This window comes from Collinsella sp. CLA-JM-H32B (genome assembly GCF_040098065.1).
Lineage (GTDB): Bacteria > Actinomycetota > Coriobacteriia > Coriobacteriales > Coriobacteriaceae > Collinsella.
Genome location: NZ_JBBNNA010000008.1, coordinates 1 through 92,049, shown reverse-complemented (window position 1 = coordinate 92,049; position 92,049 = coordinate 1). Strand labels below are relative to the sequence as shown.

General features: G+C 59.9%; 89 protein-coding genes. 13 read left to right on the top strand and 76 right to left on the bottom strand.

The genetic code is table 11. The annotated features are described in order from the left end of the window. Window positions 1–300 (bottom strand): hypothetical protein (locus tag AAA138_RS06195; protein ID WP_349090009.1); only part of this gene is annotated, 300 nt, incomplete at its 3' end. A gap of 545 nt (window positions 301–845) precedes the next feature. Here AAA138_RS06195 and AAA138_RS06190 point away from each other — a divergent pair. The 6 genes from AAA138_RS06190 (at window position 846) to AAA138_RS06165 (ending at window position 5,704) form a co-directional block, all read left to right on the top strand. Continuing rightward, the gene (locus AAA138_RS06190) at window positions 846–1,550 is read left to right on the top strand and encodes a CDP-alcohol phosphatidyltransferase family protein (protein ID WP_349090008.1); all 705 of its coding nucleotides are present in this window, start codon (window positions 846–848) and stop codon (window positions 1,548–1,550) included. Window positions 1,551–1,615: 65 nt separating this feature from the next. After that, window positions 1,616–2,050: an FHA domain-containing protein gene (locus AAA138_RS06185; protein WP_195239292.1), complete on the top strand. Its 435-nt coding sequence runs from the start codon at window positions 1,616–1,618 to the stop codon at window positions 2,048–2,050. A 3-nt stretch (window positions 2,051–2,053) separates the two neighbouring features. Beyond that, window positions 2,054–2,938: a MerR family transcriptional regulator gene (locus AAA138_RS06180; RefSeq protein WP_349090006.1), complete on the top strand. Its 885-nt coding sequence runs from the start codon at window positions 2,054–2,056 to the stop codon at window positions 2,936–2,938. 36 nt (window positions 2,939–2,974) lie between these two features. After that, window positions 2,975–3,505, top strand: coding sequence for an adenine phosphoribosyltransferase (locus AAA138_RS06175; RefSeq protein WP_195233681.1), 531 nt, complete (start codon window positions 2,975–2,977; stop codon window positions 3,503–3,505). Between the two features lie 32 nt (window positions 3,506–3,537). Continuing rightward, entirely contained in the window at window positions 3,538–4,659 is a 1,122-nt protein-coding gene (locus AAA138_RS06170; protein WP_349090005.1) for an NlpC/P60 family protein, read from the top strand. A 178-nt stretch (window positions 4,660–4,837) separates the two neighbouring features. Then, the gene (locus AAA138_RS06165; protein WP_349090004.1) at window positions 4,838–5,704 is read left to right on the top strand and encodes a DegV family protein; all 867 of its coding nucleotides are present in this window, start codon (window positions 4,838–4,840) and stop codon (window positions 5,702–5,704) included. A gap of 72 nt (window positions 5,705–5,776) precedes the next feature. Here AAA138_RS06165 and AAA138_RS06160 read toward each other — a convergent pair whose 3' ends face one another. Both AAA138_RS06160 and AAA138_RS06155 read right to left on the bottom strand, forming a co-directional pair. Beyond that, the gene (locus AAA138_RS06160; protein WP_187361898.1) at window positions 5,777–6,388 is read right to left on the bottom strand and encodes a DUF1836 domain-containing protein; all 612 of its coding nucleotides are present in this window, start codon (window positions 6,386–6,388) and stop codon (window positions 5,777–5,779) included. Between the two features lie 154 nt (window positions 6,389–6,542). Continuing rightward, entirely contained in the window at window positions 6,543–7,481 is a 939-nt protein-coding gene (locus AAA138_RS06155; RefSeq protein ID WP_349090002.1) for an FAD-dependent oxidoreductase, read from the bottom strand. A gap of 118 nt (window positions 7,482–7,599) precedes the next feature. Between AAA138_RS06155 and AAA138_RS06150 the strand changes: the two genes are divergently transcribed. After that, window positions 7,600–8,901 (top strand): glycosyltransferase, encoded by a 1,302-nt coding sequence (locus AAA138_RS06150; protein ID WP_349090000.1) that lies wholly within the window; start codon window positions 7,600–7,602, stop codon window positions 8,899–8,901. A gap of 394 nt (window positions 8,902–9,295) precedes the next feature. On the opposite strand, the gene dut is transcribed toward AAA138_RS06150, so the two are convergent. From dut to AAA138_RS06135, 3 genes are read right to left on the bottom strand one after another with little or no spacing between them, the layout of a single operon-like run. Then, entirely contained in the window at window positions 9,296–9,739 is a 444-nt protein-coding gene (gene dut / locus AAA138_RS06145) for a dUTP diphosphatase (RefSeq protein WP_195239286.1), read from the bottom strand. 4 nt (window positions 9,740–9,743) lie between these two features. Next, window positions 9,744–10,187 (bottom strand): transcriptional regulator NrdR, encoded by a 444-nt coding sequence (gene nrdR / locus AAA138_RS06140; RefSeq protein WP_055285168.1) that lies wholly within the window; start codon window positions 10,185–10,187, stop codon window positions 9,744–9,746. Between the two features lie 51 nt (window positions 10,188–10,238). Next, window positions 10,239–10,688 carry a LysM peptidoglycan-binding domain-containing protein gene (locus tag AAA138_RS06135; RefSeq protein WP_349089999.1) on the bottom strand — a complete coding sequence of 150 codons (450 nt, stop codon included), beginning with the start codon at window positions 10,686–10,688 and terminating at the stop codon, window positions 10,239–10,241. Window positions 10,689–10,851: 163 nt separating this feature from the next. Here AAA138_RS06135 and lexA point away from each other — a divergent pair, with 163 nt between their 5' ends. Both lexA and AAA138_RS06125 read left to right on the top strand, forming a co-directional pair. Further along, on the top strand, window positions 10,852–11,496 hold the full coding sequence (gene lexA / locus AAA138_RS06130) for a transcriptional repressor LexA (RefSeq protein ID WP_195445494.1): 645 nt from the start codon (window positions 10,852–10,854) through the stop codon (window positions 11,494–11,496). Continuing rightward, a complete protein-coding gene (locus AAA138_RS06125) occupies window positions 11,496–12,200 on the top strand; it encodes a heparan-alpha-glucosaminide N-acetyltransferase (RefSeq protein WP_349089997.1) in 705 nt (234 codons plus the stop codon). The genes lexA and AAA138_RS06125 overlap by 1 nt, the downstream gene beginning before the upstream one ends. Here AAA138_RS06125 and hflX read toward each other — a convergent pair. From hflX to pyrR, 42 genes are all read right to left on the bottom strand, one after another. Continuing rightward, window positions 12,185–13,474 (bottom strand): GTPase HflX, encoded by a 1,290-nt coding sequence (hflX, locus tag AAA138_RS06120; RefSeq protein ID WP_349089995.1) that lies wholly within the window; start codon window positions 13,472–13,474, stop codon window positions 12,185–12,187. The genes AAA138_RS06125 and hflX overlap by 16 nt on opposite strands. Continuing rightward, window positions 13,474–14,412 (bottom strand): tRNA (adenosine(37)-N6)-dimethylallyltransferase MiaA, encoded by a 939-nt coding sequence (miaA, locus tag AAA138_RS06115; protein ID WP_349089994.1) that lies wholly within the window; start codon window positions 14,410–14,412, stop codon window positions 13,474–13,476. The genes hflX and miaA overlap by 1 nt, the downstream gene beginning before the upstream one ends. Next, window positions 14,412–15,782, bottom strand: coding sequence for a tRNA (N6-isopentenyl adenosine(37)-C2)-methylthiotransferase MiaB (miaB, locus tag AAA138_RS06110; RefSeq protein ID WP_349089993.1), 1,371 nt, complete (start codon window positions 15,780–15,782; stop codon window positions 14,412–14,414). The genes miaA and miaB overlap by 1 nt, the downstream gene beginning before the upstream one ends. A gap of 63 nt (window positions 15,783–15,845) precedes the next feature. Beyond that, window positions 15,846–16,163, bottom strand: a complete 318-nt coding sequence (locus tag AAA138_RS06105) for a stage V sporulation protein S (protein ID WP_006235982.1) — start codon at window positions 16,161–16,163, stop codon at window positions 15,846–15,848. A gap of 74 nt (window positions 16,164–16,237) precedes the next feature. Beyond that, complete coding sequence (locus AAA138_RS06100; protein WP_349089992.1) at window positions 16,238–17,323, bottom strand: ATP-binding protein; 1,086 nt, start codon at window positions 17,321–17,323, stop codon at window positions 16,238–16,240. A 1-nt stretch (window position 17,324) separates the two neighbouring features. Further along, on the bottom strand, window positions 17,325–18,875 hold the full coding sequence (rny, locus tag AAA138_RS06095; RefSeq protein WP_115596193.1) for a ribonuclease Y: 1,551 nt from the start codon (window positions 18,873–18,875) through the stop codon (window positions 17,325–17,327). Window positions 18,876–19,132: 257 nt separating this feature from the next. Beyond that, the gene (locus tag AAA138_RS06090; RefSeq protein WP_349089991.1) at window positions 19,133–19,825 is read right to left on the bottom strand and encodes a regulatory protein RecX; all 693 of its coding nucleotides are present in this window, start codon (window positions 19,823–19,825) and stop codon (window positions 19,133–19,135) included. Between the two features lie 11 nt (window positions 19,826–19,836). Then, window positions 19,837–20,985 carry a recombinase RecA gene (gene recA, locus AAA138_RS06085; protein ID WP_349089990.1) on the bottom strand — a complete coding sequence of 383 codons (1,149 nt, stop codon included), beginning with the start codon at window positions 20,983–20,985 and terminating at the stop codon, window positions 19,837–19,839. A 257-nt stretch (window positions 20,986–21,242) separates the two neighbouring features. Next, window positions 21,243–21,758: a CinA family protein gene (locus AAA138_RS06080; RefSeq protein WP_349089989.1), complete on the bottom strand. Its 516-nt coding sequence runs from the start codon at window positions 21,756–21,758 to the stop codon at window positions 21,243–21,245. A 27-nt stretch (window positions 21,759–21,785) separates the two neighbouring features. Further along, a complete protein-coding gene (gene pgsA / locus AAA138_RS06075; protein WP_225093622.1) occupies window positions 21,786–22,424 on the bottom strand; it encodes a CDP-diacylglycerol--glycerol-3-phosphate 3-phosphatidyltransferase in 639 nt (212 codons plus the stop codon). A 9-nt stretch (window positions 22,425–22,433) separates the two neighbouring features. Beyond that, the gene (gene rimO, locus AAA138_RS06070; protein WP_349089987.1) at window positions 22,434–23,783 is read right to left on the bottom strand and encodes a 30S ribosomal protein S12 methylthiotransferase RimO; all 1,350 of its coding nucleotides are present in this window, start codon (window positions 23,781–23,783) and stop codon (window positions 22,434–22,436) included. A gap of 26 nt (window positions 23,784–23,809) precedes the next feature. Beyond that, entirely contained in the window at window positions 23,810–24,307 is a 498-nt protein-coding gene (locus AAA138_RS06065; protein ID WP_225093624.1) for a YajQ family cyclic di-GMP-binding protein, read from the bottom strand. 26 nt (window positions 24,308–24,333) lie between these two features. Then, window positions 24,334–25,836, bottom strand: coding sequence for a helix-turn-helix transcriptional regulator (locus AAA138_RS06060; RefSeq protein ID WP_349089985.1), 1,503 nt, complete (start codon window positions 25,834–25,836; stop codon window positions 24,334–24,336). Next, complete coding sequence (locus AAA138_RS06055; RefSeq protein WP_349089984.1) at window positions 25,836–28,616, bottom strand: DNA translocase FtsK 4TM domain-containing protein; 2,781 nt, start codon at window positions 28,614–28,616, stop codon at window positions 25,836–25,838. Before AAA138_RS06055 ends, AAA138_RS06060 begins: the two co-directional genes overlap by 1 nt. A 1-nt stretch (window position 28,617) precedes the next feature. Then, the gene (locus AAA138_RS06050) at window positions 28,618–30,288 is read right to left on the bottom strand and encodes a ribonuclease J (RefSeq protein ID WP_349089983.1); all 1,671 of its coding nucleotides are present in this window, start codon (window positions 30,286–30,288) and stop codon (window positions 28,618–28,620) included. 642 nt (window positions 30,289–30,930) lie between these two features. After that, window positions 30,931–33,177 carry a polyribonucleotide nucleotidyltransferase gene (locus AAA138_RS06045; protein WP_349089982.1) on the bottom strand — a complete coding sequence of 749 codons (2,247 nt, stop codon included), beginning with the start codon at window positions 33,175–33,177 and terminating at the stop codon, window positions 30,931–30,933. A 149-nt stretch (window positions 33,178–33,326) separates the two neighbouring features. After that, a complete protein-coding gene (rpsO, locus tag AAA138_RS06040) occupies window positions 33,327–33,605 on the bottom strand; it encodes a 30S ribosomal protein S15 (protein WP_035138510.1) in 279 nt (92 codons plus the stop codon). A gap of 138 nt (window positions 33,606–33,743) precedes the next feature. After that, window positions 33,744–34,493 (bottom strand): DNA repair protein RecO, encoded by a 750-nt coding sequence (gene recO, locus AAA138_RS06035; RefSeq protein ID WP_195568777.1) that lies wholly within the window; start codon window positions 34,491–34,493, stop codon window positions 33,744–33,746. 15 nt (window positions 34,494–34,508) lie between these two features. After that, window positions 34,509–35,585 carry a GTPase Era gene (gene era, locus AAA138_RS06030; protein ID WP_195568776.1) on the bottom strand — a complete coding sequence of 359 codons (1,077 nt, stop codon included), beginning with the start codon at window positions 35,583–35,585 and terminating at the stop codon, window positions 34,509–34,511. 12 nt (window positions 35,586–35,597) lie between these two features. Next, on the bottom strand, window positions 35,598–35,975 hold the full coding sequence (locus AAA138_RS06025; RefSeq protein WP_099431794.1) for a diacylglycerol kinase family protein: 378 nt from the start codon (window positions 35,973–35,975) through the stop codon (window positions 35,598–35,600). Between the two features lie 9 nt (window positions 35,976–35,984). Beyond that, window positions 35,985–36,494 carry an rRNA maturation RNase YbeY gene (ybeY, locus tag AAA138_RS06020; RefSeq protein ID WP_161115787.1) on the bottom strand — a complete coding sequence of 170 codons (510 nt, stop codon included), beginning with the start codon at window positions 36,492–36,494 and terminating at the stop codon, window positions 35,985–35,987. Beyond that, entirely contained in the window at window positions 36,491–37,477 is a 987-nt protein-coding gene (locus tag AAA138_RS06015; RefSeq protein ID WP_195568775.1) for a PhoH family protein, read from the bottom strand. Before AAA138_RS06015 ends, ybeY begins: the two co-directional genes overlap by 4 nt. Further along, window positions 37,458–38,750: a MiaB/RimO family radical SAM methylthiotransferase gene (locus AAA138_RS06010; protein WP_349089981.1), complete on the bottom strand. Its 1,293-nt coding sequence runs from the start codon at window positions 38,748–38,750 to the stop codon at window positions 37,458–37,460. The genes AAA138_RS06015 and AAA138_RS06010 overlap by 20 nt, the downstream gene beginning before the upstream one ends. 9 nt (window positions 38,751–38,759) lie before the next feature. Then, on the bottom strand, window positions 38,760–39,908 hold the full coding sequence (gene dnaJ / locus AAA138_RS06005; RefSeq protein WP_117745976.1) for a molecular chaperone DnaJ: 1,149 nt from the start codon (window positions 39,906–39,908) through the stop codon (window positions 38,760–38,762). An 81-nt stretch (window positions 39,909–39,989) separates the two neighbouring features. Continuing rightward, window positions 39,990–41,093, bottom strand: a complete 1,104-nt coding sequence (locus tag AAA138_RS06000; protein ID WP_349089980.1) for a DnaJ domain-containing protein — start codon at window positions 41,091–41,093, stop codon at window positions 39,990–39,992. A gap of 58 nt (window positions 41,094–41,151) precedes the next feature. After that, entirely contained in the window at window positions 41,152–42,384 is a 1,233-nt protein-coding gene (hemW, locus tag AAA138_RS05995) for a radical SAM family heme chaperone HemW (RefSeq protein WP_349089979.1), read from the bottom strand. A 2-nt stretch (window positions 42,385–42,386) separates the two neighbouring features. Continuing rightward, complete coding sequence (dusB, locus tag AAA138_RS05990; protein ID WP_349089977.1) at window positions 42,387–43,430, bottom strand: tRNA dihydrouridine synthase DusB; 1,044 nt, start codon at window positions 43,428–43,430, stop codon at window positions 42,387–42,389. A gap of 4 nt (window positions 43,431–43,434) precedes the next feature. Beyond that, window positions 43,435–45,246, bottom strand: a complete 1,812-nt coding sequence (gene lepA / locus AAA138_RS05985) for a translation elongation factor 4 (RefSeq protein ID WP_349089976.1) — start codon at window positions 45,244–45,246, stop codon at window positions 43,435–43,437. Between the two features lie 96 nt (window positions 45,247–45,342). Continuing rightward, window positions 45,343–45,609 (bottom strand): 30S ribosomal protein S20, encoded by a 267-nt coding sequence (rpsT, locus tag AAA138_RS05980; RefSeq protein ID WP_022094714.1) that lies wholly within the window; start codon window positions 45,607–45,609, stop codon window positions 45,343–45,345. A 133-nt stretch (window positions 45,610–45,742) separates the two neighbouring features. Continuing rightward, window positions 45,743–46,705, bottom strand: coding sequence for a DNA polymerase III subunit delta (gene holA / locus AAA138_RS05975; RefSeq protein ID WP_349089975.1), 963 nt, complete (start codon window positions 46,703–46,705; stop codon window positions 45,743–45,745). A 78-nt stretch (window positions 46,706–46,783) separates the two neighbouring features. Then, window positions 46,784–48,982, bottom strand: a complete 2,199-nt coding sequence (locus tag AAA138_RS05970) for a DNA internalization-related competence protein ComEC/Rec2 (RefSeq protein ID WP_349089974.1) — start codon at window positions 48,980–48,982, stop codon at window positions 46,784–46,786. Between the two features lie 101 nt (window positions 48,983–49,083). Beyond that, window positions 49,084–49,794 carry a helix-hairpin-helix domain-containing protein gene (locus tag AAA138_RS05965; protein WP_349089973.1) on the bottom strand — a complete coding sequence of 237 codons (711 nt, stop codon included), beginning with the start codon at window positions 49,792–49,794 and terminating at the stop codon, window positions 49,084–49,086. A gap of 214 nt (window positions 49,795–50,008) precedes the next feature. Continuing rightward, a complete protein-coding gene (gene thiI / locus AAA138_RS05960; protein ID WP_195534920.1) occupies window positions 50,009–51,253 on the bottom strand; it encodes a tRNA uracil 4-sulfurtransferase ThiI in 1,245 nt (414 codons plus the stop codon). Then, on the bottom strand, window positions 51,254–51,535 hold the full coding sequence (locus AAA138_RS05955) for a DNA-directed RNA polymerase subunit omega (RefSeq protein WP_055250050.1): 282 nt from the start codon (window positions 51,533–51,535) through the stop codon (window positions 51,254–51,256). Between the two features lie 5 nt (window positions 51,536–51,540). After that, window positions 51,541–52,110, bottom strand: coding sequence for a guanylate kinase (gene gmk / locus AAA138_RS05950; RefSeq protein WP_089573396.1), 570 nt, complete (start codon window positions 52,108–52,110; stop codon window positions 51,541–51,543). Further along, window positions 52,111–52,419: an integration host factor, actinobacterial type gene (gene mihF, locus AAA138_RS05945; protein WP_006236130.1), complete on the bottom strand. Its 309-nt coding sequence runs from the start codon at window positions 52,417–52,419 to the stop codon at window positions 52,111–52,113. A gap of 239 nt (window positions 52,420–52,658) precedes the next feature. Beyond that, complete coding sequence (pyrF, locus tag AAA138_RS05940) at window positions 52,659–53,375, bottom strand: orotidine-5'-phosphate decarboxylase (RefSeq protein ID WP_349089972.1); 717 nt, start codon at window positions 53,373–53,375, stop codon at window positions 52,659–52,661. Continuing rightward, window positions 53,369–54,277 carry a dihydroorotate dehydrogenase gene (locus AAA138_RS05935; protein ID WP_349090012.1) on the bottom strand — a complete coding sequence of 303 codons (909 nt, stop codon included), beginning with the start codon at window positions 54,275–54,277 and terminating at the stop codon, window positions 53,369–53,371. The genes pyrF and AAA138_RS05935 overlap by 7 nt, the downstream gene beginning before the upstream one ends. 14 nt (window positions 54,278–54,291) lie before the next feature. Beyond that, window positions 54,292–55,059: a dihydroorotate dehydrogenase electron transfer subunit gene (locus AAA138_RS05930; protein ID WP_349090011.1), complete on the bottom strand. Its 768-nt coding sequence runs from the start codon at window positions 55,057–55,059 to the stop codon at window positions 54,292–54,294. A gap of 116 nt (window positions 55,060–55,175) precedes the next feature. Next, on the bottom strand, window positions 55,176–56,465 hold the full coding sequence (locus AAA138_RS05925; RefSeq protein WP_349089971.1) for a dihydroorotase: 1,290 nt from the start codon (window positions 56,463–56,465) through the stop codon (window positions 55,176–55,178). After that, window positions 56,449–57,393 (bottom strand): aspartate carbamoyltransferase catalytic subunit, encoded by a 945-nt coding sequence (locus tag AAA138_RS05920; protein ID WP_035138537.1) that lies wholly within the window; start codon window positions 57,391–57,393, stop codon window positions 56,449–56,451. The genes AAA138_RS05925 and AAA138_RS05920 overlap by 17 nt, the downstream gene beginning before the upstream one ends. Window positions 57,394–57,397: 4 nt before the next feature. Then, on the bottom strand, window positions 57,398–57,982 hold the full coding sequence (gene pyrR / locus AAA138_RS05915; protein ID WP_118259765.1) for a bifunctional pyr operon transcriptional regulator/uracil phosphoribosyltransferase PyrR: 585 nt from the start codon (window positions 57,980–57,982) through the stop codon (window positions 57,398–57,400). Window positions 57,983–58,434: 452 nt separating this feature from the next. Here pyrR and rpmB point away from each other — a divergent pair, with 452 nt between their 5' ends. Next, the gene (rpmB, locus tag AAA138_RS05910; RefSeq protein ID WP_022094725.1) at window positions 58,435–58,623 is read left to right on the top strand and encodes a 50S ribosomal protein L28; all 189 of its coding nucleotides are present in this window, start codon (window positions 58,435–58,437) and stop codon (window positions 58,621–58,623) included. A gap of 184 nt (window positions 58,624–58,807) precedes the next feature. Here rpmB and AAA138_RS05905 read toward each other — a convergent pair whose 3' ends face one another. Next, entirely contained in the window at window positions 58,808–59,584 is a 777-nt protein-coding gene (locus AAA138_RS05905) for a transposase (RefSeq protein ID WP_349089970.1), read from the bottom strand. Between the two features lie 334 nt (window positions 59,585–59,918). Between AAA138_RS05905 and adhE the strand changes: the two genes are divergently transcribed. Together adhE and AAA138_RS05895 are read left to right on the top strand one after the other, a co-directional pair. Beyond that, window positions 59,919–62,567 (top strand): bifunctional acetaldehyde-CoA/alcohol dehydrogenase, encoded by a 2,649-nt coding sequence (gene adhE / locus AAA138_RS05900; RefSeq protein ID WP_161160261.1) that lies wholly within the window; start codon window positions 59,919–59,921, stop codon window positions 62,565–62,567. An 87-nt stretch (window positions 62,568–62,654) separates the two neighbouring features. Further along, window positions 62,655–63,419: an aminoglycoside phosphotransferase family protein gene (locus AAA138_RS05895; protein WP_349089969.1), complete on the top strand. Its 765-nt coding sequence runs from the start codon at window positions 62,655–62,657 to the stop codon at window positions 63,417–63,419. 178 nt (window positions 63,420–63,597) lie between these two features. Here the strand turns inward: AAA138_RS05895 and AAA138_RS05890 are convergent, their stop codons facing one another. From AAA138_RS05890 to rpsP, 26 genes are all read right to left on the bottom strand, one after another. After that, window positions 63,598–65,319 (bottom strand): proline--tRNA ligase, encoded by a 1,722-nt coding sequence (locus AAA138_RS05890; protein ID WP_349089968.1) that lies wholly within the window; start codon window positions 65,317–65,319, stop codon window positions 63,598–63,600. Continuing rightward, the gene (gene ispG / locus AAA138_RS05885; protein ID WP_349089967.1) at window positions 65,320–66,402 is read right to left on the bottom strand and encodes a flavodoxin-dependent (E)-4-hydroxy-3-methylbut-2-enyl-diphosphate synthase; all 1,083 of its coding nucleotides are present in this window, start codon (window positions 66,400–66,402) and stop codon (window positions 65,320–65,322) included. Between the two features lie 13 nt (window positions 66,403–66,415). Next, window positions 66,416–67,777: a M50 family metallopeptidase gene (locus AAA138_RS05880; protein WP_349089966.1), complete on the bottom strand. Its 1,362-nt coding sequence runs from the start codon at window positions 67,775–67,777 to the stop codon at window positions 66,416–66,418. Between the two features lie 25 nt (window positions 67,778–67,802). Continuing rightward, window positions 67,803–68,990 carry a 1-deoxy-D-xylulose-5-phosphate reductoisomerase gene (dxr, locus tag AAA138_RS05875; RefSeq protein ID WP_349089964.1) on the bottom strand — a complete coding sequence of 396 codons (1,188 nt, stop codon included), beginning with the start codon at window positions 68,988–68,990 and terminating at the stop codon, window positions 67,803–67,805. Next, window positions 68,990–69,904 carry a phosphatidate cytidylyltransferase gene (locus AAA138_RS05870; RefSeq protein ID WP_349089962.1) on the bottom strand — a complete coding sequence of 305 codons (915 nt, stop codon included), beginning with the start codon at window positions 69,902–69,904 and terminating at the stop codon, window positions 68,990–68,992. Before AAA138_RS05870 ends, dxr begins: the two co-directional genes overlap by 1 nt. A 2-nt stretch (window positions 69,905–69,906) precedes the next feature. After that, a complete protein-coding gene (locus AAA138_RS05865; protein WP_349089960.1) occupies window positions 69,907–70,701 on the bottom strand; it encodes an isoprenyl transferase in 795 nt (264 codons plus the stop codon). A 1-nt stretch (window position 70,702) separates the two neighbouring features. Next, window positions 70,703–71,239 carry a ribosome recycling factor gene (gene frr / locus AAA138_RS05860; protein ID WP_343006967.1) on the bottom strand — a complete coding sequence of 179 codons (537 nt, stop codon included), beginning with the start codon at window positions 71,237–71,239 and terminating at the stop codon, window positions 70,703–70,705. 2 nt (window positions 71,240–71,241) lie between these two features. Further along, window positions 71,242–71,964, bottom strand: a complete 723-nt coding sequence (gene pyrH / locus AAA138_RS05855; protein WP_349089959.1) for a UMP kinase — start codon at window positions 71,962–71,964, stop codon at window positions 71,242–71,244. A gap of 117 nt (window positions 71,965–72,081) precedes the next feature. Beyond that, entirely contained in the window at window positions 72,082–72,951 is an 870-nt protein-coding gene (gene tsf / locus AAA138_RS05850) for a translation elongation factor Ts (RefSeq protein ID WP_349089957.1), read from the bottom strand. Between the two features lie 45 nt (window positions 72,952–72,996). Then, the gene (gene rpsB, locus AAA138_RS05845) at window positions 72,997–73,725 is read right to left on the bottom strand and encodes a 30S ribosomal protein S2 (protein ID WP_006236109.1); all 729 of its coding nucleotides are present in this window, start codon (window positions 73,723–73,725) and stop codon (window positions 72,997–72,999) included. Window positions 73,726–73,941: 216 nt separating this feature from the next. After that, window positions 73,942–74,850, bottom strand: a complete 909-nt coding sequence (locus AAA138_RS05840) for a tyrosine recombinase (protein ID WP_349090010.1) — start codon at window positions 74,848–74,850, stop codon at window positions 73,942–73,944. Window positions 74,851–74,858: 8 nt separating this feature from the next. Next, entirely contained in the window at window positions 74,859–76,196 is a 1,338-nt protein-coding gene (trmFO, locus tag AAA138_RS05835; RefSeq protein ID WP_349089956.1) for a methylenetetrahydrofolate--tRNA-(uracil(54)-C(5))-methyltransferase (FADH(2)-oxidizing) TrmFO, read from the bottom strand. Between the two features lie 14 nt (window positions 76,197–76,210). Beyond that, window positions 76,211–77,143 (bottom strand): DNA-processing protein DprA, encoded by a 933-nt coding sequence (locus tag AAA138_RS05830; protein WP_349089955.1) that lies wholly within the window; start codon window positions 77,141–77,143, stop codon window positions 76,211–76,213. Then, window positions 77,143–78,666 (bottom strand): YifB family Mg chelatase-like AAA ATPase, encoded by a 1,524-nt coding sequence (locus AAA138_RS05825; protein ID WP_349089954.1) that lies wholly within the window; start codon window positions 78,664–78,666, stop codon window positions 77,143–77,145. The genes AAA138_RS05830 and AAA138_RS05825 overlap by 1 nt, the downstream gene beginning before the upstream one ends. Beyond that, a complete protein-coding gene (locus AAA138_RS05820) occupies window positions 78,666–79,151 on the bottom strand; it encodes a YraN family protein (RefSeq protein ID WP_117583229.1) in 486 nt (161 codons plus the stop codon). The genes AAA138_RS05825 and AAA138_RS05820 overlap by 1 nt, the downstream gene beginning before the upstream one ends. Before the next feature lie 189 nt (window positions 79,152–79,340). Beyond that, entirely contained in the window at window positions 79,341–80,129 is a 789-nt protein-coding gene (locus AAA138_RS05815; protein WP_349089952.1) for a ribonuclease HII, read from the bottom strand. 93 nt (window positions 80,130–80,222) lie between these two features. Continuing rightward, window positions 80,223–80,564: a 50S ribosomal protein L19 gene (gene rplS, locus AAA138_RS05810; RefSeq protein WP_117583231.1), complete on the bottom strand. Its 342-nt coding sequence runs from the start codon at window positions 80,562–80,564 to the stop codon at window positions 80,223–80,225. A gap of 209 nt (window positions 80,565–80,773) precedes the next feature. After that, complete coding sequence (gene ppdK, locus AAA138_RS05805; RefSeq protein ID WP_349089951.1) at window positions 80,774–83,524, bottom strand: pyruvate, phosphate dikinase; 2,751 nt, start codon at window positions 83,522–83,524, stop codon at window positions 80,774–80,776. 267 nt (window positions 83,525–83,791) lie between these two features. Next, window positions 83,792–84,667, bottom strand: a complete 876-nt coding sequence (locus AAA138_RS05800; protein WP_349089949.1) for a pyruvate, water dikinase regulatory protein — start codon at window positions 84,665–84,667, stop codon at window positions 83,792–83,794. A 34-nt stretch (window positions 84,668–84,701) separates the two neighbouring features. Further along, a complete protein-coding gene (glyS, locus tag AAA138_RS05795; protein WP_349089947.1) occupies window positions 84,702–86,798 on the bottom strand; it encodes a glycine--tRNA ligase subunit beta in 2,097 nt (698 codons plus the stop codon). A gap of 3 nt (window positions 86,799–86,801) precedes the next feature. Beyond that, window positions 86,802–87,713 carry a glycine--tRNA ligase subunit alpha gene (locus AAA138_RS05790; protein WP_349089945.1) on the bottom strand — a complete coding sequence of 304 codons (912 nt, stop codon included), beginning with the start codon at window positions 87,711–87,713 and terminating at the stop codon, window positions 86,802–86,804. Between the two features lie 59 nt (window positions 87,714–87,772). Then, window positions 87,773–88,336, bottom strand: a complete 564-nt coding sequence (gene lepB, locus AAA138_RS05785; protein ID WP_117583236.1) for a signal peptidase I — start codon at window positions 88,334–88,336, stop codon at window positions 87,773–87,775. A gap of 2 nt (window positions 88,337–88,338) precedes the next feature. Continuing rightward, on the bottom strand, window positions 88,339–89,097 hold the full coding sequence (gene trmD / locus AAA138_RS05780) for a tRNA (guanosine(37)-N1)-methyltransferase TrmD (RefSeq protein ID WP_349089944.1): 759 nt from the start codon (window positions 89,095–89,097) through the stop codon (window positions 88,339–88,341). Between the two features lie 10 nt (window positions 89,098–89,107). After that, window positions 89,108–89,629, bottom strand: a complete 522-nt coding sequence (rimM, locus tag AAA138_RS05775) for a ribosome maturation factor RimM (protein WP_050766183.1) — start codon at window positions 89,627–89,629, stop codon at window positions 89,108–89,110. Window positions 89,630–89,633: 4 nt separating this feature from the next. Further along, window positions 89,634–89,879, bottom strand: a complete 246-nt coding sequence (locus AAA138_RS05770; RefSeq protein WP_171021534.1) for a KH domain-containing protein — start codon at window positions 89,877–89,879, stop codon at window positions 89,634–89,636. A 42-nt stretch (window positions 89,880–89,921) separates the two neighbouring features. Then, a complete protein-coding gene (gene rpsP, locus AAA138_RS05765; protein WP_022094749.1) occupies window positions 89,922–90,263 on the bottom strand; it encodes a 30S ribosomal protein S16 in 342 nt (113 codons plus the stop codon). A 201-nt stretch (window positions 90,264–90,464) separates the two neighbouring features. On the opposite strand from rpsP, the gene dinB reads away from it, so the two are divergent. After that, window positions 90,465–91,721 (top strand): DNA polymerase IV, encoded by a 1,257-nt coding sequence (dinB, locus tag AAA138_RS05760; protein ID WP_349089943.1) that lies wholly within the window; start codon window positions 90,465–90,467, stop codon window positions 91,719–91,721. Window positions 91,722–91,784: 63 nt separating this feature from the next. On the opposite strand, the gene AAA138_RS05755 is transcribed toward dinB, so the two are convergent. Next, window positions 91,785–91,982: a type II toxin-antitoxin system RelB/DinJ family antitoxin gene (locus tag AAA138_RS05755; protein ID WP_349089942.1), complete on the bottom strand. Its 198-nt coding sequence runs from the start codon at window positions 91,980–91,982 to the stop codon at window positions 91,785–91,787. Window positions 91,983–92,049 lie beyond the last annotated feature (67 nt).

Here is a 92,049-nt window from a genome sequence, read left to right as displayed (position 1 = left end):
GTAGTAGCTCTCGGCAGAATCGAGAAAGGCGGCGTCGGTTTGAGCGGCAAGGGCGGCGTTCGCGTATCTTGCAAGCTCCGCGTCGACTTGCTGCTCTGGAGATAGGTCTGTGCCGCTGGCTTGGGGTGCGCGCGTATTGAATGCGTCGACAAAGCTCTGCATGCCCTGCTTCATAAAGAAGGGCCCGTAGATGGGTGAATTGAACGCAATGGTTATGGAGAAGGCTGCAGCGAGAACGAGCGTAGAGATCCATACGGCCCTGTCTCTTAGGATTAGTTTGAGAAGAAGTCGACAGTACATTTAGAAGCACCTACATTTCTCAAAGCATCGTTAGATTAATAATGCAAGACCGAATGAAGATGCGTGCGATGGGGGCGAGGCGAATGGCTGAGCGGTATCGATACGCGGGTTCAACGGTATTATATTGACCACATAGATTATTAACTTGCATTTCTAACAGTTAAGGAGACGGGTGCTTTCCAGCACACTCCTTCGATGATGCCTTCCGCTAGTTGCTATGCCGGTTTCAGCCAACAAAGAATGTGCCCGGGCGCTCAGGTTCACCGTTAGCGTTGGCAACATATGAGATGGGCCAGACCCTTGCCGCGCGTCGATTGCGCGAGAGGTGTCGGGCTCCATGTTTATTCCACCTGCTTGTTATCAACCAGCTTCGTTCAACGTCAGACATAAAATGTCATTTTTGGAGGCTGATGTACACAAAATCGAATGACATCCCGCCCGATACCACCCTCCACATGTCTGGACTCTCTATGCTTACGCTGGATAGACATCGCTAGAACGGGTATAGTATCGAAAGTTTTGTCGTTTACCAGCGGGGGAGTCCTGTGGGCATCAAGAAGAAGATCAAAAAGGAGCTTATCGGCACTTCCGATTACCCGTCGAATAAGATCTTTACGATCTCCAATTTCATTACCTTTACGCGCCTGGTCCTCACGCTCGTCTTCCTGTACCTGTTTGTGACGGACAACAACCGTGTCGTAGCCATTGTCATCTATGCTATCGCGGCCTCCACCGACTGGATGGACGGTCAGATTGCCCGCATGACCAAAACGGTCTCGTGGCTCGGCAAGGTCATGGACCCCATCTGCGACCGTGCACTGCTGTTTACCGGCGTGTTGGGCCTGGTAGTCCGCGGCGAGCTTCCCATCTGGGTCTGCGTGCTCATTATCGGCCGCGATATCTACCTGGGTATCGGCACGCTCATCGTGCGCCATTATCACCGTCGTCCCATCGATGTCGTCTTTCCCGGCAAGATTGCCACGGCGCTGCTCATGACCGGCTTCTCACTCATGCTGCTTGGGTTCCCCATCATAGACGGCTGGCATCTGCTGCCCGCCACGTTCACGGCATTCCCAGGCCTCAATGGCAGCTCGGTGCCCCTCGGCATCTTCTTTGTGTACGGCGGCGTGATCTTCTCCATGCTCACCGCTGTCATCTATTCCATTAAGGGAGGGGCGGCCATTAAACAGGCCATCGCGCATCCCGAGGACGAGGACACCGACTTTCTCAACCCCGAAATCGAAGACTGATTCATTGGGGTATGATTACGTACGGTTCATTCTTTGCGGCGTGGCCGCGTTAGATAGGGGTTGTCATGGACAACAAGGTTAACAATATGCCTCAGAACGATAAGACTGCGGACGCTACCTGCGTTTTCCGCGTTCCTTCGAGCGATGTTACTGTTCCCGACCTTATGGCCAACGTGCACATCACCGCTCCGGTTCTGTCCATCGTCAAGGGCCCGCAGACCGGAGCTGCCTTTGAGCTCGAGGACGACGTGACCACCATCGGCCGCGATCCCGCGAACGGCATCTTCCTCAACGACATGACCGTCTCGCGCAGCCACGCACGCATTATTCGTGAGGGCCTGGGCGCCCGTATTGAGGATCTGGGCTCGCTCAACGGTACGTGGGTTGACGGCGCCATCGTCAACGGTGCTCCGCTGCACGACGGCTCTTCCGTTCAGATCGGTACGTTCACGCTCATCTACCACGAGAGCACGCCGGAGCGCATCGAAACCGGTGAGTAGTTAATGGCCGAACGCAACTATCTGAGTATCGGCCAAGTCGTCAACCTTCTTCGAGGCGCATACCCCGATCTTTCAAACTCAAAAATTAGATTTCTAGAAGATGAGGGGCTCATCACCCCTCATCGCACGCCTAAGGGGTATCGTCAGTACTCCAAGGAAGACGTTGACCGTCTCGAGGTCATCCTGCACCTGCAGAAGACCCGCTACATGCCGCTCAACGTCATTAAGCAGCGCTTGGAAAACGCAACGGACCTGTCCACTTTGGCTTACGAGGTGGGTCTTTTATCCGATGTTCCGCTTAAGACGGAACCCAAGGAGACCAAGCAAAAGCTGCATCCCATCGAGACCATTCCCGATATGCTCGGCGTCGAGATCTCGTTTATCCGCTCCCTTGCCGAGAACGATCTTATCCGCATCATCAAGAGCCCGCAGAACCGAGAGCTCGTCGATGGCCGAGATTTCCCGATTATCCGTTACTGCTCGGAGCTGTCGCGCTTCCACATTGAGCCGCGCAACCTGCGTCAGTACGTATCGTCGGCAAACCGCGAGTCTTCGATGTTTGAGCAGGTTCTCGTGAGTATGCTCGGCATGGATACCTCCGATGACGAGCGCGACGCCAAGCTCGAGCGCGCTTTTAAAAAGTTGCATGACCTCACCGAGGGTGTGCACACCGCGCTCCTTAAGAATCGTGTCTTTGAGTCGCTCAACGCCGTGGTCGAGGACGCTGACATCGATGCCCTCGATGAGGAGATCGCGCGTTCCGAATCCACCAAGGCTAAAAGCGATGCGACAAGCGTCCCCGCGGTTGCCGCGCACGACGAGTCGCTCGTGCAGCCGTTCAAGGTCGTCGTCCCCTCGCATAACCCGTCTGCTAACACGGGCAAATAACCGCCGTCCACCCGGCAATCCATGAAAGGTCACGCCATGTACGACTTCGAATCTCATATTGTCGATATCCCCGACTATCCCGAGCCCGGAGTCGTCTTTAAAGACATCACGCCGCTCTTTGGCAATCCTGAGGCTCTGAAGGCCATGGTCGATGCACTCGCCGAGCATTTTGCTGGCATGGGCATTACTAAGGTCGTCGGCCCCGAGGCTCGTGGCTTTATGGTGGGCGTGCCCGTGGCCGTCGCCCTGGGCGCCGGCTTTGTTCCCGCACGTAAGCCGGGTAAACTGCCGCGCAAGACGGTGAGCGAGAGCTATGAGCTCGAGTACGGAACGGATTCTATCGAGATCCACGCCGATGCCATCAGCTCTAAAGATACCGTGTTGATTCTGGACGACTTGGTCGCGACGGGCGGAACCGTCGAGGCAACAGGTAAACTGGTGCGAGATATGGGCGCAAAGCTTGTGGGCTACGGTTGTATCCTTGAGCTTGCGTTTCTCAACCCGCGCAAGAAGCTCACGCCTTCTAACGAGGACGTTGAGCTCTTTAGCCTGGTAACGGTGGACTAGCCGCTACCCTTAGATACCGGAAAGGAAGCTACATGCGCACAGCAAACACGCACAGAAACATGGCACGCTGCGCTGCTACGGCAACCCTCGCTTGTGTTTTGGGCCTGGGCCTCGTGGCTCCGGCATACGCCGATACCGCATCCGACCTTGCCGCTGCTCGTACCAAGCTCGAGCAGATCGGCACCCAAACCCAGCAAATTCATGAAGAACTCTCCGCACAGACGCAGGAGCTTGATCAGACTGCAGGCGAGATCACGCAAAAGCAGCAAGAGATTGCCGAGGGCCAGGCAAAGCTTTCGAGCTACGTTGCCGGTGAGTACAAGACCGGCGGTCTGAGTCTCCTTCAGGTTCTGACGGGCGTCGACGATCTTGGCGACATGCTCAACCGTCTCTTCTACTACGGTAAGGTGTCCGACAAGCAGGCCCAGACCATTCAGGAGGTCAAGGACCTTAAGCAGCAGCTCACCGATAAGCAGACCGAACAGGAGAAGAACGTCGCCGCGACGCAGAAGAAGGTCGACGAGCTCAACGCCCAGCAGGCTGAGGCCCAGAGTGTCGTGAACTCCCTGGATTCGCAGCTGCAGGCCGAGCTTGCTGCCGAGGCCGAGGCCAACGCTGCGCTGCAGGCTGGCATTAATGCCAGCACCGCCGAAAAGGCCACGGTGAGCAATGACACCGCCGGTACGACCGAGAACACCAACAATGGTGGCGGTACGACCAACAACGGCGGCGGCAACACGCCTGCGCCCGCGCCCGCTCCTGCTCCCACGCCGCAGCCCGTGACGCCCGCTCCGGCTCCGACGCCTTCCGCACCGAGCCAGTCCGTTGACGGTGGTACCGTTGTTTCGCGCGCCTACAGCAAGCTCGGTTATGCTTATTCTTGGGGCGGTATTGGACCGAACAGCTTTGACTGCTCCGGCTTTGTGAGCTATTGCCTCACCGGCCGTTATTGCCGCCTTGGCACCACGGGTACCTTCATGGGCTGGACCCGCGTGTCCGATCCCCAGCCTGGTGACGTCGTGGTTAACTCTTACCACACCGGCATCTACATTGGTAACGGCCAGATGATCCATGCTTCCGACTACAAGACGGGCGTCATCATCAGCTCCGTCGCAGCCGGTATGAATAACAACTACATCTTCGTACGCTACTAATTTATTACTACAGCGAACGAACGTGGGCCTCGCGATCTTGAGTCACGAGGCCCATTCTTTTTGCCCCTACCGTTTGCCATAAGATCAAGACAGCTATCTAGTATTCAAAACTAGATAGCTGTTCAATCAATCAAAAAGATGGCTATAATTGTTGGGGAACAATTAGAAAGGACCCTCAATGAGCTGGGCACTTATTTCCGATTCGAGCTGCAATCTTCGCGATTGGCAACCAACCGCACCTCATACCACCTTTGCATTTGCACCCCTTAAGATCCGAGTGGGGGAGCGCGAATTTGTCGATGACCTCTCGCTCGATGTTAACGAGCTCAATTGCGCCGTGCAGGCGGAGTCGAGCGCTTCTTCGAGCGCCTGTCCAAGCGTAGGGGAGTGGGCTGAACTCTTTAGGCTTGCCGACAAGACGATCTGCATGCCCATCTCGGAGGGCGTATCGGGAAGCTACAATGCCGCAGCCACCGCACGTGACATGGTGCTTGCCGAGGAGCCCAACCGCCAGATTCATTTGGTTAACTCGCGAGCCGCAGGTGGCAAAATGGATCTGATCTTCTTGCTGTTCGACCGCTATCTTGCGAGCAACCCGGACGTTTCCTTTGAAGACGCCTGCGCCTATTTCGATAGCTTGGAGCAAAACAGCAAAATCCTCTTTAGTTTATGCAATTACGAAAACCTTGCGAAGGCTGGACGTATTCCCAAGGCAGCCGGGGTCATTGCCAACAAGCTCAATATCCGCATTTTAGGCACTGCGAGCGAAGCGGGCGAAATTGAACTCGTTGGGCACACGCGTGGCGAAAAGAAGATGCTCACCAAGATTGTCGACACCATGGAGGCCGAGGGCTTTACTGGCGGCGAGGTCATCATCGATCACGTTGAGAACGAAGCTGGAGCCCAGGCGCTTGCCGACCGCATTGTGGAGCACTGGCCAGGCTCCAAGACTATCATCATGCCCTGTAACGGGCTAGATTCCTATTACGCCGAGATGCACGGTCTCATCATCGGTTACGGCATGGGTGTAGCTTCGGGCCGATAATGTACAACTAGTCAAACGCGCGGGCGGGATAAGGGGCCACTGGCCCCTTATCCCGCCCGTCTTATACCTCAGTTAGCTATTAAACCCATTGAACTTAAGATAGCTCATCAGGTATGCCTTCGAAACAAAGGACGATACCGCACTGCGTACGAGCAGCGACTCGCGCGTAACTTGATGTGCGGTATCGGGCACAGGAGTCTGCTCGACGGAAAACGCCGCACGAATCGATGCCTCAAGCTGATCGACAACATAATCAAAGGCGGTCGGAGCGTCGTAGCTCAAGCGCTGAATATTAAAGAGCGCCTGAACCGCAGCGATGGGTAGCACCTGCTTAAAGATACAAATGGCGATGAGACGCGCAATCTGCTCACGGCCATACTGTTTTTTAACCGGAGCAGGAACGAGGCCGACCTTCACGTAGTTATTGATCATCGATGGCGTGATAACGGGCTGCTCTACGCAAATCGAAAGCGGCTCCATCCACAGCGCAACATATTCAATAACCTGATCGCGATAGAGCGTTACGTTGGGCAGCTGGTCATAGCGTGGCAAGCTCAACGCGTTGAGTTTTCCCACCATATCGGACTGAATAAATGCATCCGGCAGCACCGTCGGCTGAATATCCTCCGGCTTAATGCTGACCGATGTATCGGACATCGGGATAACATGTTTAGCGTGGTTCATAAGAGGCCTCCGTTCGTTTTCTATATTGTATTCTAGGTTATCTAGTTTTGCATACCACATAGCCGCTAAGTAAAAGTGGTTAGACAGCACATTGACGCACCGTCCAACCACTTTGTTTAAAGATAGCAACCTTACATAAGATATATTATCGTACTTATCCGCGTAGGAAAGCGTATGCGCTGGTTGCCGCTATAGCACCGTCCGATACGGCGGTCACAACCTGGCGTAAACGCTTGGAACGAATATCGCCGGCTGCGAATAATCCGGGTGTGCGGGTTGCCATGGAATCATCGGTGACAATGCCGCCGTCGGGAGCCAGATCGACTAGGTGCTCAACGAGCTCGGTATGTGGCTGCGTCCCCGTAAAGACAAAAATGCCAAACGAGCCCGGATCAAAAGACTCGGAATACGTTTCACCGGTTGCGTTGTCCTTAAACGTGATTGTCGTGGGCATCGCTTCACCAGAAAGCTCAACAATACTAGTTTGGTACCTAACTGAAATATTGTCCTTAGCAAGCACCTTATTCACAACGCCCTCGGGTGCACGGAACTGATCGCGACGCAGCACGATAGTCACGCTGCTGGCAATGTCGGACAGGAACAGCGCCTCCTCGCATGCCGAATTGCCGCCTCCGACAACAAAGACCTGCTTGCCACGGAAGAACATGCCGTCACACGTCGCGCAGTACGAAACGCCACGACCGCGATACGTGTCCTCGCCGACAAAACCCGCAGGACGCGGCGTGGCGCCCATGCACGCAACGACGCTCTTGGCTGCTGTATCGCCCATATCATGATGGATGGTAAATTGTGCCGCATCGGCATCGTAATCGACGCCTGTCACCATACTCCATTCAACCTGAGCCCCCAGGCCTTCAGCATGCTGTTGAAACCGCTCACCAAGTTCGGCACCGCTCAGTAGCGGAATGCCAGGATAATTCTCGATCTCGTTGGACGTGGCGATCTGTCCGCCAGACATGCCCTGCTCAAGGACAGTCGTCGTCAGGTTGGCACGCGCCGCATAAATGGCGGCAGCATAGCCCGCGGGGCCGCCGCCGATAATCGCAACATCGATTGTCTGATCGGTAGTCATGAAGAGTCCTCTCGTCGAAACGTTGTCGTTCTTTGCGCTCATACCCAAATTTACGTGAACGTGACACTCATGCACTACAATGATAAATCCGTGTTACAACGTCGAAGGGGAGTTATCGATGGATCAGACGCAGACGAGCGACGATGCTCCCCTGCTCACGAACAGCGCTCCCCAATCGGAGCAAACCACGCTCTTGGCTCAGCAAAAACCCCTCGTGACCATCGTGCACGCCTCGGTCGGCTCGGGCCACAAGGCCGCCGCAAATGCGATTGCGCAGGCATTCGACCTCATCCGCGGCACCAATGGCATCCCCGAGGATGTTGAGATTGAAGTGCTCGATATCCTTGATTTTGGACGCATTAAATTCGACGGCAATAAGACCGCGGCTTCTTTTACGGGAGCCACGCGCCCCATTTACGACCTGACCTGGCGGTATACGCTTACGGGACATCTTCTCTGGGGTGGCGGCACGGCATGGTCGCGAATTATGTTCCCCGCCTTCAACGAATATATTCGTAACCGCAGGCCCATAGCCGTGGTCGCAACGCACATCACGGCAGCCAACGTTGCCGTGGGCGCCCGCGTAATTACGGGTATCGATTATCCGGTCATCTGCGTCCCGACCGACTACGAAGTCGAGGGCTGGTGGCCCCACAAGGACACCGATCTATTCTGTGTTGCCAACGAATTTATGGCCGAAACGCTGCGACCGCGCAAGGTGCCCGAGGCAAAGATTCGCATTACCGGCATTCCTATTCGCGCCGGATTCGACACGGATTACGATCGCGAGGAAGAGCTTGCCAAGTTCAACCTCCCCACCGACAAGACCGTCGTGCTGGTAATGGCCGGTGCCAGTTTGCCTCAGCCTTACGTCCGGTTTCGCGCGGCGATGGACCACATACTCCCCTTTCTGCGCAGCTTCGAAGACATGCACTTTGTCTTTTTGCCGGGCAAAGACGTGGAGTATGCCACCCGGCTGAAGACGCTCTTCGATGCCATGAAGCTCGAGAACGTCACGGTGTTGGACTATGTCGACGACATGGCGGCCCTCATGCACGGCTGCGACCTGGCAATCCTCAAATCGGGCGGACTAACGGTCACCGAGTGCCTATGCGCACATCTGCCGATGATCCTGCTGGGCAAGTCCTATGGCCAGGAAAAGGCCAACACCACTATGCTCACCGGCATGGGCGCCAGCATGCACGTCACCACGGCACGAGAGCTCATCGTGACGTTGCGCCACCTGCACGATCATCCGGAGTCGCTTAAAGCCCTACTCATCAACGGCGAAGTACTACGCCGTCCCCACGCAGCCGAAGACATTGCCGTCGCCACCATGGAGCTTACAGGCAAGCCCCAAAAGCGCAAACGAGCCTTCTGCCGCTTCTACTGGGGCGGAAAACCTGCGCATATCAGGTAGACGAAAGTCCGCTGCTCGGCGGGAGCCGCCCATATATCATTCCATGCTCAAACATTCTCGCTGCGCTGCGAAACTGCGCGTGGAACGATATATGGGCGGCTCCCGCCGAGCAGCTACGTTTACGTGCTAGCAGCTATGCCAGATTCCCTACCATTAGAACCTGCAAAGGAGAAACCGGAAAAAATAAATATAGTAAGCCGATGCGAGAAAGGAGGTTTTCCTTTATCGCATCGGCTTACTAGAAAGAAAGGCTTTTATTTTTCAAGCGAGTAACCGCCCGCCCGCCTCTCACACATATCGTTCCACGCGCAGTTTCGCAGTGAGCGAAGCGAAGCGAGAATGTTTGAGCATGGAATGATATGTGTGAGAGGCGGGCGGGAGGGATATGAGCGCCCTAAGCGACGCCGCTAGAACCGAAACCGCCGGCTCCTCGGTCGGTTTCGTCTAGTTCTTGTACTTCTACGAGGTTGACCGTGGGGACTTCTTGGATGACGAGTTGGGCGATGCGGTCGCCTTTGTTGATTTGGATGTTGTTCGTGGGGTCTAGGTTGATGAGGATGACTTTGAGCTCTCCTCGGTAGTGGGCGTCGATGAGGCCAGGAGTGTTGACTATGGACAGGCCTTGCTTAATGGCCAGGCCGCTGCGGGGCTGGACAAAGCCGGCGTAGCCGTCGGGCAGAGCGATAGCTAGGCCCGTGGAGACCAGACGACGCTCAAAGGGCTTCAGAATGCAATCCTCGTTGGAACGCAGGTCAAGACCGGCATCTGTAGGATGGGCGTATTTGGGAAGTTCGACGGTTGGGTCGAGACGTTTAATGTTAACGGTAATGTTGGACATGAAATCACCTTAGCTTGTCGAGCTCTTGCAGAAACTCATCGACGTCTTTGAAATCGCGATAGACCGAGGCAAAGCGGATGTAGGCCACTTTATCGATCTTGGCCAACCGCTTAAGAACCATATCGCCCAGCTCATGAGACGTAACGGCCGTAAGCGTACGGGAGCGAAGCTCGACCTCAATATCGTCAATGATCTCGTTGAGCTTTTTAGTATCGATATCACGCTTGATCGTAGCGCGCATCAAACCGACCAGCAGCTTATTGCGATCGAACCGTTGCTTGGATCCGTCTGACTTAATGACCTCGATAGGGTCTTCACAACGCTCAAATGTCGTAAAGCGATAATTGCATGAGCAGCATTCGCGACGGCGCTTGATGGTGTTATTTGATTCCTGCATGCGGGAATCAACGACGCGGGTATGTGCCTTGCCGCATTTGGGACAGCGCATGGTACCTCCTCTAAAACGATTACAAGGGTACCATGCGACGGTACTTAAATCTTAGGAACGTGCGGGAACTTTAAGATGCACACCGGCATCGAGCGAGCCATGCTCCAGGTGATTGACGTTGCGGATCATATCAGAGGTCTCCTGCGTGGAAAGACCCTCAATCGGATGCTCCTGGGCTAGCGACCACAAGGAATCGCCAGACTGAACACGGACGGTCTCGTAGGTAACGTTGGATACCGACTCGGCATACGCGGCGTGACGAGCGCTGAAGATCGAGGTGGCAAGTACAAAGAAGAGCGTGAGCGCAACGGCAAGAGCGGCGATCGTCGAAGCCTTTAGGGCAACGGGGGCCGAAGTCGTGGCGACGCACTGGCTGCGGACGGGCTTGCCAGGCAGTGTTTGGAAACCAGATCGGCCGCCTTTAACAACCGTGAAAGCCGGCGCCGCAGGCGTCTCGAGCTTAAGGGCGAGGTTTCCCTGGACCATATCCGTTGCGTTCATCATGTTCTCCTCTCGCGTGTTTTGCTGAGAACAGTTTTATCAAGCCGCGCGGACAAAAATGTCTAGCGCGAGAACGAATGTTCGGTTATTATTATCTTCGAACAGTTGTTCCTGTCAAGCAATAATCGAACATTTGTTTGACATTGGCAGAGAGGATCCCCTGATGGCTCGCAAAATTACCAAGCGTCAGCAGCAGATTTACGACTTCATCAAGGAATATCAGCAGGAGAAGGGCTATCCGCCCAGTGTGCGCGAGATGGCATCGGCCGTAGGCCTCTCCTCCCCCAGCACGGTGCATGCTCATCTCTCTGCCCTGGAGGCTCGAGGTCTGCTCAAGCGCGATGCCACCAAGCCTCGCGCCCTAGAGCTTTTTGATGAGGACGGATCTTCCGTCTCGATTTCCAAATCCGATGAACCCACAGCGCCCCGCGGAACGGTCTCGCTGCCGCTCGTCGGTCGCGTCGCGGCTGGGATTCCCATTCTGGCCGAGCAAAATATCGAGGACACCTTTACCATCCCGACCGAAATCGCCACAGACCAGGGCTCCTTTATCCTTGAAGTGCACGGCAACTCAATGATCAATGTCGGCATCTACAACGGTGACTACATTATCGTTCGCGAGCAAAAGAGCGCCATGAACGGCGAAATCGTCGTGGCCATGATCGATGGCTCGGCGACCGTCAAGACGTTCTACAAGGAGCAGGGGCGCGTGCGCCTGCAGCCCGAGAACGACACCATGGAGCCCATCTATGCGACGAACCCCGTTATTTTGGGTAAGGTTGTCGGATTAATGCGCCGGTTCTCGTAATGCAAAAACGCATCACCATATTTGATACCATCCGCGGGTTTACGATGCTATCGATGGCAGGTTTCCACGCCTGCTACGATTTGGCTTACCTATATGGATGGGATATGCCATGGTTTACCGAAACGGTTTTCCAGGATATCTGGCGCGCTAGTATCAGCTGGGTATTTTTGTTTATCGCCGGCTGGATGTGCACGTTCTCGCGCAATAACGTTAAGCGCGCCCTCAAATACGCGGCCGCGGCCTTGATCGTATGGATTGCAACTACACTGGTATCAGTCGACGATTCGGTAAACTTTGGCATCATTTATTGCATGGCGGTGTGCACCGCGGTGGTTGCACTCACCCGTCCGTTACTCCAAAAAATACCGGGCTCGTGGGGCATCGCAGTATGCCTTGTTCTTTTTACCCTAACCTGGGGCATTCCAAAGGCGGTCTACCCACTCCCCTACCTGGCATGGCTTGGATTCCCGGGCCCGGATTTTGTTTCGGGAGATTACTATCCGCTCATTCCGTTTGTCTTTATGTACCTTACCGGCTTCTTTACAGCCCAGGCATCACAAGCATCAAGGCACGAAGCGCCGGCATGGGCATACGCCAATCCCATCCCGGCGCTCGCAGTCCTCGGTCGGCATGCCTTACCGTTCTACCTGCTCCATCAGCCTGTCATTCTAGGCGTACTAGAGCTCGTTTATTCCGTACGATAGCGCTCAAGACGCGGCGCGATTCGAGCCGGTAACTTCGCCACAATGCGAACGCCGTCCTCTAGATATTCCTCATGCAGAAGGGTTCCCTGCTCATGCACCAGCGTGATGAGTGCGCCCTCGCGATACGGGATATCAGCGGAGAGCAACACATCGGTGGCAGCCGCCTCTCGAGCAATTCGGTCGACGAGATCGTCGAGCCCCTCGCCCGTCTGGGCCGAAAACAGCACGGCCTCGGGATAGCGACGACGGAAACTCAATCGATCGACGCTATCGAGTAGGTCGATTTTATTGAACACCGTAAGCGTCAAACGCTCGCCGGCACCGATCTCGTCAAGAACGCGATCGACTGCCTCGAGTTGGCGCTCGTAGTCCTCGTCAGAGGCATCCACAACTTTAAGGATCAGGTCGGCACCAAGGACCTCAGACAGCGTGGACTTAAAGGCATCAACGAGACCATGCGGAAGCTTTTGAATAAAGCCAACGGTATCGGTAATGGTCATGCCACGACCGCCGGGCAAGCGATACGAGCGCGTCGTCGGATCGAGCGTGGCAAACAATTTGTCCTGTGAAAGCACCGTAGACCCGGTCAGGCGATTGAGCAACGTCGACTTTCCGGCATTGGTATAACCGGCTAGGGCAACGCGAAACGCCGGCGACTCGATACGGCTCTTTGACTGGACATCGCGGCGCTGTTCAACCTGCTTGAGCTCGCGACGAAGAGCGGCAATCTTGTTGCGAATCAAACGTCGGTCAACCTCGAGCTGGCTTTCGCCCTGACCAAAGCGCGAACCAATGCCACCGCGTGTCTGCTCTTTTGCAAGATGGCTCCACATACCGCGCAAGCGGGGCAACAGATACTGCAATTGGGCTAACTGCACCTGCAGACGGCCCTCACGGGTCTGAGCGTGCAGACCAAAGATATCGAGAATCAACGCCGTACGGTCGATAATCTTAACCGGTTCGCCCACGGCTTTCTCCAGATACGACTGCTGCGAGGGCGTTAAATCGTCGTCGAAGATAACAACATCGGCATCCATACGATGCACGAGCCCGCAAAGCTCCTCAACCTTACCGGAGCCGATAAACGATTTTGGATACGGCTTAACCAGACGCTGTGACAAACGCGCCACGCACTGAGCGCCAGCCGTATGGGCCAGGCGCTCAAGCTCGTCAAGCGAGCGATCGAGCGGCCAGGCGTTATCGCGCCACTCAACTCCGACAAGAACGGCGCGTTCGGGCGCAGGAGCCGTTGGAACGAGGGGAAACCGAGCCATTAGACCGCCTCGATACGGTGAAGGATATCCTCAACGACCTCATCGATCGTAAACTCGTCCATATCGAACCACACGATACGGTCATCGCGTTTAAACCACGAAAGCTGACGCTTGGCATAGCGACGCGAACGCGTCTTGATGAGTTCGCGAGCCTCATCCATAGAAATCACGCCGTTAAGGGCATCGATAATCTCTTTATAGCCAATCGCCTGCATCGAAGTCAGGGCATCTCCCAGCCCCTGGTCCATAAGACCGCGAACCTCATCAACAAGACCCTGCTCAAACATCAGATCGACGCGTAGGTTAATACGCTCGTAAAGCGCCTCACGATTACGCATCAACCCAAACCACAGAGCGTGATAATGCTCGCGCGGAACACTAAACTGCGACTTTTGCTGCGCGTAGGACACACCATCATCGTGCATTTCGAGCGCGCGAATCACGCGACGAACATTATGGGGGTGGATGACCGCAGCGGACTCGGGGTCACGCTCGGCAAGCAGCGCGTGCAGCGCTTCCTCGCCAATGCGTTCGGCAAGCTCCTGATACCCCGCGCGGCGATCGTCCTCAAGCTCGCCTGAGGGAAAATCCATTTCATCCAGGGCGGCCTTGAGATACAGGCCTGTGCCCCCGCAAAACACCGGTAGGCGGCCCTCGCCCAGCAAGCGCTCAACATGCACACGAGCGTCTGCCTGATACAGCGCTGCAGAATATGCAACGCCCGGTTCAACAATATCGACCAGGCGTAGAGGCGCCGTGCACTCCTCGGGTGCCATCTTGGCAGTGCCGATATCCATACCTCGATAGATTTGCATCGCGTCACACGACAGCACTTCGGACGAAAGACGAGCCGCCAAACGATCTGCGACATCACTTTTGCCAACCGCGGTCGGACCGACAATCGCAACGGCGGAAAGGCCTGCCCCGGGAGAAATCATTAGCGCGGCTCGCCCACAACGGATCCGGACAGATACCACGTCTTGGCGACGTCGATGTCAACATCGACAATCTTGCCAATCAACTGATCGATGCTGTAGCCCGCGGGAATCGGTGCATGAACGGTCTGATTCTTAGGACTCTTGCCCAGCAGCACCGCGTCATTCTTTTTGCTCATACCCTCAATAAGCGCCGGAACAACGGTGTGGAGCTCACCCTGGTTATACTCGTGCGCTGTGGTCTCGATAACCTTCACCAGACGATTGAAGCGCTCAAGAATCACCTCATGCGGCGTGGGATCGTCAATCTCGGCGGCCGGAGTACCGGCGCGCTTGGAATAGATAAACGTATAGGCCTGAGCATAACGGACGGTCTCGGCAAGCGAGAGCGTCTGCTCAAAGTCTTCCTCGGTCTCGCCGGGGAATCCCACGATGATATCGGTCGAAAGCGCGATATTGGGCATGCGATTTCGGATGCGATCGACGAGTCCCAGATAATCCTCGCGCGTATAGCGACGATTCATCTCTTTAAGGATGCGCGTCGAGCCCGATTGAACTGCCAGGTGCAGCTGCGGCATGACGGCAGGCGTCTCGGCCATAGCGTCGATAGTCTCGGGCAGCAGGTCTTTGGGGTGCGAGGAAGTAAAGAAGATGCGCTCTACACCCGTATCGCCCACGGCACGCAACAGATCGGCAAAGCGCGGCTTGCCAAACAGGTCGCGACCATAGGAGTTGACGTTTTGACCCAGCAGCGTGACCTCTCGCACGCCCTGGCGTACTAGACCGGTGACCTCGTCGACAATCTCCTCGAAAGGGCGGCTCTTTTCGCGACCGCGCACATACGGCACGATGCAATAGGTGCAGAAATTGTTGCAGCCCGTCATTATGGGGACCCAGGCGTGATACTGGGTCTCGCGATGCCACGGCATGCTCATCGCATCCGTGTCCTCGTGTTCATTGGTGCGAATATGACGCTTGCCGTCCAAGAACGCCTCGGCAATGAGCTCGGCAACATGCGCGATGGAATGCGTGCCAAAGATAACATTGACGTTATCGACATTGGTGAGCAGACCCTCGCCGTCGCGCTGCGCGATACAGCCGCCCACGGCGACCACGCGCTTGCCCGAGGGCGAAGGCGGGAGGCTCTTACAAGAGTTGCACTGACCGTACAGACGAGTATCGGCGGCCTCTCGCACGCAGCACGTCATGAACACGACAATGTCAGCATGCTCCGGATCGAGCGCCATGAGGCAGCCATATGAGTCGAGCAGACCACTCACGCGCTCGGAGTCGTGCTGATTCATCTGGCAGCCAAAGGTGCGGATAAAGTAGGTTTTACCGGCAAGAATATCGCGTACGGAACCCTGGTCCATGTGTATAAGTCCTAACGAGGTGGAATAAGCGGGATCAAAGAGGGCGGGCAAAGAGTAAAAACTCTATGCCACAGGCTTAACGTCGTCCATCACAACGTTATCCATGGCAGCTCGATTAATCTGATGAACGTAAATAGAAAGACGGATGGCCGTGCGCGACTCCCCGTTGATGAGGATGTCGGAGAACACCGGCGCGCAGGAAATATCAAACCCGGTCGGAATCAAAAAGCCGCGCGCGATAGCCACGGCCTTAATTGCCTGGTTGACGGCACCCGCGCCAACACACTGAATATTGACGGGAACACCATCTTTGACCATGCCGGCAATGGCGCCGGCAACGGACGCGGGCGATGATTTGCTTGATACCTTCAGGCAATCCATGAAGAAACTCCTGCGTTTAAAAGTACGTTTTAACTGCAATAACTGTATCGTACCGAACGGACTCGGTAAAGATGCTATTCCTCTTTGGCAAGGTCGAACGTCACGGTAATACGATCACGCGAAACACGAATCTTGGGGTCGCCGCAAAGGTTGAGATAGTACCGCGATGCAAGATCGTTAAAATCGCGCTCGACGGCTCGCGAGAACTGCGCCATGTCGTCCTTGGCGATACGCAACCCGCGACGATCTTTGGCGAGATCAACCGGAGCAGACGCATGTGAGGACGAATCGCGCTCGCGTAGCAGGCGTGCGGTCACACCGCGAACGGGCTTAATCTGGCCCGCCAAGATACGATGCGCCGTACGCTCGGACATCTCAAGGCCCAAACCCGAACAGATACGGATAAAGTCTTCCGCATCCGAAGCAAGACCCAGACGATCGACCACGGGAAGCTCGGCTTCGTCGTCGATAAACAAAAGACGTGAAGCATCGAGACGGCTGGAGGCCTGCGCATGCAGCGTCGCGGCAATCTCGGACGGAGACCCCAGATAGACATCACAGGCGCGCAGCTCCTCGAGGGCAAACTCGCAGGCGGCGCGAATGATGTTGTGAGGGCCACGGGCGCAGACATAGTGACCGTCCTCGTCCTTCACGGCCTGAGGCCAGCTGGACTGATCGGCGCGCTCGCCAAGGCGGTCGGTAGCGACGCTCACCTTAAAGACCGAGCCAAGGTCAACATCCGACGTGACAACGCGTGCCTCGTCGGTGTTTTGCTTAATCGAGAACAAAGCCATGCCTCGACCGTGAACGCCCCAACGGTCCATCTTCATACTCTCGAGCTTGGAGGTAACGCGGGCATCAAAGATGCGCTCCTGCATATCCTGCGGCACGCCCGAGCCATTATCCAGAAAGACGAGCGTACGGACGCCATCTTCCTTGGTCGTGGCGAGATAGACCTTGTCGGCGCCGGCATCACGAGCGTTGCGCAGCATTTCGATGACAATATCCTCGACATGCTGAATGTCGTGCTTTGCCTGGCGCCGCTCGGCCTCCGAAACGCGGAGGCGGACATACCCCTCGCCAAGGTTCTCCTCGACGCGAAGGTTGCCCTCCCCCGACATCGACGCGATAAATGAGATGAGCTCGTTCGCGTCGTTCATGTTATTTAGCGATATCGACAGCGCGGCTCTCGCGAATCACGACGACGCGCACCTGACCGGGATACTCCATCTCTTCCTCGATCTGATGGGCGATGTCATGAGCCAAGACCGTGGACTGAGCATCGGAAATCTTGTCCGGCTGAACCATGACGTGAACCTCGCGACCAGCCTGCATAGCATAGGTACGCTCGACGCCGTCATGGGAGTTGGCGATCTCCTCGAGCTTCTCAAGGCGCTTGATGTAGTTCTCGGCCGATTCGCGACGGGCACCGGGGCGAGAGGCAGAAACGGCATCGGCAGCCTGGACCAGAACATCGAGCACCGTGTTGGGATCGACGTCGGCGTGATGGGCCTCGATAGCGTGAACGATAACGGGCTTCTCGCCATAGCGACGGGCGAGCTCGGCGCCGATAACGGCATGCGGACCCTCGACGTCATGGTCGATAGCCTTGCCAAGATCGTGTAGCAGGCCGGCGCGCTTGGCAGTCACAACGTCCAGGCCAAGCTCGGAAGCCATCACGCCGCACAGGTCGGAAACCTCGAGGGAATGCTGGAGCACGTTCTGACCAAACGAGGTGCGGTAGCGCAGAGCACCCAGGGTCTTAACGATCTCGGGGTGCAGATCGTGGATACCGGTATCGAAGGCAGCCTGTTCGCCAGCTTCGCGCACGCGCTGCTGAACCAAGTCGGCGGCCTTGTGATACATCTCCTCGATGCGGGCAGGGTGAATGCGGCCGTCAGCGATAAGGTTCTCAAGGGCCACGCGGGCGGTCTCGCGACGGACCGGATCGAAGCTCGAAAGCACAACGGTCTCGGGCGTATCATCGATCACGAGGTTGACACCGGAAACCTGCTCGAAGGTGCGGATGTTGCGACCCTCGCGGCCAATGATGCGACCCTTGAGGTCATCGGAAGGAATGTGCACGGAGGTAACGGTAACCTCGGCAGTGTGGTCGGCGGCACAACGCTGAATCGCCAGGGAGAGGATCTCCTGAGCGGTCTTATGGCACTCGGCGCGAACCTGCTGCTCGGACTCGCGAATGATCGTGGCGGCCTCGTGGGTAACCTCGCCGCGAACCTTATCGAGAAGCTCCTTGTGAGCGTCCTCGCGGGTCAGGTCGGCGATGCGCTCGAGCTCCGAGGTCTGCTTGGCGCAGAGCTCCTCAAGCTCGCGGGAGCGCTTCTCGACCTGGCCAGCCTGGCTGGACAGCTGATGTTCACGCTTGTCGAGGGCATCGTTGCGGCGATCGAGGGACTCCTCGCGCTGCATCACACGGTTCTCGAGCGTACGAATCTCGCTCTTACGCTGCTTGTCCTCGGCCTCGGCAGCCTGCTTATTCTTGATGATCTCTTCCTTTGCCTCAAGCAGAGCCTCTTTTTTGAGGGTCTCGGCCTGGCGCTTTGCATCACCGATTAGGGACTCAGCCTGTGCGTGAGCCGACTGGATCTTTTCGTCGGCCTCGTGAAGACTACCCTGCTTGGCGGTGCGCATGTAGGCAATGGCGGCGATGGCACCCAAAACAATGCCAACGAGCGCTGCGATGATAGGCATGCTCACTCCTTTTTATGGATTCGTTACACAACAAAGCGAACCGTCCTTACGAACGGCTCGCGACATTTGAGTAATATGGGCGCAGCTTATGCGGGTCGGATACAGATAAACATATAAACAAACTCATCAAAGATGAGCACATATCACAAAGCAAATGACAGTGTTTATCGTACGTTGAACCGCAACAACTGTCAAATAAATGGACCCAGCACGGCGGCTAAAAGGCGGTGAACGGCAGGTGCGCAAAACACATGTGTCTAAACTGCACATTCCTCACGTTCGGCATCGAGACGCGCCTTAACGGCATCGGCGGCGATGTGGTACGAAAAGCCCTTACCCATCAAAAACCGAACGAGTTTTTCGAATCCACGTGTCTCGGGAACGCGACGCTTCGCGAGTAAAGCCGACGCGCGAGCCAAGTCGTCCTCAACGGCAAAATAATCCTCGGGATAGCCGGGGATATCATCGAGTACGACATGGCGGCGCTTGAGCTCGGTCTCAATCTTGCGCTGTCCCCAGCCGCGTCGTTTGCGCTCCTCGATAAAGTAGGAGCAAAAGCGGTTCTCATCTAAAAAGCGATACTCAGTGGCACGCTGGACGGCAAAATCAATTGCGGGTTGGCGAAATCCGTAACGAGCCAGCTTGTCACGGACCTCACCCGTGGCATGGTCGCGGCGCGACAGCATCTCAGTCACCATGGTAAGCGCGCATTTACGCTCAATGAGCTGTACCGCTTCGCGAAACTCATCCCAATCGCAGGGAAGATCGGGGCGATTTTTAAGAAACAGGCGAGCAACACGAACAGGAATCCAGATGGATCGTTCAAAACCGCCCTCGAGCTCACAGTCGATATGTGCACAAGGCTTTTTTGATGCATACCCACTCGAGAACGAGGAGGCCGCCTTCTTATCGGGAAAGACGACCGTGGCCTCGGTCACCATATACGACATGAGGGCATCCGCTACTCGTCGTCATCATCGAGCATCGCGGAGCCATCGATGGCGTAAAGCTCATCGAACTCCTCAGTTTCGGGCTGATCGGTCAGCTCGACCTCGGACGGAGCATCGTCATCGAATTCAAGGCCACAGGCGAGGCGAACCTTATGCTCGATCTCGTCAGCACAATCGGGGTGTTCGCGCAGGAAGGCCTTGGCGGCCTCGCGACCATTACCGAGCTTATCCTCACCGTAAGCAAACCAAGAGCCCATCTTTTTGCAGATACCGCACTCGACGGCCATGTCCAGAATCGAGCCCTCTTTAGAGATGCCCGTGCCGTACATGATGTCGAACTCAGCCGAGCGGAACGGTGCGGCCACTTTGTTCTTAACGACCTTGGCACGCACACGATTGCCGATGACCTCGTCCTTGAGCTTAATGCTGTCAATGCGGCGAATATCGATACGCACCGACGAGAAGAACTTGAGGGCGCGGCCGCCCGTCGTAGTCTCGGGGTTGCCGAACATGACGCCGATCTTCTCGCGCAGCTGGTTAATGAAGATGCAGGTCGTTTTAGATTTGGCGAGCGAGCCGGCGAGCTTACGGAGCGCCTGGCTCATCAGACGGGCTTGAAGGCCGACCGAAGTATCACCGATCTCGCCCTCGATCTCGGCACGCGGAGTCAAAGCGGCGACAGAGTCGACAACGATGGCGTCGATGGCGCCAGAGCGCACGAGCATGTCGACGATCTCGAGCGCCTGCTCGCCCGTATCGGGCTGGGAAATGAGGACCTCATCGATGTCCACGCCGATACGCGCGGCATACGTGGGATCGAGCGCGTGCTCGGCATCAATAAACGCCACAACGCCGCCCATAGCCTGGGCCTCTGCCAAAATCTCGAGCGAAAGCGTTGTCTTACCGGAGGACTCGGGGCCGTAAATCTCAACAATACGGCCGCGCGGCACGCCGCCGATGCCCAGAGCGGCATCGAGGGCCAGAGCGCCCGTGGGAATGGCCTCGACCTCGAGCTCGGGACCACCGTCGCCGTACCTCATGATGGAACCCTGGCCGAATTTCTTCTCGATCTCGGCCTTGGTGGTGGCGATCATCTCATCGCGCTCTTTACCCGTCGTGCGAGCATGAACGGTACGTACGGGACCTGAATTCTTGGCCATGAATAGCCCTCCTCTTAACAACCTGCATCGATAATAAACGAACGGCTGTTCGTGGTCAACCGTTCAGATTCATCATATGTACCCGACCATTCCAAAACCCGACCAAACGCCGACCAATCACCGACCAAACGCTTGACCACGCCAATCACAAATAGAGGTGCACGAATAAATTTAGGCCTTATACCAGCGCAAACACCAATTCCGTCAAAGGTCCCTATCTCCACAATTAAGGGGCCCTAAGGCCCCTTAAACCATGTCTATTCCATAGAATTGAGCACGCGAACAATGCGCTCCAAAGCCTCCGCGACCGCATGAGCACGAACGCACGACCGATCGCCCTCGTAATGACAGCGCGCAGACTCGACAACCGGCGCTCCCCCATCGGCCGCGCGATACGCCCACCCAATATAGAACGTACCGGCGGGGTCTTGCTCGGTGCCACCACCGGGCCCAGCGTAGCCCGTTGCGCTTACGGCTATATCGCTCTGATAAAGCTCCAGCGAGCCTGCGGCCATCTCGCGAGCCGTCTGGTGCGACACGGCGCTAAACCGATCGAGCGTTTCCTGTTTAACGCCGAGCACGCGATGTTTGATCTCATCGCAGTAGGTCACCGCGCCACCACGAAGCACCGCCGAGGCACCCGGGATATCGGCAATCGTCGAGGCAATCATACCCGCCGTCAGCGACTCCGCCGTCGAGACCGTCACACCACGGGCACTCGCGCGCTCGACAATATCGCGCGCCAGTTCCTCGTTGTTTGCGGCGATTAGCAAATAAGACTCCGTCATACCCACCAGGACCTAGACCGAAAAGACGATCTTGCGACAGTTCCAGAAGTACTGGGCGCCCGAGACAATGGTCAAAATCACGGCGATGACGTACAGGAAGCGCGACACCGAATAGACACCGAGCAGCAGCGACACCGGCCCCAGCTGGAGACCGGCCATCGCAAAGACGCACAGATAGCCGCAGATGGAAACCATCGTCGTCGCCGTCTTGTACTTGCCAAGCTTATCGGCGGCAACGACCACACCGGCCGCACTCGCGACCATGCGCAGGGCGCTCACCAGCAGCTCGCGGAACAAGATAATGAACACCGACCACACGGTTACGGTACCAAAATCCAAGAACAGAAGCAGAGCCGAGAACACGAGCAACTTATCGGCGATGGGATCCAGGAACTTACCGAAGTCGGTGATCTCGTTGCGCGAACGAGCCAGGTAGCCATCAACCTTATCGGTGCACGACAGGATGACGTACAGAACAAAGGCGGCAGCGGCGAGCGGGCCGTCGAAGGTGCTCAAATCCGTACCGGCAACGCTTGTGTGAGACAGCGCCGACACGATCATGAACACCGGAATGAAGACGATGCGCACGCACGTCACGATGTTGGCGGGCGTCCAAACACTCGTCAGTTCCTTATTGCTCTCGTTAGCCACGACGCTCTCCTACTCCACAACATGACCGATAAGCTCGTAGCAGAAGCTATCGGTAAACTCGACCGTCAGAATATCGCCCACAGATGCCTCGCTGGCATCCAGATGCACCGCGCCATCGGAATCGGGCGCCTGGAACCAGGCATGTCCGATGAGCTCGGCACCGTCTTCGGTCTCCTCGATACCGTCGACGATCACCTGGGCGCGTTCGCCCACATGTGCGGCAGTTGCAGCAAAACCGAGCGACTCGGCCAGGTCCATGGCCTCCTGGGCGCGCTCGAGCTTAACCTCTTCGTCAACCTGACCTTCCATCTTAGCAGCCAGGCTGCCCTCCTCCTGCGAGTAGGCAAAGACGCTCGTGTAGTCAAAGCCGACGGTGTCCATAAAGTCAATGAGATCGCGGAACTCGTCGTCGGTCTCGGTCGGGAACCCTACCATGGCCGTGGAGCGGATCACGATACCGGGGATGCGCTCGCGCAGGTCGCGGAACAGGTCCTCGAGCTCCTGGCGCGAACCGGAGCGGCGCATGGCCTTGAGGATGCGCGCGTCGCAGTGCTGCACGGGGATATCGATATAGGGCAGCACCTCGGGCGTATCGCGAATGGTTTCGATAAGCTCGTCGGTTATGCCCTCGGGCTGCAGGTAGAGTACGCGGACCCACACGTTATGAGGACGCACCGCCTCAGCAACGGCCTGCAGCAGCTGCGCCAGATTGCGCGGCGCGCCCTCAGCGAGGTCCTCGTCGGCAAAGTCGGTACCCCAGATGCCCGTGTCCTGACCGATCAGAACGATCTCGCGCACGCCACCGGCGACCAGGTCGCGCACCTCGGAGATAATGCTCTCGGCATTGCGCGAGTGATAACGACCGCGGATATACGGGATCATGCAGAAGCTACAGAAGCGGTTGCAGCCATCGGAGATCTTGACATAGGCGACAGCGCCCTCGACGGTGCGCTTGACCTGCGGAATATAGGCGGCAATCTCGCGCTCAACACCCAGCACGTCATCGATAACCGCCACGATGCCGTCTTCCTCGTCGGCCTTCATAAAGGCCGCGACCTCGGGCAGCTCGTCGGGTAGGTCGTCGCCGTAGCGTGACGGCACGCAGCCGCACATGACGATCGGGCAGGAACGAACGCCGTCCTGCACCTCGTTGGCAAGCTCGAGCGTGGTCTCGATGCTCTCGGACGTTGCAGAGGCAAGGAACGAGCACGTATTGACGATGGCGATATCGGCATCCTGTGGATCGAATGCCTCCTCGTAGCCTGCGGCAGTCAGCAGCGAACGCATACGGTCGGTATCGACCTCGTTCTTGGCGCACCCGAGGGTGATATAGAGCACGGAGCCCAACGGAGTATCCATGTTGGAGAGCGGTCCTTTCGAAAGAATTAGCGGTAGTTGGTGAACTGCAGCGGCTGACCGTAGTCCTGGTCGCGCAGGAACTGGATCACGGTCTGCAGCGCATCCTTGGAAGCAGAGGAAACACGCAGTTTGTCGGCCTCAATCGTCACCTTGACCTTGAGCTTCTGATCCTTGATGTCCTTATTGATCTTCTTGGCAGTCGTCTGGTCGATACCCTCGACGATGTGACCGAGCACGCGCACGGTACCGCCCGATGCAGCCTGGGGCGCATCCCAGGACACGGCCTTAAGATCGATGCCGCGCTTGATGAGCTTGGAGCTCAGGACGTCGATGATCTGCTTGGAGACAAAGTCGGCCGGGGCGTTGATCGAAAAGAGCTTGTCGCCCTTCGAAAGCTCGATGGTGGCGCCGGAGTCCTTCAGGTCATAGCGCTGGGAAATCTCGCGCGTGGTCTGCTGGAAGGCATTGTCGACCTCCTGCATATTGACCTCGGACACGACGTCGAAGCTGGAATCTTTAGCCATGGTTAATCCTTTCGCTTACGAGCGGCTTAGTAGCTGTCGTACGAATAATCGGTGGAATCGGTCATCGTTTGACCGTCGGTGGCGGTATCGGTGCCGTCCGTGGACTGGGCGTCGGTTCCATCCGCACTGTTAGCATCATCGTTACCGTCAGTGGTCTCGCCGTCCTCGGCGTCGGTCGTCTCCTTCTTGGGAACGGTGATCGTCACGCGTGCCACGCCCGATGTCTTGGTGTCATAGCGGACCTTTTCGCCGTTCTTGGTAACGGTGACATCGGAAGGCTTGGACGTGGTGATCTCGATCGAGGACTCGGGCGTGTATTCCTGCTCAAAGGGGCCGGTCGCCTGGGCGCCATAGACCGACTTGCCATCAACCTTGACCTCAATCCAAGCAGTCTTGCCCTTGGCAACGGAGATCTTGACCTTTGTGACCTCGTTCTCCTCCTTCTTGGCCGTCGTCTTAGCGGCATCCGAATCGGTGGACTCGTCCGTCGTCTCATCGGTATCTTCATCCTCATCGACGGATTCGGTCGTCTTGGAAGACTTCTTAGTCGATGTCTTGGTGGCAACGGGCGTCTCGGGCGTCGACTCGGGCGCCGAGGAGTCGCAGCCACGCAGGAGCACCACGATGAGCACGATCAGCAGCAGCGCCACGGCACCAATACCGGCGTAAACGATACGTGGATCGAGACCGTTGTTCTGGGGAGCACGCCCACCGCCGCGTCCACGATTGGAACCACCGCGACCAGTGCCTTGGGGCATGCGACCGCGGTTATTGTCGGAACGTCCACGATAGCTGCCCTGGCGCTGCATATTGCGCTGGCCTGAGCGGGGGGCGAGCTCGCCGCGACCCTGGTAGTTGCGCTGGCCCGAACGAGGCACTGAGGAGCGCTGGCTATAAGGCTGCGATTGGGATCGAAGGCGAGGCGTCACCTGTGTAGTATCGGCATCTGTATAGCCACCGCGCGGACGACCGGAAGAAACGCCACGGTACCCGCGATCGGAATAACCACCATCGCCATAGCCCGCACGAGGGTCACGTGCGACACCGCGGGCAGCGGGGAGTGCGCGCTCCTCGGGCGCCGGCGTGCTACGAAAACGATCGCGCTGGGAACGAATCTCCTCGCTCGAGCCCGTCTCGGTAACATAACCAGCCTGCTGAGGGCGCTGGCCATAACGCGTCGAACGCCCGCCCTGAACCATCAGGAAGCGGCCGTTGTCAACCGAGGAGCGCGAATTGACGCAGCCTGCGGCGTCCTGAAAACGACCGCCCTGCTGCGACGTCTCGCGCTCATATGCCATCAGATCGTCAAAATAAGCGTTGACGACCTCCCGCGGATTGAGGCCCAAAAAGCGCGCATAACTCGAAATCATGCCCTGCGCATAGCCGCGCGGAGGCATCGATGCAAAATTGCCATTCTCGAAAAACTCGATGATCTGCGGCCTGATTTTGATGGTGTTGGCGACCTGCTGAATGGAAAGGCCCATTCGGCGACGCTGCTCGAGCAGCATGTCACCAAAGCGTGCAGCCATCAGAATCCTCCAAACTCACGATCTTCACGTGCCATCTCGGCGTCGACGGATTCCAGCGCGGCAAGGCCTTCTTCATCCAGCAGGACCTCGCGCGGCTTGGAACCGTCGGGCGGTCCGACGACACCCTTTTCTTCCAGCATGTCCATAATACGCCCGGCGCGCGCATAGCCAACCTTCAGGCGGCGTTGCAGGCCAGATGTGGAGCCCAGCTGCGATTCCACCACAATATGAGCGGCTTCCCAGATAAGCGGATCGTCGTCCTGAGGCTCGGCAACGCCGGTGCGCACGATGCCGCCGCCACCTGCCATGGACATGGAGGCAGGTGCCACAGCCGACAGGATCTCCTCGTGGTAGTCGGGCTCGCTTTGCGACTTGACGAACTCGACAATCTCGTTGATCTCGTCATCCGAAACAAAGCAGCCCTGGATACGGCGAGGCTTGCCCCAGTCGACCTTTGAGAACAGCATGTCACCCAAACCAGTGAGCTTTTCGGCGCCCATCTGGTCGATGATGACGCGGGAGTCGATGCCCGTTGCGACGTTGAAGGCGATACGGTTGGTAATGTTTGCCTTGATGAGACCCGTCACCACATTAGAGCTCGGACGCTGAGTCGCCACGATAAGGTGGATACCGGCGGCACGACCCAGCTGGGCGATACGCACAATCGACGCCTCGACATCCTTGCCGGCTACCATCATCAGGTCCGAAAGCTCGTCGATGATGATGACCAGGTAGGGCATCTTTTGCGGCGGGTTATCGTAATGCTCAAACTCGCCGGCGGCCTGCTTTTCGTTATAGGTCGAAATCTTGCGCACGTTCAGGCGCTCAAAGACCTTCAGGCGGCGCTCCATTTCGGACACCGCCCACTGCAAGGCGCTCGCGGCCTGCTTGGGCTCGGTCACTACGGGCACGTAAAGATGCGGCAGGCCGTTATAGCCTGCGAGCTCGACGCGCTTGGGGTCGACCATGATCAAGCGAACGTCCTCGGGGAGCGCGCGCATGAGCAGGGTCGTGATGATGGAGTTGATCATGACCGACTTACCTGAACCCGTGGTACCGGCGATCAGCAGGTGGGGCATCTTGGCGAGGTCGGCGACGACCGGTGTGCCCTCTGCATCGCGGCCGATGGCAAGCTCAAGCGGACCGCCCTTAACATAGGGCAGTACGTCGCCCAAGTTGACGTTCTGACGCTTACGATTGGGAATCTCGATACCCACGAGCGAGGTGCCGGGAATCGGCGCAAAGATACGCACGGACTGAGCAGCAAGCGACAGCGCGATATCGTCTTCAAGGCTCGAAATCTTGCTCACGCGCTCACCCTCGCCGGGTTGCAGCTTAAAGGTCGTCACCGTGGGACCGGCAATCCAGCCGACAACGCGAGCGCTACGGCCAAACTCAAGCAGCGTGGACTGCAACGACTCGGCGGTCTGTTCCAGCTCCTTGTCCGAAGACGCGGAAGAAGCGGACTGAGGATTTGCATGCAGGATTTCGAGCGGCGGGAGCTTAAGGCCGTCCTCTTCTTCGCCCTCGTTATCCGCGGGGGCATTGTCCGCCCCCCCATCGCTCGAAGTAAACGCCTCGGCAGCGCCCGCGACATCCGTATCGGCAACCTTTGGGTGCTTGAGGAAATCAGGAATTTGAGGGGCGGCCGAGACGGGATTCACGGCAAACGGCGGCTCGGACTCGTCGATCTTGGCCGGATCGTCTTCCATCGAAAGCTGGCCGGTCACCTGACCGCGCTTTGCCTGACGACGCGGCAGCAAGGTGGTTTTAGCAGTCTCGAGCGGGGACTCGTCGTCCTCGTCATCACCCTCGGTAAGCTCAATCTCGCTCTCGGACCAAGACGGGTCGGGCTCACTCGTATTGAGCTTGGGAGCCGTCTTGCCCTTCTTGGCATGACGGCGCGGCAGCAGCGTCGTCTTAGCACGCTCGGCCCCCACGGCGTCGGACACGTCGACAAACGGATCCTCGTCGTCATCGTCATCGTCCAGAACCTGGTCCGCATCGTAGCCCATCACCGTAGTCACGGCCGTATCGGAGCCCTTTTGACGAAGAATGCTCAGGTGCGGACGGGCAACGCCGGGCACCGACAGGGCTTCGTCGTCACCCCACGGACTCGCGTTGACGTCGGCACGACGGCGCTCTGCAAAATCGGCCGCACGGTCACGGGCAGAGCGCAAAACGCCGCCCACCGAAAAGCCGATGATGACAAAGCCAACGACGGCCAGACCCAACAGGACCACCATCGCGATAGGCTTACCCAGGGCATTCTGCAGCGCGCTCGCAATAAACGCACCGATGTAGCCACCCGAGGCGGACAGGTTTTGTGGTGTGAACATAAGGTCGCACGAGCCGCTCGTACCTGGCACCATCAGCGACAGAATGGAGACGACGGCGATAAAGACCACGGCGCCGCCCGCAACAGAACGCACGTTGAGCGGCGAGTCCTCGCCTAAAAAGAGCGTGGCGGCAAACAGCAAAATGACGATCGGCAGCACGTAGGCGCCCAGACCAAAGCCCAAGTGGTAGAAACCGGCAACCGCAGCCGTAACGGGTGCGGTCGCCGGCGAAATCACGGCAATGAAGGACGCAATCGCCAAAACGGCAATGACCACGCCGGCGATATCGCGGTTGGCCGAAGGCTCGACCAGGGGCTCAAAATCGTCGAAGTCGGCCTCGTGGCCCTTATTGGCACGAAGATGGGAACCGGCACCCTTATCAGATGCCGGTTGGTTGTTGGCTTTATTGCCTTTGGCGTTTTGTGCAGATCCGCGCGCCAAACTAAACCTCCATGACGACCGGGATAATCATCGGACGAGTGCGCGTACGGCTCCAGATAAAGTTAGAGAGCGAGTCGCGCACGGCCTTGCGAATGGCATCGGAACCGCTGCTCGTAAAGCTGAACTTGCCCTTCTCGATCGTCTTCATGATGGACGCCGACGCGTCCTCGGAGAACTGGTCGTCGATGGCAAAGGAGACACCGCGGCCCGAAAACTCGATGGCTTCGATCTTCTTGTGCTTGAGTGAAACGATGGCAACAGCGGTAACCATACCGTCGTTGGCAAGCTTCTGACGATCGCGCAGAACGATAGGGTCGGTATCGCCGATGCGCAGTCCGTCGACGTAGACGACGCCAGACTCGACGGGCGTACCGCGCTTGACGATACCGCCACGCATCTCGAGCGTGTCGCCGTTATCGAGGATAAAGATATGATCGTCCTTGATGCCCATCTTGCGGGCCAGCTGGGCATGGGCGCGCAGATGCACGGCCTCACCGTGGACCGGCATAAAGTACGTAGGCTTGGCCATGGCCATCAGGAGCTTGAGTTCCTCCTGGCTGCCGTGACCCGAGACGTGAACGAGGGCGCGGTTCTTATCCCACACGTCGCAGCCAAGCTTGGCGAGGCTGTTGACGACCTGCTGAACGGCCTTCTCGTTACCGGGGACCGGCGTTGCCGAGAGGATGACGGTATCGCCCTCGTGGATGGAGAGCGTCTTGTGTTCGCCGTTGGCCATACGCGAAAGGGCCGACAGAGGCTCGCCCTGCGAACCGGTGCACATGACGACGATCTTATCGTCGGGCAGGTTATCAATATCGAAAGCATCGAGGATATCGGCATCATCGATGTTGAGATAGCCCAGCTCGCGCGCCACGCGGGTGTTGGTGAGCATGGAACGTCCGGTCACGACGACCTTACGGCCGCACTTGCGGGCGGCGTCGCAAATCTGCTGCAAACGATGGATGTGGCTCGAGAACGACGCGACGAACACGCGGCCCGGAGCATTCTTAATGGCATGCAGCAGATTAGGGCCAACCTCGGCCTCGGACTTGGTAAAGCCGGGGACCGTGGCGTTGGTGGAGTCGGACAGCAGCAGGTCGATGCCCTGCTTGGCAAAGCGGCTGATAGCGGCATAGTCGGGCGTGACGCCGTCGATGGGCGTCTGGTCGAGCTTAAAGTCGCCGGTGTGCATAACGGTACCCTGGTTGGTGCGGATGAACACGCCCAGAGCGCCCGGGATGGAGTGCGTCATCGAGAAGAAGTCGAGCGAGATGCCACCCAGATTGACGTGGCTGCCACCCTTGACCTCACGGAACTTGGGTGCACGAATGCGGAACTCGGAGAGCTTGCCCTCGATAAACCCGAGCGTCAGCTTGCTCGAGAAGATGGGCACCTTGCTGTTGAGGTCCTGCAGCAGATACGGAAGCGAACCGGTGTGGTCCTCGTGGCCGTGAGTGACGATGATGCCGCGGAGCTTCTCCTCGTTCTCCAGAACGTAGGTGTAATCCGGGAGCACCAGGTCGATACCGGGCTGCGAGTCGTCGGGAAACATGAGGCCAGCGTCGACGAGCACCATGTCGTCGCCGCACTCGAAGACCGTCATGTTCTTGCCGATGCCATCAAGGCCGCCGAGCGGGATGATCTTCAAGGGAGATGATTTTTTAGCTGCCATAGGTGAGTGTTGTTTCCTTTCTTCGAAACGGGTCTGGAACAACCGGCGGGGCGCTTCTGGCAAACCGACCGTCGGGAACGTACAACAATGCATCGCAGAGTCGATGCAATAACCACAGTATGATACCCATTTGCACAACAACAGACCACCCATGCATCAAAGCCCCATCTGAACCGGTCTATCCCGCCGGTTCCCCGCGAGGGCGGGCACGGATGAAGTTTCCTGCTCTACAGTCCTGCTCACGACGGAGGCCACATTTAGTGGCCTCCTGTTCGTGCGGAACTCGCGATAAACTTCATCCGTGCCCGCCCTCGCGGGGAACCTGCCAATAAGGGACAGGTTTATTTTGGTCGGTTTTATCTGGGGAAATACTGCTGAATCTATCTACAGATCCGGAATCTGACTACTGAATAGACTGTCCAACTAAAGAACGAGTGGAACTAACCAGCCCTTTTGCTTGTGCCCGGGAGGGCCGCATATGAAGTTTATCGCGAGTTCCGCACGCAAAGGAAAGCACTTAATGTGCTTTCCGTCTTGCGCAGGACTGTAGAGCAGGAAACTTCATATGCGGCCCTCCCGGGCACAAGCAAAAGGGCGACCCCTGTCCGGAGTCGCCCTTGCGGTGCTGCTTATGTGCGGCTGTTACTCGGCGTCGTGGTGACGGCGGGGCTTGCGGCCTCCGTTGTCGCCAGGACGGCGCGGACGGTCGCTGCGCTCGGAGCGCTCGCGACGCGGACGCTCACGACGCTGGAAGTGCTCGCCGTCACCCTCGGAGGCACCCTCGGAGCGAGCCGGGGCCTCAGGCTTGTCGAGACGATCGAGCGAAATCTTGCCGCGATCGTCGACCTCGATGACGACGACCTTGACCTCGTCGCCCACGTTGAGGACGTCCTCGACCTTCTCCACGCGACCCTTGGCGACGCGGGAGATGTGCAGCAGGCCGTCCTTACCAGGCAGCAGGTTGACGAAGGCGCCGAAAGGCTGGATGGAGACCACGCGACCGGTGTACTCCTCGCCCGGCTCGGGAACCTTGATGATGAGCTTGATGCGCTCGACGGCCTGGTCGACGGACTCGCCGGTGCCGCCGACAAAGACGGTGCCGTCCTCCTGGATGTCGACCGAAGCGCCGGTCTCGTCCTGGATACCGCGGATGACCTTGCCGCCGGAGCCAATGACGTCGCGAATCTTATCGGTAGGAACCTGGATGGAGACGATGCGCGGAGCGGTGCTGCGTGTGGTGTGGCGCGGCTCGGGAATCACATCGAGCATCTTCTGCAGGATGAAGGCGCGACCCTCCTTGGCCTGCTGCAGGGCGCGGGCCAGGATGTCGAAGGTTAGGCCGGTGGCCTTGTTATCCATCTGCAGGGCGGTGATGCCCTCGGTGGTGCCGGTGACCTTAAAGTCCATGTCGCCCAAGAAGTCCTCGAGACCCTGGATATCGGACAGGACCACGGTCTTTCCCTCCTCCTGGATCAGACCCATGGCGATACCGGAGACCGGGCGCTTAATGGGCACGCCGCCGTCCATAAGGGCGAGCGTGGAGCCGCAGGTCGAAGCCATCGAAGAGGAGCCGTTGGACTCCATGACCTCGGAGACGACGCGGATGGCGTAGGGGAACTCGTTCTCGTCGGGGAGCACCGGGAGCAGAGCGCGCTCGGCAAGGTTGCCGTGACCGATCTCGCGACGCTTGGGGCTGCCCATGCGGCCGGTCTCGCCGGTGCAGAACGGCGGGAAGTTGTAGTGGTGCATATAGCGCTTGCCCTCGGTGGGCTCGATGGTATCCAGACGCTGGCCCTCGTTGAGCATGCCGAGCGACAGGACGGAAAGCACCTGGGTCTGGCCGCGCTGGAACAGGCCGGAGCCGTGAACGAGCGGCAGGTAGTTGTCCTTCACCATGATGGGACGGATCTCATCGGCGGCACGGCCGTCGACGCGCTCACCAGTCTCGACGACCATGGTGCGCATGGCCTTCTTCTCGAGCTTCTTGAGCGCCACGGGGATCTCGCGCTCCCAAGCGGCCTGCTCCTCCTCGGTAAACTCGGCGCGGATGGACTCCTTCAGAGCCTCAACCTTACCGATACGAGAGAGCTTGTCGGCATCACGAAGGGCGGCCGCCATCTCGTCGTAGTGGGCGAAGATGCGCTCCTGGACCTCCTCGACGGGCTGGTCGAGCGGGTACTCCTTCTTGACGATGGGGCCGTTGACCTGCTCCCACTCGGCGACAAACTCGTCCTGGGCCTGGCAGAAAGCAGCAAGGGCCTCCTGGCCAAACTTCATGGCGGCGAGCATGTCGTCCTCGGAGATCTCCTCGGCGCCGGCCTCGACCATCGAGATGAAGTCGGCAGAGCCGCCCAGCTCCAGGTCCAGATTGGAGTTCTCGCGCTCCTCGTAGGTGGGGTTGACGATAAACTCGCCAGTCTCCACGTTGCGGCCGATGCGCACGCAGGCAAGCGGACCCTCGAAGGGCACGCCACCGAGCGTCATAGCCAGGGAAGCACCCATGACGTTGATGACGTCGAAGGGGTTGACCTGATCGGCGACGAGCGAGGTGGCGACGATGTGCACCTCGTTGCGGAAGCCGTCCGGGAAGCTCGGGCGAATCGGACGGTCGATCATGCGCGCGGTGAGCGTGGCCTTCTCGCTGGGACGGCCCTCACGCTTGAGGTAACCACCCGGGATGCGGCCGGCGGCGTACATCTTCTCGTTGAAGTCGACGGTCAGCGGGAAGAAGTCGTAGTTCTTGCGCTCCTTGGAGACGACCACGGTGTCGAGCATCGTGGTGTCGCCCTGCTTGACCAGGCAGGCGCCGGTGGCCTGCTTGGCAAGCTCGCCCGACTCAAAGGTGTAGGTCTTGCCGTACAGCTCAAAGGTCTTGGATACGAGTGTCATTGTTCTCCTTACCCCACAGGCCCCTTGCCTGCGGGCTTCTCATGTGACGCGGGCCCCCTGCCCCCGCCACGCTTCAGAGCGTGATTGTTCACGCCCTTACACAAAAAGAGCGCCCCGCTGCGCAGGACGCTCTTAGCATGTACAAATCCTTACTGGATGTTGTCGCGGATGCCCAGAGCCTTGATGAGCTCACGGTACTCGACGATGTCGTTCTTCTTGATGTAGGAGAGAAGACGACGACGACGGCCGACGAGCATGAGCAGGCCACGACGGGTGTGGAAGTCCTTCTGGTGGGACTTCATGTGCTCGGTCAGCTCCTTGATGCGCTCGGACAGGATTGCGACCTGAACCTTGGGGTTACCGGTGTCGACCGGGGTGTTACCGAACTGGGCAGTCAGCTCCGCCTTGCGCTCTTTGGAAACAGTCATTGTTTCACCTTTCGTTTTACGTCGCCCGCGGGCGACTCGATTCGCCTCGGACTGGGAAGCCGCCGGTGGAGCGAGCAACCAAGGTCGAGGTACCAACAGGTCGGTATGTTACCACAAGCAGCCCGCCCCTGCGCATCATCACCGACCCAACATGAATTCCATCGCACGGAGGCGCTGATCGGTGTGCGTCGCAGCCCAAACATGCGAAAGCCCCAGCAAAAAGGCTGCGGTATGGGGGTCGATCCTCTCGGCCATGAGTGCATCGAAGGTCATGGACATGAGGGCGCGCAGCCATGCGACCTCGCCGGTCGACACCAGCTCGGCACCCGGAACGCTCGACGCGCACGACCCGCACAGAAGCCCGCCGGCTTGGGCCGAAAAATGCGAGAGCATGGGATCGCCGCACGAGACACAAGCCGAGAAATCGGGTCGGTAACCAACGTGCGACAGCAGTTTAAAGACAAAGGCCGCCACGAGCAGGTCCATGTGTGCCGAACCGAGCCCGCTACCGACAAGCGTGAGCGCCCGCTGCGTAATGGCAAAGGTAAATGGATCCTCGGCATCCTCGAACGAGCACACACGCGCAACCTCGGCAATCGCGCTGGCGGCACAGGTCGTCTCGTAGTCAGGAGCAGCACCGAGCGGCGCCTCAATAAGCTCCGCCTGAGAAACAACGTCGAGCGAGCGGCCATGCGCCAATAGCATATCAACGGTGCAGAAGAGCTCGCAGCGGGCCGCAAGGCGACCGCCAGGCTTACGTGCGCCCTTAGCCACGGCACGCACCTGCCGACCCCGCTCGTCAAGCATCGTCAGGATCAGGTCCGTCTCTTTGAGCTTGGTTTTGTCGAGAACGAGCACCTTCGTGCGATATGTCCGGGAGCCTGCCATGCGCGCCGTGCGTCCTTAGTCCTCGGCGTTATACCCAAAGCGGCGAATCTGGGCCTCGTCGTCACGCCAGCCGGCCTTGACCTTCACGTCCAGCTCCAAAAAGACCTGCGTGCCAAAGATGCGCTCAAGATCGCGACGGGCGTCGATACCGATATGCTTGATCATCTCGCCGCCCTTGCCGATGATGATACCCTTTTGGCCCTCGCGCTCAACGTAAATGGTGGCGTGGACGCGCAGCACCTTCTTGGTCTGCTCGAGCGCATCGCAGATCACGCCAACGGAGTGCGGAATCTCATCACGGGTGCGACGCAAGACCTTCTCGCGCACAAACTCGGCAACGAGTGTCTCGTCGGAAGCGTCAGTACCCATGTCCTCGGGGAACCAACGCGGACCCTCGGGCAAAAAGTGCGCAACGGTCTCGATGAAGGCATCGACGTTGAAGTTCTTGACCGACGACGTCACGATCTCGTCGTCATATTCCATGAGCTCATGGGCGGCCTTAAGCTGTTCCATGACCTGTGCGGGGTCGGCCTCATCGGCCTTGGTAAGCACCAGGACCTTCTTGGAACGAGCGTTCTTGACGCGCTCGGCAACCCAGGCGTCTCCCCTGCCGATCGGCTTGGTGGCATCAATCAAAAACGCGACGACATCGACATCGTTCAGCTCGAACAGCGCACTCTTGTTGAGCTCGGACCCCAGGCCGTCCTTGGGCTTGTGGATACCCGGGGTATCGACAAAGACCAGCTGGTAGCCGGGACGGTTGACGACGGCGCGCATGCGGCGGCGGGTCGTCTGGGCCACCGACGAGGTGATGGCGACCTTTTTGCCGTAGCAGGCGTTGAGCAGCGTGGACTTACCGGCGTTGGGGCGGCCAACCAGGGCTACGAAGCCGCTGCGAAAACCGGGTTCAACGTCACCAAAGCCCGCGAGGCTATCGTCCTCGTCGCACAGGGCGTCGAGCTCCTCGTCGCTCATGCCCTCAAACGGATCGAATTCCTCGACTTCCTCGTATGCTTCGGCCGCTTCGGCATCCGCCGCATCCAGGACCTCGTCGTCCAAAATTTCATCGATAGGCTGCATAGTGTCGGACATGAAAATCCCTTTCTAGATAAAGCCGAGCGCGTGGGCAAATACCAGCAAGCCCACAATCGCGGCGGTGATGGAAAGAACGTATACGGAGGCGGCGGCGATATCCTTCGCGCGCTTTGCCAGCGGATGGAGCTCCTGGGTCGCCAGATCGACAATCGCCTCCATGGCGGTGTTGCATAGCTCGCCGTGAATCACCAGGCCACAACAGATGATAATCGTGGCCCACTCGGCAATGTCGAGCCCCACGATGCAGCCGGCAATGACGGTGCACACGCCCGCAACGAGCATGACCTTAATATTGCGCTCGGTCTTGACGGCGGTGACGAAGCCCTCCATGGCGTAGGAGAACGACTTTAAGAAGGACGGATGGTCCTTGTTCGATCCGGGAATCATAGACGGCTCCTAGTCGTGGGCGTGGTTGGTGATGGGGCCGACGTGGACCAGCTTGGGGTCCTCGCCGCGCTCGAGCGCCAGATCGCGCAGGATGGCGTCCTCGCGGGCCTCCATGACCTCGGCCTCGTCGTCCTCGATATGGTCATACCCCAGCAGGTGCAGCATGCCATGCACGAGCATCAGGCGGCACTCGTCGGCAGGGGCATTGCCAAAGCCGGGGGCCTGACGGGCAATGACTTGCGGGGCCAGGATGATATCGCCAAGCTCAAGCGTCTCGTCGGCGGGAATATCCTCGTCAAAGGCCGAGTCGCATTCAAACGAGAGGACATCGGTGGTGCGGTCGATACCGCGCCACTCGTGGTTGAGCTCGTGCATCTCGTCCTCATCGACATACGAAAGGGAAATCTCGACTTCACGCTCAACGCCTTCGGCGGCAAGCACGACCTCGCAGATGTGTTCTACCTCCTGCGCGTCGAGCAGCGTATCGAGCTCGGCATCGTTGCTGATCAATACACTCAACGGGACTCCTTTCGGTCGCGCGGGCGCTGCTCGCGCACGTCATCATAAGCATCATATGCCTCGACGATACGTCCCACCAGGGCATGGCGCACCACGTCGGCACGCTCGAGGTGAGAAAATGCGACATCGTCGACACGGCCCAAAATCTTCTCGACATCCGCCAAGCCACCACGACGGCCCACCAGGTCACGCTGGCTCAGGTCGCCGGTAATCACAAACTTGGAGTTAAAGCCCAGGCGCGTCAGAAACATCTTCATCTGCTCGGGCGTGGTATTTTGGGCCTCGTCGAGCACCACGAAGGCGTCGCTCAGCGTGCGGCCGCGCATGTAGGCAAGCGGGGCGATCTCGATCACGCCGCGCTCCATGAGCTCATCGGTGCGCTCGCGATCCATCATGTCAAAAAGGGCGTCGTAGAGCGGGCGCATGTACGGATCGATCTTTTCCTCGAGGGTGCCGGGCAAAAAGCCCAGGTTCTCCCCCGCCTCGACAACCGGACGCGTCAAGATCAGACGGCCCACCTCGTGACGCTTGAGTGCGGCAACAGCGAGCGCCATGGCCAGATAGGTCTTACCGGTACCGGCAGGACCCAGGCCAAACGTGATGGTATTTGAGCGGATGGCATCCACATAGCGCTTTTGACCGAGCGTCTTGGGGCGAATGACGCGACCGCGATACGAAAGCAGCACGTCATCGCGAAGCGACGTAGCCTCGTGCTCACCGTCGCGCAAGACGGCCAGGCAGCGAGAGACATCGTCGGCAGAAAGCGTGCGCCCGGAAGCAGCCTCACGAAAGGCATGTTCGAAAAAACGCGCGACCAGTTCGACCTCGTCCGGGTCACCGCTCACGGCGATGCTGTCGCCACGGGCGACCACGTGGGCGCGAACTGAGCTCTCCAGCGCACGAAGGACGCCGTCGCCGGCACCCAAAACGCGCGAGGGGTCAATACCCTCGGGAACGGTAAGTCTAATCTTCGAGGCTTCCATGAACCTCCCTGCGTGCATGGACCAAGCCGGAATCATCGACTCCGATGATAGCAACATCGAGCAGGCACGGGGCTGTGAGTCCACGGGTATCGTCTAGACGGGCATGATGGAACGAACCAAGCGTCAGGTTGTCGCCATACTCGAGCACGGCACGCTCAACGGTGCCCACGCGACGGCGAGCGTCGGCAATGGCGAGCTCCTGCGCAGCGGCTCGCATACGACGGCTACGCTCGGCCATGACCTCGGGCGGCACCTGGTCGGGCATATCGGCAGCAAGAGTACCAGGACGTTTGCTGTAACGGAACACGTGCATACGCGAAAAGCCCACGCGGCGGCACAGCGCCAGCGACTCCTCAAACTCCTCGTCCGTCTCGCCGGGAAAACCGACGATGACATCGCACGAAAGGGACGCCTGAGGCAAGTTGGTGCGAATCATGCACACCGTCTCCTCGAAGGCCTCGGCGCTATAGGGACGGCCCATGCGATGCAGCGTCCGTGTGCAGCCGGACTGCACGGGCAGGTGTAAAAACGGGGCGATGCGCTGCGGATAGCGCGCCATGACCTTAAGCAGGGACTCGGAGATATCCATGGGCTCGACCGAGGAAATGCGCACATGCGGAATAGACGTGCGCTCCATAATCGCCTCGAGCAGCTCATCGATCTCGACGTGTTCATCAGTCGCGCTCTTGCCATCGTAGGCGCCCAGGTTCACACCTGTCAGCACCACCTCGGGCACGCCGGCCTCCTGGGCCTCGCGAACCTGCTCGAGCACGGACTCGACCGGCACAGAGCGCTCGGGGCCGCGGGCCTTCCACACAATACAATAGGTGCAACGATGGTTGCAGCCGTCCTGGATCTTCACGCCCAGACGCGAGCGACCGAGTGCATCGACCACCTCGCCGTCGCTGCAGGCGGGAACATTATCGGACTCAACGCCCAACACCTCGCAGACGCGTTCGGCAACATCAATCTTGGACGGCTCGGCGATCACGCGGTCCGAAAGCTCCAGCAGCTCCTCGGGGTGCAGATTGACCACGCATCCGGTCACGACCACATAGGGCTCGTTTGGATAGCCCAGCGCATGGCGAGCGGCCTTACGGGTCTTGGCCTCGGCCTCGCCCGTAACGGCACAGGTGTTAATGACAATCAGCTCAGCATCCTGAGGCTCCACCATCGCAAACCCCAGGCGCATAAGATCGGCAGTGATACGGTCGGACTCAACCCGGTTGACGCGGCAGCCGAGGTTGACGACAGAGATATGAGGTGCGAGCACGCGGGCTCCTTAATCGAGGATGTCGTCGAGAGCGCTCTTGATGCGATCAGTTACCGACTTCTTACCGGAAGCGACGTCATCGCCCATCTCGTCGGCAAAAGCGCGAAGCAGCTCGCGCTGCTTGTTGGAGAGATTGGTGGGGACGACCACGCGCAGCTGCACGATCAGTCGACCGCGTGAGCCGCCACCGCCGATGCGCGGCATGCCGAAATTGTTGACGCTGACGGTGTCGCCGTACTGCGTACCGGCGGGGACCGTCACCTTGACGACTTCGTCGGGCATAATGCCCTCGACCTCAATCTCGCAGCCGAGCGCAGCCTGCGCAATCGAGATATCGCTCACCAGGTACAGGTCATCACCGTTGCGCTTAAAGCGCTCATGGTCGGCAACGCGCACGTTGACGATCAGGTCGCCCGAGGGCTCGCCGCGAAGGCCTGCCTCGCCAAAGCCGCTCACACGCAGCTGGCGACCGGTCGAAACGCCGGCGGGAATATCGATGTCGATCTTTTCATGCGAAGGCGTGCGGCCCTGACCGTCGCAGGTCTCGCAGGGATGGTCGATAACCGTGCCCTCGCCGTGGCAGTCAGGGCAAGGCGAAGAGGACTGAACCTGGCCCAGGAACGAGCGCTGGACCGTCGTGACATAGCCCGTGCCGTGGCAGCGGCTGCACTGCTTTTCCTGTGCACCCTCGGCTCTACCGGAGCCGTTGCAATCCTCACAGGGGGCAAGGCGGTCATAGCTGATGGTCTTTTTGCAGCCGAGTGCCGCCTCCTCAAGGGTCACCGAAAGGGAGATGGCCATATCGCGGCCGCGACGACGCTCACGGCGATTTCGGGCGCCACCGCCGGCACCGCCGCCAAAGAACGACGAGAACAAGTCGTCCATGCCCATGCCGCCAAAGATATCGTTGATATCGACGTAGCCGGAGCCACCGGGGCCGTCGGCAGTGCCGTAACGGTCGTAGTTAGCACGCTTCTGCTCATCGGAAAGAACGGAATATGCCTCGTTGAGCTCTTTGAACTTAGCCTCGGCCTCGGGGTCGTCCGAAACGTCCGGGTGTACGGTACGGGCCTTCTTTAGAAACGCGCGCTTAATCGTCCGCGCGTCGGCATCCTTGTCGACGCCAAGCACCTCGTAGTAATCCCTATTTTCCGACACGACCGAATCCTTCCGACTTTCATTATTGTCACAGTGCGTCCTATACCCAAGCTGGGCCGGCCGCAAACAGAGGGTTTGATGTTATTGCATTGCGTAGGGCGAAAGCATGGCACGTTGCGAGCAGCTCGCAAACCAAACCGACACGAGCGCAAACATAAAACCGTTGGCAAAACCGTTGGCAAACTGCATCGCGCCGCGCTTCCACCACAGCAGGCTGCGGTGCAGCACGCCGTCCGAGAGCACCATGAACAGGCCCATGGCAAACGGAATAAAGCACATCACGGCAAAGGCCGAGAACACGCCCGAGATGGCCGATAGCACCAAAAACGGCGCCACGATGCCCATCAGGTAAAAACCGGTACGGGCCTTGCCTTCCAGGCGCTCGGCCTCAACATGGGCCCGACCGACCAGATCACCGCCAGAGGCGCCGTTGGTGCCGGCGTGACCCATGCCGCCAATACGGACCTCGTCGCCATCGTGCGTGCCGGCGGGAAACTCAATCGTCTGCTCGGAGGTCACACGGGTTCGCCCGCTGCCGCCGCAATCGGGACAGGGGTCGGCGACGACCTTACCGGAGCCACCGCACTCAGGGCAGACAGACTGGAACGTGCCGGCACCAAACAGAAAGGACAGGTCGACATCGATGTGGCCGCGACCGCCGCAGCTCGGACAGGAATGTGCATGCTCGGACGAAACAGAGCCCGAACCGCCGCAGTGACCACAGGTATCGAAGCGCGTATAGCGGACGGTCTTGCGGGCACCGCCCTTGGCCTCCTTGGCGTCGAGCTTAATATCGACGACCACGTTGGCGCCGTTCTCGGGATTATAGGCAGCCTGCCCGCGACGCGGCTGACCCCAGGCGCCACCAAAGGGAAAGCCGCCCTCAAAGGGATTGCCGTAGCCCGCGCTGCCGGCGTAACCGCCGCCATAGGGCGAAGCCGTGGGAGCGCCGGCAAAGGGATTGCCCGAGCGCATGGCGTCGTAGCGCGCACGCTTCTGCTCGTCCGAAAGCACGGCGTAGGCCTCGGAAACCTCTTTGAACTTTTCCTCGGCACCCGGCTCTTTATTGACGTCCGGATGGAGCTTGCGGGCCTTTTGCTGGAAGGCCTTTTGAATATCACGCGAGGTGGCGTCCTTGGAGACACCGAGAATCTCGTAGTAATCTTTTTCGTTCATCGTCGCCATGCGCGGCAACCTCCTGCTCACAGCAGCGTATATATTGCGGTAATTCTACCCGAGCGGCCTAAGCTAGACCCCAAAACAGCTCGAACAGCACATTTCCATCGAGCCAACCCAGGTGGGTCGGCGCCAGGCGGGCACAGGTGCGGCCAGCGATGACATCGACGGAGTCGATAGGCCCCGCATGGGTATCACCGTGCTCGGGCACCCAAGTGGCAAGCCCAAGCTCAAGAGCGCGGTCACAGGCCGCTGTCAGTTCATCGGCAGGGATGACACGAGCCGCGTGAACCAACAGATTGGACGCGACGCCGCGCGTCATGCGACAAGCGAGCATCAGATCCTCGGCTGCCGCCTCGCGATGCGTCAGGTACTCGACCCCAAACGTCGTCGCGCCATCATCACGTTGCACCAGACGCACGCGGTGCGCATCGCCGCGAGCGGGAACGTCAGGAAACAGCCCGGCCAGGCGATCGAAATCCTCGGCATCGAGCATACCGGCGGCAGAACGACCCAAACCCAAATAGCCCTGACCAGTCCAGTAGGCGATATTATGAGCGCATTCATGCCCATCGAGCGCGTAGCTCGCCACCTCATACGGATGGTAGCCCGCCGAACTCAGCCGTTCGCGCGCAACGTCCATGCATGCGGCTTGGAAATCGTCGTCGGGCTCGAGCGACTCGTCACGGCATGCCATGCGGTAAAGCGGCGTGCCCTCCTCGAGCGTGAGCGGATAGACCGACACATGGTACGGGGCCGCCGCAAACACGCCATCGAGCGTGTGCTGCCAGCTCGCCATAGTCTGTCCGGGAAGCCCGCACATAAGGTCGCACGACACATCGAGCCCAACATCCTTCACCGTCGCGATAGCCTCAAGCGCCCGTTCGGCATTATGGATGCGGCCAATGACAGCCAACTCGGTATTGTCGAGGGTCTGCACGCCCAGAGAGATGCGTGTGACACCAACCTCGGCAAGCGCAGCGGCAAGCTCGGAGGTCAGCGACTCGGGATTGGCCTCGCAGGTAAACTCAATGGGCTTGCACCACATGGAGATACGGCGGGCAAGTTTCACCAGGCGCTCCCCTGCCAGCGACGGCGTGCCGCCGCCTACGTAGACAGTGCGGATCTGCCTGAGCGCCCCAGCGTTGCCAAAGGCATCGAGCCGCGCATACAGGTGCTCAAAATAGGCATCGAACGCAGCGTCCAGGTCGCACGGCGCCACGCTGCGGGAGTCAAAGTCGCAATAGCGGCATTTTTGAGCGCAAAACGGCACGTGCACATACAGCGCGGTAACGGCCACCGTTAGGCCTCCAGCGGATGAGCGGGCACCGACTCACCGGCGGCAAGCGCGGCCTCGCAGGCCACCACGTCGCGCTCGATATCATCGACCAGCGCCATAAACTCCTCATACGTGGAGCAGCGCACCACCCGAACGCGCCAGGCGGCGGCATGGGGCATACCCTTTAAGTACCAGCTTGCATACGTACGGGCGCGCGACATAAGCGGCAGAAGCTCGTGCGTCAGCGTCAGATGCTCACGCAGGGCCTCCAGGCGCTCGACCGAGGAGCGAGAAGGAACCGGCGTGCCATCGAGTGCAAGGGCGCGCGCATCGCCGAACACCCAGGGATTGCCGTAGATACCGCGCGCAATAAACACCGCGCTGGCACCCGAACCGCTCAGATGCTCAGCAGCGTCCTCGGCCGAGAACACATCGCCCGAACCAATCACGGGAATCTCGACGGCTTCGGCAACCTCATCGACGACAGCCCAATCGGCCTGGCCCGTATAGAGCTGCGTGGCACAACGACCGTGCACAGCAACTGCAGAGGCGCCCGCCCCTTCGAGCATCTGGGCAAACGTTGCGGCATTGCGATCCTCGGCATAAAAACCCTTGCGGATCTTCACGGTCACGGGAACATGCGCCGCGCCCACCGCTGCCTCGACAATCTTCTCGGCCAGATCGGGCGTGCGCATAAGCGCCGAGCCCTCGCCCTTGGTAACGACCTTGCGAGCCGGACAGGCCATGTTGATATCAATCAATGACAGACGATCGCCCACGCGTTCCTCGACGGCAGCGACGGCACTCGCAAACTGATCGGGCTTGGAACCAAAGAGCTGCACGCAAATCTGCTGCTCCTCGTCGGCCGGCAGCACCAGGCGCCACGTCTTGTTGCTGGCATAGGCAAGGCCTGCAACGCTCACCATCTCGCTGTAGGCAAAGTTGGCGCCGCGGCGGCGACACATGATGCGATAGGCGGGGTCGGTTACGCCCGCCATGGGAGCCATAAGGAACGGCTGCTCGGCATAGGCGCCCAGCAGCCGCTTGCTGTATTCAGAAAGCGCCATGGAACTACTCGTCCACCTTGAGAATCGCCATAAAGGCCTCCTGCGGGACCTCGACCGAGCCGATGGCCTTCATGCGCTTCTTGCCCTCTTTCTGCTTCTCGAGCAGCTTGCGCTTTCGCGAGATATCGCCGCCGTAACACTTGGCCAGCACGTCCTTACGGCGCGCCTTAACAGTGGAGCGGGCGATGATCTTGTTGCCGATGGCGCCCTGGATAGGCACCTCGAACAGCTGCCGCGGGATGATCTCCTTGAGCTTGTCGCACAGACCGCGGGCCAGGCCATAGGCCTTATCCTTGTGTACGATAAACGACAGAGCGTCCACCTCGTCGCCCGAAAGCAGGATGTCGAGCTTGACGAGCTCGGAGGGGCGATATTCATTGAACTCATAGTCGAGCGAAGCGTAGCCCTTGGTGCGGCTCTTGAGCTGATCGAAGAAGTCCAAGATGAGCTCGGCGAGCGGCATATCAAAGCGCATCTCGACCGATTTGCTCGTCAGGTGGATCATATCGGTCGTGACGCCACGGTGTTCGATAGCGAGCTGCATGACGGCACCCGTATACTCGGGCGGGCAGATGATCTTTGCCTTGAGGTAGGGCTCTTCGATACGCTCGATGCGAGTGGCCTCGGGCAGATCCTGCGGGCTGCGGACATCGACCATCTCGCCATCAGTCTTGTACACGTGGTAGTCGACCGAGGGGCTCGTGGCGATCAGGTCCAGATTGAACTCGCGCTCCAGGCGCTCCTTGACGACCTCCATGTGCAGCAGGCCCAGGAAGCCCACGCGGAAGCCAAAGCCCAGCGCCACCGACGTCTCAGGCTCCCACACCAACGACGGATCGTTGACGTGCAGCTTATCGAGCGCGTCGCGCAGGTTCTCGTAGTCCTTGTTGTCGATGGGGAACAGGCCCGTGTAGACCATGGGCTTGGCCTCGCGGTAGCCCGGCAGCGGCTCGGGGCAGGGGTTCGAAGCCCACGTAAGGGTATCGCCCACGCGCACAGCCTCGGGGTCCTTCAGGCCCGTGACCACATAACCGACCTCGCCGACGGTCAGAGCGTCGACCGGCGTCTCGGCAGGGCGCTTGACGCCCACGCCGTCGACCAAGAAATCGCCCTTGGCCTGCATCATGCGCAGGGTATCGCCCTTTTTGATGGAACCGTCAAAGACACGCACCGTGGCGACAACGCCGCGGTACTCATCGAAGTACGAATCCAGAATAAGTGCCTTGAGAGGGCCATTTGCATCGCCCTTGGGAGGCGAGATCAAAAAGACGATGGACTCCAGCAGATCATGGATGCCCTCGCCGGTCTTGCCCGACACGCACACGGCATCGTCGGCGGGAATGGCCAGATCGTCTTCGATCTCGGTCTTGACCTCGTCGGGATGCGCCGAGGGAAGGTCAATCTTGTTGATGGCCGGAACAATGTCCAAGTTGGCGTTCATGGCGAGCGTCGCGTTGGAAACGGTCTGCGCCTCGACGCCCTGAGTGGCGTCCACGACGAGCACCGCACCCTCGCAAGCGGCAAGCGAACGCGAGACCTCGTAGGTGAAGTCCACGTGGCCCGGCGTATCGATCAGGTTGAACTGATACGTCTCGCCGTCGTCGGCGTCATAGGACACGCGGACGGCATTGGACTTGATCGTGATGCCGCGCTCGCGCTCGATGTCCATCGTGTCAAGCAGCTGCGACTCCATGTCGCGCTCATCGACGGTATGGGTGAGCTCGAGGATGCGGTCACTGATCGTGGACTTGCCATGGTCGATATGTGCAACGATCGAGAAGTTGCGGATGTGGGAAATGTCAATTGAAGTATTCATGCGGACTATCTTACCCGAGCGGTACAAAAAATGGAGCCTGTTCCATAAAACAGGCTCCATTTATGCGCGTAATCTGTGTGGTGTGAAATTTACAACTTAGGCGTTGATGCTGTTCACGAGCTTGGCAAGACCGGACTTGCGGTTGGAAGCCTGGTTCTTGTGGATGACATGCTTAGCGGCAGCCATGTCGAGACGCTTGGTGACGGTCTTGAGGGCAGCCTGGGCCTTCTCGGCGTCGCCCTCGGCGACGGCGGACTGAACGTGCTTGGTCAGCGTCTTGAGCTCGGACTTGACAGCCTTGTTACGCATGCGAGCTGCCTCATTGGTGCGGATACGCTTCTTCTGAGACTTGATGTTTGCCACTTCTGGAGTTCCTTTCGAGTTCCTTGCAAAAAATGTATGACACCTCTGAGACACGGTGAGGTCATGCAAGCGCCTACTATAGCACGCTCCCCCTCAAAGGGATAGAACGAATTTGTCAAATAGGCAGGTATCATCACGATTTTCTCAAGATGTTCGTAATCCAGAGCAAAAGCGCGGTCTGAGAATCGGCCGAGCCCTTGAGCGCAAGCTCCACATCGACGGCACACTCGAGCGCGGCAACGAGCTCGGTCATCGAAAAACGGCGCGCCCAGGTAAGGTGATTCTTGACCTGCCAGGCCTGAAGCTTGAGCGTCGCGGCGAGCTCACGCCCCTGCCCACGCCCATCGAGCGCCTTGGCGACGATCAGCTCACGGATGCGACCGCATAGCAGCGTGTAGGTCCATACGTAGCTCTTGGAGGGCAGAAGCTTAAAGAGTTCGAGCGAACGCCGCATATCGCGAGCCGAGACGGCGTTGAGGAAGTCCCAGGGCTGAACCTCGGCCGTACGCACGATCCAACGCTCAACGTCGGCAAGCTCAATCTGGGGCGCCTCGACCATCTGGGCGAGCTTTGCCAGGTCGTTATCGAGCATGCGCGTGTTTTCGCCCGAACGCGAGACGAGCTCCTCGGCAGCAGCCGTCGAGATGGACTTACCGTGCTGCGTCGCCATCTGCTGAACGCGGCGCGGCAGTTCCCAGCGCTTGGTACCCGAGCAATCGACGATAGCCTTCTTGTCGATCTTGGCGATTGCCTTATACAGGCGCGTATTCTTGGCAAGTGAGTCGGCGATAATGAGACAGACCGTCGTGGGGCTGGGACTTGCGAGATACTCGACGAGCGGTTCCGAGACCGCTTTGGCAAGCTTGGAGCAGCCGTCGAGGATCACCAGGCGAAACTCGCTACCCATGGGAAAGGTATTGAGCGAGCCGATGATCGACTCGATATCGGGATCTTTCGTCATGTCGTGTTCATCGAGGTTGAACTCAACCATACCCGACTTTTCCAAGCGAGCTTTCATACGCGAGACGGCGTGGTCGCGCTTGACCCCATCGGTACCGACGATCAGATATGCCGGCAGCAGACCGGTTTCGGACATTGCGCTCCCCTCTCGCACACACTCGAATTCGTACCGTGCCATTTTATCCCAGGGGTTGGTCCCGCGCCAACGACAGCATCACGGTCTCTGGCATCGCATCGCAAAGCCCTTCGCGGTCGGCGAGACGGTAATGTCACCGTGTTCGATGGTGCATGCGAACGCACCGCCCGCATCGCGAACCGCATCGATGCAGGCATCGGATGGATGGCCGTAGCGGTTGCCCTCGCCCGCACTCGCGATAGAGAGCTCGGGCTTAAGCGTGCCCAGCAGGTCTGTGTCGACGGAAACTTTTGAGCCGTGATGCCCTAGCTTGAGCACATCGATATCACCCACCTCCTGTACAAACTCGCGCTCTTGATCGAGCTCGGCATCACCAGTGAGGAGCACGCGCAGGCTCTTGCCTTCCTGAGCATAGGAGAGCAGCAAAACAAGAGAGTCCTCATTGCCCTCGCCATCCACCGTGTCAAACGGCCACATCACACGTGTCCGAAACGCGCCGATATCGACCGTGTCTCCACAAGCCACCTGCCGATACGTTACGCCGGGGCGATTCAGGACCTCAGCAGGCGCACCGTCAAGCGCATCGGCCGCAACCACAATGGCTCCAACCGAAAACTGATCGAGCACATCGGGAAGACCACCCCAGTGGTCTTCATCCCAATGCGTCACAACGACGGCATCGATATGGTGCACGTTATTGCGAACCAACGCCGACACCACGCGCTCATCGAGCCCACAGTCCACGAGCGCCACAGCGCCACCCTGACGAACCAGGATCGCATCGGCCTGCCCCACATCGAGCACCGTCACCGAAGGCGGAGCGAATCGATCCCAATAGACATACGGAACGGCCGCTGCAAGCATCAAACACAGCAGCCCCACCGCCATGGGACGTGCACGGGGACGCGGCCAACAGACCAGCAGAACCGCCAGCAAACACGGCACTAGATAAATCCACATGCTATCGGGCGGCACGCTCACGGATGCACCCGGCACGGCGGCATACAGCTGCTCGAAGAACAGCGCGCAACGGGCGGCAATCATGGGCACAACGAGCGCCCAAGCTTGCAACGGCTCCACGAGCGAAAAGGGAACCAGCACGATCGACACAGCAAGCAGGAGACTCACCACCGGACCGATGACCGCATTCGCCAGCGGAGCAATGAGCGAGAACGTACCAAAGGCAGGAATGGTGATGGGAAGTGTCGCCAGTTGCGAGCAAAGCGTGACGGAAAGCATGCTGGCAACGCCCGATGGCACACCCAGCTTACCCAAAGCGTAGGTCGCATAGGGGCAAAAGCACAGAATGGCAAAGACGCTGGCACATGAAAGCTGAAAGCCCATCTCGAACAGCACCGTCGGCCGCAGCAGCACAAAGATGGACATAGTTACGAAAAGTGCCGAAAGGCCGTGCCGGCGACGCCCCGCGCCGTTTACGACAAGCGTCGCGAACACCATGCAGCACGCGCGCACGGCCGAGGGAGACGCGCCCGTAAAGGCAGCGTAACCCACAAGCGTTATCGCCAATATCGCCCGTTGAAGACCGCGTGAACACCGAGTCTTTTGCAAGACGCCCTCGATTACAAACCCCACGATAGCCAAATGGCTGCCCGAGACGGCGATAAGATGCGCCGTTCCCGTCACCGAAAACCAGTCGCCCGCCGGCTGGGCGCGCAGCTCGGCCGAACGACCGCAGACGACACCGGCTATGAGCGCACGCGCCGGGTCGGTCGCAGGCGCGATGGACGCAAGCAGCCCATTTCGCAATCGAAGCAGCGGCCCCGAAGAGCCCTCATCGACCGACACAATCCGAACGGCTTTAACCTTGCGCACCTCGCCTCGGAGTACGCGCGAGCGCCCATACGCATCGTTCTCAAGGCGCGAAATTCGACCGATAGCACGTACATGCGAACCGACGCCGAGCTCGCGATCACACGACAGCCGCACCTGACCTAAACGCTTTTCGCCCGCATACGCATCGCAGGTATAGGAGTACGCACCGTCATTGATGGAAGGGTCACCGCGCACAACAAATTCAAGACTGCTCGCAGCCCGATTATCCAGCGCCCTCGAAGCACGCAGCGCCCCAATCGCCCAACCCGCGGACACGACCGACCCCGCCACGATGCCAAGGGCCGCGGCATACAGCCATCGTCTCCACCGCATAAGGCGCATACAGGACCGAGCCAATACGATGCAAGCCGCAGCAGCAACGGGAATGGCCATAAGCAATGTGACGGGTGTCGTCCGCTCACCCAGCAGCAAATCGGCCGCCATGTTAAGTACCAAGCCACAGCTCACACACAAGCCGGCACAAAGTGCCATCGTCCACGGCATCAATGGCCGTGGTGGCATCACTTGCTCGCGCTCGGTCGCACTCATACGCAAATGCAATCTTTGATTTTGGCGAGCTTCTTCTCACCGATTCCCGATACGCGCATCAGGTCATCGACTGAGGCAAAAGCACCGTTCTTTGTCCGCTCATCGATAATCGACTGAGCCATAGAAGGCCCAATGCCCGAGAGCGTCTGCAGTTCCGCCGCGCTCGCCGTATTGATGTTCACGAGCCCCGACGAAGACCCCGCGCCAGGAGTCGTGGCAGTACTACTTTCGGCCCCGCCGACCGCCGCAGCCGCTTGTTGCTCCCCCACCGTCGGTACATAAATCTTTTGGCCATCTGTGATCTTGGACGCACGGTTAAGCCCTGTCACGTCCGCCTCGGCCGTAAGCCCTCCGGCGGCATCGATCGCTTGGGACACCCGTGCTCCTTCTTTGAGCCGATACACGCCAGGCCTCACAACGGCGCCATCCACATCAACGTACACCTCGGCAGCAGAGGAGCTCTTGCCCGAAGACCCATCGGCATCATCAGGAGACGCATCCCCGGCCCCGCGCGCATCCGAGGCGCTTGCCTCATCACTATGCTCAAACGACACGCCGCCGGAGCGGCTACTAAAACTTGCCATCGCCAAGCCGCTCGCGGCGGCAATGACAACCAAAATCGCCACCACCACCGCTTTATGCCCGAGCAGCTTTTCTGCCCAGCGGTCCATACGTTTAACCCGTTCGTGATGTTCGCGCTGCGCCATAGCAAACACCTCCCAACACCATCGTGTCAGGAAACGAGCGCCGAAGCCTCCGCACGTCCACACTGGTTATCGCGGTCAAACCAAAATCTGACAAAAACCTTGCGGAAAAGTGTCCATTTATTCAGTCACACGTCAGCGAATGAACATCTTGGCATCATTTGCCCAGATAGCAAAAGACCGACGATACGGGCGCATCGTCGGTCTATGCAGGCAATTACTCGTGATCTTGGTAAATCTCACGCGGAGCAAGCTCCGAATGTTTGCGTTTTAAGGTCTTAGGGGCCTTATACGTGTTGCTGGAAAAGTCGATGTACTCGGTCTGCTTAAGCAAGCGCTCGATCATCTCCTCGTGGTCGAACAACTCCCAGGCCTCGTGCACGGCATCGAGTTTGGCGTGCGTCTCGGGACGACGCGGCATAAACAGCGTGCAGCAGTCGGGCGCCGCCTCGGTGGAAATATCGAACGTGCCGATCTCCTGAGCGCGCGCAATGATCTCCTGCTTGTCGGACCCGATGAGCGGACGGAACACGGGAATCTTCACGGCCTCGTTGACGGCCATGATGTTCTCGAGCGTCTGGGAGGCAACCTGACCGAGCGACTCGCCGGTCACGATGGCCTTGGCGCCCTCGATATGCGCAATGCGCTCGGCAACCGAATACATGATGCGGCGATACATGATCACGCGCAGGTTGCTGGGGCAGGTGACGGAAATCTCACGCTGGCAATCGCCAAACGGCACCACGTACAGGCGGCCGATCTGGACACCCGGCTCAAGCGCACGGATGATGTCCTGCACCAAATACTCGCTCGTATCAGGCGTCTGCGGACGACCGGAGAAATGTACCGGAACGCACACCGCGCCGCGTCGCGCGAGCATCCAGGTCGCCACCGGAGAATCGATGCCCGACGACAGAAGCGTCACGACCTTGCCGGCAGAACCCACCGGCAGACCGCCCACGCCGCGCTCGGAGCGCGCGTACACGTAAACGCTACCCTGGACCACCAGTACGTGCACCATCGCATCGGGGTCGTGCATTTGAACCTTTTTATCGGGGAAGGCCTCGCACAGCACCTCGCCCACCTGACGATTGATATCAATCGAGGTGAGCTCATAGTCGGTATTGGAGCGTTTGGCGTGAACCTTAAACGAATCGAAGGGGCCAAACTCTCGCAGCGCCTTGACGGCGGCGGCGCAGTACTCCTGCGGGTCGCGGTTGGTGTGGTACGCCAGGGACACACGGGCAACGCCGGGGACGGTGCGGATAACGCGCGCCGCCTCGTCGGCCTGATGCTCGTTAAAGGTCACGAGGATATAACCGGAAATTCGAGACACGGCATTCACGGAAAAGGCGGCCAAAGCCGCCTTAATGTTATCCATGAGGATATGCTCAAAATGTGCGCGGTTCTTGCCCTTCAGTCCAACCTCGTGATAGTGGACCAGGCAGACGCGAGCCGCCATTTAGGCTTCAGCAACCTTATGGCCGAGCGCCTTCTCGTAACGGGCCTCGTCGTAGGAGATATCGCCGTCGACGATCTCGTCCATAGCCATCGAGATGGTATCGGCGCCAGAGAGCGCGATGGTGATGTCGTCGACATCCTGAACGGCAAGCACGCGGTTATGCTGGCCGCGCAGCATGCTATTGATGTCGCAGGCACGCTTGGAGGCAAGCGAAGCGAGCAGGAAGCGGTTGTGATCGGTCTTCTCCAGAAGATCGTCAATGCAAGGCTTTACAACGGACACGGACCTCAGATCCTTTCATGCATATCGAGAACGCGAACGAGTTCATCGGTCGCGCGGTCGAGATCGTCATTCACCACGACGTCGTCGTAGCGGTCGGCAAGAGCAAGCTCATGGGCGGCGTTTGCCATACGCAGCTCAATCGTCTCGGGCGTCTCGGTACCGCGACCGACCAGACGCTCGCGGAGCACCTCGAGCGAGGGGGGCTTGATAAAGATCAGCACGGCCTCGGGGAAACGTTCCTTGACCTGCAAGGCACCCTGGACATCGATCTCCAAGATGAGAGACGAACCAGAGGCGAGCTTGGACTGGACCTCGCTCACCAACGTGCCGTAGCAGTTACCGTGGACCTCGGCCCACTCAACAAACTCACCGTTTGCCACGCGGCGGTCGAACTCCTCGCGCGTCAGAAAAAAGTAGTTGACGCCGTCGACCTCACCTTTGCGTGGTGCTCGCGTGGTAGCCGAAACCGTCAGGCCCAGGTTCGAGCGGCGCTCGCGCACACGAGTGACGAGCGTACCCTTGCCTGCGCCTGACGGTCCAGAAATCACAAAGAGCTTGGAATCCTGAGCGCTCACTTATTTGGTCAGCTGCTCGAGGAGCTGCTCGCGCTGACGGACGCCGAGGCCCTGGACGCGACGGGTAGCGGAGATACCGAGCTCCTCCATGATCTTGGCGGCCTTGGCCTTGCCGTAACCGGGGAGAGACTCGATGAGGGTGGAAACCTTCATGCGGGAAGCAATGGGGTCATCGGAGTTGAGCACGGACTCGAGGGACTTCTCGCCCTTCTTGATCTGCTCACGGAGCTCTGCGCGAGCGTGACGTGCGGCGGCAGCCTTCTCAAGAGCCTGCTTACGCTGCTCATCGGTAAGCTGAGGGAGTGCCATTCGTACCTCCAAATAGTTGGGTTATATCTGATTCAATATTTGGCATTTTAGCACGTAAAACGTACAAAATGCCCAATCGCGGCTCCATAGGTTAGACGATACCCGCAAAAAGTGCAATATATCGTGCTAAAAGATGAGCCCCCGACCTGCGATTCCACACAAAGGATGGGAAAGTTTACGCAGGCACAGGGGCTAATTTGTGCTATTGAACCCAAAAAGTGGTGACTTAAGGGAATCTTTTACGCGACGTTTTCGACCAGCTCGGCAACGATGGCGTCAAACGCGGCAACCGGATCGTCGGCGCCGGTAATGGGGCGGCCCACCACGATATGGCTCGCGCCGCGCTCGATAGCCTGGGAAGGCGTGGCCACGCGGGACTGATCGCCCAGCGCAGCACCAACCGGACGCACGCCCGGGGTCACAATCAGCGCATCGGGACCCAGCAGCTCACGCATGTCATGAGCCTCCATCGGCGAGCACACGATACCGTCGATACCGTTGGCCTGGGCGAGCTTTGCCAGACGGGCGGCCTCCTCGGCAACGGGCGACTCGACGCCGATCTCGCTCAGCGCATCCTGATTCATGCTCGTAAGCACGGTGATGGCGACGAGCTTGGCTCGATCCTCGCGTGCCTCCTCGGCACCCTCACGGCAGGCGGCGAGCATAGCACCCGAACCCAAGCCGTGAACCGAAAGCAAGTCGGCACCGGCAAGCGAGGCCGAGCGAGCGGCACCGCGCACCTGATGCGGAATGTCATGGAACTTAAGATCAAGGAAGACCTTAAAGCCCAGGTCCTTAAAGGTCTTGACGATCTCGGGACCCTCGGCGTAATAGAGCGTCATGCCCACTTTAAGCCAGACGGCATGGCCCGAAAGCTCATGGGCGAGCTCGAGCGCACGCTCACGGTCGCAGTCGAGGGCGACGATAACGCGGTCGCGGGCATCGGTCTCTAGCATTCGAAAGCACCTACCAGCTCGTTGATGTCCTTCACGCCCTGGGACTCGGCCCAGGCCTCGAGCTCGCGCGCAATCTTGAGCGAAGCGCACGGATCGACGAAATTGGCCATACCGACCGATACGCAGGTGGCGCCGGCCAGGATAAACTCGGCCGCGTCCTCACCGGTCATGACGCCGCCGACGCCGTTGATGGGGATATCGACAGCCTGGGCAACCTCCCAGACCATACGAACGGCGATGTGGTGGCACAGCGGACCCGAAAGGCCGCCCTTAGGCTTGGCCACACGGGACTTGCGGGTATGAACGTCAATGGCCATACCCTGGATGGAGTTGATGACCGAAAGGCCATCGGCTCCCGCGGCCTCGAGGGCCTTGGCGATCTCGGCGACGTTGACCGGGGCCATCTTCACAAACAGCGGCTTGTCGGTCACCTTGCGGCAGGCGGCCATGACGCCAGAGGCGCCCTCGGGCGTGGAGCCCATGGCGGCGCCGCCGGCGGCAATGTTGGGGCAGCTCACGTTGATCTCATAGCCGGCAGCCCAGGGGCACAGCTCGACATACATCTCGAGCGCACGGACAAACTCGTCCACGGAATGACCGGCAACCTGGCAGATGACCTGGCAGCCGTCCTTGGAGAGCTGCTCGAGCCACGGACCGGACTCGCGGGCGAAAGCGGCCACACCGGGGTTCTGCAGGCCCACGGAATTGATCATGCCGCCGGGAATCTCGGCCATGCGGGGTGCGGGATTGCCGGGCCAGGGCTCGGCAGCGCAACCCTTGGTGGTGATGGCACCCAGCTGGGAGACATCGAAGAAGTTCTGGAACTGCCAACCGTAGCCAAAGGTACCGGCTGCGGTGTTGATGGGGTTCTGCATCTTGACGCCGCCGAAATCGACGGCCATGTTCACGGTACCCACTAGAAGACCACCACCTTGGAAGCATCGAACACGGGGCCGCACATGCAGGCGCCCTTCATACCGTCGACCGTCTCGACATTGCAGGTGTTGCAGGCACCAAAGCCGCAGCTCATCATGCGCTCGAGCGACACCTCGCAGTAAGCGCCGGCCTCGGCGGCAGCCTCGGCGACCTTCTCCATCATGACGGCGGGACCACAGCTGGCGACGTAGTCGTAACCGCCCTCGCCGAGCAGCTCGGCGGCAGGATCGGTGCAGAAGCCGTGCGTGCCCAACGAGCCGTCGTCGGTGCACACGTTAACCGTGGCTCCCAGCGCGCGGAACTCGTCGACTCCCACGGCCTTGGACGCGGTGCCAAAGCCCAGGCATACGTCAACGTCCACACCCTGCTCGGCAAGCATGCCAGCCAGGCAGAGTACGGGCGGAACGCCGATGCCGCCGGCGACGAGCAGCGCCTTCCTGGTGCCCTCGGGCACGAACCAGCCGCGGCCGCCAGGGCCCAGCAAGTTGGAGGTGGAGCCAGGGCCCATCTGCGACAGACGGCGGGTATCATCGCCCACGACGGCGTACCACAGCTCGACGGTGCCGGCCTCGGCGTCGGCGCGATAGAAGCTCAGGGGCACGCGAAGCAGCGAGGAAGCATCGCCCGGCACGGCGATATTCACGAACTGACCGGGCTTGAGCGCACTTGCAAGCTTGGGGGCCGAGATAACGAGCGAGAAGATGCCGTCGGCGATCTCCTGGTTCGAGACGACCTCAAAGTCGTGCATGCGTGCAGTGGAAGGTGTGGGCATAGACGCTCCAATCCCCCATGCGGTTGCATGGTTCAGGCGAACAGAAAGCGCGGCACCGCAAGGGCACCGCGCACAAAAGCGATAAGGCTATGCTAGCAGATGCAGCCGTCGGCGAGCGTCTGCTTGCCGCCGACAAACACATCGGTGGCACGACCGGTGAGCGTGCGGCCGGCAAAACCGGAGTTCTCGGCACGCGACTCGTAGCCGCCCTCGCCGACCGTCCAGGTTGCGGCGGGGTCGAACACGGTCAGGTCGGCAACGGAACCCGCCTTGACCTGAACCTGGTCGAGGCCCAGGATCTCGCGCGGCTTGATGGCCATGAGCTCGACCATGCGGCCCATGCTCATCTTGCCCGTGTTGACCAGCTCGGTGAGCACGAGCGCCAGCGAGGTCTCGAGGCCGATCATGCCGAAGGGCGCAAGCTCGAACTCGCGGGCCTTCTCCCACGGGGTGTGGGGAGCGTGGTCGGTGACGATAACGTCTACGGTGCCGTCGATGACGCCCTGACGGATAGCCTCGGCATCCTCATCGGTACGCAGCGGCGGATTGACCTTGAGCGAGGTGTTGTAGGTCTCGTCCAGGTCGTTCTCGGTCAGGAACATGTGGTGCGGGGTGGCCTCGCAGGTGACCTGCACGCCAGCTGCCTTACCGGCACGCACGAGCTCCAGGCCATGGGCGGTGGAGATGTGCTGGATGTGCAGCTTGGCACCGGTCAGCTTGGCGATCTCGATGTCGCGAGCGATCTGGAGCTCCTCGCCGGCAGCCGGCCAGCCCTCAAGAGCCAGACGGGTCGAGACCTTGCCCTCGTTGATCTGGCCGTGACCGACCAGGTCCTCGTCCTGGCAATGGCTCATAAAGACCTTGCCGAACATCTTGCCGTAGTCCATGCAGCGACGGAGCATACCAGCACCCTGCACGCCGCGACCGTCGTCGGTGAAGGCGACGGCGCCGTGGGCGACCATATCGCCCATCTCGGACATGGCCTCGCCCTTAAGACCGCGGGTCATGGCGCCAGAAGGATAGACACGGCAGTGGCCGACCTCGGCAGCGCGGGACTTGACGAACTCAACGACGGTACCGTTATCGGTAACGGGGTCGGTGTTGGGCATGGCGCACACGCCGGTGAAGCCGCCCTTGGCAGCCGCGCGGGTGCCGCTCTCGATGTCCTCTTTGACCTCGTAGCCGGGCTCACGCAGGTGGACATGCATGTCCACCAGGCCAGGGACGAGGTACTTGCCGGAAAGGTCGCGGACCTCGGCTCCCTCGGCGGCGAGGTTCTCGCCGACCTCGGCGATCTTGTCGCCGTCAATCAGGACGTCAACGACACCGTCAAGCTCGACGGACGGGTCGACGACGTGGGCATTCTTAAGAAGCAAGGCCATTATCGGCACCTCCAAGCAGCAGATACAGGATAGCCATACGCACGCAGATACCGGCGTAGACCTGCTCCAGGATGACGGAGCGTTGCGGGTGGTCGGCCATATAGGAGTCGAACTCGACGCCGCGGTTGATGGGGCCCGGGTGGCAAATGATCGCGTCGGGCTTCATGAGCTTCTCGCGGTCCTTGGTCAGGCCGAAGAGCTTGTGGTACTCGCGAATGGTCGGGAACGGGGCACCCTCGAGGCGCTCCTGCTGTACGCGCAGCATGTAGACGACGTCCAGCTCGGGCAGGACGGAATCGAGGTCGCTCGTCACGTGGTCGCAGCCCAGAACCTCGGGCGCCGGCGGCAGCAGCGTGCCGGGGGCGACGGCGTAGGTCTCGCAGCCCATGATCTTAAGGGCGGGGATCAGCGAGCCGCAGACGCGGGAGTGGGCGATGTCGCCGACGACGGCGACCTTCAGACCGTGGAAGTCACCCTTGTGCTCCCAGATGGTGTACAGGTCGAGCAGAGCCTGCGTGGGGTGATTGTGCTTACCGTCGCCGGCGCAGATAACACTCGCGGGCGAATTCTGCGTGACGATGTAGGGAGCACCAGCATGCTTGTCGCGCACGACAATGCAGTCAATCTTGTAGGCGTTGAGGGTCTCGACGGTATCGACGAGGCTCTCGCCCTTGACCGTGGAGGTCGAGGAGCCGCCGAAATTGAGGCTGTCGGCCGAAAGACGCTTCTCGGCGAGCTCGAAGGAGCTGCGGGTACGCGTCGAGGGCTCGTTGAACATGTTGACGATGGTCTTGCCCTTGAGCGTGGGGACCTTCTTGATGGCACGCTCGTTGACCTCGGAGAACGCCTTGGCGGTCTCGAGGATGAGCTTGATGTCCTCTTCGGAGTACTCGGTAATGTCGATCAGGTGCTTATGGTTGAACGCCACGGTACTACTCACCTCCCAGCGGCGCGGAGCCCACGTGGGAACCCGGCGCGACGTCGTTGATCTCGACAGCGGTACGGCCGTCGACTTCCTTCATATATAGGTGCACGTTCTCCTCGTGCGACGAGGGAACGTTCTTGCCGACAAAGTCCGGCGAGATAGGGAGCTCGCGGTGACCGCGGTCAACGAGAACTGCCAGCTCGACTCGGCTCGGACGACCCAGGTCCATAACGGCGTCCAGAGCGGCGCGGATGGTGCGACCCGTGTACAGGATGTCGTCCACCAGCACGACGCGCTTGCCGTCGACGCTGAAGGGAATGTTGGTAGCGTGGATCGCGGGAGCGAAATTGGTCGCATAGTCATCGCGATAGAAGCTGATGTCCAGGCTGCCGAGCGGAACGTCGACACCCTCGATCTCCTTGATCGCCTCGGCGAGCTTCTTTGCCAGAAGGTCGCCGCGCGTGACGATGCCGACCAGAGCGAGGTCTTCACAGCCCTCGTTGCGCTCGAGAATCTCGTGCGCGATGCGGGTCATCGCTCGGTTGACGGCGGTCTCGTCCATGATGACCGCCTTGGGGGAAGTCGTGCCCATCGATCTCCTTCCTCACATGTCTTGACTGCTGACACAGTCAAAAAAATAGATGCCCGACCGCTCAAAGCGGAACCAGACACCCACAGGAAGTACTGCTCATTGACAGCTATGTAATTCCATGCGGGTATCTCGTACCCCTTTAATGGTCAAGGCATAGTGTAGCCAACCTCGGGCTCAAATGCGAGTATAAATACTAGTCAATCCGTAAACGGAGCCAATCGCTCCATAAACCTATATATATTTGTGGGACGCGCTTGAAAACCTTGTTGCGAGCTGGCATAATCCCCTCTGCTGCACGCAAATCGGATCTACGTCCAGGGCCGTAGCGTGGGCACTATCGCCAAAAGAGAAATATCTCTGTGTAGATTGCGCACAGAGACATGCTTCTGTGCTATAGTTCAGGCTTGTTTGTTAACGCGACATGTTCGTTTGTCGCCCAAGGAGGGTCAGTTATGTCCAAAGTTTGCGAAGTTTGCGGTAAGCACCCCGTTGCCGGTCGCTCCATCAGCCACTCTCACCGCGTCACCAACCGTAAGTTCCGCCCCAACATCCAGCGCGTCTACGTCGTCGTCGATGGTCACCGTCGCAAGATGAACGTTTGCTCCACCTGCCTCAAGTCTGGCAAGGTTGCGCGCTCCTAAATAAGGTCTTACCAACAAGTACCTCGGACTCTCCGGGTCAAAGACCTCGCGTTCACATAGAACTTACCAAAGGCGTCCTCCATGTGGAGGGCGCCTTTTTGCACTCATTGGGGACAGACTTACATGAGTGCTTTCACACATTTGGGACAGACATAACGCGTGCCGGCAGCGGTTCGCCCCTGCCTCACGCTGCCTCATTCCAGCCTATGGTGGCCTTGGTCACGCTTGTAGCGCCGATACCGGTGATACGGGCAATTTGCTTGACCGTAAGATGCGCCCGCCTAAGCCTCAGCAGATAGGCATCGCGCTCCGGGCGCGGCAGGGCCTTGAGCAGCGCAGGATCTATGCTCGGCAGGGCTTCGCGCGCGACGGCTAGGGCATCCTCATCGGGGATCCGCCGGCGCGGAAGAATCTCCACTGACCAGATGTGCCCGGCAACTTCCTCGAGATGCTCGCAATAGCAACGGGAGCCTCCGACAATATCGAGCATAGGGGCCGTATCACAAATGTCAAAGGGATCGTAGCCCAGCTGATATGCCTTGAAGCTTGACCAGCGGTACGCCTCGAGCGAGTCGAGCGCACCTTTCACGGGATTGAGATGAATATAGTCGAGCAGTTGCACCGCCTGCGTGTCCGACTCAACCGCGACCCGCGAATAGCGATTGTCAAACAGATGCCCCGTTCTTCCCGTTTTACCATTGAAATACTTAGCATATGCCGTCAGCGCACACTGCATTGCCTTTGAAAGATTGTCAAGTGGATCATCAACCATCAAATGGAAGTGATTGTCCATAAGGCACCAAGCCAATACCACCACTTCATGGCTCGCAAACCTGTCCGAGATATCCGATAAGAAACGATAGCGGTCGGAGTCATCTTCAAAAATAATCTGTTTGGAATTGCCGCGGTCATAGACGTGGTAATAGCCGGTGAGCGAAACGGCGCGGGCGCATCGGGGCATAATCTCTCCTTTCAAAGCTGTACAGGCAACACCTAAAAGGAGAGAAGCAACGCGAAATGCTGAGCCTGTAACCTATTTATATACAAATAAGCGGCAAGAACGGGCCCAGAACGGCAAAATGGCAAATCGATGTCTGTCCCAAATGAGTGAAAGCACTCATGCAAGTCTGTCCCCAATGAGCGGGGCGATGCAGTAGGCGGATAGTTTTTAGTTGAAACGATTCATTTAGTTGAAGCGTTTTAGTGTGCCTTTTACGGGAATCTTACCGTTCGCCGAATAATTTCTTGCTATCATGCAAGGCGTAGGGTAAATCTCCGATCGCAAGGAGACACAAATGGTGAAAAAGTCACCGGAAAACACTACTCCCGCAATTGTGGACAACGTAGAGGCGCTTGAGGCTAAGCTCGCTCAGATGCGAGAGGCCCAGGCGCTTTTTGCTACGTACACGCAGGAGCAGGTCGACAAGATCTTCTATGAGGCCGCCATGGCCGCCAACAAGGCTCGTATCCCGTTGGCGAAGATGGCCATCGAGGAGACCGGCCGCGGCGTTCTTGAGGACAAGGTCATCAAGAACCACTACGCCGCAGAGTACATCTACAACGCTTACAAGAACACCAAGACCTGTGGTGTCCTGGAGCGCGACGAGGCTTACGGCATCACCAAGATCGCCGAGCCCATCGGCATCGTGGGCGCCGTCATCCCGACGACCAACCCCACCTCCACCGCGATCTTCAAGACGCTGATCTGCCTGAAGACCCGCAACGCCATCATCATCTCCCCGCACCCGGCTGCCGCCAAGTGCACCATCGCCGCCGCCAAGCTCGTGCTTGACGCCGCCGTCAAGGCCGGCGCCCCCGAGGGCATCATCGGCTGGGTCGATGTCCCCTCCATCGAGCTGACCAACATGGTCATGCGCGACGTCGACATCATCCTCGCCACCGGTGGCCCGGGTATGGTCAAGGCCGCCTACTCCTCGGGCAAGCCCGCCCTGGGCGTTGGCGCCGGTAACACCCCGGTCGTCATCGACGACACCGCCGACGTGCTGCTCGCCGTCAACTCCATCATCCACTCCAAGACCTTCGACAACGGCATGATCTGCGCTTCCGAGCAGTCCGTGACCGTCATCGACACCATCTATGACCAGGTTAAGGCCGAGTTCCAGAAGCGCGGCTGCTACTTCGTCAAGCAGGGTGCCGAGATGGAGGCCCTGCGTGCCGCCATGTTCAAGAACGGCGCCCTCGACCACCGCATCCCCGGCATGGCTGCCGCCAAGATCGCCGAGCTCGCCGGCATCGAGGTTCCCGCCAAGACCAAGATTCTGATCGCCGAGGTCACCTCCACCGACCCCGCCAAGGAGGAGTTCTCCCACGAGAAGCTCTCCCCGGTCCTGGCCATGTACCACGCCAAGGACTTCCAGGAGGCCGTCGACAAGGCCGAGCACCTGGTGCTCGCCGGTGGCCCGGGCCACACCGCCTCTCTGTACGTGCACCCCGCCCAGGCCGAGAAGATCAGCCTGTTCGAGCACGTCATGAAGGCCTGCCGTATCGTCATCAACACCCCGTCCTCGCACGGCGGCATCGGTGACCTGTACAACTTTGGCATGAAGCCGTCTCTGACCCTGGGCTGCGGCTCCTGGGGCGGCAACTCCGTCTCCGAGAACGTTGGGGTGAAGCACTTGATCAACGTTAAGACTGTGGCCGAGCGCCGTGAGAACATGCTGTGGTTCCGCGCTCCCGAGAAGGTCTACTTCAAGAAGGGTTCCACGCCCGTCGCCCTCGACGAGCTGGGCAACGTCATGGGCAAGAAGCGCGCCTTCATCGTCACCGACCAGTTCCTCTTCAAGAATGGCAACACCCGCGCCATCGAGGCCAAGCTCGACGAGATGGGCATCGCCCACGACTGCTTCTACGACGTCGAGCCCGATCCGTCGCTGCAGTGCGCACGTCGCGGCGCCAAGCAGATGGCTCTCTTTGAGCCGGACGTCATCATCGCCGTCGGCGGTGGCTCCGCTATGGACGCCGGCAAGATCATGTGGATGATGTACGAGCACCCCGAGTGCAAGTTTGAGGACATGGCCATGGACTTCATGGACATCCGCAAGCGTATCTTCACCTTCCCCGAGATGGGCAAGAAGGCCTACTTCGTCGCCGTCCCGACCTCCTCGGGTACCGGCTCCGAGTGCACGCCGTTCGCCATCATCACCGACAAGGAGACCGGCATCAAGTGGCCGCTCGCCGACTACGCGCTGCTCCCCAACATGGCTATTGTCGACGCCGACAACTGCATGACCGCCCCGCGCGGCCTGACCGCTGCCTCCGGCATCGACGTCATGACCCACGCCATCGAGTCCTACGTCTCCATCATGGCTTCCGATTACACCAAGGGCCTCTCCGAGCGCGCTGCTAAGCTCGTCTTCGAGAACCTGCCCTCCAGCTTCACGAACGGCGCCAAGGACCCGCATGCCCGCGAGGAGATGCACAACGCCTCCTGCATGGCCGGTATGGCCTTCGCCAACGCCTTCCTGGGCCTCAACCACTCCATGGCCCACAAGCTCGGCGCCTTCCATCACCTGCCCCACGGCATCGCCAACGCCGTCATCCTGACTCGCGTCATGCGCTACAACGCCGCTGAGGCCCCCGTCAAGATGGGCACGTTCTCTCAGTATCCTTACCCCAACGCGCTGCACAACTACGCCGAGATGGCCAAGTACTGCGGCATCGAGGGCAAGGACGACAAGGAGGTCTTCGAGAACTTCATCACGAAGCTCGAGGAGCTCAAGGACTTCATCGGTGTCAAGAAGACCATCGCCGACTACGGTGTCGACGAGCAGTACTTCCTCGACACCCTCGACGAGATGACCGAGCAGGCATTCAACGACCAGTGCACCGGCGCCAACCCGCGCTACCCGCTCATGAGCGAGATCAAGGAGCTCTACCTGGACGCCTACTACGGCCGCGAGCCTCAGGATTACGCCGTCTGCTAGTTCTAGCACGGTTTTAACGGCGGGGGTGCACGGGTGTTTCACACACCCCCGCCGTCGCTTCTATCGCATCGTTGAAAGGATGCAACCATGCTGCTACCCGATTCCAAGACCGAACTCGTCCGTCGCGGCAACAAGGTCGTTTACGACCTGGGCGACAAGATCGTCAAGGTCTTTAACGAGACCAAGCCCGTCTCCGACGTGTTCAACGAGGCTTTGAATCTTGCCCGCATCAATGAGTGCGGCATCCGCAGCCCCAAGGCTCTCGAGGTTTCTCAGCTCGAGAACGCCAACGGCTGGGCGCTCGTGACCGAGAAGGTCCCGGGTACCACCCTTGCCGAGAAGATGACTGCCGAGCCCCAGCGCTTTGGTGAGTACCTCGAGATGTTCGTCGACCTCCAGATCGAGATCCACGACTACACCTCCCCACTGCTCAACCGTCAGCGCGATAAGTTCGCCCGCATGATCGACAGCCTCGATCAGCTCAATGCCACCACGCGCTACAACCTTCAGGAGCGTCTGGACGGTATGACCAAGGAGTTCAAGGTCTGCCACGGCGACTTCAACCCCTCCAACGTCATCGTCGGCGACGACGGCCAGCTGTACGTCTGCGACTGGGCACATGCCACCCAGGGCTCCCCTGCTGCCGACGTTGCCACCACCTACCTGCTCTTTGCCCTCAACAGCAAGGATCAGGCCGAGGCCTACCTGGAGCTCTACTGCGACCGCGCCGACATGCCCATGCAGGTCGTGCGTCAGTGGACGAGCATCGTCGCCGCTTCCGAGCTCGCTCGTAAGCGCAACGTGAACGATGAGTTCCTGAAGAACTGGATCGACGTTGTCGATTATCAGTAATATCTGAGCGATTTATTTCGCATCGGAGGCACAAAGGAAACCCCGCAGCTCGCATGGGCTGTGGGGTTTCCTTTTAGCGATTGAGTACGTCGACAAGATAAAAGGACGGCCCCGCATCTCCCCTATCTGGAGAAATGCGGGGCCGTCCCGTATATCGAACTACAAGCGAAATCGCCGATTAACGGCGTGCCGCCTTCACAAGCTCAGCGACCTTGGCGACGACCTCGTCGATCGCCACGTCCTCGCGCTCACCCGTGGCACGGTCCTTGAGCTCGACGGTGCCGTTCTTGAGGCCACGCTTACCCAGAACGACCTGATACGGGAAGCCCATAAGGTCGTTGTCGGCAAACTTAAAGCCGGGACGCTCGTCACGGTCGTCGACGACGACCTCGATACCCTCGGCGCACAGGCCATCAACGATCTGCTCGCAGACGGTAGCACACTCCTCCTTCTTGGGATCGAGCGGAATCACCGCAACCTCGTACGGAGCAACGGAGACCGGCCAGACGATGCCGTGCTCGTCGTTGTGCTGCTCCACGACGGCAGCGAGCGAACGGGACACGCCCACACCGTAGCAACCCATGATAAGCGGCTTCTCCTTGCCGTCCTCGTCCATAAAGGTGGCACCCATGGCCTCGGAGTACTTGGTGCCCAGCTGGAAGACCTGGGAAACCTCGATGCCGCGAGCAGCAGAGAGCGTCTTGCCGCAGTGCGGGCAGGGATCGCCGGCGACGACGGTGACCAGGTCGGCCCACTCGTCGACGGTAAAGTCGCGCTCGGGACAGGCGCCGGTAAAGTGATAATCGACCTCGTTGGCACCGCAGGCCCACTGCTTAGACTCGCGCAGGCTCTCGTCGCACACCAGACGGATGCCCTCGGGCAGGTTGACCGGTCCGATAAAGCCCTTATGCAGCCCGTAGGTCTGGAGCTCCTCGTCGGTCATCATGCGATAGCCCTTGCCAAAGACGTGCTCGGCCTTACAGTCGTTGAGCTCGTGGTCGCCCGGAACAATGGCCACGACCGGCTTGCCCTCGGAGTCAATCAACGCCAGCGACTTGCGCGTGCCGTTCTCGGGGAAGCCGAAGAACTTGGCGACGGCCTCGATGGTGCCCATACCCGGAGTCTCGACCTTGGTGAGCGTGCCGTCGCCGGGACCCTCGGTCACAACGACCTTGGTGCTTGCAGCCTCGTCATCGGCAGCAAAGCCGCAATCGTCGCAGTAGACGAGCGAAGCCTCGCCGGCGTCGGCCAGCGCCATGTACTCGACGGAGGTGTCGCCGCCGATTTCGCCGGAGTCGGCGACAACGGGCAGAGCCTTGATGTAGCAGCGCTCGCAGATGTTGGCGTAGGCCTGCTTCATCTTGTCGTACTCCTCCTGCAGGCTCTCCTGCGTGGCAGAGAAGCTGTAGGCGTCCTTCATGATGAACTCACGGCCGCGCATCAGGCCAAAGCGGGGACGGAACTCATCGCGGAACTTGTCCTGAATGTGGTACAGGTTGACGGGCAGCTGCTTATAGGAGCGCAGCTCGTTGCGCACCAGGGCCGTGACGGTCTCCTCGTGCGTGGGGCCCAGCACAAACTCGCGACCATGACGGTCGTCAAAGCGCACGAGCTCCTTACCATAGGCATCGATGCGGCCGGACTCACGCCACAGCTCGGCATCGACCATAATGGGCATCATGAGCTCCTGGGCGCCGGCGGCATCCATCTCGTCGCGCACGATGTTCTCGATCTTACGAATCGAGCACCAAGCGAGCGGCAGATAGGAATAGAGACCGGCGGCCTCCTTGCGGATCATACCGGCACGAAGCAGCAGACGATGGCTTGCAAGCTCGGCGTCGGCCGGATCCTCTTTAAGCGTCGGCGCATAGAGCTTAGACATATACATTGCTCGAGTCATTTATTTCTCCTCAATAAGCTTGTCGACCTCGGCCATAAGCGCGTCGACAATTTGATCCTCAGCTACTTTACCAATGATCTGGCCATGCGAAAAGAGCAGGGCCTGACCACGTCCGCAAGCAACGCCCAGGTCGGCATCAGAAGCCTCACCGGGGCCATTAACGGCACATCCCATGACGGCAATCGAAAGCGGCGCGGCATAGTTCTTAAGCCGCTCGGTGACCTCCTCGGCAATAGGAATCAGGTTAACCTGGCAGCGGGCGCACGTGGGGCACGAGACAATCTCGGGACCACGGCGACGCAGGCCCAGGGACTGCAGGATACCCCAGGCGACCGGCGGCTCCTCGACCGGATCGGCCGTGAGCGAGACGCGCATGGTGTCACCGATACCCTCAGACAGCAGGATACCAAGGCCCACCGAGCTTTTAATGGTGCCCTGCAGCTTGGTACCCGCCTCGGTTACGCCCAGGTGAAGCGGAACGTGGGGAATCTCACGCGACAGGGCTCGATAGGTATCGAGCGTCGTTTGCACGCTATGGGCCTTGGCGGAAAGCACAATATTGGTAAAACCGCGATCCTCAAAATGTTTGACGAAACGCTCGCTCGACATCACGAGCTTTTCGGGCTGCGTGAGGTCGTCGCGCTCGGCAATATCCTGCTCAAGCGAACCGGCATTGACGCCGATACGAATCGCACAGCCCACGGCACCCGCAGCATCGATCACCGCGTCAACCTTGGCCCAATCGCCGATATTGCCGGGATTGATTCGCAGCTTGGCGGCACCGGCCTCAACGGCACCAATGGCGAGCTTATGGTTAAAGTGGATATCGGCGACAATCGGCACCGGAGACTCGGCACAGATGGTGCGGAAACCCTCAAGCGCGGCCTCGGTGGGCACGCTCACGCGCACGATATCGCAGCCAGCCTGCGCCAAAGCACGCACTTGCGCAAGCGTTGCCTGGGCATCAGCGGTATCGGTGCAGGTCATGGATTGGACCACCACCGGCGCACCGCCACCGATCTGCACGCCGCCCACATGCACGGGGCGCGTCAGCTCGCGAGGCAAAGGATGGGATAAAGACAATCCAAACACTCCCCTACAGAATAAATCGAAGGATGTCGGAACGAAGCATATAGACAAACAGCAGCGCAAAAAGCGCGATACCCACATAGCTCACGATCGACTGGACCTTGAGCGGAAGCTCGCGGCCAGCAATCTTTTGAATGATCTCGATGACCAGCTTGCCGCCATCGAGCGGTGGGATAGGCAGCAGGTTCATAAAGCCAAGCGAGAACGAAATGAGGGCGGCAAACGAAAGGAACGTTGCAGGGCCAGCGGCAGCAGCCTGTGAGGACATAACGCTAATACCCACGATCGATGAGGACTGATCGAGAATCTCCATCGTATGCTGCGGCTGGAGCAGGCGCATCACGCCCTCCGCTGTCTGCACGACATAGGATAAGGACAGACGAGCCGACGTGATGGGGTCTAAACGGACCACCTGCGTAGAGGCATACACACCGAGGCGCTCGTCCTCTTTGAGTGCAACCGTGGTCGAATGCCGCTTGCCGTCACGCTCATACTCGATGGCGATATCGTCCTTACCGGCAGCCTTACCGATGGCATCGTATACGTCCATCCAAGTAGAGCACGATACTCCGTCGACCGAAAGGATCGCGTCGCCGCCCTCGATTCCCGCCGCTGCGGCAACCGAGCCTTCGTCAACCTGGCCGATCACATTGGTATCCACCGGCACCGTGACACCTGCGATGGAATAGATGCTCATAAGGAGCAAAAAGCCCGTCAGGATATTGACGATAATGCCCGCAAGCAGCATAAAGGCACGCTTGACAAAGCCCTGACCCAAATAGGTGTGCGAGCGCTCGCGTGCAAGGAATTCGGACTCGCCGCACGGCAGCTCCCATACATCGCCCTCGGCAGTCGCATGCTCGCGATCGAACCGACGGCCGTCAAAGGTGGTATAACCCGCCGCGTCACGCGGCAGGGTCTGGTACTTGGTGGGATAGTAACTGGGCGAAGGCTTTTCCCCTTCTTCATACCAGGGAGCGATGGAGCCCCAGCCCAACAGCAAAGCACAGGCCTCGAGCACATCCTCCTCGGACAGCTCGAGCTCGACGGCAAGATCAGCCACCGTCACCCGGCCGTGACGATAGATGGCAGCAAGCACGCGGTCGGCACACGAGACGTCGGTCGGATCCATGCCACAGATGGCAGCATACCCACCCAGCAACAGTGGGGTCACGCCAAACTTGGTGCCGATACGACGAGACGTGTGGTGGATATCAAAGCGACACGGCAGACCCAAAAAGAACTCAGTCACCCGGACGCCGCAGGCACGCGCCGCCAAAAAGTGGCCGCCCTCGTGCAAAAACACGAGGACGGAAAGCATCAGCAGGCCCCAAAAGACCGATGAGAGAACGCTCAGAACAGTATCCATAAAACGAAAAAGCAATCCTTATGGGTTAAGAACGGGTTGCGGCGAGCACCTGCGCGGCCTTTTCACGCGCCCAGCCATCGATGTCGCGAAGCTGTTCAAACGAATCGACCGTCTGCGCATCGTGAGCGTCCATGCAGGATTCCACAATGCGGTCGATATCGGTAAAGCTGCAGCCATCATGCAGGAAGGCATCGACGGCGACCTCGTTGGCGGCATTGAGCACGCACGGCATGGTGCCGCCCGTCTTGCCGGCACGTTCGGCCAGCGCCAAGCAGCGGAAGGTATCCATATCGGCAGCGTTAAAGGTAAGCTGACCCAACTCGCGGAAATCGATACGCGGAGCCGGCGTATCCCAACGCTCGGGATACGAGAAGGCAAACTGGATGGGAATGCGCATGTCGGAGGCACCGAGATGCGCCATCACGGAGCCGTCGGCAAACTCAACCATGGAGTGAATCTTGGACTGGCGCTGCACGACCACGTTAATGAAATCGAGATCGCAGCCGAACAGATGCATGGCCTCGATACGTTCCAGACCTTTGTTCATGAGGGTGGCGGAGTCAATCGTGATCTTGGCACCCATAGCCCACGTAGGATGCGCCAGGGCATCGGCGCGCGTCACGCGATCGAGCTCGTCACGCGTGCGGCCAAAGAACGGGCCGCCCGAGCAGGTTAGCCAAATGCAGTGAGCCTCGCGCGGATTCTCGCCCAGATAGCACTGGTAGATGGCAGAATGCTCGGAGTCAACCGGGATAAGCTGGTCCGGCTGCGCCAACGGCATAAGCAAATCGCCACCGACGACGAGCGACTCCTTGTTGGCCAGGGCAAGACGCTTGTTCGAGGTCAGGGCAGCATGGCTCGCCTCGAGACCGGCAGCGCCCACGATGGCCACGAGCACGCAGTCGACATCATCGCGACATGCGAGCTCGCACACGGCCTGCGCGCCAACTCCGAGCTCCGTTCCCTCGGGCAGTTCCTGCAGCACGGCGTCGGCGCCATGGGAAGCATCCGCCACGGCAACCGCCGGGACCGAGAACTCACGGGCAGCGGCAACGAGCTCGGGGGTGCTGGAGTTAACGGACAGCGCCGTCACCTGCAGGCGATCGGCATGCTGACGGCACACGTCGAGCGCCTGAGTGCCGATAGAACCCGTACAGCCCAGAACGGCAACACGAAGACGCCCATCGGGACCGTAGGTGGTCTGATAAGCCATTACAGCACGCCTCCGATCATCAGCAGCAGCTGCGCGGTAATGCAGCCAAAGATGAGCGAATCGCTGCGGTCGAGCATGCCGCCGTGGCCCGGGATGAGATTACCGGAATCTTTGACGCCCACACCGCGCTTGATACGCGACTCGATGAGGTCGCCGATAACGCCCAGGATGGAGACGACCACGCCGCACAGCAGCGCATAGGGAAGGCTCAGCTTATAGAAGTGCGTTGCCCACAGGATTAGCCAAATCAAGACAGAACCCAAAATGCCGCCGGCAAAGCCTTCCCAGCTCTTTTTGGGAGAGATCTTGGGAACCATCTTATGCTTGCCGATGCGGCTGCCCACGATGTAGGCAAACGAGTCGGAGACCCAAAGGGACGCGCAAACGCCCACCGAAAGCAGGGCGCCGGCAAAACCGGGCACGGCATCGCGCAGCAACACGATAGCCGACAGCATAAAGCCAGTGTAGATAGGGCCCATGAGCGTCACGGCAACGTCAGAGATGCGAGTGCGCGGAGACCAGACATACCAGATACCGACCGCAAGCATCAAAGCGAACAGCAGGGCGTTCAACAGCAACGAATCGCCCAGCGCCGAGAGCGGAAAGAGCACCGCGGCAGCGATACCAAGGCGCTCGTTGGCAACCTTGCCGTCGAGCCTCGTCATGCGGAAGAACTCATAGCAGCACAGACCGCTCATGACGGACACGAAGATGGCCGTGGGCACAATACCCAAAACCAGGCACAGGATAAAGACAACGGCATAGACGATACCGGCGGCGGCACGGGTGATAAAGCCCGCCAGCCACGAACCGGAGCCGCTCTTCGCTGCAGGCGCCCCTGCAGCGGAAGCCTTACGCGCGGACTTCGCGGAAGTAGGCGCCTTGGGAGCGGATGCCTTGGGACGTTCGGACACGATTAAGCCTCCTCGGTCTTGCTCAGTCCACCAAACCTACGGTCGCGACCCTGGTAGGCCAAAATGGCGTCGACAAGGCCCCAGCGGTCAAAGTCGGGCCAATAGGTATCGGTGACATAGAACTCGGAATAGGCAACCTGCCACAGCAGATAGTTCGAAAGACGAAGCTCGCCAGAGGTGCGAATGACGAGCTCCGGATCGGGAAGACCAGCGGTGTACAGGTGCGAAGCAACCAAATCATCGTCGATAGCGGCGGGATCGATCTTGCCGGCAGCCGCATCAAGCGCGATCTGGCGGACAGCGCGGGTGATCTCAGCACGGGCACCGTAGTTAACGGCCAGCGCCAGCGTCATACCGGTATGGTCGGCGCACTCGGCAAGGCCGCGCTCAAAGACGTCGCGGGTCTTCTTGGGCAGCGCGGAAATATCGCCCAAAAAGACAACGCGAACATTCTCGCGCTTAAGCAGCGGTAGCTCATCGATAAACGTCTTGGCAAACAGGTGCATCAGAACGTTGACTTCGTGCTGCGGGCGATTCCAGTTTTCGGTCGAAAATGCATAGGCCGAAAGCACGTCGACGCCCAGGCGCACGCAGGCGGTAATGATCTCGCGCAGCGAGACGATGCCGGCCTTGTGGCCTTCGGTGCGGGCAAGACCGCGCGCCGTGGCCCAACGGCCGTTGCCGTCCATGATGCACGAAATATGGTGCGGAATGTTATTGAGGTCAAGGTCGGAAAAACCGACGCCCGCAGGGGCGTCGGCAAAGTACTCGACCAGTTTATGCTCGTCGTATTGCACCTTAGATCTCCATGACCTCGGCTTCTTTTTCCTTCAGAAGCTCCTCGACCTTAGCAACATACTCATCGGTATGCTTCTGGACCTTGGCCTGCTCGCGACGGACATCGTCCTCGGTGAGCTCCTCGTCGCGCTCGAGCTTGTTGTTAAAGTCGCGACGGATGTTACGGATGGAGACCTTGGCCTGCTCGGCGTACTCGCGGCACTCCTTAACGAGCTCGCGACGACGCTCCTCGGTGGGAGCCGGGAACGGCAGACGCACGACGGTACCATCGGAGTTGGGGGTAATACCCAGATCGGAGGCACTGATGGCCTTGACGATGGCATTGATGAGCGCCTTATCCCACGGCTCGATAAGCAGCATGTGGGCCTCGGGGGTCTTAACGGCGGCAACCTGCGTGACGGGCGTGGCAACACCGTAGTAGTCAACGGTGATGTCAGACAGGATGTTGGCGTTAGCGCGGCCCGTACGGACCTTAGAGAAGTTATGCTTGAGAGACTCGAGTGACTTGTCCATGTGGGCGGTGATGTTCTCTGCCATGCTTAATCCTCCTGATAGACGAGCGTGCCGACGGGCTCACCCGCGAGCGCGCGCTTGACGGTGTCCTCGCCATCGATGTTGAGGACCAAAATGGGCATACGGTTGTCCTGGCAAAGAGCCGTAGCCGTGGAATCCATAACCTGCAGGCCGCGAACGAGCACCTCGTGATAGGTGATCTTGTCAAAGCGGACGGCGTCGGCGCACTTGACGGGATCCTTGTCGTAGATGCCATCAACCTTGGTGGCTTTAATCAGAATCTCGGCACCGATCTCGCAGGCACGAAGGGCCGCGGCGGTGTCAGTCGTAAAGTACGGATTACCCGATCCGGCGGCAAAGATAACGACGTTGCCCTTGGACAGGTGGTTGATGGCGCGACGGCGAATATAGGGCTCGCAGATCTCGTTCATCTGGATAGCGCTCATCACGCGGCAGGGAACATCGTTGTGCTCGAAGGCATCCTGCAGGGCAAGCGCGTTCATAACGGTAGCGAGCATGCCCATGTAATCGGCCTGGGCGCGGTCCATACCACCGGCGGCGCCGGCCATGCCGCGGAAAATATTGCCGCCGCCGACAACGACGCCGACCTCATGACCAACGGCGAGCAGCTCCTTGACCTGCTTGGCAAGATGATCGGTAACCTTGGGGTCGATGCCGTAGTTGCCATCGCCCATCAGCGCTTCACCGGAGAGCTTCAGAAGCACGCGTTTATATCGGATGTCGGACAAAGCGATCCTCCTTTAATTAGACTCATAACATAATATCAAAGGCTTAACGGAGAGCCATGAAAAAGCAGGCTGTGAGTAAAACCCACAGCCTGCTCATTACCAGCTACAAGAGCTTATTTACTCGCCACGGACCAGACGGTCAAAGGCAACGACGGTAATGGTGTCGCCGAGCTCCTTGGAGACCTGCTCAGCGTACTTCTTGATGGTGAGAGAGCTGTCCTTGATGAACTCCTGCTCGGTGAGCACGGACTGCTTGTAGAACTTCTCCAGACGGCCAACAGCCATCTTCTCCTGGATAGCCTCGGGCTTGCCGGACTCGGCAGCCTGAGCCATGTAGATCTGCTTCTCGTGCTCGACGGTCTCAGCCGGAACCTGATCGCGGGTAGCGCAGATCGGGGCGACGGCGGCAACCTGAAGGGCAACGTCGTGAGCAAAGGTCTTAAAGGACTCAGCCTGAGCGGTCTCGGCCTTCTCGAAAGCGAACTCAACGAGAACGCCGATCTTACCACCCATGTGGATGTAAGAAGCGAGAGCGCCGTTCTCGGCCTTGCGGGCGGCGAAACGGGAGATCTTCATGTTCTCGCCCATGATGTGAATCATCTCGGTGAGCTCGGAGGAAACGGTCTCCTCGCCCATCGGCTTCTCGAGCAGAGCGTCGACGTCAGCAGGCTCGGTGGTAGCAACAACCTCAGCGACCTTGGAAGCAAAGCCAGTGAACTTGGCGTTGGAGCCGACGAAGTCGGTCTCGCAGGAGAGCTCGAGCAGAGCGCCGGTCTTGCCGTCCTCGGAGACGAACGCGGCGACAGCGCCCTCGTTGGTCTCACGGCCAGCCTTCTTGGCAGCCTTGGCGAGGCCGTTCTTGCGCAGAACGTCGACAGCGGCGTCCATGTCGCCGTCAGCCACGACGAGAGCCTTCTTGCACTCCATCATCGGGGAGTCGGTCATCTCGCGGAGCTGCTTGACCATAGCGGCGGTAATCTGGGCCATTGTGGTTCCTTTCAAAGAGATGAAAAAGAATTAACTAAGACTGATTTACTCGGCCTTGGGCTCAGCGGCCATCTCGGCCTCGGAGACCTGCTCCTTGCCGGAGCCTGCGAGGCAGGCGTCAGCCATGAGCTCGCACATAAGGGTGACAGCGGAGATAGCGTCATCGTTGCAGGGAATGCCGTACTCGACCTCGTCGGGATCGGAGTTGGTGTCGATCAGAGCGACGACGGGGATGTTCAGGCGCTGGGCCTCCTTGATGGCGTTCTCCTCGCGCTTGGTGTCGATAACGAAGAGAGCCTGGGGCAGGCCCTTCATGTCGCGGGCGCCACCGAGGTTGGTCTGGAGCTTGGTGAGCTCCTTACCGAGCACAGCCTGCTCCTTCTTGGGAAGCACTGCCATGCGGCCGTCCTCGACCATGGCCTCGAGCTCCTCCATGCGGTTGATGCGGGAGCGGATGGTGACGAAGTTGGTCAGCATGCCGCCGAGCCAACGCTGGTTGATGTAAGGCATGTTGGCACGCTCAGCGGCGTTCTTGACGGCCTCCTGAGCCTGCTTCTTGGTACCGACGAACAGCACGTTGCCACCCTTGGCGACGTTCTTGACGAAGGTGTAAGCCTGGTCGGCGTCGAGGATGGTCTGCTTGAGGTCGAGGATGTAGATGCCGTTGCGCTCACCGAAGATGAACGGCTTCATCTTGGGGTTCCAGCGACGGGTCTGGTGACCAAAGTGGCAGCCGGCCTCGAGCAGGGTGCGGATATTAATCTTGGTAGCCATGTTAAACCTCCTGTGGTTTGCCTCCGCGCGGGGTCATCCTCCAAAACCAACCCGGACATGTGCTACCAAAGCCCGGGCACCACGGTATGAAGTAGCCGCGCGTGCGTGATAAAAACCTGTTGCCGTGAAGCAACCTGATGAATGATAGCAGGATTACCTCTTCCTGCCAACCCGCAATCAAAACCACACACCTAAGCGCAACGCGAGCCGCCCAGCTTACTCGCCCCGGGGATGGGCTTGGGTCACGGCGCGCTTAAGCCGGTCGGGCGTAAGATGCGTGTAGATCTGCGTCGTGGACAGGCTCACATGTCCCAGCAGCTCTTGAACCGAGCGCAGGTCCGCGCCGCCCTCGAGCAAATCGGTCGCAAACGTGTGGCGCATCGCATGCGGGGCAATGTCGGCAGGGATGCCGGCGAGCGTCGCCAGCATATGGAACCGTCGTCTGAGCATAGCGGCACTCATGCGATTACCGCGCGCAGAAATAAACAGCGGATGGGGACCGTTTACGGGATCGCGACGCTTAGCCTGCGCGAGCAACTCCGGTCTCCCCTCCTCGACATAGGTGCGCGTCGCCTCGAGTGCGCGTCGATACAGAGGAACGATACGCTCCTTGCTCCCCTTGCCCCATAACCGCAGTGTACGCTCGGACCATGAGATGGATCCCACATTGAGCGCCGAAAGCTCCGAGATGCGGGCACCCGAGGCATAAAGCAGCTCGAGCATCGCCGCATCGCGCAGGCCCGCGGGCATCGAGGTATCAGGCGTCTTGAGCAGCGCCTCGACCTGCTGAGTCGTAAGGACACCGGGCAGGTCGCGCGGCAGCTTGGGCGACGCGATCGCCGAGACCGCATCACCCTCGACAATTCCCTCGGCAGCCATCCAACGATAGAGCGACCGAATAGCCGACAAATGTGCCGCAAGGGTGCGAGGCGCCACCTGCTCGCGCGAAAGCTCGGCCAAATACGCGCGGACGGTACGCACGTCGGCCACACGCGCATCGACACCTGTGCGCTCGCACCAGGCGGCAAAGCGCTCCAACCGCGATCCATAGGCAGTCACCGTATTGGGAGAGAGCCCCTCAACACGTGCGATGTAGGCGATAAACGAGTCGACGGTATCGTACAGGTCAAAGGCTATGACCGGTCGCCTCCAAACAAGTCGGAACGCGTGGCCAAGTAGGCATCGAGGGCCTCGAGGGCGCGATCCGCATAAGCCTGGTAGCGGTCGCGTTTACTGCGGCGCTTGCCGTCCTCGAGCGGCGGTACCAGGCCAAAATTGACATGCATGGGCTGGTAGCCTACGGTTGCCGGGTCGGTCGCATAGCCCACGAGCGCACCCAGGGCGCCCACGCGAGGAAGCTCCACAGGAGCCGCACCGATAGCCTCGGCATAGGTGTTAAGTGCAGCAAGCAGACCGGTCGCCACGGCCTCCATATAGCCTTCGGTGCCGGTGATCTGACCGGCGAGGCGCACACCCGTGCCAGGCACGGCAAAGGTGCCGTCAAGAACGTGCGGCGCATCGACAAAAGTATTGCGGTGCATGACGCCATAACGGAAGAACTCGGCATTCTCCAGACCGGGAACCATATGGAAGACACGCTTTTGTTCGCCAAAGGTCAGGTTGGTCTGGAAGCCCACCAGGTTGTAGGCGGTCTTCTCCTTGTTCTCGGCGCGCAGCTGAATCGCCGCCCAAGGGCGACGTCCGGTACGCGGGTCGGTGAGGCCGACGGGCTTCATGGCGCCAAAGCGGATAGCATCCTTACCGGTACGGGCGACTTCCTCGGCAGGCTGACAGGCCTGGAACAGGTCACCACCCTCAAAGTCCTTGAGCACCACGCGATCGGCGGTGGTGAGTGCCTCAATAAAGGCCTCGTACTCCTCCTTGTTGAGCGGAGCATTAAGATAGTCGCCGCTCCCCTGCTCCTCATAGCGCGACTGCGAAAACAGCACGTCCATATCGAGCGTGGAGGCATCGACGATTGGCGCGGCAGCGTCAAAGAACGCCAAGGCGTCGCCACCGACGAGCTTCATGACCTCTTCGCTCAATGCCGGAGAACACAGCGGGCCCGCGGCAATGACCACGTGGCCCTCGGGAATCTGCGTGACCTCGCCGTGCACGACCTCGATATTGGGTCGAGCGGCAACCTCGGCCTCGACAAGCTCGGAAAACTTGACGCGGTCGACCGCCAGGGCACCGCCGGCGGGAACGGCCGCACGATGGGCACAATCGAGCAAGACCGAGCCCATACGCTCAAGCTCGGCCTTTAACAAGCCCGCAGCAGAGTCCGGACGGGTTGACTTAAACGAATTTGAGCAGACGAGCTCGGCCAGGTGGTCGGTATGGTGGGCCGGAGAGCTCACCTGGGGGCGCATCTCGCACAGCTTTACGGCAAACCCGCGATCTGCCAGCTGGATCGCACATTCCGAACCCGCCAGACCGCCACCGATAACCGTCACCTGATCGAACTGCATCTGCAAACACCTTTCTAATTGACACGCTTTCCATTGTGACCGAAGGGCGTCTGGGCGTGAAGCGCAAACTTTGAGGGCGCATACCTTCCATCCATCATGCGCTCGATAAGTCCCTCGAGCTCGAGCGAGCCCAAGAGCTTGAGCACGCCGACAGCATCAAGCGAGACGAGCGAGGCAATATCGTCGACCTTTAGCGGCGAGGCGATAAGCGCGTGCATCACGGTCTGCTGTGTTGGGTCCAGATCGGCGATGCCAGGTGCATCGGGACGCGAGTAGCGCAGCGTGCCGTAGATGCGCGAGATGGCCATCTCGATTGATTCCTCGTCGATGATGCAGCAGGCTCCGTTAGCGATGAGATAGTTGGTCCCGCGCGACTCGGGCGAAAGGATGGAGCCCGGCACTGCAAGGAGCTCTCGTCCCAAATCCATAGCGGCCTCCGCCGTGGAGAACGTACCCGAGGGCATGCCCGCCTCGGAAACAAAGAGTGCCTGCGACAAGGCGGCGATTACACGATTGCGCCGCGGAAAGGCGAACTTACGCGGTCCCATACCCCACGGCGAAATGGACACGACCGCGCCACCCGTCTCGAGTGTGCGCGTTATGAGGCCGGCGCTCGAGCGCGGATAGACAACATCGGCGCCGGTCCCCAGTACCACGATGTGTTTGCCCCCGGCGTTGACCGCGGCCCAACCCGACGCCTGGTCGCAGCCGACCGCACCGCCCGAGACCACCGTCACCCCCGCCTCGACCGCCACCTTGGCCGCAAGTTCTGCCACGGCGAGACCATACGGCGATGCCTTGCGTGCACCGATGATGGAGAGCGCGGGCATCGAAAGCACCTCGGGGTTGCCGCGCACATAGAGCGTCTGGGGCACATCCGGGAGCTCCAAAACGGTCTCGGGAAACAACGCATCACCGGGATGCAGCTCGAAGGTCCCCTCGCCCATTATTGGTCCCTCCTTCCCTGGTACATCGCTGCCTCGAGCACGTGATCCTGCGTCACCCGTTCGCTTTCGGCAACATCGGCGATCGTGCGTGCGATGCGTACCAGGCGCACGATGCCGCGCCCCGTGAGATGTGTGCGCTTCGACAGGCCGAGCACGCATTTCTCGGCAGCCTCATCAAGCCCAAAGGTCGAAACGACGCCGTCAATGGACCGCGACTCATCTTCCTCGGCCTCGGTGTCCGCATCGTCCATACGGGATTCACGCCAGGCGCGAAAGGCGCGCCCACGCACGACGTAATCGCGCAGCTCGGCCGATGACATACCCTCCGCGCCCTCAATGATCACCTGGGGATCGGGGCGGGTCACGTCGATCATCATGTCGATGCGATCAGCCAAAGGACCGCGCAACTTGCCCCGATAGCGCTCGACCATCGCCGCCGAGCAGCGACACGGCACTTCACGATCGCCCAAAAACCCGCAGGGGCAGGGATTGCTCGCGGCCAGCAGCTGAAAGCGCGACGGGAACGTAAAGGCCCCGTCAACGCGCACGATCCTTACGTAACCGCGCTCGATGGGCTGACGCAGCGTCTGCAGCACGCCGGTGGGAAACTCGGCAAGCTCGTCCAAAAAGAGCACTCCGCCATGAGCTAGGCTAATTTCGCCCGGATGCACCGGACGTCCGCCGCCGATGAGTCCCGCGGTCGAAATGCTGTGATGCGGGCTGCGGAAGGGTCGATGTCCCGCAAGCAGTCCATCGATGTTCTCGCCCAAGACCGAATGGATGCACAGCGCCTCTTGCTGATCCTCGAGAGAAAGCTCGGGCAAGATACCCGTCATGCGCCGCGCAAGCATGGTCTTGCCCGAACCGGGCGAGCCGATCATGAGCAAGCCGAGCTCGCCGGCGGCCGCAAGCGCCATGCCACGTTTGGCGACCTCCTGCCCCAGCACGTCGGCATAATCGAGCTCGGGCTCAAAGGTAGCCTCGAGCACTTCAGAATCCAGGTAATGCCGTGCGGCATCCCCCATGCCATGGGCAAGCTGAGATAGGTGGTCGATAAAGCCGCAGTCAACGCCTGCAAGCGGCACATGCTGATCGGACCTACCAGCGATAAAGGAAAGCCCCATATCGCGCGCCAACAGCTGAAACGCCACCTCGCCCTTGACAGGTAGCACCGTGCCGTCCAGACCAAGCTCTCCTGCGATAAGGCAACGATCGAGGTTGTCACGGGGAATCTGCCCATCGGCCGCCAGAACCGCGATGGCAATCGGCAGGTCAAAACCGCTGCCGGTTTTACGGATATCGCCGGGTGCCAGGTTGACGGTAATGCCAGAGCGCGGAATCTCGAAGCCGGCCGAGCGCATGGCGCACCGGATACGCCCGCGCGACTCCATCACCTCCATACTCGGAATGCCGAGCATCTGGATGCCCGGAACGCCACCGGCAAGCGAGACCTCGACGGTGACGGGAATTGCCTCGACGCCGCGGATACAGGCCGCGTGTACGGCAAACGTCTCGAACGCCATCACGACACCTGCCAATCGAACGCATTGTACTGGTGCTCAATCTCGGCGATATGCCCGCCGCGGATGGTGACGCCCACGGCATCGAAGCGAATCGACCTGAGAGGATAGTGCTCCATGAGATAGCAACTTGCGATACGGCGATACCGACGCTGCTTTTGGGCGTCCACGGCCTCCTCGGGAAAGACCCGCGTGGTGCAATCCAGGGCGACGCGTCTTGTCTTTACCTCGGCCATCACCACGACATCGTCGAGCTCGTCAAGCAGCACCAGATCGGCTTCGCCCTCAATGCAACGATAGCCCTGCTCCAACAAGGTGTATCCACGCTCGTTGAAGTAATCGATGGTGATCAGCTCGCCCAGCATGCCGAGCTCGCGGGGACTGAGTCCCTTGATAAACTCGGGCGTGATCGCCCCGCAGTCGAGCTCGCCGTCTTCCCAGCGCTCCTTGAGTTGCTGCGTCTTGCTCTTTTTGCTTGCGGCACACATGGGGTCTCCTTTCCCGCACACTGCATTGCCCCGATAATGAGGGCACCTTTCATGCGGGTAAGTACCGGAAGCAAACCAAAAGCTGACCAAATGCCGACAAAAAACGGGCCGTACGCAACAATCACGTTGCACACGGCCCGCTACCAGCAGGTTTATAAAACGCCAGAGGTCCCTGTCTCCACAATTGACCTAGAAAAGGCGCTCAGTCTGCAGAAAGTTTCCGCAAAAGCTCACACGATGCAGCGGACAAAGTCCATGTTTGCGAATCGCCTCGATGTGCTCGGGGCTTGCGTAGCCCTTCGACTCGGCAAAATGATACTCGGGGTACTCGGCGTCGTACTCGACCATCATCTCGTCACGCGTGACCTTTGCCATGATGGACGCCGCGGCGATACAGGCGATTTTGGCATCGCCCTTCACCACGTCGCGCTCGTTGGGAACGGCGCCCAAGGGGTTGCCGTCCATAAGCACGCAATCAGGCTCGAGCCCCGTATCGGCCACGGCGCCCGCGACGGCAGCGCGGATGGCGCGGGCCATGCCCATGTCATCGATATCCGCAGGCGGGATATGGCAAAAACCAATCGCCGTCGCGACCTCGGCAATCTTCACCGAGAGCAGCTCGCGGCGCGCCGGCGTGAGCTTTTTGGAATCGTTGATGCCCCAGACGCGCGGCTCCATAGGAAGACAGACGGCGCATACCGTCAAAGGACCGGCCACCGATCCGCGACCCACCTCGTCGACACCCACGACCACGCCATCCCCACCGAGCTCATGCATCAGCTCGTACATACCGTTGACGCGCTCGCGCTCGGCAAGTTCCTTGGCATGGCGCTTAAGAGCACGCTCGCAAGCCTTGATCACTTGCTGGCGCGGATCCTCACGATAATGCTCCACGAGGGCGGGAATCTCCTCAAACGTGGCGCTCGCCAGCTCGCCGGCAACCTGCGATGCCGAAACCGAGCTCGTCATGTTGGCCATATCGGGGCCTCCTTGCATGCAAATCAGATAAAAAGAAGGGCCACCCGAAGGTGACCCTTTTGTCCAAACGAGTGGACAGACGCTGCGATCTTCTTAGCGCTTCTCGGGGATGCGAGCAGCCTTGCCCACCTTGTCGCGGAGGTAGTACAGCTTGGCGCGACGGACGCGACCATGACGGACGACCTCGAGCTTGGCGATCTTGGGGCTGTGAAGCGGGAAGGTACGCTCAACACCGACACCGAAGGAAATCTTGCGGACGGTGAAGGTCTCACGGGCACCGGCGCCGGCCATGCGGATGACGTCACCCTGGAAAACCTGGATGCGCTCGCGGTCGCCTTCCTTAATGCGGTAGTGAACCTTGACGTTGTCGGCAACGCGGACCTGCGGGATGTCCTCGCGGATCTGCTGACGCTCGATTGCGCGGATGTAATCCATGTGCAATTCCTTACTCTTCTAGAGGTGCCGTACCACCTTGGCCGGCACGTAGTTGAACAAACGTATTCGAGTATACACGCGCGGGTTTCTGCTGCAAGAACAATTTTTTATGCAGACAAAAAGACAAAACCCGCACATGACAACCGCCCGCCTCACGAATGAGACGGGCGGCATGAAGGGGGCTACGCTAGGCGTCTATACCCAAAAGGTTAGGCGGAACGCTTGGCCTCGAGCTTGGCCTGAGCGGCAGCCAGGCGCGCGAGGGGTACGCGATAGGGCGAGCAGGACACATAGTCCACGTCGGCCACGTTGAACAGGTCCTTGATGGACTTGGGGTCGCCGCCGTGCTCACCGCACACGCCAAAGTGCATGTCGGGGTTGGTGGCGCGACCTTTCTCGACGGCCATACGCACGAGCTCCAGCACCGCCGAGTCGATGGTCTCGAAGGGGTTATCCTTCAAGATCTTCTTGTGCATGTACAGCGGAATGAACTTGGCCTCGGCGTCGTCACGCGAGAAACCGAACGTCGTCTGCGTGAGGTCGTTGGTGCCAAAGCAGAAGAAATCTGCGTGAAGGGCGATCTCGTCGGCGACCATGCAGGCACGAGGAAGCTCGAGCATCGTGCCCACGGGAATGTTGAGCTCGACGCCCTCCTCGGCGGAAACCTCGGCGATCACGCGCTCGATGACCTCGCGAGTCTGAACGTGCTCGGCCGTAATGGAAACGAGCGGGACCATAATCTCGGGACGCGGGTCGACGCCTTCCTTGATAAGGCGGGCGGCAGCCGTTGCCACGGCACGGACCTGCATGAGCGGCAGGTCACCGAAGACGACGGACAGACGCACGCCGCGCAGGCCGAGCATCGGGTTGGACTCGACCATGCCGTCGATGCGACGCAGGCGGGCACGCAGGGCGGCGAGCTCTTCCTCGCTGGCGCCGGCGGCCTCCTTCTTGGTGATGGCGACCTCGAGCTCGCGAGGATTATCCAGGAACTCATGAAGCGGCGGATCGAGTAGGCGAACAACCACATCGCGACCAGACATGGTCTTGAACATCGCCAAGAAATCCTCGGTCTGGACTTTGAGCAGATCGGCCAGGGCCTGCTGCTTCACGGCCTCGTCGTCGGACAGAATGAAGCTCTGGATAATGTTCTTGCGATCGCCCAGGAACATATGCTCGGTGCGGCACAGACCGATGGCCTCGGCGCCAAACTCGAGCGCGAGCTCGGCATCCTCGGGGTTGTCGGCGTTGACGCGCACGTGGTTGGCGTGACCGTCGGTCTCGTCCAGACGGATCTCGTCGGCCCAGGACAGGATGGTGTCCAGGTCGCCGGCGAGCTCAGCGGAGACCAAATCGACAGCGCCATCGACGACGATACCCTGAGTGCCGTCGATGGAGATGATGTCGCCCTCGTGCAGCACGCGATCGCTGCCCTCGATACGCACGACCTTCTCGGCCGCATCGATGTGGAAACGCTCGACACCGCAGACGCAGGGTGTACCCATACCGCGGGCGATAACGGCGGCATGGCTCGTCTTGCCACCGTGACTCGTCAAGATACCCTCGGCGGCGACCATACCCTTCAGGTCGTCGGGGTTGGTCTCCCAGCGGACCAGAATGACCTTATGGCCCTGGGCAGAACGCGCGACGGCGTCATCGCTCGAGAACACGACCCCGCCCACGGCGGCACCGGGACTGGCGTTAAGGCCGCATGCGAGCGCCTCGTACTTCTTGGAGGAGTCGAACTGCGGGTGCAGGAGCTGGTCGAGCTGCGCGGGGTCGATGCGGCTCACGGCCTCCTCACGCGTGATGAGGCCCTCCTCGACCATCTCGATAGCGATGCGCAGAGCGGCGGTTGCGGTACGCTTGCCCACGCGGGTCTGAAGCATCCAGAGCTTACCCTGCTCGATGGTGAACTCGATGTCGCACATGTCGCGGTAGTGATCCTCAAGCGTCAGGAATACACGCTCAAGCTCCTCACCTGCGGACTCGAGGCCCGGAGTGGTCTTGAGGTCGGCGATGGGCTCGGTGTTGCGGATGCCGGCGACGACGTCCTCGCCCTGGGCGTTGACCAGAAAGTCGCCGTAGAACTCCTTGGTGCCGTCTGCCGGGTTGCGCGTAAAGGCGACACCGGTCGCCGAGGTCTCGCCCTTATTGCCAAAGGCCATGGCCTGGACGTTGACGGCGGTGCCAAGGTCATCGGAAATGCCGTGCTGCTTGCGGTAGATGCAGGCGCGCTCGTTCATCCAGCTGCCAAAGACGGCTTGGATAGCAAGGCGCAGCTGAAGCTCCGGATCGTGCGGGAAGACGGGCTTGCCGTCGGCGACTTCGAGCTCGGGATACAGGGCGGCCTCGACGTTGTCGGAGAAAATGCACTTGAAGGTCTCGACGAGCTCCTGCAGGTCCTCGGCCGAAAGCTCGGAGTCGACGCGAACGCCGGCGACCAGGCGGGCCTGGGTCAGGGCATTCTCAAACAAGTCGGCATCGACACCCATGACGACGTTGGAGAACATCTGGATAAAGCGACGATAGCTGTCCCAGGCAAAGCGCGGGTTCTGCGTCTGGGCGATAAGGCCCTGAACGGACTCGTCGTTGAGGCCCAGGTTGAGAACCGTATCCATCATGCCGGGCATGGAGAACGGAGCGCCCGAGCGCACCGACACGAGCAGCGGGTCACGGGCGTCGCCGAGCTTCTTGCCGCAGCGGGCCTCGAGGTCGGCCTCGGCGGCAACGATCTGGTCGAGCGCGCCTTCGGGCCAGACGTTGCCGGCACCAGAGTACTCGACGCAGATCTGGCAGGTAATGGTAAAGCCACCGGGAACCGGCAGGCCGATACGGCTCATCTCGGCAAGGTTAGCGCCTTTGCCGCCAAGCACGAAGTTCATGGACTTGTCGCCCTCAGTGACACAGGTGCCCTGGGCATCGGTTCCAAAACGGTAAACCCTCTTGCAATCGCTCACGATACTTCCCCTTCCATGCGCTCTCGCGCACGACCGTGGTGACGAATCGGCCCGCCGGATGCGGGCCGTGAGGGAACTATACGGCGGGTTTTGAATGGGCTTGAGCAGAGGATACGCGGTTTGGTAAACGTGCTAAAACTAGCGGTAAACGGTAGGTAAAGGTGGTTACCTTATGAAGATACCACTACAGTCTAATTGCATGTCAAAAGCGGTAGAAACTGATAAAGCGCTTTATCAATTTCAGGTAATTTTAGCTAACCCAATAAGCTAGTTTTGTTGGGCGCGGCGGGCGGCACGGCGGGCTCTCGCCTCTTGAATCTCTTCGAGGTGAGCGATGATCTCGGAGGCACTCTCCTCGATCGCCTTGCCGTCGGTGCGCACCACAAAGCAACCCAGACGCTTCATGAGGGCACGAGCTTCCTCGAGCTCGCTGCGTACACTCTCGGGCTCGGCATAGGAGCCGGCAACGGCACGGGCATAGTCGTCGCCCAGGCGGCTATCGCGAATCTCGGCAATCACATCGACGGTCGAAATCAGACCGAAGAGACGCATCGGATCGACCTCGTAAATCGACTTGGGCGGCTCCATACCGTGCGCCAACGGAACGTTGGCGACCTTGTAGCCCTGATAGGCCAAATACATCGACAACGGCGTCTTGGACGTGCGGGATACGCCCAGCAGCACGATATCGGCAGCCGACAGATCGTCGCAACCGCGTCCGTCATCGTGCTCGACAAAGTACTCCATGGCCTCGATGCGGTGGAAATACCGGTCATCGGTCTTATGGATCACACCCGCCACTCCTTTTGGCGGCACGCCAATAAGCGACGACAGCACCGCAAGCGTCGGGCCAATCAGGTCGACCGAGCGAATGTGCAGCATACCCAAGTAGTCGAGCACGCGAGCACGGAGCGCCGGATCGACAATAGTGTGGAACACGGCGATATCACGATGGTCGGCATCGACACGCGGTCCCACAAACAACTTGACCTGCTCCACCGAGGTCACCTTAGGCAGACGAAAGAGACGAAAAGCCCCTTCATCAAATTGCCCGGACGCCGCAAGCACCACCTCACAAGCGGTATCACCGAGCGAGTCGGAGATAACGATAACGGTGGGACGAGCGGTGACCGGGCAATCCATGCGGGGCTCCTTTTGCGCTTATGCGCAGGCTAGCTTACTTTTTGCGAGCAAGCTCACCGATGTTGGCGATGCCGGAGAAAACGGCCTCGAAGCGGTTGAGCAGCTTAAGGCGATTATCGCGGAGCTGCTCGTCCTTGTCCATGACCATAACCTCGTCGAAGAAACGGTCGATGGGCGCGCGTAGGGCGGCGAGGGCGGCAAACGCGGAAGGATAATCCTCGGCGGTGAGAGCGGCATCGACGGCGGTCTGAGCGGCCTCGGAGGCGTCGGCAAGCGCAAGCTCGACCTCGCCCATCAGGGCGCGATCGTACTCCGCGCCCAGCTCGGGCTTGGAGATGTGCGCCGCGCGGGCGTAGGCGGTTGCCAGGTTGTCGAAGGTCTCGGCGTCGTTCTTGCGGGCCTCATCGAGGGCGGCGCAGCGGGCGAAGAAGACCGACGGGGCAATGATGTGCACCGCGGAAACGGCGGCAACGGTGTCGGCCGGGATCTTCTCGTCGCGGGCCATGCTCACCAGACGGCCGTGGAAGAAGTCGCGAACCTGCTGGGCGACCTCGGCGGCGTCGAACTCAATGCCCTGCTCGCTATAGAGCTCAAGCGCAAAGTCGATGAGCGACGTGGGGTCGATCGGCAGACGGTCGCGCAGGATGTTGATGATGCCGATGGCGGCACGACGCAGCGCGTACGGGTCGGAAGAGCCGGTCGGGGGCTCGCCGATGGCAAAGATGCCGGCAATGGTATCGAGCTTGTCGGCGCAGGCCACGATGCAGCCAGCGGTGCCCTCGGGCAGCTCGTCGCCAGCAAAGCGGGGACGATAGTGATCGCGGATAGCATGAGCGACCTCGTCGTTCTCCCCCATCGCGCTGGCGTAGTAACCGCCCATCACGCCCTGCTGGCTCGTGAACTCGACGACGGCGTTGGACACCAGGTCGGCCTTGCACAGGTGAGCGGCGCGGCCGGCGTCGGCGGCCAGGTGGGCACCCAGGTGAGCCTCACGGGCAATAGCGAGCGCGAGCTGCTCAATACGCTCGGACTTGGCGAGCACGCTGCCGAGCTTCTCCTGGAAGGCGACCTTGGCCAGACGCTCACGGAACTCGTCGAGGGAGATCTTCAGATCCTCCTCGTAGAAGAACTTGGCGTCGTCCAGGCGGGCGCGCACGACACGCTCGTTGCCGTCGATCACACGCTCGGCATTCTCGGGCTTGCTGTTGGAGACGATCACGAACTCACGCGTCAGCTTGCCCTCGCCGTCATAAATCGGGAAGTAGCGCTGGTTGGTGAGCATAGACTCGCAGATGATCTCGTGCGGGACCTTGAGGAACTCCTCGTCGAAGGTACCGACAAGCACCGTCGGCCACTCGCAGAGGTTGATGACCTCCTCAAAGACCTTCTTGGGCGTATCGACGTGACAGCCGGGGCGCGCAGCCTCGACCTCGGCGATGCCGGCAAGGATGGCCTCGCGACGGCGCTCGGCAGAAAGCACGCCGGCATCCTCGAGCACCTGCTCGTAGACGGCAGGGCTAGCGACCACATGGTCACCGGGGCCAAGCACGCGATGACCACGCGTGGTGTTGCCACTCGTCACGTCGGCAAACGAAACGGGCACGACGTCCTCACCCAAAAGGCAGCAGATCCAGCGGACCGGACGCACGAACGTGGCGTGCTCGTGGCCCCAGCGCTGAGAGCGGTAGTTGGGCCACTGCAGGCCGGCGATGGTCTTCTCGCACAGGGCCGTCAGAATCGGGGTGGCCGGGGCGGAAGGAATGTTCTTCTCGGCAAATACGTACTCACGGCCGTCGGTGTCCTCGCGACGGACCAGATCCTCGGCAGCTACACCGCACTTGCGTGCGAAGCCCTGGGCGGCCTTGGTGGCGTTACCGTCGGCATCGAAGGCGATGTTGGCCGCGGGGCCGCGCTTGACCTCGTGAACCTCATCGGTCGCGGTGGCGACGTCGGCAACGAGCGCAGCCAGGCGGCGCGGGCTCGAGATCACGCGGACCTCGCCGTGGGCCAGACCTGCCTCGTCGAGACCCTTGGCGATCATGGTGCCAAACTGCTTGACGGCATTGTTCAGCGGTGCAGAGGGCATTTCCTCCGTACCGATCTCAAACAGGAAATCCTTAGCGTCTGCCATGGCTTACGCCACCTCGCCTTCCTGATCGGCATTCTCGTTGATTCCGGCGACCTCGGCCATATAGGCCTCGCAGCACGCCTTGGCGACGGCGCGGACGCGCAGGATGTAGTTGGCGCGCTCGACTGCGGACAGCGCACCGCGGGCATCAAGCAGGTTGAAGGCATGGCTGCACTTCATGACGCAGTCATATGCCGGCAGCGGCAGCTTGCGCTCCAGGCAGGAGTGGCACTCGGCCTCGTAGTCGTCAAACTTCTGACGCATCATCTCGACGTTGGCCACCTCAAAGTTATAAGCGCTGAACTCGCGCTCGTTTTCCAGGAACACATCGCCGTAGGTCATGGGCGTGCCGTCGGGCAGGTAGCTCCACACCAGGTCGTAGACCGAGTTGACGCCCTGGGCGTACATGGCGATACGCTCCAGGCCATAGGTGATCTCGACGGGCACGGGGTCGACCTCGATGCCGCCCACCTGCTGGAAGTACGTAAACTGCGTGACCTCCATGCCGTTGAGCCAGACCTCCCAGCCAAGGCCCCAGGCGCCGAGCGTCGGGCTCTCCCAGTCGTCCTCGACAAAGCGGACGTCATGGTCGTTGGGGTCCAGGCCAATGGCGGCCAGCGAACCCAGGTAGAGCTCCTGGGCGTTGACCGGCGAGGGCTTGATGAGCACCTGGAACTGATAGTAGTGCTGCATGCGGTTGGGGTTCTCGCCGTAGCGGCCGTCGGCAGGACGGCGGCAGGGCTGCGCATAGCAGGTGCGCCACTCGGCGGGACCGAGCGAGCGCAGCGTGGTCGCGGTATGGAAGGTACCGGCACCGACCTCGGAGTCATAGGGCTGCATGATGACGCAGCCCCGCTCGCCCCAGTACTGCTGGAGGCGCAGGATGATGTCTTGGAAGGAAAGCGATGAAGCGTTCATGCCTCTAATATCCCCTCGTCGAAACGATTACACGGTTAGGTACTGTACTATAGCGGTTTTTAATCGATAGCGCCGATACGGTTGAGCGGCCAGTAGCGCACAAGCGCCACGGCAATCAAGTCGGAGCGGTCGACCGGGCCAAAGTAGCGGGAGTCAGCAGAGTTCTCACGGTTGTCACCCATCACCCACACACAGTCGTCAGGGACGGTGTAGGGATAGCTCACCTGAGCGCCGGGGGCTTGGACCGAAAGCGGCCAGCTCATGCCAGTCGTATAGTCCTCGTCGAGCGCCTGGCCATCGACGACGACCTTGCCGTCCTGCAGGTCGACCGTCTGGCCGGCCGTGGCGATGACGCGCTTTACCAGCACGTCATGCTCGGACGTGGCATCGGGATTGTGGAACACCACGATATCGCCTTGCTTGACGGGCTGTCCGAGTTCGAGCGTCACCTTTTGCGCCAGGATCTGGTCGCCAATCTCGATCGTGGACTCCATGGAACCGGTGGGTACCACAAAGGGTTCGACCACAAACGAGCGAATCAAGAAAGTGGCGACCAGTGCGATCGCGACAACCACGATCCACTCAAACGCACCCTTTAGCACGGAATGCTGCGATGGGACCATTCTCACTCCTCGCTCTGCGAATACGATGCGTCCAGAATCTCTTGCGCGTACGCGCGCTCCTCGGGCGTAAGGTGAGCCGTCTCAATAAGATCGGGACGCCAACGACAGGTACGCTCGATGGCGTTCTTACGACGCCAGGCATCGACCTTGGCGTGGTCGCCGCTTACGAGTACTGGAGGTACGCCCTCACCATTGAACTCGGCGGGACGGGTGTACTGCGCGTACTCGAGCAGGCCACCGTCCTCGGCGGTCGAGAAGGACTCGTCCACGTTGCTCATCTCGTCGCCCAAGGCTCCGGGAATGAGCCGTACGACGGCATCGGCTACGACCATAGCGGGCAGCTCGCCGCCCGTGAGCACGTAGTCGCCGATCGATAGACGCTCATCGGCATACGCATAGGCGCGCTCGTCGACGCCCTCGTAACGGCTGCACACAAACAGCAGGCGCTCGCTTTTGAGCAGGCGCTCGGCCACATGCTGCGTAAAGGGCTCGCCGCAGGGGGTGAAGAACACCACGGTGGGCTTGGGACCCTCAGAGCTAATGTCCTCGATTGCCTCGGCAATGGGCTCGACCTTCATGAGCATGCCCTGCCCGCCGCCATACGGCTCGTCATCGACGGTACGATGACGGTCGTGCGTCCAGTCGCGCAGGTTATACGCCTTAAAATCAAAAAGGCCGGCCTTGCGGGCGCGGCCCAAAATCGACGTGGACATGACGGGCTCAAACATCTCGGGAAAGACCGAAAGGGTCTCAATCAGCATGTTGTCCTCCCTACTTGTCCATATCAATCAACCCGTCCATAACGTGGACGGAAATTGTCCCCTGATCGGGAAGATCGAGCACAACCTGCTCGATCACGGGAATCAGCACCTCGCCGTACCGATCGCCCTCGACAACCCAAACATCGTTGGCGGGCGTCGACATGATCTCGACAATCGTGCCGAGCGAGCCAAAGCGCTCGTCGACCACCTCGCGACCCATCAGATCGGTATAGGCGGCGTCGAGCGAATCGAGCTCAAAGTCGTCACGATTTGCCAGCACGTAGCATCCGGTGATGCCCTCGGCGGCCGTCAAGTCATCAATGCCCTCAAACGAGACCAGATCGCCATCGCCCGTATCGGTGACGGATGTGACCGTGCAAAAACGGTCACGCTTGAGCGCCGGCGGCGTCAAGGCGACGCGCATACCCGGCGTCAATACAGAAGGAAGCCCCCGCAGCGGCTGCGCGAGGACCTCCCCCTTCCTTCCGTGCGGCTTGACCACACGGGCGATGTTTTTGTACTGGGACCTCAAGGTCCTAGCCCAGAACCTCTACCTCGACTGCAGTGTCGAGGCGAGCGGCCAGTGCACGGGCGAGCGTGCGAATGGCCTTGATGGTACGGCCACGACGGCCGATGACCTTAGCGACGTCATCCTCGGCAACCGAAACCTCAATCGTGGAGGCGTCGTCACCATCGATGACCTCAAGGCTCACGGAATCCGGGTCGTCGACGATCTGAACAACGAGATATTCGACGAGATCGGCGATGCGATCTGAGAGCATTGCCTCACCCTCGAGCTGTGCAGCGTCAACCTCAGGCACGATTTACTCCTCGGCGCCCTCAGCGGCCTCAGCGGCAGCCTTAGCGGCCTCGGCCTCTTTGGCGAGCTGCTTCTTGGACTTCTTGACGACGGTCTCGGTCTTCTCGCCCTCGTTGGCGGCCTTGACCAGAGCAGCGACAGCGTCGGTGAGCTGAGCGCCCTTGGACTGCCAGTCAGCGATCTTCTCGAGATCGAGGTTGATGGTCTTGGGGGCGGTCATCGGGTTGTAGCGGCCAACCTCCTCGATGATACGACCGTCACGCGGGGCGCGGGAATCGGCGACGACGACACGGTAGTACGGACGCTTCTTAGCGCCGTGACGAGCAAGGCGAATCTTGACTGCCAAAGGAAACTCCTCCAACCAAGCAGCTTTAGGCTGCAACTACAAACAAACAGTTGAACATAATACGCCATCGACGCGGGCAGGTGAAGTCCGTGAGACCAACTTCTTCGGTGTAGTCGAAGGCAAATCCATATCTTAGACAAGAATTCGCGATTTGCAAGCACATCCACGCACCCCACATGAGCTGCGCGGTATACTCATGCCATGAAAAGACGCGAACATACATACGGTTATGAGGATGCTGCGGGCGTCACGCCGCCGCCCTGGACGGGACCGGCAGTAGGCCTCATGGATCTCGATGCGTTTTTTGCGAGCGTGGAGATGCTCGACCATCCCGAGTGGCGCGGCAAGCCGCTCATCGTGGGTGGCGATGCCGATTCCCGCGGCGTCGTGTCCACCTGCTCCTACGAGGCGCGCCGCTTTGGCGTGCATTCCGCCATGCCCTCGGCCGAGGCACGGCGCCTCTGTCCGCAGGCCATTTGGACGCACGGACACTTTGATCGCTACCGTGAGGTGAGCGCGCAGGTCATGGCGATTCTCGCCGATGAGACACCGCGCGTGGAGCGTGTGTCCATCGACGAGGCCTTTATCGATATTACGCCGGGCCGGTTTGCGCCCGAGGATCCGCTACTGGTAGCACGGCGCATGAGCGACCGCGTTGCGGCGCTGGGGGTGACGTGTTCCATCGGCGTCGGCTGCAACAAGACCGTGGCCAAAATCGCAAGCGAGCGCGACAAGCCGTTTGGTCTGACCATTGTGCGCCCCGGTACGGAACAGCGCTTTTTGGCTGCGCTGCCGGTATCTGCCATGAGCGGAATCGGGCGTTCGGCCGAGGAGCGACTGCGTCGCATGCGCATCTATACACTCGGCGAGCTTTCACGCGCGCCAGAGTCCACCCTGGCTGCAATTTTTGGCGTGAATGGCGAGCGCATGCGTCAGCGTGCTTTGGGGCTCGAAGTATCCGAGGTCACCGGCCTGGATGACGAACGTGAAGTTAAATCGGTGAGCAATGAGCGCACCTTTGCGAAGGATTTGACTGAGCGTGGGGATATCGAGGCGGCGATTGCGCTGCTGGGAGAGTCAGTGGGACGCCGTCTGCGCCGTCAGGGGCTGACGGGTGCCACGGTAACGCTCAAGCTTAAGTATTCGTATGGCAGCGGGCGTACGGCGCAGCGCCGGCTGCCCCATCCGACCGACGACGAGAATATCTTTGTGGCCGTAGCGCTCGAGCTGCTCGACAATATCTGGCAAGAAGGCATGCACGTGCGTCTGGCGGGTATCGGCATGAGTGACTTCAACCACCAAGGCGGTATCCAAACTGACCTGTTCTGCGAGATTGATGACCGCGGAGCACAATCCAGCGACCGCCGCGACCTCTCCGTCGCCATCGACGCCGTCCGAGACAAGTTCGGCGACACCGCCCTATCCTTCGGCCGCCAATCCCGCTTCTCCTCCCAATGATTTTTCTGGGACGGGGATTAAAAAAGGCTCTGTTAGACCAGGATTGACATGCCGGCCTGCCGGCTATCTCGCCGTCTCCCCGTCGGGCGCCGGCGTCCTGACCCTCATCTCGAACGGCATCCCGCCCTCTCGGACGAGCGCCCTGAGGAACGCGTTGACGGCGGTGGACATGGACAGGCCGAGCTCGTCCAGGATGGCCGCGGCCTCCCTCTTGACCTCCGGGTCGATGCGGATCGTCGTGGCCGGTATGTTCGACGGCATGGCCTCACCCCTCCTCGTGTATCGCGGTGCGACCATTCTACCGCCTCTATGCGGCGGGCGCGGCCCA

What these genes read in the sequence shown, in the direction of transcription:
- AAA138_RS06185 (WP_195239292.1), top strand. Translation starts at nt 1,616, where the DNA reads ATGGACAACAAGGTTAACAATATGCCTCAGAACGATAAGACTGCGGAC.
- AAA138_RS06180 (WP_349090006.1), top strand. Translation starts at nt 2,054, where the DNA reads ATGGCCGAACGCAACTATCTGAGTATCGGCCAAGTCGTCAACCTTCTT.
- AAA138_RS06175 (WP_195233681.1), top strand. Translation starts at nt 2,975, where the DNA reads ATGTACGACTTCGAATCTCATATTGTCGATATCCCCGACTATCCCGAG.
- AAA138_RS06170 (WP_349090005.1), top strand. Translation starts at nt 3,538, where the DNA reads ATGCGCACAGCAAACACGCACAGAAACATGGCACGCTGCGCTGCTACG.
- AAA138_RS06165 (WP_349090004.1), top strand. Translation starts at nt 4,838, where the DNA reads ATGAGCTGGGCACTTATTTCCGATTCGAGCTGCAATCTTCGCGATTGG.
- AAA138_RS06160 (WP_187361898.1), bottom strand. Translation starts at nt 6,388, where the DNA reads ATGAACCACGCTAAACATGTTATCCCGATGTCCGATACATCGGTCAGC.
- AAA138_RS06155 (WP_349090002.1), bottom strand. Translation starts at nt 7,481, where the DNA reads ATGACTACCGATCAGACAATCGATGTTGCGATTATCGGCGGCGGCCCC.
- AAA138_RS06150 (WP_349090000.1), top strand. Translation starts at nt 7,600, where the DNA reads ATGGATCAGACGCAGACGAGCGACGATGCTCCCCTGCTCACGAACAGC.
- dut (WP_195239286.1), bottom strand. Translation starts at nt 9,739, where the DNA reads ATGTCCAACATTACCGTTAACATTAAACGTCTCGACCCAACCGTCGAA.
- nrdR (WP_055285168.1), bottom strand. Translation starts at nt 10,187, where the DNA reads ATGCGCTGTCCCAAATGCGGCAAGGCACATACCCGCGTCGTTGATTCC.
- AAA138_RS06135 (WP_349089999.1), bottom strand. Translation starts at nt 10,688, where the DNA reads ATGAACGCAACGGATATGGTCCAGGGAAACCTCGCCCTTAAGCTCGAG.
- lexA (WP_195445494.1), top strand. Translation starts at nt 10,852, where the DNA reads ATGGCTCGCAAAATTACCAAGCGTCAGCAGCAGATTTACGACTTCATC.
- AAA138_RS06125 (WP_349089997.1), top strand. Translation starts at nt 11,496, where the DNA reads ATGCAAAAACGCATCACCATATTTGATACCATCCGCGGGTTTACGATG.
- hflX (WP_349089995.1), bottom strand. Translation starts at nt 13,474, where the DNA reads ATGGCTCGGTTTCCCCTCGTTCCAACGGCTCCTGCGCCCGAACGCGCC.
- miaA (WP_349089994.1), bottom strand. Translation starts at nt 14,412, where the DNA reads ATGATTTCTCCCGGGGCAGGCCTTTCCGCCGTTGCGATTGTCGGTCCG.
- miaB (WP_349089993.1), bottom strand. Translation starts at nt 15,782, where the DNA reads ATGGACCAGGGTTCCGTACGCGATATTCTTGCCGGTAAAACCTACTTT.
- AAA138_RS06105 (WP_006235982.1), bottom strand. Translation starts at nt 16,163, where the DNA reads ATGGATTGCCTGAAGGTATCAAGCAAATCATCGCCCGCGTCCGTTGCC.
- AAA138_RS06100 (WP_349089992.1), bottom strand. Translation starts at nt 17,323, where the DNA reads ATGAACGACGCGAACGAGCTCATCTCATTTATCGCGTCGATGTCGGGG.
- rny (WP_115596193.1), bottom strand. Translation starts at nt 18,875, where the DNA reads ATGCCTATCATCGCAGCGCTCGTTGGCATTGTTTTGGGTGCCATCGCC.
- AAA138_RS06090 (WP_349089991.1), bottom strand. Translation starts at nt 19,825, where the DNA reads ATGTCGTATATGGTGACCGAGGCCACGGTCGTCTTTCCCGATAAGAAG.
- recA (WP_349089990.1), bottom strand. Translation starts at nt 20,985, where the DNA reads ATGGCCAAGAATTCAGGTCCCGTACGTACCGTTCATGCTCGCACGACG.
- rimO (WP_349089987.1), bottom strand. Translation starts at nt 23,783, where the DNA reads ATGGATACTCCGTTGGGCTCCGTGCTCTATATCACCCTCGGGTGCGCC.
- AAA138_RS06065 (WP_225093624.1), bottom strand. Translation starts at nt 24,307, where the DNA reads ATGGCTAAAGATTCCAGCTTCGACGTCGTGTCCGAGGTCAATATGCAG.
- AAA138_RS06060 (WP_349089985.1), bottom strand. Translation starts at nt 25,836, where the DNA reads ATGGCTGCACGCTTTGGTGACATGCTGCTCGAGCAGCGTCGCCGAATG.
- AAA138_RS06050 (WP_349089983.1), bottom strand. Translation starts at nt 30,288, where the DNA reads ATGGCAGCTAAAAAATCATCTCCCTTGAAGATCATCCCGCTCGGCGGC.
- AAA138_RS06045 (WP_349089982.1), bottom strand. Translation starts at nt 33,177, where the DNA reads ATGACACTCGTATCCAAGACCTTTGAGCTGTACGGCAAGACCTACACC.
- rpsO (WP_035138510.1), bottom strand. Translation starts at nt 33,605, where the DNA reads ATGACTGTTTCCAAAGAGCGCAAGGCGGAGCTGACTGCCCAGTTCGGT.
- recO (WP_195568777.1), bottom strand. Translation starts at nt 34,493, where the DNA reads ATGGCAGGCTCCCGGACATATCGCACGAAGGTGCTCGTTCTCGACAAA.
- era (WP_195568776.1), bottom strand. Translation starts at nt 35,585, where the DNA reads ATGTCCGACACTATGCAGCCTATCGATGAAATTTTGGACGACGAGGTC.
- AAA138_RS06025 (WP_099431794.1), bottom strand. Translation starts at nt 35,975, where the DNA reads ATGATTCCCGGATCGAACAAGGACCATCCGTCCTTCTTAAAGTCGTTC.
- AAA138_RS06015 (WP_195568775.1), bottom strand. Translation starts at nt 37,477, where the DNA reads ATGGAAGCCTCGAAGATTAGACTTACCGTTCCCGAGGGTATTGACCCC.
- AAA138_RS06000 (WP_349089980.1), bottom strand. Translation starts at nt 41,093, where the DNA reads ATGGCGACGATGAACGAAAAAGATTACTACGAGATTCTCGGTGTCTCC.
- dusB (WP_349089977.1), bottom strand. Translation starts at nt 43,430, where the DNA reads ATGGCGCTTTCTGAATACAGCAAGCGGCTGCTGGGCGCCTATGCCGAG.
- lepA (WP_349089976.1), bottom strand. Translation starts at nt 45,246, where the DNA reads ATGAATACTTCAATTGACATTTCCCACATCCGCAACTTCTCGATCGTT.
- holA (WP_349089975.1), bottom strand. Translation starts at nt 46,705, where the DNA reads ATGTCCGAAACCGGTCTGCTGCCGGCATATCTGATCGTCGGTACCGAT.
- AAA138_RS05970 (WP_349089974.1), bottom strand. Translation starts at nt 48,982, where the DNA reads ATGGCGGCCGATTTGCTGCTGGGTGAGCGGACGACACCCGTCACATTG.
- AAA138_RS05965 (WP_349089973.1), bottom strand. Translation starts at nt 49,794, where the DNA reads ATGGCGCAGCGCGAACATCACGAACGGGTTAAACGTATGGACCGCTGG.
- thiI (WP_195534920.1), bottom strand. Translation starts at nt 51,253, where the DNA reads ATGGCGGCTCGCGTCTGCCTGGTCCACTATCACGAGGTTGGACTGAAG.
- mihF (WP_006236130.1), bottom strand. Translation starts at nt 52,419, where the DNA reads ATGGCACTCCCTCAGCTTACCGATGAGCAGCGTAAGCAGGCTCTTGAG.
- pyrF (WP_349089972.1), bottom strand. Translation starts at nt 53,375, where the DNA reads ATGCTAGAGACCGATGCCCGCGACCGCGTTATCGTCGCCCTCGACTGC.
- AAA138_RS05935 (WP_349090012.1), bottom strand. Translation starts at nt 54,277, where the DNA reads ATGGCCGTCGATTTCGGCGGCGTCAAGATGCAGAACCCCATCAACACC.
- AAA138_RS05930 (WP_349090011.1), bottom strand. Translation starts at nt 55,059, where the DNA reads ATGCACGACTTTGAGGTCGTCTCGAACCAGGAGATCGCCGACGGCATC.
- AAA138_RS05925 (WP_349089971.1), bottom strand. Translation starts at nt 56,465, where the DNA reads ATGGCCTTGCTTCTTAAGAATGCCCACGTCGTCGACCCGTCCGTCGAG.
- pyrR (WP_118259765.1), bottom strand. Translation starts at nt 57,982, where the DNA reads ATGGGCACGACTTCCCCCAAGGCGGTCATCATGGACGAGACCGCCGTC.
- rpmB (WP_022094725.1), top strand. Translation starts at nt 58,435, where the DNA reads ATGTCCAAAGTTTGCGAAGTTTGCGGTAAGCACCCCGTTGCCGGTCGC.
- AAA138_RS05905 (WP_349089970.1), bottom strand. Translation starts at nt 59,584, where the DNA reads ATGCCCCGATGCGCCCGCGCCGTTTCGCTCACCGGCTATTACCACGTC.
- adhE (WP_161160261.1), top strand. Translation starts at nt 59,919, where the DNA reads ATGGTGAAAAAGTCACCGGAAAACACTACTCCCGCAATTGTGGACAAC.
- AAA138_RS05895 (WP_349089969.1), top strand. Translation starts at nt 62,655, where the DNA reads ATGCTGCTACCCGATTCCAAGACCGAACTCGTCCGTCGCGGCAACAAG.
- AAA138_RS05890 (WP_349089968.1), bottom strand. Translation starts at nt 65,319, where the DNA reads ATGACTCGAGCAATGTATATGTCTAAGCTCTATGCGCCGACGCTTAAA.
- AAA138_RS05880 (WP_349089966.1), bottom strand. Translation starts at nt 67,777, where the DNA reads ATGGATACTGTTCTGAGCGTTCTCTCATCGGTCTTTTGGGGCCTGCTG.
- dxr (WP_349089964.1), bottom strand. Translation starts at nt 68,990, where the DNA reads ATGGCTTATCAGACCACCTACGGTCCCGATGGGCGTCTTCGTGTTGCC.
- frr (WP_343006967.1), bottom strand. Translation starts at nt 71,239, where the DNA reads ATGGCAGAGAACATCACCGCCCACATGGACAAGTCACTCGAGTCTCTC.
- tsf (WP_349089957.1), bottom strand. Translation starts at nt 72,951, where the DNA reads ATGGCCCAGATTACCGCCGCTATGGTCAAGCAGCTCCGCGAGATGACC.
- rpsB (WP_006236109.1), bottom strand. Translation starts at nt 73,725, where the DNA reads ATGGCTACCAAGATTAATATCCGCACCCTGCTCGAGGCCGGCTGCCAC.
- trmFO (WP_349089956.1), bottom strand. Translation starts at nt 76,196, where the DNA reads ATGCAGTTCGATCAGGTGACGGTTATCGGTGGCGGTCTGGCGGGTTCG.
- AAA138_RS05830 (WP_349089955.1), bottom strand. Translation starts at nt 77,143, where the DNA reads ATGGGCGAGGGGACCTTCGAGCTGCATCCCGGTGATGCGTTGTTTCCC.
- AAA138_RS05825 (WP_349089954.1), bottom strand. Translation starts at nt 78,666, where the DNA reads ATGGCGTTCGAGACGTTTGCCGTACACGCGGCCTGTATCCGCGGCGTC.
- AAA138_RS05820 (WP_117583229.1), bottom strand. Translation starts at nt 79,151, where the DNA reads ATGTGTGCCGCAAGCAAAAAGAGCAAGACGCAGCAACTCAAGGAGCGC.
- AAA138_RS05815 (WP_349089952.1), bottom strand. Translation starts at nt 80,129, where the DNA reads ATGGCCAACATGACGAGCTCGGTTTCGGCATCGCAGGTTGCCGGCGAG.
- rplS (WP_117583231.1), bottom strand. Translation starts at nt 80,564, where the DNA reads ATGGATTACATCCGCGCAATCGAGCGTCAGCAGATCCGCGAGGACATC.
- AAA138_RS05800 (WP_349089949.1), bottom strand. Translation starts at nt 84,667, where the DNA reads ATGGATTGCCCGGTCACCGCTCGTCCCACCGTTATCGTTATCTCCGAC.
- glyS (WP_349089947.1), bottom strand. Translation starts at nt 86,798, where the DNA reads ATGGCAGACGCTAAGGATTTCCTGTTTGAGATCGGTACGGAGGAAATG.
- AAA138_RS05790 (WP_349089945.1), bottom strand. Translation starts at nt 87,713, where the DNA reads ATGAACGCTTCATCGCTTTCCTTCCAAGACATCATCCTGCGCCTCCAG.
- lepB (WP_117583236.1), bottom strand. Translation starts at nt 88,336, where the DNA reads ATGGTCCCATCGCAGCATTCCGTGCTAAAGGGTGCGTTTGAGTGGATC.
- trmD (WP_349089944.1), bottom strand. Translation starts at nt 89,097, where the DNA reads ATGCTGATTGAGACCCTTTCGGTCTTTCCCGAGATGTTTGAGCCCGTC.
- AAA138_RS05770 (WP_171021534.1), bottom strand. Translation starts at nt 89,879, where the DNA reads ATGCTCTCAGATCGCATCGCCGATCTCGTCGAATATCTCGTTGTTCAG.
- dinB (WP_349089943.1), top strand. Translation starts at nt 90,465, where the DNA reads ATGAAAAGACGCGAACATACATACGGTTATGAGGATGCTGCGGGCGTC.
- AAA138_RS05755 (WP_349089942.1), bottom strand. Translation starts at nt 91,982, where the DNA reads ATGCCGTCGAACATACCGGCCACGACGATCCGCATCGACCCGGAGGTC.